103 protein-coding genes and 3 pseudogenes (1 of these 106 only partly in view) are annotated in these 113,337 nt (G+C 61.0%); 45 read left to right on the top strand and 61 right to left on the bottom strand.

From position 1 onward, the window contains the following. A protein-coding gene (locus ACTJKE_RS22705; protein WP_440692519.1) for a hypothetical protein crosses the window boundary here: on the top strand, positions 1–1,794 show its 3' portion. It extends 69 nt beyond the left edge of the window; the window shows 1,794 of its 1,863 coding nt (coding positions 70–1,863); its start codon lies beyond the left edge, outside the window; its stop codon occupies positions 1,792–1,794. Between the two features lie 91 nt (positions 1,795–1,885). On the opposite strand, the gene ACTJKE_RS22700 is transcribed toward ACTJKE_RS22705, so the two are convergent. Continuing rightward, complete coding sequence (locus tag ACTJKE_RS22700; protein WP_058327532.1) at positions 1,886–2,809, bottom strand: NAD-dependent epimerase/dehydratase family protein; 924 nt, start codon at positions 2,807–2,809, stop codon at positions 1,886–1,888. A gap of 627 nt (positions 2,810–3,436) precedes the next feature. On the opposite strand from ACTJKE_RS22700, the gene ACTJKE_RS22695 reads away from it, so the two are divergent. Continuing rightward, positions 3,437–4,429 carry a GNAT family N-acetyltransferase gene (locus ACTJKE_RS22695; RefSeq protein ID WP_058327533.1) on the top strand — a complete coding sequence of 331 codons (993 nt, stop codon included), beginning with the start codon at positions 3,437–3,439 and terminating at the stop codon, positions 4,427–4,429. Between the two features lie 412 nt (positions 4,430–4,841). Here the strand turns inward: ACTJKE_RS22695 and ACTJKE_RS22690 are convergent, their stop codons facing one another. From ACTJKE_RS22690 to ACTJKE_RS22660, 7 genes are all read right to left on the bottom strand, one after another. Then, positions 4,842–5,465 (bottom strand): dual specificity protein phosphatase family protein, encoded by a 624-nt coding sequence (locus ACTJKE_RS22690; protein ID WP_113399578.1) that lies wholly within the window; start codon positions 5,463–5,465, stop codon positions 4,842–4,844. Between the two features lie 17 nt (positions 5,466–5,482). After that, complete coding sequence (locus ACTJKE_RS22685; RefSeq protein WP_113399570.1) at positions 5,483–6,376, bottom strand: inositol monophosphatase family protein; 894 nt, start codon at positions 6,374–6,376, stop codon at positions 5,483–5,485. Between the two features lie 70 nt (positions 6,377–6,446). Beyond that, positions 6,447–7,544 (bottom strand): ABC transporter substrate-binding protein, encoded by a 1,098-nt coding sequence (locus tag ACTJKE_RS22680; RefSeq protein WP_440660993.1) that lies wholly within the window; start codon positions 7,542–7,544, stop codon positions 6,447–6,449. Between the two features lie 69 nt (positions 7,545–7,613). Then, positions 7,614–8,693 (bottom strand): ABC transporter substrate-binding protein, encoded by a 1,080-nt coding sequence (locus ACTJKE_RS22675; RefSeq protein WP_440692547.1) that lies wholly within the window; start codon positions 8,691–8,693, stop codon positions 7,614–7,616. An 85-nt stretch (positions 8,694–8,778) separates the two neighbouring features. After that, on the bottom strand, positions 8,779–9,915 hold the full coding sequence (locus ACTJKE_RS22670; RefSeq protein WP_058321403.1) for an ABC transporter substrate-binding protein: 1,137 nt from the start codon (positions 9,913–9,915) through the stop codon (positions 8,779–8,781). 47 nt (positions 9,916–9,962) lie between these two features. After that, the gene (locus tag ACTJKE_RS22665; RefSeq protein ID WP_113399569.1) at positions 9,963–11,093 is read right to left on the bottom strand and encodes an ABC transporter ATP-binding protein; all 1,131 of its coding nucleotides are present in this window, start codon (positions 11,091–11,093) and stop codon (positions 9,963–9,965) included. Next, a complete protein-coding gene (locus ACTJKE_RS22660) occupies positions 11,093–12,943 on the bottom strand; it encodes an ABC transporter permease (RefSeq protein ID WP_440692516.1) in 1,851 nt (616 codons plus the stop codon). Before ACTJKE_RS22660 ends, ACTJKE_RS22665 begins: the two co-directional genes overlap by 1 nt. A gap of 591 nt (positions 12,944–13,534) precedes the next feature. Between ACTJKE_RS22660 and ACTJKE_RS22655 the strand changes: the two genes are divergently transcribed. Beyond that, positions 13,535–14,524: a LacI family DNA-binding transcriptional regulator gene (locus ACTJKE_RS22655; protein WP_058327540.1), complete on the top strand. Its 990-nt coding sequence runs from the start codon at positions 13,535–13,537 to the stop codon at positions 14,522–14,524. Positions 14,525–14,533: 9 nt separating this feature from the next. Here the strand turns inward: ACTJKE_RS22655 and ACTJKE_RS22650 are convergent, their stop codons facing one another. The 6 genes from ACTJKE_RS22650 to ACTJKE_RS22625 form a co-directional block, all read right to left on the bottom strand. Beyond that, positions 14,534–16,180 carry a Na/Pi cotransporter family protein gene (locus ACTJKE_RS22650; protein WP_440692514.1) on the bottom strand — a complete coding sequence of 549 codons (1,647 nt, stop codon included), beginning with the start codon at positions 16,178–16,180 and terminating at the stop codon, positions 14,534–14,536. Positions 16,181–16,197: 17 nt separating this feature from the next. Further along, positions 16,198–16,491 (bottom strand): MurR/RpiR family transcriptional regulator, encoded by a 294-nt coding sequence (locus tag ACTJKE_RS22645; RefSeq protein WP_058321400.1) that lies wholly within the window; start codon positions 16,489–16,491, stop codon positions 16,198–16,200. 2 nt (positions 16,492–16,493) lie between these two features. Then, a complete protein-coding gene (locus ACTJKE_RS22640; RefSeq protein ID WP_440692512.1) occupies positions 16,494–18,194 on the bottom strand; it encodes a metallophosphoesterase family protein in 1,701 nt (566 codons plus the stop codon). Next, positions 18,187–18,807 carry a dual specificity protein phosphatase family protein gene (locus ACTJKE_RS22635; RefSeq protein ID WP_058321398.1) on the bottom strand — a complete coding sequence of 207 codons (621 nt, stop codon included), beginning with the start codon at positions 18,805–18,807 and terminating at the stop codon, positions 18,187–18,189. Before ACTJKE_RS22635 ends, ACTJKE_RS22640 begins: the two co-directional genes overlap by 8 nt. A gap of 61 nt (positions 18,808–18,868) precedes the next feature. After that, on the bottom strand, positions 18,869–19,708 hold the full coding sequence (locus ACTJKE_RS22630) for an inositol monophosphatase family protein (protein WP_058321397.1): 840 nt from the start codon (positions 19,706–19,708) through the stop codon (positions 18,869–18,871). Between the two features lie 85 nt (positions 19,709–19,793). Continuing rightward, positions 19,794–20,270, bottom strand: coding sequence for an Lrp/AsnC family transcriptional regulator (locus ACTJKE_RS22625; protein ID WP_113513946.1), 477 nt, complete (start codon positions 20,268–20,270; stop codon positions 19,794–19,796). A gap of 126 nt (positions 20,271–20,396) precedes the next feature. Here ACTJKE_RS22625 and alr point away from each other — a divergent pair, with 126 nt between their 5' ends. Genes alr through ACTJKE_RS22610 form a run of 3 tightly spaced genes read left to right on the top strand, consistent with a single transcriptional unit; the run spans position 20,397 to position 23,222 of the window. Next, the gene (gene alr / locus ACTJKE_RS22620) at positions 20,397–21,530 is read left to right on the top strand and encodes an alanine racemase (RefSeq protein ID WP_058327544.1); all 1,134 of its coding nucleotides are present in this window, start codon (positions 20,397–20,399) and stop codon (positions 21,528–21,530) included. Between the two features lie 27 nt (positions 21,531–21,557). Then, on the top strand, positions 21,558–22,808 hold the full coding sequence (locus ACTJKE_RS22615) for a D-amino acid dehydrogenase (protein ID WP_058327545.1): 1,251 nt from the start codon (positions 21,558–21,560) through the stop codon (positions 22,806–22,808). Positions 22,809–22,844: 36 nt separating this feature from the next. Further along, positions 22,845–23,222 carry a RidA family protein gene (locus ACTJKE_RS22610; protein WP_113476363.1) on the top strand — a complete coding sequence of 126 codons (378 nt, stop codon included), beginning with the start codon at positions 22,845–22,847 and terminating at the stop codon, positions 23,220–23,222. A 94-nt stretch (positions 23,223–23,316) separates the two neighbouring features. Here ACTJKE_RS22610 and ACTJKE_RS22605 read toward each other — a convergent pair whose 3' ends face one another. Beyond that, entirely contained in the window at positions 23,317–24,009 is a 693-nt protein-coding gene (locus tag ACTJKE_RS22605) for an alpha/beta fold hydrolase (protein WP_440692545.1), read from the bottom strand. A gap of 328 nt (positions 24,010–24,337) precedes the next feature. Next, the gene (locus ACTJKE_RS22600; RefSeq protein WP_440692510.1) at positions 24,338–25,939 is read right to left on the bottom strand and encodes a hypothetical protein; all 1,602 of its coding nucleotides are present in this window, start codon (positions 25,937–25,939) and stop codon (positions 24,338–24,340) included. A gap of 52 nt (positions 25,940–25,991) precedes the next feature. Between ACTJKE_RS22600 and ACTJKE_RS22595 the strand changes: the two genes are divergently transcribed. From ACTJKE_RS22595 to ACTJKE_RS22585, 3 genes and pseudogenes are all read left to right on the top strand, one after another. Further along, the gene (locus ACTJKE_RS22595; protein WP_440692508.1) at positions 25,992–26,216 is read left to right on the top strand and encodes a hypothetical protein; all 225 of its coding nucleotides are present in this window, start codon (positions 25,992–25,994) and stop codon (positions 26,214–26,216) included. Next, positions 26,213–27,595, top strand: a complete 1,383-nt coding sequence (locus ACTJKE_RS22590) for a class I SAM-dependent methyltransferase (protein ID WP_440692506.1) — start codon at positions 26,213–26,215, stop codon at positions 27,593–27,595. The genes ACTJKE_RS22595 and ACTJKE_RS22590 overlap by 4 nt, the downstream gene beginning before the upstream one ends. Positions 27,596–27,694: 99 nt before the next feature. Further along, a pseudogene (locus ACTJKE_RS22585) lies at positions 27,695–27,828 on the top strand (glycine betaine ABC transporter substrate-binding protein); the annotation flags it as partial. Here the strand turns inward: ACTJKE_RS22585 and ACTJKE_RS22580 are convergent. Next, on the bottom strand, positions 27,829–28,614 hold the full coding sequence (locus ACTJKE_RS22580) for a phosphatase PAP2 family protein (protein ID WP_440692543.1): 786 nt from the start codon (positions 28,612–28,614) through the stop codon (positions 27,829–27,831). Between the two features lie 456 nt (positions 28,615–29,070). On the opposite strand from ACTJKE_RS22580, the gene ACTJKE_RS22575 reads away from it, so the two are divergent. Further along, on the top strand, positions 29,071–29,325 hold the full coding sequence (locus tag ACTJKE_RS22575) for a hypothetical protein (protein ID WP_440692504.1): 255 nt from the start codon (positions 29,071–29,073) through the stop codon (positions 29,323–29,325). A 454-nt stretch (positions 29,326–29,779) separates the two neighbouring features. Here the strand turns inward: ACTJKE_RS22575 and ACTJKE_RS22570 are convergent, their stop codons facing one another. Further along, entirely contained in the window at positions 29,780–30,232 is a 453-nt protein-coding gene (locus ACTJKE_RS22570; RefSeq protein ID WP_110879535.1) for a DUF2721 domain-containing protein, read from the bottom strand. 239 nt (positions 30,233–30,471) lie between these two features. Next, a complete protein-coding gene (locus ACTJKE_RS22565) occupies positions 30,472–30,984 on the bottom strand; it encodes a hypothetical protein (RefSeq protein ID WP_440692502.1) in 513 nt (170 codons plus the stop codon). Between the two features lie 299 nt (positions 30,985–31,283). Between ACTJKE_RS22565 and ACTJKE_RS22560 the strand changes: the two genes are divergently transcribed. Beyond that, the gene (locus ACTJKE_RS22560) at positions 31,284–31,802 is read left to right on the top strand and encodes a tetratricopeptide repeat protein (RefSeq protein ID WP_440692500.1); all 519 of its coding nucleotides are present in this window, start codon (positions 31,284–31,286) and stop codon (positions 31,800–31,802) included. A 204-nt stretch (positions 31,803–32,006) separates the two neighbouring features. Here the strand turns inward: ACTJKE_RS22560 and ACTJKE_RS22555 are convergent, their stop codons facing one another. From ACTJKE_RS22555 to ACTJKE_RS22490, 14 genes are all read right to left on the bottom strand, one after another. Beyond that, a complete protein-coding gene (locus ACTJKE_RS22555; protein ID WP_440692498.1) occupies positions 32,007–32,489 on the bottom strand; it encodes a hypothetical protein in 483 nt (160 codons plus the stop codon). Between the two features lie 280 nt (positions 32,490–32,769). After that, positions 32,770–34,074, bottom strand: coding sequence for an AAA family ATPase (locus ACTJKE_RS22550; RefSeq protein ID WP_440692494.1), 1,305 nt, complete (start codon positions 34,072–34,074; stop codon positions 32,770–32,772). A 16-nt stretch (positions 34,075–34,090) separates the two neighbouring features. Further along, the gene (locus ACTJKE_RS22545) at positions 34,091–35,035 is read right to left on the bottom strand and encodes a type II secretion system F family protein (protein WP_440692493.1); all 945 of its coding nucleotides are present in this window, start codon (positions 35,033–35,035) and stop codon (positions 34,091–34,093) included. A gap of 7 nt (positions 35,036–35,042) precedes the next feature. Further along, a complete protein-coding gene (locus ACTJKE_RS22540; RefSeq protein WP_440692491.1) occupies positions 35,043–35,996 on the bottom strand; it encodes a type II secretion system F family protein in 954 nt (317 codons plus the stop codon). Next, positions 35,993–37,447 (bottom strand): CpaF family protein, encoded by a 1,455-nt coding sequence (locus ACTJKE_RS22535; RefSeq protein WP_440692490.1) that lies wholly within the window; start codon positions 37,445–37,447, stop codon positions 35,993–35,995. The genes ACTJKE_RS22540 and ACTJKE_RS22535 overlap by 4 nt, the downstream gene beginning before the upstream one ends. A 19-nt stretch (positions 37,448–37,466) precedes the next feature. Further along, the gene (locus ACTJKE_RS22530; RefSeq protein WP_440692489.1) at positions 37,467–38,000 is read right to left on the bottom strand and encodes a L,D-transpeptidase; all 534 of its coding nucleotides are present in this window, start codon (positions 37,998–38,000) and stop codon (positions 37,467–37,469) included. A gap of 65 nt (positions 38,001–38,065) precedes the next feature. Beyond that, positions 38,066–39,208: a pilus assembly protein gene (locus ACTJKE_RS22525; RefSeq protein WP_440692487.1), complete on the bottom strand. Its 1,143-nt coding sequence runs from the start codon at positions 39,206–39,208 to the stop codon at positions 38,066–38,068. Positions 39,209–39,236: 28 nt separating this feature from the next. Next, positions 39,237–39,824 carry a TadE/TadG family type IV pilus assembly protein gene (locus ACTJKE_RS22520; protein WP_440692485.1) on the bottom strand — a complete coding sequence of 196 codons (588 nt, stop codon included), beginning with the start codon at positions 39,822–39,824 and terminating at the stop codon, positions 39,237–39,239. Further along, positions 39,818–40,303: a TadE/TadG family type IV pilus assembly protein gene (locus tag ACTJKE_RS22515; protein ID WP_440692483.1), complete on the bottom strand. Its 486-nt coding sequence runs from the start codon at positions 40,301–40,303 to the stop codon at positions 39,818–39,820. The genes ACTJKE_RS22520 and ACTJKE_RS22515 overlap by 7 nt, the downstream gene beginning before the upstream one ends. Continuing rightward, the gene (locus ACTJKE_RS22510) at positions 40,303–41,802 is read right to left on the bottom strand and encodes a TadE/TadG family type IV pilus assembly protein (RefSeq protein WP_440692481.1); all 1,500 of its coding nucleotides are present in this window, start codon (positions 41,800–41,802) and stop codon (positions 40,303–40,305) included. Before ACTJKE_RS22510 ends, ACTJKE_RS22515 begins: the two co-directional genes overlap by 1 nt. Before the next feature lie 96 nt (positions 41,803–41,898). Next, positions 41,899–42,201, bottom strand: a complete 303-nt coding sequence (locus tag ACTJKE_RS22505; RefSeq protein ID WP_440692541.1) for a hypothetical protein — start codon at positions 42,199–42,201, stop codon at positions 41,899–41,901. Then, positions 42,185–43,672: a type II and III secretion system protein family protein gene (locus ACTJKE_RS22500; protein ID WP_440692479.1), complete on the bottom strand. Its 1,488-nt coding sequence runs from the start codon at positions 43,670–43,672 to the stop codon at positions 42,185–42,187. The genes ACTJKE_RS22505 and ACTJKE_RS22500 overlap by 17 nt, the downstream gene beginning before the upstream one ends. 63 nt (positions 43,673–43,735) lie before the next feature. Then, positions 43,736–44,737, bottom strand: a complete 1,002-nt coding sequence (gene cpaB, locus ACTJKE_RS22495) for a Flp pilus assembly protein CpaB (protein ID WP_440692477.1) — start codon at positions 44,735–44,737, stop codon at positions 43,736–43,738. 87 nt (positions 44,738–44,824) lie between these two features. Next, on the bottom strand, positions 44,825–45,043 hold the full coding sequence (locus tag ACTJKE_RS22490) for a hypothetical protein (protein ID WP_440692475.1): 219 nt from the start codon (positions 45,041–45,043) through the stop codon (positions 44,825–44,827). A gap of 330 nt (positions 45,044–45,373) precedes the next feature. Here ACTJKE_RS22490 and ACTJKE_RS22485 point away from each other — a divergent pair, with 330 nt between their 5' ends. Then, complete coding sequence (locus tag ACTJKE_RS22485) at positions 45,374–45,895, top strand: A24 family peptidase (RefSeq protein ID WP_440692473.1); 522 nt, start codon at positions 45,374–45,376, stop codon at positions 45,893–45,895. 125 nt (positions 45,896–46,020) lie between these two features. On the opposite strand, the gene ACTJKE_RS22480 is transcribed toward ACTJKE_RS22485, so the two are convergent. Further along, entirely contained in the window at positions 46,021–46,872 is an 852-nt protein-coding gene (locus ACTJKE_RS22480) for a ferritin-like domain-containing protein (RefSeq protein ID WP_440692471.1), read from the bottom strand. Between the two features lie 172 nt (positions 46,873–47,044). Here ACTJKE_RS22480 and ACTJKE_RS22475 point away from each other — a divergent pair, with 172 nt between their 5' ends. The 8 genes from ACTJKE_RS22475 to ACTJKE_RS22440 all read left to right on the top strand — a co-directional run bounded on the left by ACTJKE_RS22475 (position 47,045) and on the right by ACTJKE_RS22440 (position 56,499). After that, positions 47,045–49,318 (top strand): 4Fe-4S binding protein, encoded by a 2,274-nt coding sequence (locus ACTJKE_RS22475; RefSeq protein WP_440692469.1) that lies wholly within the window; start codon positions 47,045–47,047, stop codon positions 49,316–49,318. Positions 49,319–49,342: 24 nt separating this feature from the next. Beyond that, a complete protein-coding gene (nosZ, locus tag ACTJKE_RS22470) occupies positions 49,343–51,256 on the top strand; it encodes a TAT-dependent nitrous-oxide reductase (RefSeq protein ID WP_440692467.1) in 1,914 nt (637 codons plus the stop codon). Continuing rightward, entirely contained in the window at positions 51,253–52,623 is a 1,371-nt protein-coding gene (locus ACTJKE_RS22465; RefSeq protein WP_113513959.1) for a right-handed parallel beta-helix repeat-containing protein, read from the top strand. The genes nosZ and ACTJKE_RS22465 overlap by 4 nt, the downstream gene beginning before the upstream one ends. Before the next feature lie 2 nt (positions 52,624–52,625). Next, complete coding sequence (locus ACTJKE_RS22460) at positions 52,626–53,543, top strand: ABC transporter ATP-binding protein (protein WP_440692465.1); 918 nt, start codon at positions 52,626–52,628, stop codon at positions 53,541–53,543. Then, positions 53,543–54,370, top strand: a complete 828-nt coding sequence (locus ACTJKE_RS22455; RefSeq protein WP_440692463.1) for an ABC transporter permease — start codon at positions 53,543–53,545, stop codon at positions 54,368–54,370. The genes ACTJKE_RS22460 and ACTJKE_RS22455 overlap by 1 nt, the downstream gene beginning before the upstream one ends. Continuing rightward, on the top strand, positions 54,367–54,915 hold the full coding sequence (locus ACTJKE_RS22450; protein ID WP_113513963.1) for a nitrous oxide reductase accessory protein NosL: 549 nt from the start codon (positions 54,367–54,369) through the stop codon (positions 54,913–54,915). The genes ACTJKE_RS22455 and ACTJKE_RS22450 overlap by 4 nt, the downstream gene beginning before the upstream one ends. After that, positions 54,875–55,879, top strand: a complete 1,005-nt coding sequence (locus ACTJKE_RS22445) for an FAD:protein FMN transferase (protein ID WP_440692461.1) — start codon at positions 54,875–54,877, stop codon at positions 55,877–55,879. Before ACTJKE_RS22450 ends, ACTJKE_RS22445 begins: the two co-directional genes overlap by 41 nt. A gap of 245 nt (positions 55,880–56,124) precedes the next feature. Continuing rightward, entirely contained in the window at positions 56,125–56,499 is a 375-nt protein-coding gene (locus ACTJKE_RS22440; RefSeq protein WP_058327568.1) for a VOC family protein, read from the top strand. Positions 56,500–56,565: 66 nt separating this feature from the next. Here ACTJKE_RS22440 and ACTJKE_RS22435 read toward each other — a convergent pair whose 3' ends face one another. The 14 genes from ACTJKE_RS22435 to ACTJKE_RS22370 all read right to left on the bottom strand — a co-directional run bounded on the left by ACTJKE_RS22435 (position 56,566) and on the right by ACTJKE_RS22370 (position 69,863). Next, complete coding sequence (locus tag ACTJKE_RS22435; protein WP_440692459.1) at positions 56,566–57,879, bottom strand: TRAP transporter large permease; 1,314 nt, start codon at positions 57,877–57,879, stop codon at positions 56,566–56,568. After that, positions 57,876–58,388: a TRAP transporter small permease gene (locus ACTJKE_RS22430; RefSeq protein ID WP_058327570.1), complete on the bottom strand. Its 513-nt coding sequence runs from the start codon at positions 58,386–58,388 to the stop codon at positions 57,876–57,878. Before ACTJKE_RS22430 ends, ACTJKE_RS22435 begins: the two co-directional genes overlap by 4 nt. Before the next feature lie 124 nt (positions 58,389–58,512). Continuing rightward, positions 58,513–59,490 (bottom strand): C4-dicarboxylate TRAP transporter substrate-binding protein, encoded by a 978-nt coding sequence (locus tag ACTJKE_RS22425; RefSeq protein WP_440692457.1) that lies wholly within the window; start codon positions 59,488–59,490, stop codon positions 58,513–58,515. 196 nt (positions 59,491–59,686) lie between these two features. Next, the gene (locus ACTJKE_RS22420) at positions 59,687–60,964 is read right to left on the bottom strand and encodes an L-fuconate dehydratase (RefSeq protein ID WP_440692455.1); all 1,278 of its coding nucleotides are present in this window, start codon (positions 60,962–60,964) and stop codon (positions 59,687–59,689) included. Positions 60,965–60,985: 21 nt separating this feature from the next. Next, a complete protein-coding gene (locus tag ACTJKE_RS22415; RefSeq protein ID WP_440692453.1) occupies positions 60,986–61,831 on the bottom strand; it encodes a fumarylacetoacetate hydrolase family protein in 846 nt (281 codons plus the stop codon). Positions 61,832–61,855: 24 nt separating this feature from the next. Further along, complete coding sequence (locus tag ACTJKE_RS22410) at positions 61,856–62,590, bottom strand: SDR family oxidoreductase (protein ID WP_440692451.1); 735 nt, start codon at positions 62,588–62,590, stop codon at positions 61,856–61,858. 10 nt (positions 62,591–62,600) lie between these two features. After that, the gene (locus ACTJKE_RS22405) at positions 62,601–63,047 is read right to left on the bottom strand and encodes a MaoC/PaaZ C-terminal domain-containing protein (RefSeq protein WP_440692449.1); all 447 of its coding nucleotides are present in this window, start codon (positions 63,045–63,047) and stop codon (positions 62,601–62,603) included. A 1-nt stretch (position 63,048) separates the two neighbouring features. Next, complete coding sequence (locus ACTJKE_RS22400) at positions 63,049–64,128, bottom strand: Gfo/Idh/MocA family protein (protein WP_440692447.1); 1,080 nt, start codon at positions 64,126–64,128, stop codon at positions 63,049–63,051. Beyond that, the gene (locus ACTJKE_RS22395; RefSeq protein WP_113513974.1) at positions 64,121–64,471 is read right to left on the bottom strand and encodes an L-rhamnose mutarotase; all 351 of its coding nucleotides are present in this window, start codon (positions 64,469–64,471) and stop codon (positions 64,121–64,123) included. Before ACTJKE_RS22395 ends, ACTJKE_RS22400 begins: the two co-directional genes overlap by 8 nt. Positions 64,472–64,481: 10 nt before the next feature. Then, the gene (locus tag ACTJKE_RS22390) at positions 64,482–65,594 is read right to left on the bottom strand and encodes a mandelate racemase/muconate lactonizing enzyme family protein (protein WP_440692445.1); all 1,113 of its coding nucleotides are present in this window, start codon (positions 65,592–65,594) and stop codon (positions 64,482–64,484) included. 1 nt (position 65,595) lies between these two features. Then, entirely contained in the window at positions 65,596–66,693 is a 1,098-nt protein-coding gene (locus ACTJKE_RS22385; RefSeq protein ID WP_440660954.1) for an ABC transporter ATP-binding protein, read from the bottom strand. A 6-nt stretch (positions 66,694–66,699) separates the two neighbouring features. Then, entirely contained in the window at positions 66,700–67,566 is an 867-nt protein-coding gene (locus tag ACTJKE_RS22380; RefSeq protein WP_057249363.1) for a carbohydrate ABC transporter permease, read from the bottom strand. After that, the gene (locus tag ACTJKE_RS22375; protein ID WP_440692443.1) at positions 67,566–68,462 is read right to left on the bottom strand and encodes a carbohydrate ABC transporter permease; all 897 of its coding nucleotides are present in this window, start codon (positions 68,460–68,462) and stop codon (positions 67,566–67,568) included. Before ACTJKE_RS22375 ends, ACTJKE_RS22380 begins: the two co-directional genes overlap by 1 nt. 81 nt (positions 68,463–68,543) lie before the next feature. Then, positions 68,544–69,863, bottom strand: a complete 1,320-nt coding sequence (locus tag ACTJKE_RS22370) for an ABC transporter substrate-binding protein (RefSeq protein WP_440692441.1) — start codon at positions 69,861–69,863, stop codon at positions 68,544–68,546. A gap of 167 nt (positions 69,864–70,030) precedes the next feature. Here ACTJKE_RS22370 and ACTJKE_RS22365 point away from each other — a divergent pair, with 167 nt between their 5' ends. Both ACTJKE_RS22365 and ACTJKE_RS22360 read left to right on the top strand, forming a co-directional pair. Continuing rightward, entirely contained in the window at positions 70,031–70,819 is a 789-nt protein-coding gene (locus ACTJKE_RS22365) for an IclR family transcriptional regulator (RefSeq protein ID WP_057249366.1), read from the top strand. A gap of 76 nt (positions 70,820–70,895) precedes the next feature. Beyond that, complete coding sequence (locus ACTJKE_RS22360; RefSeq protein WP_113513980.1) at positions 70,896–71,732, top strand: amidohydrolase family protein; 837 nt, start codon at positions 70,896–70,898, stop codon at positions 71,730–71,732. A 587-nt stretch (positions 71,733–72,319) separates the two neighbouring features. Here ACTJKE_RS22360 and ACTJKE_RS22355 read toward each other — a convergent pair. From ACTJKE_RS22355 to ACTJKE_RS22330, 6 genes and pseudogenes are all read right to left on the bottom strand, one after another. Beyond that, a complete protein-coding gene (locus ACTJKE_RS22355; protein WP_113513982.1) occupies positions 72,320–72,817 on the bottom strand; it encodes a GNAT family N-acetyltransferase in 498 nt (165 codons plus the stop codon). Continuing rightward, the gene (locus tag ACTJKE_RS22350; protein ID WP_440692439.1) at positions 72,814–73,110 is read right to left on the bottom strand and encodes a DUF1778 domain-containing protein; all 297 of its coding nucleotides are present in this window, start codon (positions 73,108–73,110) and stop codon (positions 72,814–72,816) included. Before ACTJKE_RS22350 ends, ACTJKE_RS22355 begins: the two co-directional genes overlap by 4 nt. Before the next feature lie 632 nt (positions 73,111–73,742). Continuing rightward, positions 73,743–74,008 (bottom strand): annotated as a pseudogene (locus ACTJKE_RS22345) (nucleotidyltransferase); the annotation flags it as partial. Positions 74,009–74,135: 127 nt separating this feature from the next. Then, entirely contained in the window at positions 74,136–75,272 is a 1,137-nt protein-coding gene (locus ACTJKE_RS22340; RefSeq protein WP_440692437.1) for an extracellular solute-binding protein, read from the bottom strand. Beyond that, positions 75,269–76,429: a CaiB/BaiF CoA transferase family protein gene (locus tag ACTJKE_RS22335; protein WP_440692435.1), complete on the bottom strand. Its 1,161-nt coding sequence runs from the start codon at positions 76,427–76,429 to the stop codon at positions 75,269–75,271. The genes ACTJKE_RS22340 and ACTJKE_RS22335 overlap by 4 nt, the downstream gene beginning before the upstream one ends. 7 nt (positions 76,430–76,436) lie before the next feature. Then, entirely contained in the window at positions 76,437–76,988 is a 552-nt protein-coding gene (locus tag ACTJKE_RS22330; RefSeq protein WP_440692433.1) for a MaoC family dehydratase, read from the bottom strand. Between the two features lie 384 nt (positions 76,989–77,372). On the opposite strand from ACTJKE_RS22330, the gene ACTJKE_RS22325 reads away from it, so the two are divergent. The 3 genes from ACTJKE_RS22325 to ACTJKE_RS22315 all read left to right on the top strand — a co-directional run bounded on the left by ACTJKE_RS22325 (position 77,373) and on the right by ACTJKE_RS22315 (position 80,063). Then, positions 77,373–78,494 carry an NAD(P)-binding domain-containing protein gene (locus tag ACTJKE_RS22325; RefSeq protein ID WP_440692431.1) on the top strand — a complete coding sequence of 374 codons (1,122 nt, stop codon included), beginning with the start codon at positions 77,373–77,375 and terminating at the stop codon, positions 78,492–78,494. 156 nt (positions 78,495–78,650) lie between these two features. After that, entirely contained in the window at positions 78,651–79,520 is an 870-nt protein-coding gene (locus ACTJKE_RS22320) for a DMT family transporter (protein ID WP_113399518.1), read from the top strand. 168 nt (positions 79,521–79,688) lie between these two features. After that, the gene (locus ACTJKE_RS22315; RefSeq protein WP_440660948.1) at positions 79,689–80,063 is read left to right on the top strand and encodes a hypothetical protein; all 375 of its coding nucleotides are present in this window, start codon (positions 79,689–79,691) and stop codon (positions 80,061–80,063) included. 43 nt (positions 80,064–80,106) lie between these two features. Here ACTJKE_RS22315 and ACTJKE_RS22310 read toward each other — a convergent pair whose 3' ends face one another. Continuing rightward, complete coding sequence (locus ACTJKE_RS22310) at positions 80,107–80,601, bottom strand: NUDIX hydrolase (RefSeq protein ID WP_440660947.1); 495 nt, start codon at positions 80,599–80,601, stop codon at positions 80,107–80,109. A 116-nt stretch (positions 80,602–80,717) separates the two neighbouring features. Here ACTJKE_RS22310 and ACTJKE_RS22305 point away from each other — a divergent pair, with 116 nt between their 5' ends. The 12 genes and pseudogenes from ACTJKE_RS22305 to ACTJKE_RS22250 all read left to right on the top strand — a co-directional run bounded on the left by ACTJKE_RS22305 (position 80,718) and on the right by ACTJKE_RS22250 (position 93,039). Then, the gene (locus ACTJKE_RS22305) at positions 80,718–82,373 is read left to right on the top strand and encodes a SulP family inorganic anion transporter (RefSeq protein ID WP_440692429.1); all 1,656 of its coding nucleotides are present in this window, start codon (positions 80,718–80,720) and stop codon (positions 82,371–82,373) included. Then, positions 82,370–82,803 (top strand): annotated as a pseudogene (locus ACTJKE_RS22300) (ParB-like protein); the annotation flags it as partial. The gene ACTJKE_RS22305 and the pseudogene ACTJKE_RS22300, both read left to right, overlap by 4 nt. Positions 82,804–83,113: 310 nt before the next feature. After that, positions 83,114–83,710: a DJ-1/PfpI family protein gene (locus ACTJKE_RS22295; protein ID WP_065373034.1), complete on the top strand. Its 597-nt coding sequence runs from the start codon at positions 83,114–83,116 to the stop codon at positions 83,708–83,710. Positions 83,711–83,734: 24 nt separating this feature from the next. Further along, positions 83,735–84,085 (top strand): ribbon-helix-helix domain-containing protein, encoded by a 351-nt coding sequence (locus ACTJKE_RS22290; RefSeq protein WP_057249375.1) that lies wholly within the window; start codon positions 83,735–83,737, stop codon positions 84,083–84,085. Positions 84,086–84,649: 564 nt separating this feature from the next. Then, positions 84,650–85,153 carry an Lrp/AsnC family transcriptional regulator gene (locus ACTJKE_RS22285; protein WP_162764751.1) on the top strand — a complete coding sequence of 168 codons (504 nt, stop codon included), beginning with the start codon at positions 84,650–84,652 and terminating at the stop codon, positions 85,151–85,153. A 3-nt stretch (positions 85,154–85,156) separates the two neighbouring features. Beyond that, on the top strand, positions 85,157–86,701 hold the full coding sequence (locus ACTJKE_RS22280; protein ID WP_440692427.1) for a hydantoinase/oxoprolinase N-terminal domain-containing protein: 1,545 nt from the start codon (positions 85,157–85,159) through the stop codon (positions 86,699–86,701). Next, entirely contained in the window at positions 86,698–87,819 is a 1,122-nt protein-coding gene (locus ACTJKE_RS22275; RefSeq protein ID WP_440692425.1) for a DUF917 domain-containing protein, read from the top strand. The genes ACTJKE_RS22280 and ACTJKE_RS22275 overlap by 4 nt, the downstream gene beginning before the upstream one ends. Before the next feature lie 36 nt (positions 87,820–87,855). Further along, on the top strand, positions 87,856–89,421 hold the full coding sequence (locus ACTJKE_RS22270) for an ABC transporter substrate-binding protein (RefSeq protein ID WP_440692423.1): 1,566 nt from the start codon (positions 87,856–87,858) through the stop codon (positions 89,419–89,421). Positions 89,422–89,437: 16 nt separating this feature from the next. Further along, positions 89,438–90,460, top strand: coding sequence for an ABC transporter permease (locus tag ACTJKE_RS22265; RefSeq protein WP_440692421.1), 1,023 nt, complete (start codon positions 89,438–89,440; stop codon positions 90,458–90,460). Next, the gene (locus ACTJKE_RS22260) at positions 90,457–91,296 is read left to right on the top strand and encodes an ABC transporter permease (RefSeq protein ID WP_058328952.1); all 840 of its coding nucleotides are present in this window, start codon (positions 90,457–90,459) and stop codon (positions 91,294–91,296) included. The genes ACTJKE_RS22265 and ACTJKE_RS22260 overlap by 4 nt, the downstream gene beginning before the upstream one ends. Beyond that, on the top strand, positions 91,283–92,236 hold the full coding sequence (locus ACTJKE_RS22255; RefSeq protein ID WP_058328953.1) for an ABC transporter ATP-binding protein: 954 nt from the start codon (positions 91,283–91,285) through the stop codon (positions 92,234–92,236). The genes ACTJKE_RS22260 and ACTJKE_RS22255 overlap by 14 nt, the downstream gene beginning before the upstream one ends. Continuing rightward, positions 92,233–93,039, top strand: a complete 807-nt coding sequence (locus tag ACTJKE_RS22250) for an ABC transporter ATP-binding protein (RefSeq protein WP_058328954.1) — start codon at positions 92,233–92,235, stop codon at positions 93,037–93,039. The genes ACTJKE_RS22255 and ACTJKE_RS22250 overlap by 4 nt, the downstream gene beginning before the upstream one ends. Before the next feature lie 137 nt (positions 93,040–93,176). On the opposite strand, the gene ACTJKE_RS22245 is transcribed toward ACTJKE_RS22250, so the two are convergent. Both ACTJKE_RS22245 and ACTJKE_RS22240 read right to left on the bottom strand, forming a co-directional pair. After that, positions 93,177–93,602 carry a plastocyanin/azurin family copper-binding protein gene (locus ACTJKE_RS22245; RefSeq protein ID WP_058328955.1) on the bottom strand — a complete coding sequence of 142 codons (426 nt, stop codon included), beginning with the start codon at positions 93,600–93,602 and terminating at the stop codon, positions 93,177–93,179. A gap of 384 nt (positions 93,603–93,986) precedes the next feature. Beyond that, positions 93,987–96,554 carry an SH3 domain-containing protein gene (locus ACTJKE_RS22240; RefSeq protein ID WP_440692419.1) on the bottom strand — a complete coding sequence of 856 codons (2,568 nt, stop codon included), beginning with the start codon at positions 96,552–96,554 and terminating at the stop codon, positions 93,987–93,989. Positions 96,555–97,172: 618 nt separating this feature from the next. Between ACTJKE_RS22240 and ACTJKE_RS22235 the strand changes: the two genes are divergently transcribed. From ACTJKE_RS22235 to ACTJKE_RS22220, 4 genes are all read left to right on the top strand, one after another. Next, the gene (locus tag ACTJKE_RS22235; protein ID WP_440692417.1) at positions 97,173–97,757 is read left to right on the top strand and encodes a tyrosine phosphatase family protein; all 585 of its coding nucleotides are present in this window, start codon (positions 97,173–97,175) and stop codon (positions 97,755–97,757) included. Between the two features lie 202 nt (positions 97,758–97,959). Next, positions 97,960–98,406, top strand: coding sequence for an MEKHLA domain-containing protein (locus ACTJKE_RS22230; protein WP_440692415.1), 447 nt, complete (start codon positions 97,960–97,962; stop codon positions 98,404–98,406). A gap of 176 nt (positions 98,407–98,582) precedes the next feature. Beyond that, positions 98,583–100,079 carry an NAD-dependent succinate-semialdehyde dehydrogenase gene (locus tag ACTJKE_RS22225; protein ID WP_058328958.1) on the top strand — a complete coding sequence of 499 codons (1,497 nt, stop codon included), beginning with the start codon at positions 98,583–98,585 and terminating at the stop codon, positions 100,077–100,079. A gap of 37 nt (positions 100,080–100,116) precedes the next feature. Next, positions 100,117–101,496 (top strand): aspartate aminotransferase family protein, encoded by a 1,380-nt coding sequence (locus tag ACTJKE_RS22220; protein ID WP_058328959.1) that lies wholly within the window; start codon positions 100,117–100,119, stop codon positions 101,494–101,496. 219 nt (positions 101,497–101,715) lie between these two features. On the opposite strand, the gene ACTJKE_RS22215 is transcribed toward ACTJKE_RS22220, so the two are convergent. Beyond that, positions 101,716–103,029, bottom strand: a complete 1,314-nt coding sequence (locus ACTJKE_RS22215) for an alkyl/aryl-sulfatase (RefSeq protein ID WP_058328967.1) — start codon at positions 103,027–103,029, stop codon at positions 101,716–101,718. Between the two features lie 379 nt (positions 103,030–103,408). On the opposite strand from ACTJKE_RS22215, the gene ACTJKE_RS22210 reads away from it, so the two are divergent. Further along, entirely contained in the window at positions 103,409–103,834 is a 426-nt protein-coding gene (locus ACTJKE_RS22210) for a hypothetical protein (protein WP_057249391.1), read from the top strand. Between the two features lie 356 nt (positions 103,835–104,190). On the opposite strand, the gene ACTJKE_RS22205 is transcribed toward ACTJKE_RS22210, so the two are convergent. Then, the gene (locus ACTJKE_RS22205; RefSeq protein ID WP_058328960.1) at positions 104,191–105,588 is read right to left on the bottom strand and encodes a family 16 glycosylhydrolase; all 1,398 of its coding nucleotides are present in this window, start codon (positions 105,586–105,588) and stop codon (positions 104,191–104,193) included. Between the two features lie 363 nt (positions 105,589–105,951). Between ACTJKE_RS22205 and ACTJKE_RS22200 the strand changes: the two genes are divergently transcribed. The 3 genes from ACTJKE_RS22200 to ACTJKE_RS22190 all read left to right on the top strand — a co-directional run bounded on the left by ACTJKE_RS22200 (position 105,952) and on the right by ACTJKE_RS22190 (position 110,926). Further along, positions 105,952–107,823 carry a sigma-54-dependent Fis family transcriptional regulator gene (locus ACTJKE_RS22200; protein WP_440638253.1) on the top strand — a complete coding sequence of 624 codons (1,872 nt, stop codon included), beginning with the start codon at positions 105,952–105,954 and terminating at the stop codon, positions 107,821–107,823. 163 nt (positions 107,824–107,986) lie between these two features. After that, entirely contained in the window at positions 107,987–109,060 is a 1,074-nt protein-coding gene (locus ACTJKE_RS22195; RefSeq protein WP_058328961.1) for a 2,3-butanediol dehydrogenase, read from the top strand. A gap of 66 nt (positions 109,061–109,126) precedes the next feature. Next, positions 109,127–110,926, top strand: coding sequence for an NAD(P)/FAD-dependent oxidoreductase (locus ACTJKE_RS22190; protein ID WP_058328962.1), 1,800 nt, complete (start codon positions 109,127–109,129; stop codon positions 110,924–110,926). A 189-nt stretch (positions 110,927–111,115) separates the two neighbouring features. Here the strand turns inward: ACTJKE_RS22190 and tdh are convergent, their stop codons facing one another. Beyond that, entirely contained in the window at positions 111,116–112,150 is a 1,035-nt protein-coding gene (gene tdh / locus ACTJKE_RS22185; protein WP_113737775.1) for an L-threonine 3-dehydrogenase, read from the bottom strand. Between the two features lie 11 nt (positions 112,151–112,161). Next, on the bottom strand, positions 112,162–113,337 hold a 1,176-nt coding region (locus tag ACTJKE_RS22180; RefSeq protein WP_440692412.1), incomplete at its 5' end, for a glycine C-acetyltransferase.

Raw genomic sequence — 113,337 nt, 5'->3', positions numbered from 1 at the left:
GGCGTAGCCCTCGCCGCTATACTCTTTGCGACGCTCCTCCTTTGGGCGATATCGTTGCCTGCGATCGAGCCCGATCGGATGACCGACGTGGGCTTGGTTTCGGTTTTGCCCAGGAGCTTCTTTCTGTCACTGGCGTTGCTAGCAGCAGGTTTTGCCTGGCTGGTATGTGCTGGGCGTACCGCTGGCCCCTTACCCGTCTTCTATCTGATCGCGCTCGTCATCGTCCTTCACGCGACCCCGCCGATCGTTTACGGAACATTGCGCTATTCCTGGGCCTGGAAGCACCTCGGCGTCGTCGACTACATCCAACGTTATGGAGCCGTTGACCGAAATGCATCTTTCCTCGCGGCCTATCACAATTGGCCCGGGCTGTTCGCGGCGACGGCTTGGTTGGCCGACCGCTTCGGCTTGAGATCGGTCGATCTCGCACCAATCGTAAGCTTCACCCCGCCGGTCCTCACGCTCGGGCTTGTCGGGGCGTTTCTGGGAATTGCCAAACGCTTGTCCGCAGATCGCCGCCTACAACTGACGGCCTGTTGGCTATTCGTAGTCGCCAACTGGGTCGGCCAGGACTATTTTTCGCCGCAAGGCGTTACATTTCTTTGTTACCTCATTCTCATGGGCCTATTTCTTGGCCCCTTGCGCAAACGCGAAACGACATGGGCGGCGCGACGACCTGGTTTTCTGTATGTGCTCGGCCCTGTCTCACGCCCCATCGGGCTACCTTCCTGGACGGGCAGCCGCTTTGTGCGTACCTTCTCCGCGTTGCTGGCGATGGTGCTCATTTGCGTGGTCGTGGTCACGCATCAGCTGACGCCTCTCATGATCATCCTTGCGACGGTATCGCTGACTGTCCTCGGATGGCTTTCGCCCGCCTATCTGGTGTTTGCTATCGTCGCTGAAATTGGATGGCTTCTCTGGCCAGCGGCCCCCTTTGTCTACGAGCAAATTTTGAGCGAACTGGCCAGCATGGGTACGCTGTCAGAAGCCACCAGCAAGCTCGCGAATGTGGCCGACGTGAGTGCCGAACGTGCATGGGTGGTTTTGTTCGGGCGCGCGCTTTCGGCAGGCGTCATAGTCCTTGCGCTCCTCGGCGGTTTGCGTCGGCTCTTAAATGGCCACTGGGACCTCACCGCCGCCGCACTCTTGCTCTCACCAATGCCGCTGATAGCGGTTGCGTATGGCGGAGAGTCGATATTTCGCGTTTACCTCTTTGCGTCGCCCTTCCTTGCCTTCTTCGCTGCCGCCGCGTTCTTTCCATCGACGCGGGCGGGAAAGCCGGCCTATGTCTTCCTGCCGCTTGCTATCGTGCTTCTTTTTTCGACCATCGGTTTCCTATTCGCAAACAATGGCAAGGACCGCGAATACCGCTTTGCGCAAGATGAGGTCGCGGTGGCCGAATGGCTCTATCGCACAGCTCCTGAGGACACACTCCTCATCGAAGGTTCGCGTAGCTACCCGTCGCAGTTCATGAACTACGAGAATTTCTACTATTTGGCGATTTCGTTGGAAGCGAAGTCAACGCGAGAAGAAATTGCCGCCGACCCATCAGGTGTCTTTTTGCGGTGGATGGACAGTCCCCAATGGCGTGACGCCTACGTGATTCTCACACGCAGCCAGAAAGCTTCTCTTGAAGCCAACGGGCAGTTGCGGCCGGGCGACTTCGACCACATCGAACGGGACCTGCTGACCTCGCCTCGCTTTAAGCTGGTGCGGGCATCGACCAATGCGAAAGTATTTCGCTTACTGCCCGCGACTGCGGACGGCAGCGCCCGCGACAATCGGTACCATTGAGCGGAGCTCAACCAACATCAGATAGGTGTGTCGGATCGGAGCGCACATTATGGTGTAGTCATGCGTGGGGGCCGCAACAAGGCCTTTCAGGCTATTGCCGCCCTTGCGTAAGCAACTGTGCCAGTCCAGCGCGAAGATCCGTGCGGCATCGATGGTCGAGCTCTGCCTGGAGCGCTTGGGTGCACCCTTGAGAACGCCTGACTTCGCCGAGCAGTCCGTCCACGTAACTGATTGCGCATTGAGACCTGGTTTCTTCGATCATGATCCGCGCGAGCTCATTGATCGATGTCTCGACACCGCTGCAAACATTTAAGATCCGAGCACCGTCCGGAATCCGCTCCGCTGATCGGATAAGCGCCTCGACGACATCGGCGACGTAAACGAAATCACGGGTCTGCATGCCATCGCCGTAGATCACGATGTCCTCGTTGTTTCCCAGCCGCTGCGCAAATTTGGTGATCACGCCGGAATAGGGTGACTGCGGATCCTGGCCCGGTCCAAAGACGTTGAAGAAGCGAAGGCCCGTCGTCGAGAGACCATAGACTTCGTAGGCGGCTCGGGCGTGCAATTCGCACGAAAGCTTGTCGGCGCCGTAGGGCGAAAGCGGAACGCACTTGCCTTCCTCCGAGAGCGGCAGGTTCTGGCTCGCGCCGTAAACGGCGGCTGAGGAGGCGTAGACTACTGTTCGCTTGGTGCCAGACTTCGCAATTTCCTCAACCAGATTTAGGAACCCGGTAATGTTGATTGCGTGAGAATGCGTCAGCTCTCGATTGCATTTTTCGACGGAAGCGACGGCGGCCAGGTGAATGCAGGCATCGACACCGGAAAGCGCACCGCGAACGACCTCTTTATCCAGAATAGAACCGTTAATAAACGTGGCTGCCTTCGGCACATTGTCACGCTTTCCTGAACTGAGGTCATCCAGCACCACAACCTCGCGGCCAGTTTCCAGCAATCGCCGCGCCAGATGCGCACCGATGAACCCTGCCCCCCCGGTAACCAAGATCGTTTTCAACCCGTTTCCCCCATGACATTTGGTCTCGGCGAAAGTTGTCGCGGCAATTAGCCAACCAGAACGCGCAAATGAGTTGCGAACGAAACCAATATTTGGTGTCTCTGCGCCACCACCGACGCTCTCAACGTCTCTATTCAATCCTCCATTTTCGCTGCCCAGCAGTCAAGTCACCGATGCCCCCACATCCTTGCTACTCGCGTCCAGGTAGCGGGCGTCGAGAGCGGGTCCCCGTCTATATGTACTCGTCGCGACGCCATGCGAAGCGCTAATTCCTGGCTGCCGAAACTTGAGGGCCGTTCCTGGTCGCAAACTAGTTGTGGGTTTACTCCGTGCCGGGGGGCGCGCGAATGTAGTCTGCGCCCTCTTTCCTTAAATTAAAACATACGTAATATATATCACGCGGAAATTTGTACTGCCGAAGTGAATTATGGGTTTTAGCTTCTTCGCGGACCGACGCTTAAGTGTCGGATTCCACGCGATTTATTTGCATAAAATAATTTTCTTGTTCTTGCGTGTCCACTCTTCTTGCGTATTGGGCCAATGCAACACACTTACGACAACCGGATCGCACCCACGATTTGCTATCGCGTCACAAGCCCCGCCCCGCGTGACGCGTGGAGGCAATTGATGAACCATGATCCGGAGGCGATGCCTTATCAATCGCCAGAGTGGAACAATGCAATCTGCGCTGAGGGCAGGCTCAGGGACATCAGCCGCTACTACCAGTTCGAAGACGGGTGTCAGATCCTAGTTCCGCTCGTGACCGTGACGGCCATTGGTCCCGTGGACCTTGTTGCGGGATCGTATCCCGATGGTTGCGGTATGGGCGGGGCTGTATGCTGCGAGAACACGACCAGCCGCCACCTCAGGGAAGTCCTGAAGGATCTCATGGCTTTGCGTTTCCTCAGCATTCGGATCAGGCCCAACCCATTACAGGGAAAACGATGGTCCGAAGCGGCGGGCGGCCTGGGTCTGATGACGAAACCGCGACGCGCGCACGTTATCGATCTCAAGGATGGTTTCGATCACGTCTACAGCAAGCTCTTCACCAAGGCGACAAGGGTCAGTATTCGCAAGGCCGAGAGGGAGGCCGTTGTCGTTAAGAGCAGCAGCAGCGGCGAGTTGATCCCGTTGCTCCACAGCTTGCTTGAGACGTCCGTCAAGAGATGGGCCGAACAGCACAACGAACCGCACTGGCTGGCGAAGTTTCGCTTTGGGAGACGGGATCCCATCAAAAAGCTCTATCGGATTCAGGAGGCGCTCGGAGCATCCTGCAAGGTCTGGGCAGCATGGGTGAACGGACAACCCGTTGCAGCGTCCCTGGTCTTGATGGGGAAGAATGTGAACGACGCACGCGGCGCAATCGACCGGGTTGCATTGGGTACGTCGCGCGCCAACGATCTCCTTCAAAAGCTCTCCATCGAAGATGCGTGCCGGGCGGGCTGCCGTTTCTATCACCTTGGCGAGAGTGGCAATTCGGCCTCACTTTCACATTTCAAGGAGCGCTTTGGCGCGACACACTACGACTACTCCGAGATATTCATCGAGCGATTCCCGATTTCCCGAGCCGAATACCTGCTTAAATCAGGCGTCAAGCGAGCGATCGGCTTCAAGGACTGAATCCGCGTTTGTCCCGTTCACCGCGCCCCGCCCATTTAACGAGAATGTGCCGGGGGCCGTTAAATGGGGCACAGGTTTGCGTCACTTATACGCATTGAATCGCCGCGAGCGCACCAACAAATCGGCATTTGATCTCGGCAAGCCGGAAATGGATGCCAAATGGAAGGCCCGGATGGCTCCCGAGGAGCTGCCCACCGGCGCAACTGTCGGCGTTGCCGATCTTGGCGGCGACACGCTGATCGAAGTCGTCGGCGGCGTTCAAGTGACGCCTCGGTCGTAACGGCACTCTGCGGGGCCGCCGCGTCCCGCAGCGTGCTCCACCGTCATTCGCACACACGCCACTTCGCAGGCCCCGATTTGTCAGCTTTCTCCCGGGACTCGCGCGAGTGTCGAGGCCATCGTCCTTGGTGTATCAGCAACCAATTGCGCGTGCCCATTCGGCCGCGCGCCGCGCCGCTTCCGTCAACACGGGCTTTGGTGCCCTGTACCATTCCTCTTCAGGAAGGTTGCGCCTATCACGAACGAAGTCGATCGCGGCATCCAGGGTTGGGAACTGCTCGGGTAGTGTAAGATGCAGAAACAGCGACACGACGGCTACGGACCGCGAACGCCCGCCGCGGCAATTGACGAGAACCCCACCGCGCTCGCGCCTTGGGTAGGACGGCTTTTCCGGCAGGATCTGCTCCAGCGCAGCGCGTAGGATATAGTACGCTGCCAACATCTGGGTATCCGGATTCCCGTCCCCGTCAATCAGCCCGACCTTGTAGTAACGGATCTCACCCGGACCATGGACACTGTTGCGATGATCCGAGACGAGTTGCGGTTGGCGGACGAAATTGAAATCCAGGTTGACCGCGCAGTTGACGACGGCGGTAATGCCATTGCTGCGCAGGAGATCGAGATCGCTCGCCCCCTCCTTGCCCGCGATGAAGATGTCGACACCATAGGCCGGATGCTTGGCGTATATGAGGCTGAGCTTTGGCAACACGCTGCTGGTCTTTTCGGTTGTTGGGGTGTCGGTCGCGCTAATTTGCATGATTTCCTCATAGGCAGTCATGGTGCGAGGACTTTAGCAACACGGCCATCCGAAATGGCCATGGCGACACGGTTCAAGGTCGGATAATCCGCGCCGGCGCCGTATGCGACGTAACCGGGGCACAGATAATCGGGGGAACCGGCCGGCACCTTGCCTAGGGTCAGAGGCACATAGCGGCCGCCGGCGTTCTTCAGGATCAGCGTGGCGGCCGCCACGTCCCATGCATTGACACCGAAGCCGGCGGCGGCATCGGCGAAGCCCGCGGCCACATGCGCGATGCTGAGCGCGGCGCTACCGGGCCTTCGCAACGTCGAGAAGGTCTCGACCAGATCGCCGAAGCGGCGAAGCGCGACATCCTGCCCATCGAGGCGAAAGTCCCTGGAAACGGGATATCCTGTGATCAAGGTCGCACGGTTTTCATCGCTGACCGACTTTGAGACGATGACGTGCCCATTCAAATAGGAGCGCTCGAGATCACTCGCGAAGAGCATGTCGGCGACCGGGTCGTAGACGACCCCTGCCACGACGGCCCCGGCTTCGACCGCGGCGATCGACACGCACCAGAAAGCAAGCCCTCTGGCGAAATTGGCCGTTCCGTCGATCGGGTCGACATACCACTGGATGTCACCCTTGCCGATCTGGCCTCCTTCCTCGCCAAGCATGGTGGAGTTCGGTTCGTTCGCGAAGATGACGTCGCGGATCAACGCCTCGGCATTCCTGTCATGTATCGTCACGATATCATGCAGGTCGCGCTTGTAATCGACCGCCATTTCGGCCCGAAAGGCGGCAATCAGCGACGGTCCGACGGCGCGGGCAGCGCCCTCGGCAATCTTCATCAGATGACGCGAGCGGCCAAGTCGGCCGGCATCGTCCGATCGGCTCTGGCTTGCCTGCGGATAGGCGTTATCCATGCTCTCTTTCCGTTCATTCAGAAACGGCCGGCGCGACCCGCATTCGTGAGGCAGCGCCGAGCCCAAGTTTCTATTTCCCGTAGTTCACTCGCCAGAAGTCCTGCCATTCCTCGCGCCGGTCAAAATCCTCAAGACCGGTTGCGGCATCGTAGGGGAACAGGCGGTCCGCCACTTCCATGATCCCCGACGGCTCGTCCGCCGGCATCTTGATATCGGAGTTGGTCGGCAGCTTGCCGTCCTTCATCTGCGGCGCAATCCCCTCTTCCGTCAGCACGTAATGGATGAAGAGCCTTGCGGCGTTCGGGCTTGCGGTCTTTGTCGCGACCAGGCCGAGCTTGGTGTAGGTCCAACCGACCCATGGCTGGAGTTCCGTACACAGCCCGAGCTTATAGCCCTTGCCTTCATTGTCGCGGAACTTGGCCGAACTCAGGAGCCCGAAGAAGGGCTCCTTCTGGCCGGCGGCGCCAACCGCTTCAGCCACCGGGTCGTCGCCATCCGTGACGAGCGGTCCGTTCTGGGCGAGCGCCTTGATCCATGCCGCCGCGGCGCTCTTTTCACTCGTCTCCAAGTCCCTTCCAAAGTGGACCTTGTAGGCCTCCGCGACCTTGGCGTCGGCGTGTCTCTCCAACTGGTTGAACCAGTCGGTATAGGTACTCTTGGTCAGGGGATCGACGAGCGCGATCTTGCCTTTCCATTTCGCCTCCGTCAGTTCCCAGATGTTGCTGATGGGGCATTTGTCATAGGCCTCGGTGTTATAGGCCCAGACATTGGCATTGGTCGAAATCGCCAGAGGGCTCTGGAAGGCCGCCGGTATTTTTTCCTTCATATCACCGGGCAGATAGCTTTCGACAAAGCCCTGCGGCAGAAGCTGCGCCAGCGCGGCGGGTGCATCGGTGATCAGCGCGACGTCGCCCTGGACATTGCCGGCCTGCGCCTCCCGGATGATCATCTCCAGCTGGCTGTTTGCCGACACTTTCACGCCCGTTGCCTTGACCCCGTATTTTGCGGTGAAGGCCTCGGCCATTTCGACGATCTTGCCTGTACTGTCATAGACGTTGATCGGTTTTTCCTTCTTCGCAGCCTCGACCAACGCTTCGAGATCGAAGGCTTCTTCGGCGCGCGCCTCAACTGCGACGGCAGTCGCAAGGGCGGCAAACGCCACCCCCATTGCAAGAAACTTGCTGTTGCCTTTTTTCATGGCTTCCCCTCCCAAGGAGACCGTTTCAAATTCACGAAGCTATTTCTGGTAGTTGATCCGCCAGAGGTCCTGCCAGGTTTCGCGCTTTTGGAGATCGTCATCGGCCGTCGCGGCATCAAAGACCATCAGTTCACCGAGGTGTTTGGAGACGCCGGAAGGCTCGTCCGCAGGCAGGGCAATCGTCCTGTTGCCGGAGACCTTTCCGTCAACGGTCTGCGGCGCGATCCCCTCGGCGGTCATGAGATACCGAACAAAAAGCTTCGCCGCGTTCGGGCTCTTCGTCTGGGCGGCGATCAAGCCAAAGCCGGGATAAAGGAAGCCCGTGAACGGCTCGACACCGGCACAAATACCGAGCTTCAGTCCCTTGGTGACATTCTCCCGGTACTTTGCAGTCGAGGTAATCGCAAAGAACGGCTCGGCCTGACCGGGCGCACCTGCGGCCTCGGCCACGGTTGATGAATCGGCGAGCAGCGGGCCATTTGAGGCAAATGCCTTGACCCAAGCGACCGTTGCGCTCTCGCCTTGCTTATCGAGCGTCTTGCCGTAGTGCGCCTCATAGGCGCGCGCGACGTCGTTGTCGCGATGAGCAGCGATCTGATTGAACCAATCCGCATAGAGCGGCTTGTCGAACAGATCGATCATCGCGACCTTCCCCTTCCATTCCGGCTCGGTCAGCTGCCAGATGTTGGTAATGGGGCATTTCTCGTACTTCTCCGTGTTGTAGGTCCACACGTGCGGATCGGAGACGACCACCAACGGGTTGCGCGACGTCTCGGCAATGTCACCCGCAAGATCGGGCGGCGTCCAGCTGGTGGCGATGCCCTCGGGAAGAATCTGCCCAACTGCGGAAGCAACATCCATGGCGAGGCTGACATCGCCGACGGCGTTGCCCGCCTGATGCTCGCGGATCATGAGTTCGACCTGCGTCGCCTCATTTACCTTCTTGCCATTTGCTTCAATTCCGTATTTTTCGGTGAAGTCTTTGACAGTATCGACGATTTTGCCGGTCACGGCATAGACCGTGATCGGCGGTTCTTTCTTTGCCGCCGCGATCGTCGCTTCAAGATCGAAGATTTCCTCGCCCTTGGCTGCGGAAGCGAAGGATATAACGGCCGCCATACCCAAGGCGGTGACGGACACAACCGCTCCGAGCCGACGGGACTCCATGATTTGAGTGCTCATAAAATTATCCTCGGATCTCGCTTCACTTCTGGTAGTTGATGCGCCAGAGGTCCTGCCAGGTTTCGCGCGCGTCCCAGTCGTCGAGGCTGGTCGACATCTCATAAGGCATGACCTGGTCGAGGACGGCGCCGATGCCGGACGGTTCGTCGGCAGGCAGCGAGACATCCTTGTTCGTCGACATCTTCCCGTCTTCGGCCTGCGGGGCGATGCCTTCGGCGGTCATCACATAGTGGATGAAGAGCTTCGAGGCGTTCGGGCTGTTGGTGCCCTTTGTGATCAGTCCGACACCCGGATACATCCAGCCGAGCCACGGCTTCAGGTCCTTGCAAAGCCCGAGCTTCATGCCCTTCTCGGCATTGTCACGGAACTTCGCGGAACTCATCAGTCCCATGAACGGCTGCGATTGACCGGGCGCCCCGACGGCATCGGCAGCCGCCGCATCGGCATCGGTCAGGAGCGGAGCATTGGCGGCAAGCGCCTTCACCCAGGCGGCGGTTGCACTGCCGTCGTCGGTTTGAAGGTCCTTGCCATGGAGTTCCTTATAGGCGGCGGCAACCTTGTCGTCGCCGTGCTTGGCCATCTGGTTGAACCAGTCGACATAGGACGCCTTGCCGAGCGGGTCCTGCATCGCGACCTTGCCCTTCCATTCCGGTCCGGTCAGCTGCCAGATGTTCGTGACCGGACACTTGTCGAAGAGTTCGGTGTTGTAGGCCCAGACATTGGCGCTGGTGACCACGGTGAGCGGGTCGTGGTATTGCGCGGAAATCTTCGATGCGAGGTCCGGCGGCAGCCAGCTCTCGGCAAAGCCCTGCGGAATGAGCTGCGCCATCGCGGCCGGCGCGTCGCTGATGATCGAGACATCGCCCTGGATATTGTTGGCCCGGGCTTCGCGAATGATCATCTCGAGCTGTGCTGTCGCCTTGACCTTGGAACCCTCGGCGCCCACACCGTATTTCTCGGCAAAGGCCTTGGCCATTTCGACGATTTTGCCGGTGCTGTCGTAGACCGTGATCGGCGGCTCCTTGCGCGCAGCCTCGATCAGCGCGTTGAGATCGAACGGCTCCTCCGCCAGCGCCGGGCCACCCAGTGTGGCGATGGCCGATGCCAGCAACGCGCGTCTGATTGCCCGTCTTGTCCTGTCAGTCTTCCGAAATTGCATCGTCTGTTCCTCCCTCAGAGCGTGTTTCGGTTTATCGCTGTGGCGCCTTAGTTCAGCGTGCTCGCGCGCAGAAGCGCGTCCGCTTCGGCGATGCGCTGGCCGTCTTTGTCAAAGAGGTGCAGCGCATCGGGTGGCGCAAAAAAATCGACCCTGGATCCGGTCTCGACGCGCGGGAGCGCATTGGTTGTCAGGAACAGCGTGTCGTTTTCGTTCCTGAGTTCAAGGATCCAGCTGCCGCCGGTCGGCAGGACGCCCGTCACCGTCATCTCACCTGTGAAGCTTCCGGCCGGAACATCCCCGCCCTTTGTCGCGTAGCCGATCGCTTCCGGCCGGATGCCGGCCGAACCGACGCCGCGCAACGACGGATAGCGCTCGCCGAGATAGGCTGCGGCGGCCCGCGACATCGCCGATGCGGACGATCCGAAGGTCAGGATATTGATCGGCGGGCTGCCGACGAATTCTGCAACGAAGCGATTGGCGGGGCGGTCGTAGATATCGTTCGGCGTGCCCATCTGCTGCAACGTGCCTTCGTTCATGACGGCAATCGTCGTCGCCAGCGTCATCGCTTCCCATTGGTCGTGGGTCACGAAGACGATCGTCGTCTTGAATTCCTTGTGGATGCGCTTGAGCTCCGCCCGCATTTCGAGACGCAGCCGCGCATCGAGGTTGGAGAGCGGCTCGTCGAGCAGAAGCACGCCCGGATTGACCGCGAGCATCCGGGCAAGCGCCACACGCTGCTGCTGGCCGCCGGAAAGCTGCGAGGGGTAGCGGTCGCGATATTTGGCGATGTCGAGCGCTTGCATGACCTTCTCTACCCGCTGCTCCCGCTCTTCCTTCGGCAGCTTGCGCAGGCGCAGACCGAAGTCGGTATTGCGTTCGATGGTTAGATGCGGCCACAGCGCGTAGCTCTGGAAAACAAGCCCCATCTCGCGCTTTTCCGGCGGTATGAACACGCCTGCCCTGACCGAGTCGACCACACGCTCGCCAATGCGGATTTCTCCATCGGAGAGGTTTTCGAGGCCGGCGATCATACGCAGCGTCGTGGTCTTGCCGCAGCCGGACGGCCCGAGCAGGCACATGAACTCACCGTCGCGGATTTCGAGGTCAAGGTTCGAAACGGCATTGGCGGAATTCACGCCATAGTTCTTCTGAGCACCGCTGAGATTGATGGTGGGCATCAGCTTCCGAGTCCTTCTGCGAGGTTGGTCTTGGTCAGCTTCTGGGCTGCCAGGGTTCCGAGATAGGCGATGGCGGCGATGATCAGCACGACCGCGTTTGCCGCCTGGGTGTAGTGGTAGTCGACGAGCCTGAGCGAGTAGGTCGTCAGCACATCAGTGCTCGGCACGGCGAGGATGACGAAGAGGCTCAGCCCCTTGATGCCGGAGATGAACGGCAGCAGCACGCCGGTGACGAGCGACCCCTTCTGGATCGGGATGACGATCGAGATCATCCGTCGGAACCAGCCGGCGCCGGCGATCTGGGCGGCCTCTTCGGGATCTTTGCCGAGTTGGGTCATGGCGGAAATACCGGCGCGCGAGGCATAGGGCATCTGGTCGGCAATCAGCGCCAGGATCAGGATCGTGACCGTGCCGTAGAGAGCGGGCATTGGCCCACGCGGCACGGCGAAGAGGGAGAGGTAGGCGGCGGCGAAGGCGATGCCGGGCACCAGATAGGGCAGGAAGGTCACCTGGCGCAGATAGACCGACAGCGCTTTGACCGGTGTGCGGATGACGACATAGCCGACGAGCAGGCCGAGGATGCCGGAGGTCAGCGAGGCAAGACCGACGATCATGAGCGTGTTCTTGGCGGCAGCCCAGAGGTCCGGGCTCAAGAGTATGCCTGTCTGCAGCGCCACGGTGTTGAGATCACGGCCGATCCAGTAGTCGAGCGTGAAGTTGTCGAGTGTAAACTGTGCCGGCAGCTTCATGATGGTGGACAGGAACAGGGTGAGCAGCGGCAACCCGACGCTCAGCAGGAAGATAAGCGCGGCGAAACCCGTCGCCGGCAGACGATACTTACCAAGCCGGCTCTGGCGGTTCATCGAGCCCTTCGAGCCGACGGTGACAAACCGTCTGGCTTCGCGGACAAGCCGGGCGTCGATCATCAGGGTAATGATGCCGATCAGCATGATCGAGGCCGCGACGACACCGGCAACGCCCGTCTGACGGGAGGCGATGCTGCGGAAGAGAGACGTCGAGAGCACTTCGAACTTGACCGGCAGGCCGAGGACATAGGGTACGCCGAACTCGCCGAGGCATTTGGCGAAGATCAGCACCATGGAGGACAGCAGCGCCGGGCGCATCAGCGGCAGGATGATCTGGATCGCCACCTGGTAACGCTTGGCTCCCAGGATGCGCGCGGAGTCTTCGAGCTGCGAGTCGAAACGGCGAAGAGCCGAACCAAACAGCAGGATGACGAACGGCGTATAGTGCAGCGCCAGGATAACGATGATCGGGAAGCGACCATAGGCGACCCAATCGGGCGGCGTCAGCCCCATCGCCTCGAACCACCCTGGTTGGCCGCCAACCGTCCTGTTCTTGAAGAGCGTCGTCCAGGCGAGCGCGAAGGTCCAGGCTGGCAGCATGTACGGCACTATGAGCGCGGTCGCGAACCAGCGGCGCCCAAACATATCTGTTCGGCTGATCAACCATGCGAGCACAGTCCCGATCAGTAGCGACAGGCTGATGGCCCCGAGGGCGACCGACAGGGTGTTCAGGAGGGGCCGCCAGAAGAGATCAACCGAAACAGGTGAAAGGAACGCACGATCAAGATAGTAGAGCGTCAGATTACCAAAATCCTTGCCGAGCCGCCGCTCGTGACCGAACTGAACCCGAACTGAATCCAAGACGATCGAAATGATCGGCACGACGATCAGATAGGTGAACAGAAGAGCCGTCAGGATTCCGATCAATGTGGTCGGCTCTCGGGAAGCGACCTTCGCGCGATAGCGCCAGCGCTGCCATGGCGTCGGCGCGATCGCGCAATCTGGCACTGTCGGCGCCTTGGCTGTTTCACTCAATAAGGCCATGCTCTTCCCCTCGGAACTCGACATGCGCAATCTGTCGCGGCGATCGACGCCGGGCAGCGCTCCAGTAATATTGATGGGGAAAGCAGAGTTCGCGCTTCGCTCTACGCAGCGCGCGCAGCGCCGCACACGGACACAAGATACCGCACCCGCCCGGCTCCAATCCTCCCCACTCGCGGACAGGTACGAACGCCCTGCCAAAACGACAGCTCCAACTCCTCAAAGGCGCCGCCATTGTCGCGACACAGACGGAACAAATATTCCAAAAACTCTCCGGCTGTGGAATGCATGATCCAACGGCGACTTAATCTTGTCAATAAAAAAAATGCACACGTGCGCAATGATTTATCCATCTGTTTTAATTGATATTTTTTTGATGATTGGCTATTCGTTTTAGAACACGTGATCAATCGCCTATCGAAGGGTCTTTCCGGGGCTACGATCAATGGCGAGCGCGGAGGTAAAAGTACCGTGGATAGGGGCTGTCGAGCGGGAACCGAGGACCGTCGGTCCTAAGCGATTGCTTGCACTTTTTCGTTGGAATGGGGCAGCTTTTATGGCCCTGATGGAAATGTCTGATTCAAGGGGGAAGGCATGGCAAGAGGGTTCGTGACGGCCGAGGAAGTCGCAAAGCGCGCGGGCGTCTCGCGCTCGGCGGTCTCTCGGACCTTTACACCCGGAGCCAGCGTTTCCCAGTCCGTGAGGCGCAAGGTTTTGAAGGCTGCCCGGGAGCTCGGCTACCGTGTCAACCGGCTGGCGCAAGGCTTGAACAACGACCGATCGAACCTGATCGGTGTCGTCGGCGCCAACCTCAGCTCACCCTTCATTTCGAAACAGCTCGATCTGCTGAGCATCGGCCTCTTGCGAAAGGGTTTGCAGTGCCTGCTACTCAATGCCGCGGATGCCCGCAAGGATATCGCGCCGCTGATCGAACTGCTCTTCGAGTTCCGCGCGCAGGCCATCGTGGTTCTTTCCGGAGAGCCGCCGGAATCGATCGTCGACCAGTGCATCGCGAACGGCGTTAGGTTGATCCTCATCAACCAGAAACTCGAACGCACCGATACGAGCATGGTCTTGAGCGACGATTCCCGTGGCGCCGATCTCGCGGCCGTTCGGTTGATTGAGGCGCAGTGCAAGAAGGTCGCGGTCATTTCAAGCGGCAGTCAGACACCGGCGCAGGTTCGTCGGGCAACGGCTTTCAAGCAGAAGATGGCTACGGCAGGCGTTGAAGTCGTTGCCTGGTCGGGTGGCCCGACAAGTTACGAGAGTGGCTATCAGGCCGGTTGTGAGGTGCTGAAAGATGAGGCCATTGACGGCGCATTCTGCGTCACCGATCTGCTCGCCCTCGGCTTTCTAGATGCGGCGCGTACCGAGATGCATCGCCGCATCCCTGCCGACCTTTCCGTCGTTGGCTTCGACGATATTCCGCAGGCGAGTTGGAAGAGCTACGAGCTCACCACCGTCGCGCAATCCTTTACCGCGCTGACCGATCACGTGCTGGCCGCGCTTGATTCCGACGATGCCGAAACCCGTCTCCAGGTCGTGCCCGTCGCGATGGTCGAGCGCAAGACGGCAAGACGCTAAGCCATTTCCTCAAGAAGCCGCCGGCCTGATGCGGCTGTCGATCAACAGTCCGCTTTGATCCAGGATCGGATGCGCAACCGACGCGATATGCGCATTGATGCGCTTCAAGTCGCGCAACATGTCGAGATGAAGCGAGCTGGTTTCGATGCTTTCGGCGCGTCCGTCGCGTAGCCGTTGGAGATGCCGTTCGGCCGATTGCCGCTCCAATCTGCGAACATCTTCTTTCGCTTCGACAAGGCGCCGCGCCATGGCGTTGTCGCGCGTGGCAAATACCGCCTGCGCCATGCGCAGGTTGTCGATCGTGACCGCGAATAGCCGCGATAGTTCTTCGTGGCCGTCGCGGGAAAAGGTCAGGCCTCGAGTGATCTTCTTCGCGAGTTCGGCCAACAAACCCTTTTCGATGATGTCGCCGATGTGCTCGAGGTTGATGGCATAGTCGACGATGTCCGTGGCCCGGCGTCGGTGCTGGTCGCCGATTTCGGTCTGGTCCACGCGGGAGACATACACCTTGATTTCGTGCTGAACGCGATCGACCCGCCCCTCGAGCGCACTGATCGTCGACAGCTTGGAAATGTCCGTCTGCTGTAGCGCGTCGTTTGCCTGCACGAGCATGCGCTCGATCATGTCACCGACGCCGAGGACCTCGCGGCTGGCGCCAGCGAGGGCTGCAACAGGTGTCTGTAGATCGCTGTGTTCCAGAAACGACCGGCCATTCTCGGCTTTAGCCGGCTCCGGCAAAAGCCGCGTGGTTAGGCGAGAAAGCAAGCCAGTAAAAGGAGCAGCCAGAACCGCCAGCGCAAGACTGAAGCCGAGATGCGCGTCGACCGGCAGCTTGTCGTGCGACAGGGGCAACAGTTCGAGCAATTGGGCGGAATAGCCAGCGAGCGGCAGCGCCAGAAAGCAACCGACCGCCCGCACGATCAGGTTACCAACCGCAACGCGCCTGGCGCTCGGCGCTGCATGCAGCGTGGCCAGCACCGGCGGCACGGCCCCGCCAAGATTTGCGCCGAGCACAAGGACGATGAGCAGGCCTGTCGAAAGGTGCCCGGACGCCGCAAGCGAGAGGATCAACACCACGATCGCCAGGCTGGACGAGGCAAGCACGGCGAGGACGGCGGAGATGATGAGGGCGACCGGCCAGGCGTTGTCGAGCAGCGCGAGGAAGGCCGAAAGCGCGGCTGATGTGCGAAGCGGCTCCGTCGCGGCGCCGATCAGATGCAGCGACAGCAACATCAGCCCGATCCCCACAAGGGCAGCACCTGCCCCCTTGCGTGCGTTCGAGCTTCCACGCCCCACGACAACGCCAGAAAGCAACAGAAGCGGCGAAAGCCAACCCACGCCCATTGCGACGATCCAGGCAGTCATTGCCGTTCCGACATTGGCGCCAAGCAACACCACTTGCGCCATGCGGGGCAGGATGAGGTCACGCTCGACGAAGGACGCGACCATGAGGGCGGTGGCGGTCGAACTCTGAAGCGCGACGGTCGCGACAAGGCCGGCAAAGAAGGCGCGCGGACCATCGCGCGTTCCGGTCGCCAGACCCGCCTTCAGGCGAGCACCGAAGGCGCGCTGCATGCCGTCACGCACCAGACCGAGACCGAACAGAAGCAGGGCCACGGCGCCGAAGAGATTGATGCTGACGATCGCCGAATCCATGGCCTCTCCCCTGAACGCTACTGTCTGCCGCGCATCAACTCGGCCCGGAAGAGCCGCTGAAAGGCCGCGTAGCTTTCGAAGCCAAGATCACTGACCAGGCGCATCACGGTCGTCGTCGAGACACCACTGCGTTCGGCCACTTCGCGCGCACTCGCAAAGGCGACATCATAGGGGTGAGCAAGCACGAACTTCGCCACCTCGAGGCGCCCGCCCTTCAATCGCCGAACGCCGAGGCGGCAGGACTCTCGCAGTTCGATGAAGGTCGCAGGCGGGGCGGTGGAGGTCGCGCAGAAGGACAACTGATGCGTCATGTTCAGGCCGCCTCCTCTTTCGCGGACGCGTTCTCAATGCGGATGCGAAGACCGCCAGCCTCGGCGCGATCGAGGAAGGCGTCAAACGCGCCGAAGAAGATCGAAAGGAACCCGTCCGTCGAGCCATCCCAGCCGCTTTCCGGAGGGCGCCCAAACCGTTCAGCGAGTGCGCGATAAAGCCAAAGGCGTGGCGCGGAAATTTTGTCGAGTGCAAGCACCGCGGCCTGCCGCAGGCAATACCAATCGGCGATCAGTTCGAGCATATCGAGGCGAGCCAACTGACCGGCATCTTCGAGCGCGCATGCCGCGACCACATCTGTTATCGTGCCGGGACCACCGAGGCGTTCGCAGACACCTTCGACAGTGAGCCCGGAAATTTCGTCGACGACTTCCTTCGGCCATTCCTTCGGGAAATAGCGGTGCTGGACCAGAGCACGCTTGTGCGCCTTCAGGAGCGCTCCGTAGTCAGACGGATCAAAGGCGGGATCAAGGTTTTCTTCCAGTTGCGCCATTTCGCGGCGATAGCCGTGCAGGATGCGCGGATCGACAGCAGTGGAATACAGTTCAATAGTTTCAACCAAGAAATCCGATGCGGATGACTCGACGACCTTGAAGGCTGGTGGAAAGGCCACCAGCGACGGCACGGCAATATTGGTGAGCTGCCGACCGCCCCGTTCTCGGCGTGTGACGCCCTCGACATGAAGATGTCCGCTGAAATGCACCGTCATCCCGCCGTCGATGAGCACTTCCGCGACGGCCTCGCGTGGCGTCCTGCGGGCAATGTTGGTCTCGCCGAAGAGCACGCCTTCGGCTCCCGTTGCGCCGTCGAAGGGGTCGAGCACCGGGTAATGCGAGAAGGCAAGAAGCGTTTTGCCGAGCCTCCTGGCCCGCGCCGATACCTCGGCGATCCACTCGATGATGAACGCCTTCAGCCTCAACAGTGCGTTCCAGCCGGCGCCGGTACTGTCGACGAAGGCGGCCTCGCCGCCCTCCTCGAACGTTCCGTCGCGCGGCTCGAACACGTTGGCATCGATCATCATCAGCCAGAGGCCGGGCGCCGGCTCGACCAGATAGGAAGCGTCCATCAGCGTGTAGCTGTTTCGGCCATCGGGGGATGAAACCTGATATAGCCGGTCCTCGGCCTTGTCCGATGTGCCGAACGGCGTCTCCCAATGGATGTCGCCGGGCCTCCGGAAGTATCCGAACGCGGCCATGGGGGCGAGACCCTTCGGATATCCCTCACAGTACATCAGCGGCGTTGCGTACGTGCCAGGGCCAGCCTTCTCGCCGTCGCTCGTGACAATGACCCTCGCGGCGTTCGCACCAAGGAACTGCTTCGTGTGATGGCGCCCCTTCGGGCCGAAGATGTCGTGGTTGCCGGGAAGCGCATAGAAGCGCGTATCGTGCTCGCGTTCGTGTCGCTCCAGGATGGCGCGCAGCCGTTCGGTGGTTTGCCTTTGGCCGTCATCCGTGTAGTCGCCGAGAAGGACGACATGCCGGATGTCGCGCCGAACCACCTCCGCAAGCGCCTCGTCCAATGCCTTCGCACTCTCGTTGAAAACGCGGGTGGATTCGCGGGTATCGGCCCAGCTTCTGATGGCAACCCTCTCGCCATCGACCTCGATGGCGGGAAATTCGAAGTTGCCCTCAAGATCATGAAAGTGAGCATCGGCAATGACGGCGATCCGCGGCAAATCAGCCATTGGAATTGACCTGCGCACGGGATGTTTCGACGAGATCGATCCAGGCGGAGGCACGCCTCGCCGCTTCGTACAGCATCGGCTTCGGCGTCTCGAACCATTCGTCCGGCCTCAGTTCGCGGTGCTCCCGGATGTGGGCGACTGCGGCGTCCAGCGTTGGAAACAGATGCGGCTGTTGCTTGTGCAGAAAAAGCGCCACCAACGATACGGAGCGACTTCGCCCGCCGCGGCAATTGACCAGAATGTTGCCGCCGTCGACGAAGGGGTAGGTTGAGCGTTTCGGCATCGTCTGGCGCAAAGCGCCATCGAGAATGTAGTAAGCGCCGAGCATCATCGTGTCCGGGCTGCCGTCGCCGTCAATCATGCCGAGCTTGTAGTAGCGTATGTCGGCGTAACCACTCGCACAGAGGTCATCGTTGACTGCAATTTCCTCTTCGCGCACCAGATTGATATCCAAGTTGACCGCGCAATTGACGACGATGGTGATCCCGTGGCGCTTGAGCAGATCCATGTCGCGCGCGCCGTCGCTACCGCCGATATAGAGATCGGCGCTGTGCGGTCCGAGCCCCTTTGCGATCAGACTGATTGCGGGGCGCGCGTATACCGGTGCATTCATTGGTGTTTCCTTCTAGGGCGGCGAACGCGTCGTTCGGCCGGTGATCCCGCCACTCGTTGTTTCAGGCCGATTGAAGCGCAGCCGTCATTTCGCGGGCGCTGACCGGAATGCCCGAAGCCTCGCTCACACCAGCGGCGATGGCCGGTGTCGACGCAAGCACCGGCCCTCCCTCCTGAAGGCTGCCGATCTCCATGAAGGGGCACACGACGCCGCCCGCTTCGGCCACGAGCAGGAGCCCGGCGAGACAATCCCATGAGTTCATATGCAATTCCACATAGGCGTCCGAGCGCCCGTCGGCAACATAGGCAAGCGCAAGTGCGCCCGACGCGCCGCGTCGGACATTGGCTCCTTTGGCGAGCATCCGCCGCATGGTTTCGAGGTAGGCCTCGTCCGGCACGCGGCGTGACCATCCCATTTCGATGGAGGCCGCATCGAATGCGACCGTCGACGAGATGCCGATGGGTTTTTCGTTCAATGTCGCTCCAGCCCCCCTTCGACAAAAATAGAGTTCGTCCTGAGCGGGATTATAGATGGCGCCGATTTCTGCCCTGCCCCGCTCCACATAGGTGATCGAGATGCAGAAATGCGGAATCCCGCGCGCAAAATTGGCAGTGCCATCCACCGGGTCGACGACCCACATGCGCTCGGCGATCAAGCCGCCGCCTTCCTCCCCCAGAAATGCATCGCCCGGGAAGTGTGTCGCAATCGCCTGACGGATGTGAGCCTCGGACGCAGCATCGGTCTCGGTCAGAAAGTCCTGAGGGCCCTTCAACGAGAAGCCGCGCCTGAAACTCTCCTTGAAACCGGCGAGCACCAGCTCGCCGGCGGAGCGAATGACGTCCCGACATAACGACGCTCGCCCTGCGAGATCATTCGAATAGCGCGGATTTTGAACGTTCATCAGTGGGACTCCATTGCACACGCGTGCACATTTGCACGCGTGTGCACGATGCGCAAGCAGAATCTGCGCCGCCGCCTCGTCGTCTCTACGGCCGCATGGGGCGCTTAGTACTGGTTCGCGTCGCGAGCACGTTACGGATCGCAAAACTCGAATGTATTCGCGAAACACCGGGAAGAGCCGAGAGGATTTCCTTGTGAATGCGCTCGAACTCACCGGCATTGGCGACTTCGACGCGCAACAGATAATCCGATCCGCCGGTCATCAGGAAACACTCCTTTATTTCGGGGTGCCTGCGTATCGCAGCCTCGAAGCGGTCGAGGTAATCCTCCGTCTGACGATCGAGCGTGATGTTGATGATCACGGCGATGGTGGCCTCGACGTTCGATGTGTCTACCAGCGCAGTATAGCCGCGGATAACTCCGGCCTGCTCCATCAGTTTTATGCGCCTGAGGCAGGCCGATGGCGAAAGGCCGACTTCGGCGGCAAGGCTCGCGTTGCTGCGCCGGGCATCGAGACGAAGCAGGCGAAGAATGTTGCGGTCTATCGCATCAAGTGCGGCCATTGCAGATTATTCCAATTTATCATCGTTTCTTTTAATGATCATGATTTTACGCAACGATCAATCATTCTTTCCTTGGCAATTTCACGATCGTTTCACTAATCTCCCGCCAACACGGGGGAGGCTGGAATGGACGGGGCAATACAGGCAAGAAGGCAAGGTACGGCGACCGCCACGGGCGGCGCATCGGGCTACCTGGCCATCGATCTAGGGGCCATTGCTCGCAACTATGAAAAGCTGGCGGCTGAGGTAGCGCCTGCGCGCGCAGCCGCAGTCGTCAAGGCGGATGCCTATGGGCTCGGCGCCAACCGGGTCGCCGCCAGGCTTTACGAACATGGTTGCCGTCACTTCTTCGTCGCCCAATTTGTTGAAGCCCTGCGCCTGCAGCCAAGTCTCGCAGCCGATGCCACCGTCTACGTGTTGAACGGTCTCCAGCCCGGCAATGAAACGGACTGCGCCGAGCATCGCATCGTGCCGGTCATCAATTCGCTGGAGCAGTTGCAGCGCTGGAACGAGACTGCGAAGACGCTCGGCCGCAAGCTGCCGGCGGCTCTGCAATTCGATACCGGCATGTCGCGCCTCGGCGTTCCACCGGCAGAACGCGCCGCCGTTGCCAGCCTGCTGACAGCAAGCGGTAGCATTGATGTCCAGTTCATCATGAGCCACCTCGCCTCGGCCGACGAAGCCGAGAGCGAGCAGAACGGAAGTCAGCTAGCCGAGATGAACCGCATCACGGCTGAATTCCCCGAGTTCGACCTGTGCTTCGCAAATTCGGGCGGCATCTTCCTCGGCAGACCCTATCATGGTGTACTTGCCCGCCCCGGCATCGCACTCTACGGCGGCGCGCCGACCGCCAACCAGCCCAATCCGATGGAACCCGTCCTGCGCCTCGATGTGGCTGTCGTGCAGACCCGCACCGTGCCTGCCGGCGCGCGCGTGGGCTACAGCGGCACCCATATTGCCACGGGAGAAACCCGCCTTGCCACCATTGCCGCCGGCTATGCCGATGGCCTGCCGCGCAGCCTGAGCGGCCGGGGCGCGGTCTATTGCGACGGCATTCGCCTGCCGATCGTCGGCCGCGTTTCGATGGACAGCATCACCATCGACATCTCCGCTTTGCCGGATGGTCGCCTGCATCTAGGCAGCCTTGTGGAAGTGCTCGGCTCCAATCAGGCGCTTGAAGACATTGCGCGCGACGCCGGTACCATATCCTACGAAATCCTGACCGGCCTCGGCCAGCGCTACGAGCGGCAATACCGCTGACCCCTTCTCTTCTCCCGTGAGGACATCATGAAAGTTATCGTTCTCGGCGCCGGCATCATCGGCGTGACCTCGGCCTACCAGCTTGCCAAGGCAGGACATGAGGTGACGGTCATCGACCGTCAGCCCGGCCCCGCCTTGGAGACGAGCTTTGCCAATGCCGGCGAAGTCTCTTTCGGCTACTGCTCACCCTGGGCCGCGCCCGGCATTCCGATGAAGGCGATGAAGTGGCTGTTCATGGAGCATGCACCTCTGATCCTGCGCCCGAAGGTCGACACCGCCATGCTGTCGTGGATGGTGAGGATGCTCTCCAACTGCACGTCCAAGCGCTACGCCATCAACAAGAGCCGCATGTTGCGCCTCGCCGACTACAGCCGCATCTCACTCGCCACACTGCGCACAGAGACCGGCATCGCCTATGACGAGCGGATGCAGGGCACGCTGCAATTGTTCCGCACACAGCAGCAGCTCGATGCGTCCGGAAAAGACGTCAAGGCGCTCGCCGCCGACGGCATTCCCTACGAGGTGCTGGACCGCGACGGCTGCATCCGGGTCGAGCCGGCGCTGAAGCACGTGCGCGAAAAGATCGTCGGCGGCCTGCTGACACCGAAGGACGAGACCGGCGACTGCTTCAAGTTCAGCAACGCACTTGCGAAAAAGGCCGAAGACCTCGGCGTGCGCTTCAACTACGGCAGTATCATCCGCGGCCTCGACGTCGAAGGCGGCCGTGTGCGCGGCGTCGTCACCGCGCACGGAACGCTGCAGGCCGACGCCGTGGTCGTGGCGCTCGGCAGCTTTTCGCCGCTGCTCGTCAGGCCACACGGCATCCGTCTGCCGGTCTATCCGGTCAAGGGCTATTCGCTGACGATCCCGATCACCGACGCGTCGCGCGCGCCGGAATCGACTGTGATGGACGAGACCTTCAAGATCGCCATCACAAGGCTCGGCGATCGCATCCGCGTCGGCGGCATGGCCGAAATCTCCGGCTATACCAACGATCTCGGCGAGCCCCGCCGCCTCACACTGCAGCATTCTGTCACCGACCTCTTCCCTGGCGGCGATGTATCGAGGGCCAGCTTCTGGTCGGGCCTTCGCCCGATGACGCCGGATGGCACGCCGGTCATCGGTGCGACGAGGGTCGTGGGCCTCTATCTCAACACCGGTCACGGTACGCTCGGCTGGACGATGAGCTCCGGTTCGGCCCGAGTGATCGCCGATCTCGTCAGCGGCCGCAAGCCTGAGATCGACGCAACCGATCTCGCAGTAGCTCGCTACGCTTAGGCCGGCTCCGTACAACCACTTTCAAGGAAACAGATCATGATCCAGGAAATCCACACGAATGACGCGCCAGGCGCCGTTGGTCCCTTCTCGCAGGCGATCAAGGTCGGCAATCTGCTGTTCGTCTCCGGCCAGCTGCCGATCGATCCAGCGACTGGGGAATTCAACTCGGATGACGCGATTGCACAGGCCGATCAGTGCCTCAAGAACCTTGCCGCCATTGCCGCCGCCGCCGGCACGAGCCTCGCTAACACGGTCAAGACGACGGTCCTTTTGACCGACCTCGGCAACTTCGCCGAAATCAACAAGGTCTATGCCGGCTTCTTCTCCAAGCCGTTCCCCGCACGCGCCTGCTACGAAGTCAGCGCGCTTCCAAAGGGTGCAAAGGTCGAGATCGAGGCGGTCATTGCGCTCTAAGCGCCTCGCGTAGGAGACGTCAATCAAATGGGCGGCCAACACCGCCCAACCTCTCCAGGCATGGCGTGCCTTGATACCACGCCAAAAGTGTTCGTCAGCTTCCGGCGCGTTGTCGTTCAAGCCATTCCGCGATGACCTTGGCGAGAGGCTGCGGCGCCTCCATGGGAACCATATGCCCGGTGTTTTCGATAATTTCGAAACCTGAGCCGGCGATGCCCTGGTGAAGCTCAAGCGCTTCGGCCCGAGACCTCAACCGGTCCTGCTCTCCCGCGATGACGAGGGTTGGACACCGGATCGTTTTCAGATCATCCCGTTCGTCCCGCCGGTCGATCAGCGACTGCCTGCGAAACACGTCGCCGCCCAATCGCTGCCCTGCCGCCTGGATGCGCGCAACGATATCTGCCCGCTCGGCATTGTCAGGGTGCAGCGACGAGACCACAGCCGTCCTGCTCAGCCCCTTGAAGACGGCACGGCCAGTCTGTCCAGCGATTGCTTTCTTCCGCTGAAGCTCGACATTGCTATCGCCGCGTGCGGATGTTGCGATGAGGATAAGGGCGGTTACCCGGTCGGCGGCTTGCCGGACGATTTCCCGAGCCACGTAGCCGCCCATGGAGAAGCCGACGAGCACGAATTTGGACGGCGCTTCCCCGAGGGCGCGGCGGGCCAGAGCCGGTATGGAACTGTCCTGCGAAAGATCAGCGTACGTGGCGGGGCAAAATTCGCCCAGCGCGGGAACCACGTCACGCCAAAGATCGGCGTCGAGCATGAAACCCGGAACCAGAAGCATCGCCATTTCTCACTACCTCGTCGCGCAAGTCGAGTGACGGTATCGAAGAAAGAAGACAAGTCGTCAAGGAAGGGCCTTCGCTTGCGGTCGGAAAGGTGTTCGTCGAGCGGCCTGAAGAAGCCCTTCGCCCTCTGAGCACCGGCAGGACCAAAGCTGAAGCCCCCGCGGCGACAGGCTGCACGATCGGTGTTCAACAACGCGAGTTTCGACATCCGCGCCGGCGAGATCTTTGTCATCGCTGGTGGCGAAAAATGGAAAGATCAGGAACTGAACAAATTCCGAGGGCACCCGACGCCAGCGCGTTCCGATCCCCGCAAACACGCCCTGATCAGTCCGCAGCCGGCCACCAAGCTGGCAGCGGATGCTTCTGCGCCGGCATCCAGCGGCGATCTTCAAGCATGACCTCCGGCACGTGAAGCGACGGCAGGCTAACGGACGAAAACGCCGACGCAGCAAGAGATTCGATCAACTGATATATCGGGGCGCTACGTGATTGATATCCTCCAGGGATATGCGCTGCGCGCACCGCAAAGAGGGTCGAATAGCCTGCTATAAGGTCCTTGTCAGTAAAAGCGCCGACCGCTTCGGACGTGGGGTCGACGTCAGTAATGCGGGAGCCGTGATCACCGTGGACGATCACGATCGCATCCTTGTCCGCCAAAGACTGAAGGACTGACCCGATCTGGGTCATGGCGCAGCGAACCTGCGCGAAATAGGCATGATAACGCTCTTCCTTCGAACTGTAGTCGAGCTGCCGGTTCCGCCAGTCAGTTAATCCCTTGGGGTGACATTGATCGTCCAGAAGGTATGGGTAGTGAGGAAGGAGTTCATGTACGAAGTAGGCTTCACCGGCGCTGGCTGTAGCCAGCTCATTCGAAATTCGGTCGAAAGTATCTATAGCGCCAAGCGCAACAGGCGCAAAACTGGTTTCCAGATTGATCAACGGCACTGGAACCCCGTATTTTCTGGCTCGGCGCGCTCCGAGATCGAAAACACGGGCGCCAACACGCGGGAAATGGGCGAGTTTTGCAAACTCCTTGGCCAAGAGGAGAGCTTTGTCCTCGAGCGGCAGCGCATCTGCGATGATACCCAGCTTCGTAGCAGGCCTAGTCCGACAGGAAGCCACAGTTTCACTCCCGCAGTAATCAAGGTAATCAGTCTGGAAAACGTGAATGCTGTAGCCCATCGCTCTGAGTCTCTCGAAGTAGGCATTCTTCTTCACCGAGGATCCCTTACGCTCATCCGCCTGTCGTACTTGCCTCTCCCCGAAATTCAGGACATGCGGGATAGCATTCACCGTGTGTAGATACTCACTATACGCGCCGCCGTACAGGCGGAAACCATTGTTAAGATAGAAGGTCTTTAGATCACTCCTCATCTTGGCGTCGTCAGCCGCGTTGCCCAGAATGCCCTCTATTCCTATATGCTCGTCCAAAATGATGTGGACGAGAATGGGTGGCGCTAGGCCTGTCCAAGCTGCCGGCTTGCTCTGCTCTTCTGCGTTTCTTTTGGCCGGAGCGGTAGCTCCCACAAGTCCGGTCAGTAGCGCTGCCACTGAAGCTATGCCGACGAACTGTGCCATCTTTCGATTAAAGACGATGGCGATCGCAGCCGTGGCAACCGGCACAACGAGACCGTCGAAATTAAGGTCCAGAGCGAGCCAAACCAGGAGAACCTGGAGTATGCCCCGAGAAACCTTCTCCGCACTGGCGTACACCAGCCACATCGCAGTCGCGACGCCAACTATCACGACAGTAATGAGGCCTGCTTCGCGCGTGAGAAGCGGATAGTGGTTGTGACTGAGAAAATTGCCGAATGAAGCGATCAGTACAGACAACCCCGCCAAGGCCGGAGTTGCGGCTTCCGCGAGTCTTTTCCGAACCATCATTAACCGTCCCTGAAGCTTCGTGAAATGCTTATTTTCAAACACGCTTAAACAACCTATAGTTCAGAAACTGCTTTTGTAAGGGGGAGACTTGCAGATGGCTAATATTGTGCACTTGGCGGTGCTAATTCCGCTAATGCTGATCACAACGATCGTACCCGCCCACGCTTATCTCGACCCAGGGACAGGAAGCATTATCCTACAGGCGATCGTCGGCGGCGCCGCAGCAGCGCTCTTCGTTGGCCGCAGCTATCTCCACCGCGTGAAGACTTGGTTCCGCTTGGGGCAGAGGTCGGAAAATAACGAGCCCCCTTCCAAATGACCATCGCCACTCCTGATCCTGGATCGTTCCGCGATCCCGGCGCCCGCGTGTATATGAGCGACGGGGCGATTTACCGGGCAATCATGAAACAAGGCGCGTCAGCCTATCTCGCCGCCAAGGACGCGGGACTATATGAAAGCCTGGCGGAGAAGGGCTTGCTGTTGCCCGCGCGCGAGGTCGCAGCTAATATCGATGGGGCGGCATTCACGCTCGAACACCCAGCTATCCCTTTCATCTCTTATCCATATGAGTGGAGTTTTGCGATGCACAGGGCTGCAGCGCTGCTTCATCTGGATCTGCACATTGAGGCTCTAAAGGAGGGATTTACCCTCAGCGACGCGACTGCCTATAACGTTCAGTTTCTTGGCACCCAACCCGTTTTCATTGATCACATGTCACTGCGGCAATACCGCGAGGGCGAGATTTGGGCAGGTCACCGGCAGTTCTGCTCGCAGTTTCTTAATCCGCTCCTCTTTTGGAGCCGCCTCCGGCTGACACCGAACCATTGGTTCAGGGGCAGCCTTGAAGGAATAGCGCCGGAGGAACTTGCTCCGCTGCTTTCGTTCCGCGATAAACTCTCGTGGACGGTCATGGCTCACGTAATCGCGCAGGCAAAATTGCAGCGGCGCCATGTCGGAAAGGACGGCGACGCGAGCGTTCGCCTGAAGACAGCCCGGCTTCCGAAACAGGCGCTTTTTGGCATGCTGTCGGGGTTACGTAGGTACATTGCGGCGATGCGGCCAGCTAGCCAAGAGACCGTATGGGCGGAGTATGCGGGGGCGACGAGTTACAGCGGGGCCGAGAAGCAGGCAAAACGCGCGTTCGTGGAAGACATGGTCCGATCGACGAAACCGAGCCTGCTGTTCGACCTTGGGTGCAACACGGGGGATTATTCCGAAGCTGCCCTCGATGCGGGCGCCGGGTATGTGGTTGGATTTGATTTCGATCACGCCACACTGGACCGTGCCTATGATCGCTTCAATCGTGGGCGTCGACCGTTTCTGCCGCTCTGGATGGACGCCGCCAACCCCAGCCCTTCGCAAGGATGGGCGCAAGCAGAACGAAAGGGGTTCGGCGATCGTGCTCGCGCCGATGCTTTGGTTGCTCTTGCCTTTGTCCACCACATCGCAGTCGGCCGCAATGTGCCGTTGGCACAGGTAGTTGACTGGTTGATCGGCTTGGCTCCGGCTGGCGTCATTGAATTTCCATCGAAGAGCGACGCGATGATCAAGCGGATGCTTGCGCTTCGCGAGGACATTTTTGTCGATTACACCGAGGCGGTGTTCCTTGCGACGGTGAAGTCTAGAGCGCGCGTTGTCAGGTCACAGCACTTGCCGGAGAACGGCCGTCTGCTTGTATGGTTTGACCGTAGGCCCTGATGGCCAAACTGTACAAACGCGCTGCCGGTACAGGTAACCTCGCCACTAGCGACATCACCCGACGGATAGTGTGGCGGCGCCGATGGCCGCCGCAAGTGGATGAATCCGCCGATCGGCGATCTCGAGGCGGCGATGTTTAATGCCCACGAGACCTCCTACGAGAAGGCCGTCGACAGTATATCGCCGACCATCCCGACCAGATCGGGGTCCGGCTCGCCAAGGACGCCGCCTGATCAATGAGGTGGTTCCGCAAGTCGGGTTAGCGGTTCGGGCGCACCTAAAGCGACGTGCGGCATTGGCGTTGGGGATCGGAACCGCGAAGCAATCCCAAACCAGATCATGAGTGTTGCCGCATAGGAGACGTAGGCATCAATGGCATAGTGCCACCCCAGGTGTATCGAACCCAAAAAAATCAGAACAAAATGGACCTTGAGCACCCCTCGTATGGCGGGGTGAAAGCTTCTTGAGGCCAGAACCATTAAGAGCGCCGTCGCGTTGTGAAGGCTAGGCATGGCAGAAATGCCGATCTCTGCGCCTGAACCTGCGTACCCCCGCCAGAGCAGGCTTTGAACGTTGAGAGCAAGGATCGGCGCGTTTTGGTGGGCAGCTTTGAGATAGGACATCAGATCGGCATACGGGTTGTTCCCAAGGCCGAGATTGCCGAAAAAACATGGACCGGCGGATGAGAACGCGGTTGCCAGGACGCTACCGAGAATGATCCATAGCAGCGAAAAAGTGACAAGGAACTGAATGCGTTGAGGCCGTTCGCTGAATGCAAAGGCCATCCAAAACGTCCACATCACCATGAACCAGATACTGTAGTTCAAGCTGAGTAGGAATGTTACCGGCCAATAGCCCAAGATTGGCTGAAGCCACTGCCATGGATGCCAGCCAAAGTGAAGTGTTCGATCAAGATCGCTCAACGTCTGGTCCCAGGAGAACGCAGGCAAACGAGTTTTCCACTGCCAAAATACGCTTGTAAGGATCACTTGTGCGACGGCAACGGGCAAGTAGGACATGGCGGTTGATAATGATACGCCGCGCATGTCGTGGATGATCGCGGTAATCGGCCGATCCACGCGGTTGACCAGAACATGGTAGGCGCCCCGCACGCCGGTCGCAAATAATGCCGTTATCGAGACTAGGCCCATCAGGGAAACAAAGAAGTACCAAATCCAGGTGCTGGGCGCCATGTCAAGGACGGGAAATGCGAGAAGTAAATAAGCAATCGGCAACAATACGACTGCAGCATCTCGGCGCGCACCGACAATCAACGCGCTCACTATCGCCTGAGAGTTAAACATAATCGCTCAAGAAATTCCTACGCCAGCCAATCCATCTCTCCTATTCGTATAAAGGAGTCGCATAACCAGTGCAACGTTTGCAATGTAATTCTAATGCGCAAAGCAGCCGTCAGCGGATCTGTGTGTTAGATGTAAACGGGCACACAGATCCACTGAGCTTGGGGAGCATCGATGCAATATAACCCTCGTGTCTACATCGAAATTATCTCTTACAGCATCTACCTGTGGCACTATCCGATGTCCCGCATCAGATACGACCTTCGCCCTCCCTCCTCGCTTCTCGCCGTCGCCATCCCGCCAATCGCCATGGCGGCACTTTCCTATGAGTTCGTCAAAAAGCCGCTGAGGGCCATGCAGTGCGCCTTCAGTGCCGCCGTCGGGTGCTCTTCCCTTCGTGCTAGCATCTTGAGCGTCCACAGCATGTAGAGCGACGCATGCTCGAAACTGCCGAAAACGACCAGTTCACATAGAGGGCTGCTGTTTGATAATGCGGATCGACATCAAGATACCAAATCAGGCTCGCCATAGCCGCGGCGTACGCCAAGAGGATCGTATTGCCTACCCGATAGTCAGCGACAGCCCTACCGAACGAGGAAAGAAGCATCGTCATCGAGCAAAACCGTCATGTCCCTTGCCGGCATTCAATCGCAGTTTCTAATATTTAGTCAACCGCCGATTGCCGGTCTCAAGACCCAGAACCTTCAAACTAACGGCCTAGCGCCTCTACCTCGCCCATACAGACTGGGTTGCCGAGCGTGTTTCCGGATGTTTGATGCGACCAGAGAATTTGCACCTTAAAACGGAGCCGCTTGAATGCGTCGCGAACCATCCTCAATTTGTCGTCGGTCTTGCCAGCTTTATCTCCGTCGTGTCGCGAAGTTCAATCGCGCCCGGCGGCCGACTGATCCATCCGCATCTGGCGCAGCATATTCCGACCCGCGATGAGCATCTCAAACAGGAACGCCACGAGCGAGACGATGAGCGAGACGATCGCACCGCCGAAGAACCAGAACAGGTTTTCCTCACGAAAGCCGAACGCGAGCGCGCCGGCAAGCAGGTTAAGGATCGCGCAGCCTGTACAGATCGCAGCCAAGGTTCCCAAGACAACCGCTATCTCCAGGGCAAACGTCCGCCGGCGCAGATAGTCCAGTTGCATGCGCCGCGCCTCATCGTCCCCGTCCTTTTCCCCCACCTCGTTAACCCGATCCGAGACCCTGCCGAGACGTGTCGCATAGACATTGACAAAACCGGCTGTACCGGCGAGCAGGAAGACAGGCGCCAGGGACGTCTGGATGATCGAGGCCAAGTCGTTGACGATTGCTGGTGGCTCCATGCGTGCTCTTAATAACTTCGGCGCGAGAGTATTCGCCTTGATGTGAGTAGCATCGATCAACCTACAGCCGCAAAAATAGACAATTTTCCGGCGGCAGCTCAGACGACTTTCCGCAACTTCTTCCCGAGAGTAGCCTGCTTGATTGCATAACATCGCGTCAATGCGTGAAGCGAGATCCTTAACCCCGGATAGGAAGTCCGTGACCTCTCGTTAGCAGACATCCTCGGCAGGCTCGTCATTCATTTGGTGCTATGACGAGCGAACCGGATGCTATTGATAAGAGCCGCATGAGCGCTAACGCAGGCCAAGAGTATCAGAACGAACAGGGCGAACGCCGCAGACGAGCCGTCGACGAGTGACCAGTCAACTGGCGGAAGTTGCGAAAACGAAATACTGGCGAGTCCAGCGCGGTTTTGCGATATCTGGAACACAGCGAGCCCAGTAGCGATGAGCGCGACGTGCGCATGAACGAAGCGCAGCCGCAAGTATCGCTCCGGTCTAACCGCCAGATAGCCGCCAGCCGCGGCGGCGACAAGGAGCGCCACGGTCGCGCCCCAGAAGATCATATCGGAAGCGGTTACCAGCGCGAGTATGAGCATGCGCGTCGTCGGCAGCATAGTTGTGTACACGGCCCACGCGAAAGGGCTGGACGGAGCGCTGCTAAGTAGAGCGACGCTGAGAAGGGAGATGGCCGCCGCAATGTAGGCTCCGCAAGGCCCAAGGCGAATGATGGTCAAAACTAAGGCGCGCATCGTCTATTCCTTCAGTCCCGGCCCCAATCTGGATCGCGTCAGACGACAATATAAGATGATGCTTAATCGAGGCTTACGCGATTTGCCTGACGGACCCCTTCCTCCTCGGCGCGTCTGCACGCTCCAGCGCGTGAAAATATCAGGTCTGCAAGGCGGAATTGCGGAGGCAAATACGGCCGGCATGTGTCTCATTATTGCGACTCCAGTTTCAATTCTATCTTTATTAGTTATTTTTCCGGAAGATTTCCGGTGAGCTCATTTCTAGGCGAGGCTAGGATGCCCGCAATTGGGGGAACGTAATGGAAATGTCTCGGACCAAAATAGGCGGTGTTGCGGTGCTCGCAGGGGTGCTGTTGCTGGCCGGGTGCCAATCGGATGCACTCGACGATGTCGCCGCCTTCGGCGACAGCGCGAAAACTCTCAACGATGATTCGTCAGTTGCCTTCTACAAAGACGATGAACTGGTGACTACGGGCAAGCTCCAGTTCCAGGAGAAGAACTACGGAAAGTCCTACGCGATCTACAAACGGGCGGTCGATGTCTTTCCACGAGATCCTGCGGCATGGCTGGGCTTTGCGGCTTCTTCTGACATGATCGGCCGGTTTGATACTTCCGATCGCGCCTATGCGCAGTTGTCCAAGATGATCGGCGGCACAGCCGTCTACTACAACAATATCGGCTATTCCCACCTGCTGCGCGGTGACCTGCCTGGGGCGCGAACCTACTTCCTGAAAGCATATGAGATCGACCCCTCTAACGAGACTACGGCGAGGAATCTCGAGTTGATGAAGAACAGCGTCAAATACGCGCAGCGGTAACTGGCTGTCGCCACTCGCTCAGATCCATCGGCGCCAGGCCAAGCCGCCAAGGCGTGAGCGCACTCACGTGAGTTTCTGCTGAGGACGAACGCACCGGCAAATACTTCTGCGAGTGAAGGATGCTGGGCTATTGAGATAAATATTGCTTCTTCGACGGCTCATCGAAGAAGTTACAGGCGAGAACCCGCGCCAAGGGGGCTCAATCTAGCGCACCTTTCTTAGAACGAGCTTGCCATCCGCCGAGACAGTTCGCTCGTAGCGCGGCAAGTTGGCGATGGAACCGCCTTGGGGATCGGCTGCGGCAAGGACATCATCAACAGCGGATTGCGGAGCGGAAACCGAGTAGGGTGATGGTGACAGGCGCTGGGTCACTTCTTTCCCGGGTGCGCTGATGATCATGCTGCCGCTGGATGCGAACATGCTTGGGGTCATGCGGTCATCGAGGTCGGCGACATCCTTCTGCAACTCCTCAACGGATTTGCGAACGGCCGCTATATCATCGGCCTTGGCCCCGCTGGCAATGTGCACGGCCTGCCTGCTGATCTGCTGCTTCAGGCCGTCGATCGAGCGTTTGAGGGCAGAAAGGGTTGCTCGGCTTTCGCGGACGTCCGCGGCATTCTTTGCGGTGTAAAGCAAAATTCCAGCGTTGAGCGGCAGCAGCATGAGTCCCAACGCGAGGATCGGCATGCTTCTCGAACGGCTTGGCGCCTTCGCACCGTGCTCTCTGCGCCGCAATTCGACGTCGGGCTCGATTTCGACATCGACATCCGAAATATGCGTCATCGATTTCCTCCGTCACCAAACCGGCCCGCGGCCCCGACTTTACCGATCCCCGAACCCCGCGTGATCCAAATGGACCGCACTCGCTTTAAATGTTCCGCACTTTGCGCCGGTAGCCAGCCTGCACCAGTATTTCAGATACTTCTTAACAAGACTGCCCTTGCCGGGAACGGCTCAGTCTCCCGCCTCAATCCAATGTAAACACCCCTCCCCAGGCCCGCTCAAGCATCTCCAGGGACGCGACCTTCGGCAGGTCGTTGAACTCGCAATAGGAGGAGATGAAATCCAGAAGGTATTTGGGATGGTAACAGGACGCCAGCGTATCCCCTCGGTACTTCCGTTCATAGAAAACGTGCAAATCATTGAGCGCCAAGTCTATCGCGACCGCGCGGGCATAGGACCCGAAGATTCGAACATATTCATCCCGTGATGGGTTATTCACATATATCTTATACTTGAGGCGGCGCAAGCCGGCTTCATCGGAAAGTTCCCGGGGTGGAATGTTGGTTGAAAAGACGACGAGCTCGTCGAAGGGCACCTTGAACTTCTTGCCGGTATGCAATGTTAGAAAGTCGTAGCCACGCTCGAGCGGCACGATCCAGCGATTGATGAGCGCTTGCGGCCGGTCCTGCTGGCGCCCGAAATCATCGATGATGAAGACCCCACCCGAGGCCTTCAGGTGCACCGGCGCTTCATAGACGTTGGATCCCGGGTTGTGGGTCAGGTCAAGCAACTCGAGGGTGAGTTCGCCACCGGTCTTGATGACCGGCCGCCGGCATTCCACCCACCGTTGATCGGCCTTCGGATGCGGTTTAGCTGTCGGCTCTCGCACGGCCTGATGCGCCGCCTCGTCATAGAAACTGATGACGAAGCCACCCACCTCGATGGCGTAGGGCACCCAGATCGTCTGGATGAAAAGCTCGGAGGTCCGCTCAGCAATGCTAGTCTTACCGTTGCCCGGCGGACCATAGAAAAGGATGGAACGGCCGGAATTGACTGCCGGTCCCAGTTTCTCGACCAATGCCGGCGACAATACCAGCCCGTCCAGGCTTCGGACAAGCCGCTCGGAAGTGACGCGTTCATGATGGATCGACTGCACGCCGATCTGGCGACAGAAGGCGTCGAGTGACACCGGAGCCGGACCGATATACTCCGACTGCCGCTGGGCCACCTGCGCATATTCCAGCCCCTTTGCCGAAAGGGCATAGCGGATGTCGGACTTGACGTCGTCCCCCGCCAATCCGCGGGCTTCGAGACAGGACAGCTTCACCAATTCCTTGATGAGTAGGTTCGTCAGCACCTTCGAAAGCTTCATCCGGTCGGAAAGATGCGAAGCTGTAACCGTGTCCTGCTCGGTTGCACATTTCGCGGCAAGCCGTAACAGGAAGGACAATTCCAGTCCGGTCTCTTCGATGCTCAACGGCACCACTGGCATTCGTGGGTCGAGCGCAGGTGCAAAGTCCTCTCGGTCCTGGCTGGGCGAATATTGCATGGGGCCTCACTCTTATCTAGCCACCGGGCTTCAAGCCGGCGAGGACGCTGAGAACGCGAAGGACGATGGGGACGAGCACGATGATGAGACTGACGGGAAACAGAAAGGCACCGAGCGGCAGCAGCATCTTGATCGGCAGGGCATTGGCCTTCTCCTCGGCCCGCACGATCCTGAGATCACGCATCTCCTTGCTGTAGACACGCAGCGTCAGGGTAACGCTCGTTCCAAGCTCCTCCGACTGACGGAAGAGCACGGCAAGCGCGCGCGCTTCATCGATCCGCAAGCGCGTCGCAAGATTGGTCAGGGCTTCGCGCAAACGGCGGCCGCCGCGCACTTCCAGCATCATGATCGACAAATGCAAACCAAAATCCTGACGTTTCTGGACGAACTCCCGCGCGACGCGGTTCGCTGCCGCCTCGATGCTCATGCCCGCGTCAAGGCACACGGTCAGCATGTCCATGAAGTCGGGGAACAGCCGCCGATACTCCCGCTCCTTGGCGTCACCGCGCCGGTCGATGTAGATGTTCACCAGCACGAAAGTGGCGCCCGTCGCCATCATCGCGACGAGCAGGATCGCAAGCCTGGACATCTGCGGAGCGAATCGATCCAAAGCCCAGGCCGCCGCAACCATGACCACGCCGCAAAGGAGCGCACGTACCACCTGAAAAACGGTAACCGCTCTGGCTCCGAAGTATCCCGCTCGGATCAGCCGGTTCTGTGTGGAGTTGGCATTTTGGTCGCGTCGGGTGATTTCGAAGTAGCGGCGGATCAGGCGGTTTTCCGCCTCGCCGAGGTCTGCGAGCGTGCTATCGCCGAGTTGAAGGTCATCGCCACCTGCCTTTGCGGTCGTCTCCGACAACCGGACGCCAACCGCGCGTCGACGTAACACCAGCTCCGAAATAACACCAGCGCATATCATAACCGCGAAGAAGACGACGATATAGATTCCGTACTCGCCCATAGCGGCCTCAGTATTCGAAGTTGACCATCTTGTAGAGAATGATGTTGCCGACCGTCATGACCGCAACGATCACAGCGACGATGGTCGTGCCGTGGCCACTTGCCCAGACGGGATCGAAGTAAGTCGGCGCAAGCGTCTTGATCATCGCGTATAGAAGGAACGGGTAGACCGACATGAAAATCGCGGTGATACGCCCTTCCGACGAAATCGATTTTACCTTGGCTTTCAGCATCGTGCGATCACGCAAGGTCTTCGAGAGATTTTGAAGAATTTCGACCAGATTACCGCCCGTACCCGCCTGGACGCTCAAGGCGATTGCCAGCAGGTTCAAGTCTTCCGCACCCACGCGGTGACTGAGATTGACCAGGGCGTCATCCAAGGTGGTGCCATAGGTCAACTCATCCGAGAGCAGACCAAATTCCGTTCCGACCGGATCGGGCATTTCGCGCGCGACAAGGGAAATGGCGGCCGGCAGCGGATGACCCGCAGATAGGCTGCGATTGGCAACGTCGAGTGCCTCCGGAAGCTTGAGGGTAAATTTGCGAATCCGATTGGCCCGAATGCACCACACGACGATGGCGGGGACGAGAAGGCAGAGTAGCAGGAAGACGGGGATCCGAACCAGAGTGCTCGGAACGAGGAATTGAACGACCAACCAGGCCAGCACCGCGCCGGCGATCCCGTAGAATGCAAAACGCTGCGCGTCGAACTTGACACCTGATTGAACATAGAATTGCCGGGCGCGCTGGGCCAGCGGCATGGATCGCCACGCGTCGTCGGCGCCGCGCTCCTTCAGCATCGTACGGTAAGTCTTGAGGTGGTCCTCGCTCGCATCGAGCAAGCTTAGCCGATGATTGACGGCGCGTTGCCGCTCGTATTTGCGGAAGTAGCTGCGCAACAGCGCCTCGACGGAAACCAGCGCAGCGACGAAAACCGCAGCGTAGAGGAGCAGCAAGGTCATGGTTCAATCACCCCCGTTTGCAATGGTTTTCCCGGATCGAAGATCGCCGCTGGAATCATGATCCCAAGCTCCGCGAACTCCTCGACGAAGCGTGGTCGAAGGCCGGTTGCCCGAAATTCGCCGTGGATGCGGCCGTTCTCGTCGGTAGCGGTTCGCCTGAACCGCATGATCTCCTGCATCTGCACGACCTCGCCCTCCATGCCAGTGATCTCGGAAATCGAAACAACTTTGCGGCTGCCGTCGCTCATGCGCTGGACCTGAACAATGATGGTGATTGCCGAGGCGATCTGCGAGCGGATGCTGAGCTGCGACATGGGCATGCCCGCCATGCCGACCATCTGCTCGAGCCGACCGACGGCATCGCGCGGTGTGTTGGCGTGAATGGTCGTCATCGAACCTTCGTGGCCGGTGTTCATCGCCTGCAACATGTCGAACGCCTCTTCGCCGCGCACTTCGCCGACGATGATGCGATCGGGTCGCATGCGCAGCGCATTCTTCAGGAGCTCGCGCTGGCGCACTTCGTTACGTCCATCGAGCGTCGGCGGCCTGGTTTCCAGCCGTCCGACATGCGGTTGCTGCAGCTGCAATTCGGCCGCGTCTTCGATGGTGATCAGGCGCTCCTTGGTCGAAATCTGCGACGACAGGGCGTTGAGCAGGGTCGTCTTGCCCGAGCCTGTGCCGCCTGAGACGACCATCGACACCCGGCCTTTGACCGCAGCGCTCAACAGAATTCGCATCGCGTTCGCCATGGCGCCATTCTCGACCAGGCGCTCCAGCGTCAACGGCTTGCGCGTGAACTTGCGGATCGAGACGAGCGGCCCGTCGACCGAGATCGGCCGGATGGCGACGTTCACGCGCGATCCATCCTTCAACCGAGCATCGACGAGCGGTGTCGACTCGTCCACACGTCGTCCGACGGCAGAGACGATCTTGTTGATCACGCGGAGCAGGTGATCTTCGTCCTTGAAGCGCACCGCCGTACTTTCAAGCTTGCCACGCCGTTCGACATAGACGCTGTTGTAACCGTTGATCAGGATATCGGCGATCGAGTCATCGGCAAGTAACGGCTCGATCGGCCCGAGTCCGAGCATCTCGTCGGTGATGTCGCGGATCAGGTCGCTGATTTCCTTGGCATTGAGCGGGAAATTGTTGCGCCGGATGTAATCCTTGACGAGCGGCCTGATCTCGGTGGCGATTTCCTCATCGTCCATGGTGTCGAGAATGCCGAGGTTGATGCGATCGAGCAGGTAGCGATGCAGATTGACCCGTTCGGCCACCATGTCGAGCCCGAGTGACTCTTCCGGCCTGGCACTTGCCGCAGCGCCGGCTGCCTCCGGACTGGGTATGGACGCGGCCTCGGCCACGGGCATCGAGCCAGGCTCAGGAGCCTCCCGAACGTTCTCCTCATCCGGCTGCTGCTTGTAGAAACGTCCAATGAACCCGGTTGCCATCGCTTCCCACCTTGTTCGACTATTCGACGATCACCGTTGCTCCGACCCTCACCCGCTCGTAGAGATCGATGATGTCGGCATTGCTCATGCGGAAACAGCCGGACGAGGCGAATTGCCCGACCGTCGACTGCTCATTTGTTCCGTGGATGCGGTAAAGTGTGTCGGCTTTCCCCCGGTAGAGATAGATGCCCCGTGCGCCGAGGGGATTGAATGGACCGGGAGGCACCAGCTCCGGCAGCTCTGGTGCGCGCGCCTTCATCTCGGCCGGCGGCCGCCAGTCGGGCCACTCGGCCTTCCGCCCAACCTCCACCACGCCGCTCCAACGGAAGCCGTCGCGGCCGACGCCGATCCGATAGCGGATCGCACGATTGCGTGAGATCACGAGATCAAGCGTCCTTGCCTGGCTGGCGACGACGATCGTACCGGCCGGGTGGGCCTTCCCGATCGATACGACCGTGCTCGTTTTTGGCCCGAGACTCCGCGGCACCGTCCCGCCGGCCATCGCAGCCGGCGGCGCAATCACCAACGCCCCTAGAAATAATGCAACCGGCATCCATCGGCAGCCATTGGCCCCGCCGCCTCGCTTCAGTGCCCCAAAGCTGCCGCGCGGAATTGCACTCATCTGACGAGCGACCCGAGCTTGCCGACGGCGCCACAGAATGGAGAGCGAGAATTGACCTCGTTGGGCAGGACACCGCGGTTCACCGCCTCGCTCAGCGTGTCCCAGTCATAGGGGATGATGTGCGCATGCGTATCCTTGAACACTTTGTCCACCTGCTCGCGACGCACCCCAAGGCTGAAGAGCTTGGTATGATACTTGTTGATGACCACCTGGATAGAGTCGGCACTGCCGCGCTGCCGCACCAAGTCGGCGAACAGATCCTTGGCCTGATGGAGCGCCGGGATGGTCATCTCGGTGACGATTGAGACGCTGTTGACCGACCTCAATACGTCGCTCTTCCAGGGCGTTTCGTAATAGGGAACGTCGATCACCATGTGGTCACTTTCAAAGGATGCGACATCAAGCATGCGCAGTACCAGCTCGGCCCCTTTTGCCTCGAGCAGCAGGGACGGCTGTTTGAACGACAGCAGCGTGAACCCGCCGGAATGACGCTTACGTACGAGATCGATGAACTCGAGATCGACACGCGCCGGATTGGCGATGACGGTCTTTAGATCGTAGTCGTTGAGAAGGTTGAGGTAGTAGCCGAGCGATCCGGACGAGAAATCCAGATCAAACAGACCAACACGCGGCGCGACGCCCTTCGTCGGCTGCGCCAATAGATGGGCAAGCGACGAGGAAATGACGCTCGCCCCGGCCCCGCCTACGGCAGCAACGATTGCATGAACCCGGCTCTCGTTACCGTCGACGCCTGGCGCATGGGTCGAGATCATCTCGATCAGTGCACGGCGCTCGAGCGGCTTTTTCAGCCAGTCGTCACCGTTGAGCCGAAAGAGTGGCCGCATCAGTTCATCGGACAGTACCTCGGAAACGATCACCATCGGAATATTGCGATGGCTGGCACGAAACGCGAAAATCTCCGGGCGGCAGAGCATGTCGCCGCAATCGACGTCGAGCACTATCAGGTTGAACTGTGTCGGATCGACCCGTCCCGCCTCGCCAAGCGCGCTCAGCGCCATATGGCGCGCTTCGTAACGCGACAGCGACCCGAACGTGTCGAGCATGAGGCTCGCCGCCGCCGCATCGTCGGAAAGAATGAGGATCTTGGTGGTCGTTGCAAAGTTCATGTGTGCGGTCATCTCGCTCCCCCACGCAATATTGAAGGGCTCAGCAACTGGAACATGTCCGGAGGTCTTCTGTCGTAATTGTCACCGGATGGGCGGGTACTTCGATCTGATCCAGTCCTAACAAAGAGCCGACGAACGGCAGGTCGAAGGTGACGCCGCGGACTTCCAGTCGGATCGTTGCGACCGCACCTCTAGGGCGGCCGTAATAACCGAGGCCGGAAAGCTCGTAGACGACGACCACTTTCTCGGGTGCGATGCGCCAATTCAGATCGCGCATCCCCGGACGACCGCCGGCGCCCTCCACAATACGGTTGAGGGCCGCCACATCGCAGCCGGCAAGCCCCGGACCGCAGGTGAAGCTCGCCCCCGCGGGGATCGCGGTCCCGCCGGGGCCGCTTTCCGCGATTGCTGTCGGATTGAAGCCGGTCGCCACCGGGTCGGAGACGGCCGCCAAGCGGGCTCCGTATTGCAACGCTTTCACCGTCTGGTTCCACTGAAACATGAGAAAGCCGAATTCCACGAAGACGGCGAAGATTAAGACGACGATCGGAAACGAAATTAGGGCTTCCGTCAGGCTGATCCCTACTTCATCGTCGAGGAACCGTCGAAGCGAGCGATCCCTTACCATCCGATATACCTCTGTTCGTGATAGGCCTGGATGGTCACGGCATCCAAGCCGAGCAAGCCGAACAGCGGCGAGCCGCTGTAGGTGTGGTTCGTCCGAGCCACCACGACCTTCTGGCCGTTACGCAACACATACTGGAAGTCGATCGGGCTACTCGCTGGTGTCCAACCAGGCACACGCGGGAACGTGGTTGCCACCGATGCCGAACCGTAATAGGCGATCAGCCGCGCAGTGGTCTCGCTGCATTGTGAAACAAAACCAGAGAGCGGGCTGCTCGGCGGGCAGCGCGAAAGATAGCGCGCGGCGTCGCGCAGGCCCGTCTCGATCTGCTCCTTCTCCCAGAACATGTTTCCGAACTCTAGGATGCCGGCGCTGAACAACGTGACGAACGGAACGACGACGATTGTTTCCGCAAGAACTGCGCCTCGCGTGTCGCGAAGCAGGGGTCCAACGATCGAGCGGATTCGGCGGATCATGGTCATCACCTCACCAGATAGGCCTCTTCGCGAATGAAATTGTCCAGCGTGCCGCGCCCCTTGTTGCCGGTGATGTCGATGATCTCTAGTGATAGCTGCGCACCACTGTCGACCGGCTTGGTGACGAACATGCTGGTAAAACCCTCAATGTCGCCGGCGGCGACGTCAGTGCGTCCTTTAATCTTGGCCGCATTGCAGTTGACGACCGCGGCAAAGATAATGCGCCGGTCAGCGGATCCCACAGGCGCAGCGGAACCCGTATAGCATTGCGGCAAACCGAGGTTGCCGTTGGGAGAGGTATGACCGGCACCGCTAAGGAGATTCTGGTTTATCTCATAGTTGTATATATCGTATCTTGACGCGATCGTTGGTGTGCCTTGGCCGGGGTAACTGGTCTTGGGAAAGTTGGGTAGTTGGACCACCCCATTGACCACGTTAGCCGGATGGTTAACTGTCCAATACCTTTGGAGATCACTCTGCCAATTCGGGGTATGCAGCGTACCGCCAGCCAGGATTTGATTTACGGCACCGGATGGCAGCTCGAGCGCCTTGGCCTGATCGTTTTCGAGCTTGTATTGACTGCACTGGTCCGGGTTCTGGGCGGCCTTGCGCACATTCCGCGCCGGTCGATAGGCCGGTTTATCACGGTATGAATTCATCGTGCCGGCATAGACATCAAAGCGGACATTAATACCCTGCTCGACCGGACCAGTCTGCTGTCCGGGCTCGGTCGTCAAATCGTGCCTAGAATAGCAGGCACCGGGACTGTTGGTGGCGAGCGCATCACGTAGCACATTGGCGCCCGAACCGCTTACGGCGAGGAAGCCGAAATTGCCCGGTCCGGCCGCCGTATTGCTCCCATTGAGCATGTTCATCGTGATGGCACGGGCATACAGGTCGCCGTTCGCGAAGTGCTGCTGGAAGGCGCCTTCTCCCTCAGCCTCGTACGGATTACAGATGAAGATCGGCGTCACATCACAGGCCGCCACATCATAGGTCGCCACCGCCGACGCCGAGAAATCGACCGTGTCCTTCGTCATCGTAAGCCCGACCGGCAGAGGAAAGAGCGTCGTCATCGGCCGCTTGTGCGAGACGACCATGACATAGACGGCCTCGGCGCCAACGTTCGTCTCATGGCTCTCGATCCAAGCCGCGTCGATGGCGGTGTCGTCGCTCGCAGGAATCTCGGTCAGAAAATACCAATCCACCCCGTCGGCTTGGATGATAACCGGCCCGCCGTTGGAGAACCGCGCTTGGTTCTTCACCAGATTGCTCATCGCGCCTTCGGCGCGGGTGATGCTATCGCTGCTCCCGTCCAGTTCCCTCGCACCTGCCAGGGCCAACGCATCGACGGCATTCTGCAGGTCGGTGTGCAGATTGTTGCCGCGGCCGACATCGATAATGAGCAGGGACAGGCCGAGCAGTAGCGGCATGGAGACCAGCGTCAAAGCGATGACGTAGCCACGTTTGTCATTCCAGAACCTTTTCAATGCTCTGTTCAACATTGGCATGCCTCTCCGATCGCGGCGGCTCACCGTCGTGACACGTTGCTTCTATCGCCTTCCCTTTCGGCGCCGCCGCCTCAAATCCCGCCTGGCCCGTCAGTTGCCGGAGGCAGCTCCGTTGCCGTTCTCCTGGGCGGGCGCCGGTATGATCAGTGCTGGCCCGCCGCCCCCGCTCTGATAGCTGCGGATTGCCCTATGGACCACCTTACCGTCAGTCGCGATGTGTGTGTTTTGCGCAACACGTGGGAATGGATCCTGGGTGTGGATCCCCTTGTTGGCCTCCGCCGCGTTTCCAAGCCCAAAGGTGATCGAGTCCCGGTGGTTTAAATAGTCGGCGCAGCCGGAGACCAGGCTCGTCATCGCCAGAACCAAGATTGCACGCTTACTTCTTCGCAACAGCAACGACGCCTCCCGTATCAAGATCAAGCCTGTGACCGTAAGGCCCGGTCACACCTTCGCCATTGCGGAAGCGGCGCAGCATATCCTTGTCCACCTCCAGAACCCCAAGCGCAAAAAGCTCAACGTCATTGGAAGAACGCGTCTGCTCAAGCGGACTATAGAGCGCCTCGCCCGGTGCCGCCGGCCGCACAATATGCGGGGTTACGACGATCACGAGGTCGGACTCCCGCTTCAGAAAGCTCGTTGAGCGGAATAGCGCGCCGATCACCGGCAGCTGACCCAAGCCCGGGAGCTGCTGAATATCTTTGGAGTTGATCGATTGCAGAAGGCCAGCCATGGCAAAACTCTGCCCGTCGCGCAACGCCACGGTGGTTTTCGCCGCGCGCGAAATAAAACCCGGATTACCATTAACGTTGATCGAGGTGTCGAGTTCGGAAACTTCCGGTTCAACCCTCAAGCTAATGAGTCCGCCATCGAGAACTACTGGTGTAAATGTCAATCTCACACCGAAAGGACGATAATCGGTCTGCGTCGCTACCGTTGCGCCGTTAGCGACAGTCGTTTGGATCGGCACTTCACCGCCAGCATGGAAGCTGGCGGTTTCGCCGCTCATGGCGATCAGGTTCGGTTGCGCGAGACGGCGCACGAGCCCCTTCTGCTCCAATGCATTGATGACGACATCGATGCGGCCGCCGGAGATTTCCAGCACCTTGGCAATCAATTGACCGAAGGGCTGCATGCCGGTTGCCGCACCCGCCGCATCTTCGAGGGTTCGAACCAGCGCGCCGTCCTTCACCCCGATGCCCTGGCTGGCCGTCGCCTTGCCGATACCGTTGTTGCCGTGCCCTGCCCAACCGATGCCGAGGTCGCGACCGGTTTGACGCGACGCCTCGATCACGCGAACTTCCAGCATAACCTGCTGGGAATCGTTGACGCGCAACTGGTTGAGAACCGGCTGGTCCGAATAGGACTGAGCGATTTCGAGCACCCGCTGCAACTCGGTGGCGTCGCGCACAATGCCCGTCAGGCGGATGCGGTCGTTCGAGTTGATCACCCGAACCCGGGCCCCAGGCGATGCTGCGCGTATGGCGGACGCCACTTCGCTGAAATCGCTGGCGACGCGAATGTCGATGACACCAAGAAGCTTCTTGTCGTCGCCATAAACCGAGATGTTCGTCGCCCCGTTCTTCTTGGCGCGGATGAAAAGTGACTTGTCGGAAAGCGGCACGACGTCGATCAACTCAGCGCTACCAATGACGAGATCTCCGAAAGGCTTGCCCGTCGCGATCGTCACCGTATCGTTTGGTGGCAGCACCACCTGCTGAACCGAGCCGCCGAGATTGACGAATTTTTCCTGCGCATCTGCCGGCCCAATGAGGCTGGGTCCCCAAAGACCATAGGCCGACACAATCGCGACAGCCGCCGCGAAGGACTTGCCTCTTGTTGAACGCCTTACGCTTCCCCTCAACATCCCTGCCTTAGCTCCCTCTCCTCGAAGCCGGGCCTGCCCCCTCAGGGCAGGTTACATCTCACATCACTGGATCAATCCCACTCTGTGTTCTTCCCGCTTCGTCGTATTCCAGACGCCGACCGTCGCCCACTTCGGCTCTGCCGGCAAGACCGGCTCAACATTTCGCTCGACGATTTGCACCTGTTTTTCACCCGCAGGCGTATTCATCTTGCTTTCGACCGAGTTCAGCCGGCCACCGAGATCCTCGCCGACCTTGCGAACCATGCGCTCGATTGACTCGAATCGCCCGTCGTCAGAACCTTGTAGGAGTTCGGCGGCAACGGGGCCACCCCCCAGATCTGCGACGGTCACCGGTCGCGTCTGCTCGACAGAGGCCGAAGCGATATTGCGAAGCGCGAGCGAGAGCGTGCCGATATTAGCGCCGAGCGTCAGACGCTGCGCCTCGTCGGTCGTCACCTCGAAGGTGACAGTTTTCACGACTGAGGGTTCGTCCTTGCGTTCGTCGGCCGTCTGGTCAACGGCGAGCACCTTAACACCCTGCAAGAGCACGTCCACTGACGTCTGCTCATTGCCGCTCTTGGTGTTACGGATCACACGTGTTAGAAGCACATCGACCCGGTCCGAGGGGCGCACAAAGCCCGCAACGCCAAGCACGTCGTTGACGCGAATGGAAACGGCCTTCATCCCTTGATCGAGGGCCGCCGACAGGGTGGCCCGTTCGCCGGCACCGGTAATCTTCGAGGACAGCACTGGCTCCCCGGGATCGATCGCTTCCATGGCATAGCGCGGCTCATCTTTGACCCCGACGACGGCCTCGACCGTCTCGAACGAACCTTCCGGCCGTTCCTCGGAAGGCCAAGGAATGGACTTTAGATTTTCTGGACGTATACGGTCGCCGAAGCGCATGGCCTTTGCGGCGACAACTAGCACCTTTTCCGATTGTTTAGGGCCGCTGTTTGCCGCGAGGCGCGCTCGCTGGTCGGCGAGATAGGTACGCGTGGCAAACACGGCAGCAATGGCAAGGACGAAGGCGACAGCAAGGCTAGTTACGGCTGAGAAACGCATTGCCGATCCTCACATTGATCGGAATAAAAATATCAGTATCACCTAAAGTAGAGGAGAGGGGTTAACAAACCCCTCTCCTACGCCATTTTACGGCGTGCCTGGTGCCGGGGCCACCACGGCCGCATCATCCAACCTCAGGAAAAATCCGCCCCAACCATTCCAGGCCGTAGCCAGGTTGCTGCCGGCAGTCGTTACTGCAGCGATCACCCCGCCCACCAGAAGTCCGAGAAGAACCAGGTATTCCGACAGCGCTACGCCGTCTTCTTCCCGCGAGAAAGCGCGGACTTTTGTCAAAAATGCTTTCATCGAGAATTACCTCCAACACAATATACTTTTCGCGTGACCGTTTACTTCCCCGGCCCTCGCATGTCATCGAGACCGCCTCTCCGACTGACATTATTAATAATCCCTTAATTATTATATCGTCAACTTCTAATACGAAGTGGTATGAGCCAACTTTGGGTTATGGTTAAAATCACAACCCCTACTTTTTAAGGGTTAATAGAGAAACCACCTGCGGAAACATGACATCCGGTAATATTTCTTGAGCTTTTCTGAACCGCGGTTTCTTGCGAAGCCTTTAGAAGAACGACACAATTGCATCTGAGATCACCTATCGCGCAGAACTGGTGAAACATGACCGAACTTATCAACATAATCCCTTTGGTAGCGGCTGCGCTCTTTCTCTACTCCGCCTGGAGCGACTTCCAGAGCTGGCGCATTCCGAATGGCGTCGTGCTCGCGCTCACCTCCATCTATGCGCTGGGCGCCATGATCCGACTCACGACAACACAGGACATCGGCGCCGCGCTCTTCTCACTCGACGGCGTCGGCGGCGATATCGGGGCTGGCTTACTGCTCTTCACGCTCGGGGTGGCGCTCTGGGCCTTTCGGCTGTTCGGCGCCGGTGACGCCAAGCTATTCCTGCCGATCGGCCTCTTCGTCGGCTGGCACGGCATGCTCCCCTTCGCCGTCTTCCTGCTGATCGGCGGAATCTTGACCATGCTGGCCTTGAGGTTGCCGATGCCCTTGGCGTTCGCCCACTACGCTGTGATCATGCGGATCGAAGAGATCCGCATCAGCCGCAAGATCCCCTACGGCGTCATCATGGTCTTCGCCACGCTTGTCACGATGGCCCTCGGTCACCACAAAGCTTAAACAAGCGTGCCAATCCGCGCGCCTTGAACAACGCCATGGACGTTTGCGGCGACGGCACCCGGCGAGGGACCCGCTCCGTCATCACCTTTCGAGATGATCCGATCCAGTATCGTCGCAACGCAAGCTCACGCCCGCGGCGGGAACTCGCGCAAGAACAGAAGGCACTGCACCAGTTGAGAGGCGGCCTCCTGAGCGAAGACAAGCACATCTTCGTTCTTCTCGCGCGCCATGAGATCGAGGTAACAGTCAAGGACGATGCCGCAAAGCACGGCCGGACGGTCGAACGCAGCCGGAGAAAACCCGTCGATATTGGGCTTGCAGGCCACGCGAAGGTCGCGGCATCTCGCGAGACGTTCCTTCGCTTCCCGCGCAAGGCGGGTTAGTTCCCGCAAATCTGCAAGATCTCCAAGGCCTAGTAACTGCTGGTGGAGCCGCCGCTCGAGACCTTCAAGCGTGGGGTCGGCGCCGGACGAGGCATCCTGGCGTGCGCGATGAAAGGCCAGCCGCCGCTCGCGACGCAACGTCGCGACGTGCCCCAATTCCTCGCCTGCCATCCTTTCGGCTGCCTGCCGGATCTCTTGCGAAGGAGCTCGCCCGGCAACGTAGCTCCAGAATTCGAAGGCTCGCTCTTCGTTTCTGACCGCGATGGAGAATGCCCGGTAGGCGCTTAGAGCTTCGGCGGGGATCAAATCGGCGCCTTCCGGGTCGAAGAGATCAGGCGGCGACGAAAGCCCGGCCGCGTTCCCTGTGACTTCAACGCCGCTTGCTTTCGACCAGCCCGTGACCTCAGACAAGTGCGATCGTTCCTCAGCGATCAGGCGCTCGAAGACTGCGACCAGCTCGGGTCGCCCCTCGGCGCACATCCTGTCCCTGAGCGTTTCATATCCTTCAATTGCCTCCTGCTCCATACGCGCGGCCCTTTGCATCAGGCCCTCCATGGTATCCAGCACGGGCGGTTCTTCGGTCAGTTTTGGCATGAAGTCCTCCGAAAGTGGTGGCCCATCCTACGGAAACAAAAAAACCGTTGGTTGATCTGGCGCAACGATTACGCCGTCTGTGCCGCTAACTTCCGCCCGAATTCCGGTGCCGAAGATCGCGGCGCGGCACAGGATCGATGTGAGAACAGCCGCTGCGCCAGATGGAATGCGAATGCCGAAGAACGTCCCCATCCGAAAACACGGTCTGGCCGTTTTTCTTGCGTTTTTCATCGCGGCCCTTACCGCTGCGAGCCAAGCGTTCGCCGCCGACGGCCTCTCCGCCTACCTCGCCAAGGTACAGCCGACGGAGCTTTTCGCCGGCGCCGATCGCTTCGGTGACCCCGTAGGCGAACCGGCAATCGTGCCCGTCTACAAGGGTGCCGACATCGCCGGCTACGCCTATCTCAACTCTGATTTCACCAACTCGACCGGCTATTCCGGCAAGCCGATCCATATCGTCGTCGGGATCGACAAGACCGGCGTTGTGCGTGGGCTGAAGCTTGTGGATCACAAGGAGCCGATCGTGCTGATCGGCATACCGGAAGCCCGCGTCGTCGAAGCGCTGAACTCGGTCATTGGCCGAGATCTATCTCGCGTTGCCTCGGGCGCCGAGCGCCCGCCTCAGGTCGACATCGTCAGCGGCGCGACCGTTACCGTCCTGGTAATGGGCGACAGCGTGGTGCGCTCGGCCGTCAAGCTGGTGCGGAGCGGCAGGCTCGGCGACAAGGCCGCAAGGGCGGTTGCCAGCACTGCACCGGTCCGAACGCTCGATGCTGCGCAGCAGGATATCCGCGACTGGCAAACTCTTCTCGGAGACGGTTCGATCCGCAGCCTTCGACTCGACGTTGGTAAGGTGTCGGAGGCTTTCCTTAGGGCCGGTCACAAGGACGCGGCCGACAAGCCCGAAACGACCGAACCCAAGGACCGCTTCATCGATCTCTATCTCGCACCCGTCAGCGTGCCTTCCATCGGCAAGAGCTTGCTTGGCGAAGAGGGCTATGCGCGCCTTGCCAAGCGGCTGAATCCGGGACAGTCGGCCATTCTGGTCGCGGGTGACGGTACCTATTCGTTCAAGGGGTCAGGCTATGTGCGCGGCGGCATCTTCGATCGCATCGAACTGCTGCAGGACGGGCAAGGCTTGCGCTTCCGCGACCGCGACCACACGCGGCTGACACAGATCGCCGCCGAAGGCGCCCCTCGCTTGCGCGAAATCGCCCTCTACATCATTCCCGACAGCTTCACCTTCGACGTCACCGAGCCATGGGAACTGCAGCTCCTGGTCCAGCGCAGCACCGGCGTGCGCGACAAGGCCACCCTGCCCTACGACCTCGGATACACGCTGCCCGAGCATTACATGATCGTCGAAGCAGCTCCTGCTTCGGCGGCAGCCCAGCCTGCCACAGCCCCCGCGCAAACCGCTGCGGAGCCAGGTCCGCTGGATGACGAACAGGCGCCGCTCTGGGTCGGCATCTGGGAAATGAGCCGCATCTCCATCGTCATCACCTTTGCCGGACTGCTGGTTCTGACCGCGATCTTCTTCTTTCAGAACTGGCTCGTCAGCAGGCCGAAACTGTTCGGCTGGGTACGGCGCGGCTACCTGCTTTTCGCCCTGGTCTGGCTTGGCTGGTTTGCCAATGCGCAGCTTTCCGTCGTCAATGTCCTCACGTTCGTGAATTCGCTGATCACCGGTTTTCACTGGGAGTTTTTCCTCTCGGCGCCGTTGACCTTCATTCTCTGGGCGGCAGTGGCGGCGGCTCTGCTGTTTTGGGGGCGCGGTCCGTTCTGCGGCTGGCTCTGCCCGTTTGGCGCATTGCAGGAACTTACGAACGGCATCGCCAGATGGCTGAAGGTGCCCCAGATCAAACTGCCCTGGGGTCTGCATGAGCGCCTCTGGCCGGTGAAATACATCATCTTCCTCGGACTGTTCGGCCTGTCGCTCTATTCGGTGGCACTGGCTGAGACATTTGCCGAGATCGAACCCTTCAAGACGGCGATCATTCTGAAGTTCGCGCGCGAGTGGCCCTTCGTCCTCTTCGCTTTGACGCTGCTGGCCGCGGGGCTCTTCATCGAGCGTTTCTACTGCCGCTATCTCTGCCCGCTCGGTGCAGCGCTCGCCATTCCCGGACGCATCCGCATGTTCGAATGGCTGAAACGCTGGCCCGAATGCGGCTCGCCATGCCAGCGCTGCGCCAAGGAATGTCCGGTGCAGTCGATCCACCCTGAAGGGCAGATCAACGTCAACGAGTGCATCTACTGCATGCACTGCCAGGAACTCTACCAGGACGACCAACGCTGCCCGCACATGATCCAGGTGCGGTTGAAGCGAGAGAAATTCATGGCGCTTTCCACCCCCGCATCGAGGGGACAGGCGCCGGCAAAAACCGTGGTTACCCACAAGGGCAAGCCGATCGGCGGCAAGGAAGAGGCCACAGGCGAGCCCGCCTGACGCCATCATAAAAGGAGCAAAGACATGTCAGATCCCAATATCCCAACTGCGCTGAGCAGGCGCCAGCTGCTCGGCTCGACCGCCGCGGCGGCTGTCGCGGGTGCTGCGGCCGTCGGCGGCGCGGTTACCATTTCCACCGTCACTGCGGCGCCGGCACTTGCTGCCGGTGGCCAGTCCATTGAAGTGAAGCCCGGCGAACTCGACGAATATTATGTCTTTTTCTCCGGCGGCCACAGCGGTGAAGTCCGCATCCTCGGCCTGCCGTCGATGCGCGAATTGATGCGAATTCCCGTCTTTAACCGCGACAGCGCAACCGGCTGGGGCCAGACGAACGAAAGCCGCAAGATCCTGACCGAAGGTCTGCTGCCGGAGACCAAGGAATATCTGAAGGACAAGGGCGGCATCTATCTCAACGGCGACCTGCACCACCCGCACCCGTCTTTCACGGAAGGCACCTATGACGGGCGCTACCTCTTCGCAAACGACAAGGCCAACACGCGTGTCTGCCGCATCCGCCTCGATGTGATGAAGTGCGACAAGATCATCCAGTTGCCGAACCAGCACACCGTTCACGGCCTACGCGTGCAGAAATATCCGCGCACCGGCTACGTCTTCGCCAATGGCGAAGATCGTGTGCCGATCCCGAACGACGGCTCGGTTCTCGACGACCACAAGCAGTATCACGCGATCTTCTCGGCGATCGACGGCGACACGATGAAGGTCGCTTGGCAGGTCATGATCGACGGCAATCTCGACAACGTCGACGCCGACTACCAGGGCAAATATGCCTTTGCCACCTGCTACAACTCCGAAGAGGGCGTGAACCTCGCCGAGATGATGGCAAAGGACCAGGACTGGATCGTCGTCTTCAACCTCAAGCGCATCGAGGAAGCTGTCGCGAAAGGCGACTTCAAGGAAATGGGAGGCGTTCCGGTGGTGGATGGCCGCAAGGGCTCGCCCTACACCCGCTACATTCCGGTTTCCAACGGCCCGCACGGCATGAACACGGCACCGGACGGCATTCATATCGTCGCCAACGGCAAGCTGTCGCCAACGGTCACCGTCATGGACGTGCGCCTGTTCGACGACCTGTTCGACGACGAGATCAAGCCGCGCGACACGGTCGTTGCCGAACCGGAGCTCGGGCTTGGACCGCTCCACACTGCCTATGACGGCCGGGGCAACTGCTACACGACGCTCTTCATCGACAGCCAGATCTGCAAATGGAACCTTGAGGATGCAAGGCGCGCCTACAAGGGCGAAAAGGTCAATCCGATCCGCCAGAAGCTCGATGTGCAGTATCAGCCCGGCCACAACCACACATCGATGGGGCAGACGAAGGATGCCGACGGCAAGTGGCTGATTTCTCTGAACAAGTTCTCGAAGGATCGCTACCTGAATGTCGGCCCGCTGAAGCCGGAAAACGATCAGCTCATCGATATCTCGGGCGACGAGATGGTGCTGGTTCACGACAACCCGACCTTCGCCGAGCCGCATGATGCGACGATCGTTCACAACTCCAAGATCAACCCGGTCAACGTCTGGAGCCGCGACGACAGCTTCTTTGCCGACGCGGTCGCCCAGGCAAAGGCCGACAACATCGACCTGCTGATCGATTCCGAAGTGATCCGCGACGGCAACAAGGTCCGCGTCTACATGACGTCGGCCGCACCTGCCTTCGGGCTCGAGAGCTTCACGGTGAAGCAGGGCGATGAGGTGACCGTCTACGTCACCAATATCGACGAGGTGGAAGACCTCACGCACGGCTTCTCGATCATCAACTACGGCATCAACATGGAGGTCGCGCCGCAAGCGACGGCCTCGGTGACCTTCACTGCCGATAAGCCGGGTGTGTGGTGGTACTATTGCTCCTGGTTCTGCCATGCCATGCACATGGAGATGAAGGGCCGGATGTTCGTGGAGCCGAAGAAGGCATGATGCGTCTTCACGAGGCAGCAATGCTCGGGATGGTGGCGGTAGTCGCCGCCATTCCGGCGACGGCCGGGGCGGAAACGATCCGTCTCTCGCCTGCTGCCGTACCGTCCCTGCAGCAAGCTGTCGATGCTGCCAAACCGGGCGATGAGCTGGTGCTGGAGAACGCAGAGTTCTCCGGCCCCATCACGATTGGCAAGGCGGTGACGTTGCGCGGTGAACCCGGCGCTTCGATCAAGGGCAACGGCAACGGCAGCGTCGTCACCATCAGCGCTGAAGACGTGGTCTTCAGCGGCATTGCCGTCTCGGGCTCGGGCAGTTCTCTCGAAGAGATGAATTCGGGCGTCTTCGTTGCGCAAACCGCGAAACGGGCCGTCGTCGAGAAGAGCCGGATCGAGGGCAATCTCTACGGCATCTATCTGCACGGTGCAGAAGGCTCTATTGCCCGAGACAACGTCATCATCGGTACGGGGGAAGGCCGGTTGAGCGAAACCGGCAATGGCGTGACGCTGTGGAATGCGCCGGGTGCAAGAGTGACCGGAAACGATATCAGCTTCGGGCGCGACGGCATCGCCACCAACGCCAGCAAGCGCAACGTCTTTAGTGGAAACCGCTTCAGCAACCTGCGCTTCGCCATCCATTACATGTATACCAATGACAGTGAGATCAGCGACAACATCTCCACCGGCAACTCGGTCGGTTATGCCATCATGTTCTCCAGCCGACTGAAAATTACCGGCAACGTCTCCGATGGCGACCGCGACCACGGCCTGCTTCTGAACTACGCCAACGGTTCGACCATTACGGGCAACATCGTCAAAGGACGCCTGCAGCCCATCTCGCGCTGGGACGAGCGCGGCGTCCGCTCACAGGAGCACGGGATCCCGGCGGGAGACGGCGGAGCCGTCGAAGACAAGACGGGGATGCGCCCCGGTCCGGACAAGTGTGTCTTCATCTACAACGCCAACAAGAACCGCTTGCGTGACAACTTGTTCGAGGGTTGCGCGATCGGCATCCATTTCACCGCCGGTTCTGAGAGCAACAAACTGAGCGGTAACGCCTTCGTCGGCAACCGCAACCAGGTGAAATATGTCGGCGCCCGCTATCTCGACTGGTCCGAGGATGGACGTGGCAACTATTGGAGCGACAACCCGGCCTTCGATCTCGATGGCGACGGCATCTCTGACAATGCCTACCGGCCCAATGACCTGATCGATCGGGTGCTCTGGACGGCGCCGCAGGCACGCGTGCTGACGAGCAGCCCTGCCGTTCAGGTGGTGCGCTGGGCCCAGGCGCGGTTTCCAGCACTTCTGCCCGGCGGTGTTACCGACAGCCATCCGCTGATGGCGATGCCGGTACGAAAGGAACAATGACCATGACCTCGACCGTTAGCGTCAAAGGGGTTTCGAAAAGATATGGCGGCAAGGTTGATGCGCTGCGGGAATTCTCTTTCACCCTCGACGAAGGCGAGACCGTCGCGCTCGTCGGCCACAATGGCGCCGGCAAGACGACGCTGATCAAGCTGCTGCTCGGGCTTATCCGCCCAACCTCCGGTGAGGTACGCGTCCTCGGCGAAGATCCGGCAAAGGGCGATTTCGGCGTTCGCCGGGCGCTTGGCTATCTGCCCGAGAGCGTATCGTTTCACATGGCGCTAACGGGACGCGAAACCCTGTCCTTCTACGCGCGTCTGAAGCGGGTGGATGTCAAATGTGCCGACGAGCTCTTCGAGCGTGTCGGGCTCGCTATCAGCGCTGCCGATCGCCCCATCCGCACCTATTCCAAAGGCATGCGGCAAAGACTTGGTCTGGCGCAGGCGCTGTTGGGCGCACCAAGGGTGCTGTTTCTGGATGAGCCGACGAGTGGTCTCGATCCGGCGCTGCGGCGCAATTTCTACACCCTCATCGATGAACTGCGTGCCGGCGGAACAACGATCCTCCTGTCCTCACATGCGCTTGGGGAACTCGAGGATCGGGCCGGACGCGTGATCATCGTCAACCGCGGTTCGCAGATCGCAGACGGAACCATCGACGACCTCAGGCGGATCGCCAGCCTGCCGTCCCGCATCCGGGTGCGACCGGTCTCCGGCGGAAGGCCCGGTCCGCTCAAAGATACCGGCGTCCGGTGGACGGAAGCTGGCGACGGCAGCCTGGAGACCGAAGTGGCACACGCCGAGAGACTTCCATTGATACACCGCCTCAGCGATGCCGCCTCCGGGATCGATACCCTGACGATGATAGAGCCGACACTCGACGACCTCTACGCTCATTTCCTGAACAGCCAGGAGGCGGCGTAATGCGCAACATTCTGATTATAGCGGCCAAGGAAGTTCGCGAGGGCATGCGCAACCGCTGGGTCCTTGCGACGACATTGGTCCTCGCCGCACTCGCGCTGACGTTGACCTTTCTTGGAAGCGCACCCACCGGCAATGTCGGGGCGAACCGCCTCGACGTGGTGATCGTCAGCCTGTCGAGCCTGACGATCTTTCTGGTGCCGCTGATTGCGCTTCTGATCTCTCACGATGCCATCGTTGGCGAGGTCGAACGCGGCACCATGCTGCTGCTGCTTGGCTATCCCATCGGGCGCGGCCAGATCGTACTCGGCAAGTTCCTCGGCCATATCGCCATACTGTGCTTCGCAACCATTTGCGGCTATGGCGCAGCCGCCATCGCGCTCGCGTTGATGGGAGGCGCAACCGACGCGCAAAGCTGGCTGGCTTTCGTTTCCATGACGGGATCCTCCGTCTTGCTCGGCGCGGTCTTCGTCGCGATCGGATACTTCGTCAGTGCCAGTGCGGGCGAGCGCAGCACCGCGGGCGGCATTGCTATCGGGCTCTGGCTGTTCTTCGTGCTGATCTACGACATGGCCCTGCTCGGCGGGCTTGTGGCAGCGCAGGGGCGTTCGCTGCCGGACGGTCTGCTCGATCTCTTGCTGCTCGCCAATCCCACGGATGCCTATCGACTTCTCAATCTCGGTAGCGGCGGCGCGGCCGCGCTCTCCGGCATGGGCGGTGTCGCCAAGAACTCAATCCTCACAGGCGAGGTCCTGCTCGCCGCACTTTGCGTCTGGACAGCCGCACCGCTCGCTCTGGCCACGCTGCTTTTCTCCAGGAGGGATATTTGAAACCCGTCCGCTTTGCCCTCATCGTCGCAGCATCGCTGGCGCTTGCTGGTTGCGAAAACAAAGAGCCGGCCGAGATGCCAGCGCCCTATGTCCTTAACCAGGACGCCATGGGCCGCTATTGCGGCATGAACGTCTTGGAACACGCCGGCCCCAAGGGCCAGATCATCCTTGAGAAGATACCGGAGGCCATTTGGTTTTCGTCGGCCCGCGACACCGTTGCCTTCACGATGCTGCCGGACGAACCGAAAGAAATCGCCGCGATCTACGTATCCGACATGGGCAAGGCGCCGAGCTGGGAAAAGCCTGGCGCCGATAACTGGATCGACGCACGCAAGGCCGTTTTCGTCATCGACAGCCGGGTTAGAGGCGGCATGGGCGCGGAAGAAGCGGTTCCCTTCTCTTCGGAGGAAGCCGCTCAGGCCTTCATTGCCAAGAATGGCGGCCGCATCGTGAGTTTCGCCGCTCTTCCCGAGAGCTACATCCTGGGCGCAGGTGACGAGAGCGATGACGGCGCGGAAGCACCTGGAGGACACGACCATGGATAAGCCCGTCGGCCGCCGGCGTTTCATCACGATCATGGCTGCTTTCGGCGGCTTGCCGCTTTCGCGCGGAATAGGCTGGGCGGCGCTGCCGGCGGGGCCTGTCGTATGGCACGGGCAGGCTCTGGGCGCACCGGCCACGCTGGTCCTCAACCATGAAGACCCAGCACAGGCGCAGGCGCTGATTGCCCGAGTGGTGGCAGAGGTTCGACGCCTGGAGGATATCTTCAGCCTCTACCGCGAGGACTCGGCCCTTCGCCAACTAAATCGCCTTGGTGCCCTTGCAGCCCCGCCGACGGAGCTTGTGGAGCTCCTTGAGATCTCCCGGCGTTTTCACGCTCTCACCGACGGGCGGTTCGAGCCCGCGATACAGCCCCTCTGGGCGCTTTACGCCCGGCACTTCGCCAGGCCGGATGCCGACCCTGCCGGGCCATCGCATGGCGAGGTGCGCGAGGCGCTGGCGTTGACCGATTTCGCGCAGGTACACATCGACCGCAATCGCATCGCTTTCTCCCGCCGAGGCATGGCGCTGACACTCAATGGTATCGCCCAAGGCTACGTCACCGATCGCGTCGTCCAGCTCTTGCGTGAGGCCGGTGTTACCAGCAGCCTCGTCGACATGGGTGAAAACCGCGCGATCGGTGCAAGGGCGGACGGGCAACCTTGGCGCATCGGCCTGGCCGACTTCGAGGATGCGAATGACGTCGACGAAACCCTGAATATCATCGATCGCGCGGTCGCGACGTCCTCTGCAAAAGGGTTCCAATTCGACGCTAAAGGCCGCTTCAGCCACATCCTGGACCCACGGAGCGGCGCAACGGCACAGCAATATGTCCGGGTTTCGGTCGTTGCGCCGGAGGCTTCGACGGCTGATGCCCTTTCGACAGCGTTTTCGCTGATGGCGCCTGATGAGATCGATGCACTGGTAAAGCGACAGACCTTGGTTGATGTACATCTCAAAAGCCGATGATGCGGTTTGTTGGCTGACGGGAACCGACTGAGCAAACGTCTGGCACAAGAGCCTGCCTGATACAGCGCGTGTCTGGCGTTCAACTGAAACGACCGCCCCTCGTCACTCGCCTCCGTTCCTTGCCATTGATCGCTCAGACATGCCATTTAGGCTTGATGCAAATCTGCCGGGAACGACCGATCTGCAGCACAAGCAGCACTGAGGGCCCCACCGCCAGGCAGGGCTCGCGCACGTCAGGAGAACTCATGTTTGACCACGTCAAATTCGGCGTCAGGGACTTTGCTGCGAGCAAAGCCTTCTACCTTAGGGCACTCGAACCGCTCGGTGTAGCTATCATAGCCGAGGGCGAACCTTCCTACGGTGTCGAACTTAGTTCGAAGGGCAAGGCTTCGTTGTGCCTGCACCAGACCGACGAGAAGCCGGCGCATCTTCATCTGGCCTTCGCGGCCGAAAGCCGCGAGCAAGTCGATGCTTTCTACCGCGCGGCTCTGGAAGCGGGTGGTAAAGACAATGGTGCGCCGGGTCTGCGCCCACGCTACCACGCGAACTACTATGCAGCGTTCGTGCTTTGCCCGGATGGACACAACATCGAAGCGGTTTGCCACGAAGCTGAGGCCTGACCGAGCGGGTAGAACGTCTCTGCAGGCGCCAGGCCCTCCGCCAAAGCGGAGGGCCGTCTCATTGCGCTATTGAACTGCGGCGGTTCCATAGACGAGGTTGGGAAGCCACAGCGAGAGCTGCGGAAACATGCTGAGCATCACCAGAAGGACCATCATCATCGCGAGATAGGGCAGCACCTCGCGCGCATAGGCCATCATCGGTACCTTCAGCACCATGGACGAGATGTACATCAGGCCACCGACCGGGGGCGTGATGCCGGCGATCGTCAGGTTGGTAATGAAGACGACGCCGAAATGCACGCGGTCGATGCCGACGCCGTCGATGATCGGGATCAGCATCGGGGTCAGGATGATGAGCGCCGCCGACCCCTCGATCGCCGTGCCGATGACGATGAGGAGAACGTTGATGAGGAGCAGCATGAGCAGCGGATTGTCGGTTGCACCGCCCAACCAGCCGGACATCGCTTGCGGCACCTGTTCCCAGGCGAGATAGAAGCCGAAGGCGGCCGCCGCGCAGATCATGATCATCACGACCGCAGAATCGCGCACCGACTCCGCAAGCACTTCCGGGATCTGGCGGAGCGTGAATTCGCGGTAGCCGAAGACGGCGACGAACAGCACATAGACGACGACAACCGCGCCGGCCTCGGTGGTGGTGAATATGCCGTAGCGCGTGCCAGCGAAAATCACGACCGGGATCGACAGCGCCCAAAGCCCGTCGATCAGTGCCCGGCTTGCCTCTGCGCGGCTGGCGCGCTCCTTGCGCAGCGGCTTGTAGCCGCGCTTGCGCGCGATGAAGTAGGTGGTGACCATAAGCCCGGCCGCAAGCACGAGACCGGGAACGACGCCGGCGGCAAACAGCCGGCCGATCGAGGTCTCCGCCAGGAAGCCGTAGACGATAAGACCGATCGAGGGTGGGATGAGGCTGGTGATGATGGAGGCCGACGAGGTGATGACTGCTGCAAAGGCGCGGCTGTAGCCTCTCTCGGCCATTTCGACGCCAAGGGTCTTGGCGAGCATCGCGGCATCGGCATTGGCCGATGCGGTAAGGCCGCCGAGCAAGGTGCCGAGCACGGTGCACATCTGCGCCAGCGCGCCGGTCATATGGCCGACCATCACGTCGGCGAGTGCCAACAGGCGCCGGGTGATGCCCGACGCATTCATGATGCAGCCGGCTAGCACGAAGAGCGGCAACGCCAGCAAAGACACGGACTGGCTGCCCTCCGCCATTTCCTGGGCGAAATTGGCAAGCGGGATCATGTCCATGTTGATGACGAAGAAGGCGAGTGCGCCGATCGCCATCGCCCAGGTGATGGGCGTCGACAACAGGAAGAGGATGACGACCAGCAGCGAAGGGCCAGCCAGATGGAAGAAGGTCATATCAGCGATTCCACATTGCGATGCAGACGGACAGTCCACGGCCTTTCGACGATGAGGTGCTGGAACAACATGCCGGCCGAAGCGAGCGCGAGCGGTCCGTACGAAAGACCCCGCGACAGATCGAGAGCGATCGTGTGCACATGCCGCGACGTCCAGGCCTGCCAGCCGAAGAGAACCGTCATGGCGATGAAGAACAGGGCCAGCAGAACGTAATTGAACCAGGCGACCGCCTTCTGCCAACCCTCTGGGAACGCTGCAACGAGAACGTCGATCGCCGCATGGGTGCCGAGACGGACACCGGCAACTGCGCCGAAGAAGACGAGATAGGCAAAGGCCATGATCGCCAGTTCGTAGGTCCAGGCCGCCGGTTGCGGGAAGACGTAGCGGCTGATCACTCCCCAAAGGATCGAAATGACGATGACGAGCAACGCCGCAACACCAATCGCCTCATCGGCGCGGCGCAGGCTGAGCAGAGGAATTGCTTCCTCGGGTGGTCGTGAGGTTTCCATGGTTGTCTCGATATCCTAAAGGGCGGAATGGGGACGGCGGAATGGCCACGCGGCCCCAGGTCATCGCACCGATGCGCGACAGCATGAATGGGCGCGGCCGCGCGAGCCACGCCCATTCGAGCGCTTACTCGGCCATTGCCTTCTGCACCTGATCGTACATCCCGGGCGTGATGTTCGGCACCTTCTCGTAGGCCGCGCGTGACGCGTCGATGAAGGCGGGGATATCGATGTCGGCGACGATCTCGACACCGGAGGCGGCGAGCTGCTTGGCATAGGCGTCGTCCGTTTCGAGCGTCATCTCCGTCAGTTCCTTGGCGATCGTCTGGCCTTCGTCGAGAAGGATCTTCTGCAGGTCTTCCGGCAGGCCGTTAAAGAACTGGCTCGATGCCACCCAAGCGGTGAACATGATCTGGTGGCCGGTCTTCGAAATTACCTTGCGGGTCTCGTTCAGCTTCGCGCCGGCGATCGAGCCGAATGGGCCTTCGGCGGCATCGACGACGCCGGTCTGAAGTGCGTTATAGACATCGCCCCAGGGCAGTTCCGTCGGCCGTGCGCCGTAATTGCCGAAGGTCGCCATCATGATCGGTGACGAGGGGACGCGAATGGTGACGCCGGCGAGATCGGCCGGCGAACGGACCGGCTTGTTGGCGATGATGTGGCGGTAGCCGAAAAGGCCGTTGGGCATGATGATCCTAATGCCCTGCGCCTCGAGCTTGCCGGACAACTCCTTGTAGAGATCCGATGCGAACAGACGGTCGGTCGCTGCCAGATCCGGATAGACATAGGGACCTGCAAGAATGGACAGATCCGGCACGAACTGGCCGAGCTGGCCATAGTCCGTTGCGCTAAGCAGGCTTGCGCCGCTCATGACCATCTCGTTGACCTTCTTCTGCGCGCCGAGCTGGTCACCGGTCATGACGGTGATCGCGATGCGGCCGCCCGAACGTTCGCCGACACGCTCGGCATAGGTCTTCATGGCTTTGACGATCGGCTCGTTGGGATTCACCTGGGAGGTCGAGAACCGCAAGCTGTATTCCTGCGCATGAGCGACGCCGCAAAAGGACAGGGCAGCCATGGCTGCGGCCAGAACAAAGGTCTTCATCAGTTCCTCCTCTTTCCGGACTCCCCTCCGGAATTCACAATGAATGAATAGATCATTCATAAATGAACGCGTGCCGTCAAGTGGCAGGATGCCCTTTGACGCCAGTGAACAGCGGAAAACAACGAAGCCGGAGCGATTTATCGCCGCTCCGGCTTCAATTCTTGAAGAACATATTCTTATATGAAAATTTCTTGCGCTATACGCCGAACGTGTAATCGGCGATCGACTGCGGCTTCATCTCGATCGAGAATCCGGGTCGCTGCGGCGGCATGTAAGCCGCGTTCTCAATCACGCAAGGGTCGAGGAAGTGCTCATGCAGATGGTCGACATATTCGATCACGCGCCCATCCTTGGTACCGGAAACGGCGACATAGTCGATCATCGACAGGTGCTGCACATATTCGCAAAGGCCGACACCACCGGCATGCGGCCAGACCGGCAGCCCGTATTTGGCTGCGACCAGTAGCACCGCCAGCACCTCGTTCAGCCCGCCCATGCGGCAGGAATCGATCTGGACGATGTCGATCGCGCCCTCGGCAATGAATTGCTTGAACATGATGCGGTTCTGGCACATCTCGCCGGTCGCGACCTTCACCGGCCCGATCGCCTCGCGGATCTTGCGGTGACCGGCGACGTCGTCGGGGCTCGTCGGCTCCTCGATGAAGAAGGGCTTGGCGAAGGCAAGCTGCTTCACCCAATCGATCGCCTCGCCGACCTCCCAGACCTGGTTGGCGTCAATCATCAGATAGCGGTCCGGCCCGATTACCTCGCGTGCGATCGTCAGCCGCCGGATGTCGTCGGCAAGATCACGGCCGACCTTCATCTTGATGTGATTGAAGCCTTCGCCGATCGCCTCCTGGGCGAGCCGCCTGAGCTTGTCATCGTCATAGCCGAGCCAGCCGGCCGACGTCGTGTAGCAAGCGTAGCCTTCCCTCTCGAGCGTCGCGATGCGCTCGGCCTTTCCGGGCTCGGCCTTGCGGAGAATTCCGATCGCTTCTTCGCGGGTGAGCACATCCGTCATGTAGCGATAGTCGACGATGTCGGCGATCTCTTCCGGCGACATGTCGGAAACGAGGCGCCAGACGGGTTTGCCCGCTTCCTTGGCAAGCAGGTCCCAGACGGCGTTGACCACGGCGCCGGTGGCGAGATGGATCGCCCCCTTTTCGGGGCCGATCCAGCGCAATTGGCTGTCGCTCGTCAGGTGCCGCCAGAAGCGGCCGGGATTGGCGAGGATGTCCGCCGTATCCTGACCGACGATCAGGTGCTGCATAGCCTTGATCGCCATGCAGCAGATATCGTTTCCCCGGCCGATGGTGAAGGTGAGACCATGGCCCGCAACACCCTCCTTGTCCGTGTCGAGGATGACATAGGCCGCGGAATAATCCGGGTCCGGATTCATCGCATCGGAGCCGTCAAGGCTCTGTGAGGTCGGAAAGCGCAAATCGAAGACGCGCAGATTGGTGATGCGGGTCATGGTCACTCCAGTCGATAGAACTTAATCGTCCGCGCGTACGGACTGCTTCTGGCTGCCGAGGCCCTCGATGCCGAGTTCGACGACATCGCCCGCCTTGAGATAGCGCGGCGGCTTCATGCCCATGCCGACGCCGGGCGGCGTGCCGGTCGAGATGATGTCGCCCGGTTGCAGCGACATGAACTGCGAGAGGTAGGAGACGAGATGGGCGACGCCATAGACCATGGTCTTCGAGGAGCCGTTCTGCATGATCTCGCCATTGACCTTCAGCCACATCGGCAGGTTCTGCGGATCCGGCACTTCGTCCTTGGTTACGAGCCAGGGGCCCGTCGGACCAAAGGTGTCGCAGGACTTGCCCTTGGTCCACTGGCCCTGCCGCTCGATCTGGAAAGCGCGCTCGGAGACATCGTGCACGACGCAGTAGCCGGCGACATAGTCGAGGGCTTCCGCTTCGGTCACGTATTTCGCCTTGCGGCCGATGACGACGCCGAGTTCCACTTCCCAGTCGGTCTTTTCCGAGCCGCGCGGAATGATCAGGTCGTCGTTCGGGCCGACGATCGCCGACGTCGCCTTCATGAAGATGATCGGTTCGGAGGGAACCTTGGCGCCGGTCTCGGCGGCATGGTCGGAATAGTTGAGGCCGATGCAGATGAACTTGCCGGTACCGGCGATACAGGGACCGAGCCGCTGGTTGCCGGCAACAGCAGGCAGACCGGCAAGATCGAGCGACTCCAGTTCCGCCAGCTTGTCGGGATCGAGAGCCGCACCAGAGAGGTCGGCCACATGACCGGAAAGGTCGCGCAGCGTGCCGTTGGCATCGAGAATACCCGGTTTTTCGTGACCCGGAACGCCGTAACGCAGAAGCTTCATATCTTAAATCCTTGAACTCGGTGGTCAGATGGTCCAGCCGCCATCGATGGCATAGGCTTGGCCGGTCGTATAGGTAGCGCTCGCGAGATGAACGGCGAGCGCGGCGATCTCCTCCGGCGTGCCGAGGCGGCCCATCGGCTGGCGGGCGATAAAGGCGGCTCGTGCCGTCTCATAATCGCCCTGCGCCCGCATGCGGTCCTGCAGCGACGGGCTCTCAACGGTACCGGGGCAAATGGCGTTGCAGCGAATTCCCTGGGAGACGTAGTCGGCGGCAACGGCCTTGGTGAGACCAATGACGGCCGCCTTGGTAACGCCGTAGGCGAAGCGGTTGGGCACGCCCTTGATGCTGGAGGCGACCGAGGCCATGTTGATGATCGCGCCATCCTTGCGCGCAAGCATGCCCGGAAGGACCGCACGGATGGTGCGGATCATCGCCTTGACGTTGAGGTCGAGGGCGAATTCGAGATCGGAATCCTTCATCTCCAGGATCGACCCGGCATGGACGAAGCCGGCGCAATTGAAGAGGACGTCGACGGGCCCGATCTTCGAGACGAGCGCTTCGACGGCTTGCGTATCAAGGACGTCCAGCCCGTGTGTCTCGACATCCGCCTCCTTGGCAAGCGCCGCAAGCGCATCCGTATTGATGTCCGTCGCATGCACTTTCGCGCCGGCCTTTGCGAAGGCCAAAGCCGAAGCGCGGCCGATTCCTTGAGCGGCGGCCGTAATCAGGACGACCTTGCCTTTAAGATCCGCTGTCATTCTCGATCCCTCATGCTTTGCGTTCGACGACCAGGATATGGTCGGCAGCGAGAACGACCTCGCCACGCTGGTTGATGACTTCTAACCGCTCCACGACGCGCCCCGCCTTCGGCCGCTTCGGATCATCCTCTTTGGCCGAGATGATCACGCGGGTGCGGATCGTATCGCCGATATGGACCGGGCGCACGAAGCGCAGACGATCATAACCGTAGGAAAAGGCAACCGGGTTGATCAGCCAGGCTGTCAGACCCACGCCGATCGAAAAGATCATGGTGCCATGGGCGATACGCTGACCACCCGGCAAGGTCTTGGCGAATTCCGCATCCATGTGGTGCGGAAAGAAATCGCCGGTGTGGCCGGCATGAACGACGAAGTCGGTCTCGGTGATCGTTCGGCCCGTCGTCAGGCGTTCGTGTCCGAGCTCGTAGTCTTCAAAATGGATGATTTGTTCAGACATGTCATTGTCCTGGAAGCGGCGCGATCGCCGTTGCCGGCGCGGCACTCGATTGATAGGCGGCCTCGACGAGCGCCATCGTCTGCCACGCGTCTTCCACCGAGCCGATCAGTTCATTGTCCTCTCCCGCCGCGAAGCGCTGCAGGTTCGCCATGCGGTTGACGAAGGCGTCGGGGAACCAGGCACCCGCAAGCGGCACGGCAACCCAGTCGCTGCCACCAGCCGGCTTGATCCAGAGTTCGTCCGGTTCGCCCTTGGGGTAGTCGAGATTGACGCCGAGCTTGACATAGGCAGCGCCGGAGGTGCCGGAGATGCGGAATTCGCAGGCTTGGAACTTGCGGCCGAAATCATGATCGTGATTGACCGAGAGTACGCAGCGTACGCGATCGCCGTAGTCGAGGATCGCCGCTGTGCGCGTCTGGGCGACATCATGGTTCGGATGACCGATGGTCTTGGCGTGTACGCCCTGGGGATTGCCGAGCAGGCCGCGGACGAGATCCAGATAGTGGATCGAGTGCATGGCAATCTCGATGCGCGGCAGACCTTTGAGGAACGGCCAAAGGCCCCAGGGGGTGGCGAGCGCCAGCCAGGCATCGAAATCCACGATCTCGCCGAGATGCCCTTTGGCGATGGCATCCTTGAGCGCCAGCATCATCGGCGCGAAGCGAAGCTGGAAGTTGACGGCAGCCTTCAGCTTGCGCGTCCGGCAGATCTCGAGAATGGCGGTTGCGGCTGCGAGATCCGAGCCCATCGGCTTCTGGATCAGCGCTGCCGCGCCGATCGGCAATCGGCCAAGGATGGCGGCATGGGCTGCCGGGGGCGTCGCGAGGTCAAAGATGGCACCGGGCACCAAGAACGCGGCAGCTTCGTCTTCGAAGGCGCGGATATCCCACTCCTTCGCCAGAGCGGCCGCCTTGGCGTGATCCGGATCGTAAATCCCGGCAACGGGGAAGCCGGCTTTGCGGTAGGCCGGCAGATGCGCGTCGCCGACGATGCTGCCGGCGCCGAAGATCACAATCGGTCGCGGCTTGCTCGGCTTCGGCCACCATTGACTGAGCGCGCCGGGATCGAAGCTTTCAGTCATGACGGGATGCCTTCCCGTCGTGATGAAACACCTCTTCCATCATCGCCCACCACTCGCCTTGCTGTCTCGTCTCAAGCGGTTTCTGGCACGGCATGCAGACGGACCACCATTCCTGGTTCTTCGGATGCGCGGCCATCTTGGCCATATCTGCCTCAAAGTCCGAGCCGACATATTCCCAATAGCCGAACAGCAGGTTTTCCGGCTCCTTGAGGAAGATCGAGTAGTTGGTGACGTTGCATTCGGAGATCAGTTCGAGGACCTCCGGCCAGACGGCGGCATGTAGAGCCTTGTATTCGGCGATCTTCGACGCTTCGAGGCCGATCACCATTCCCATTCGCTGCATGATGACCTCCCTACCCGCGGAACTCGCGGGTGAATTCACTGATCGAGCGGGCGCGCACGGCGTCCCAATCCCAGGCGATGCCGATGCCCGGCTCTGAAGGCGCGATGGCGCGGCCGTTGCGGATCTCCATGCCCTTGGTGGTCAGGTCATCGAGCTGAGGAATATATTCGACGTATTTACCGTTCGGTATGGCGCAGACGAGGCTCACATGCAGTTCCATCAGGAAATGCGGGCAGACCGGAATGTCGAAGGCTTCCGCCGCATGCGCGACCTTCAGCCAGGGCGTGATGCCGCCGATGCGGGCGACGTCGACCTGCACGATCGAACAGGCGCCCTTCTGCATATATTCGCGGAAATGGCGGATCGAATACATGGATTCGCCGACGGCGATCGGGGTCGGCGTCGATCGCGTCAGCCGGATATGGCCGTCGAGATCGTCGGCCGGCAACGGCTCCTCGATCCAGGCAAGGTCAAGCTCATTCAGCCGCGACGCGCGGCGGATCGCCTCGTCGACGGTGAAGCCCTGATTGCAGTCGGTCATGATCTCGAAGCCGTCGCCGAGCGCCTTGCGCATGGCGGCGAGCCGGTCGTAGTCCTCCGAGCCGTGCGGCTTGCCGATCTTCACCTTCGAGCCGGAAAAGCCCTTGGCCTTGGCAGCGAGCGCATCCTCGACCAGCGCCTCCTTCTCGATATGCAGCCAGCCGCCCTCGGTGGTGTAGAGCGGGCAATTGTCCTTGGCGCCGCCGGCGAGCTTCCAGAGCGGCAGCTTCTGCTTTTTTGCGCGCAAGTCCCAAAGTGCTGTGTCGACGGCAGCAAGCGCGAGCGCTGTGATGACACCGATGCTCGTCGCATGGGTCGCAAATTCCATCTTGTGCCAGATTGCCTCGATGCAATCGGCGTCCTCGCCAATCAGGATCGGCACGAGGTGATCGGAAAGAAGCCGCATCACCGACGATCCGCCGGTGCCGATCGTGTAACTGTAGCCCGTGCCCGTCGCTCCGTCGGAATCGGTGATGGTGACGATCGGCGTTTCCTGGCTGACAAAGCTCTGGATCGCATCGGTCCGCTTCACCTTCGGCGGCAGGTCGACCATGCGCAGGTCTATTTTCTCGATTCTTGCCATGTCAGCCTTCCAGAGCCTTGCCGGTATCGATGTCGAAGAGGTGGGCGCGCGACAGGTCGAAGCTCATGCGCACCTTTTCGCCCGAGGCGAGCGGGCGCGGATTGAGCATGCGCGAAACCCAGTCGCGGCCGTTGAATTGGATGAAGACGAGCGTCTCGTTGCCGAGCGGTTCGGTGATCGATACTGGCAGGTCGACCTCGTGCACGGCCGCCGGATCGCCGGCATGAAGACCGTGACCGCTCGGATAGATGTCGTCGGGCCTTAAGCCAAACGTCACCTTCTGGCCGGACCGCAGTGATTTTGCGAAGCGCGGGGGGATCGGCAGGCGCGCGCCGCTGACAAAGACCAGTGCGCCGTTGTCGACGATCGCCTCGTCCATGTTCATCGGTGGCGAGCCGATGAAACCGGCGACGAACTTGGTGGCCGGGCGCTGAAACACCTCTTCCGGAGTCCCCACCTGCTCGATGTAACCGTCGCGCATGATGACGATGCGATCGGACAGCGTCATCGCCTCGACCTGGTCGTGGGTGACGTAGATCATCGTCGCCTGCATGCGCGCGTGGAGCTTCTTGATCTCGGTGCGCACCTGCGTGCGCAGCTTCGCATCGAGGTTGGACAGTGGCTCGTCGAACAGGAAGACATCCGGCTGGCGCACGATGGCGCGGCCCATGGCGACGCGCTGGCGCTGGCCGCCGGAAAGCTGCGAGGGACGACGTTCCAGGAGATGGCCAAGATCGAGGATGGCGGCCGCCTCGTCGACACGCGCCTTGATCTCATCCGGCCTGCGCCCGGCGATCTTCAGCGAAAAGCCCATGTTCTCGGCAACGGTCATGTGCGGATAGAGCGCATAGGATTGGAACACCATGGAGATGTTGCGCGCCCGCGGCGGCATATCATTGACCTTGCGGCCGCCGATCTCGATCGCGCCGTCGCTGACGTCCTCGAGGCCGGCGATCATGCGCAGCGTCGTTGACTTGCCGCAGCCGGAGGGGCCGACAAGCGCGATGAACTCGCGATCCTTCACTTCGAGATCGATGCCGTGGACGACCTCAAGCGCGCCGTAGCGTTTGACCAATTTCCTGAGGGTGACAGGAGCCATGAACGATTATCCTTTCACCGCGCCGAAGGTGAGGCCTGAGACGAGGTGCTTCTGAATGATGAAGGTGAGGGTCAGCGCCGGGATGATCATCACGACGGCGAGCGCGCACATGCCGCGCCAGTCGATGGTGAATTCAGCGGTGTAGTCGAGAAGTCCAACCGGCAGCGTCTTGGAATTGACCGAGCGGGTGATCTGCGAGGCAAGCGCATATTCGTTCCAGGAGGTGAGAAACGCGAAGATGCCGGCGGACGCAATGCCGGGACCGGCGAGCGGAAACTCCACCTGCCAGAAGGCCTGCCAAGGAGTGCAGCCGTCGATCTGGGCGGCTTCCGCGAGATCCTTCGGCACCTGGCGAAAGAAGCCGTCAATCAACCAGATGGTGAAGGGCACGTTGAGCGCGACATAGGTGAGGATCAGCGAGAAATGCGTGTCGATGATGCCGGTGCGGGCGTAGAGCATGAAGAGCGGCAGCGACAGGGCGATCCCGGGCACGGCCCGCGTCAGCATGAAGCCGAGAAAGATCGCCGACTTCGCCTTGAAGCGATAGCGGGCAAAGGCGTAGCCACCGGCCATGCCGATCGCGAGCGCGATCACCGTCGATGTCACGGAGATGATCAGCGAGTTGCGGAAATAGTCCCAGACGGGAACGCCGCCCTGCCCCGCGCCCGAGAACATGGCGCGATAGGCATCGAGAGAAACGCTTTCCGGAATCCAGACCGGCGGTTTGGCCATGATCTCGACCGTCGGGCGCAGCGACGACAGCACGATCCAGAGGCCCGGCAGGCAGATGACGAGCATCGCCAGGAACAAGCCGATCAGATGCGCGACCTTCAAAAGGCGGCGGCGCAGTCGGTGCGAAGCGTTGATATCCATTACCACTCGGCTCCGATCTGCTGGCGCGCTGCGGCAAGCTTGCGGAAGAAATAGACGGTGAAGACGATCGACAAGAGGATGGCAACATAGGCCATGGCGTTGGCGAGCCCCATGCGGGCATCGGCATAGGCGGTGCGGCCGACGAGCGTCCAAAGTAGTTCGGTCCGCTTGGCAGGGCCGCCGTCCGTCATGATCTTGACGATGTCATAGGCCCGGGCGACGTCCAGCGAGCGGATGGTCATGGCGATGAAGGCGAACGGCATGAGATAGGGCCAGGTGACATAACGGAAGGTCTGCCACGGCGTGCAGCCGTCGACATGGGCGGCCTCGAGCGGATCCTTCGGCATGGCGAGCAGACCGGCGAGGATCAGGATGGCGAACACGGCGGTCGAGGACCAGACTTCGGCTATGATGATCGAAAGGAGCGCCAGATTACCGTCGATCAGCCACGGGATCGCCTGGTCGGTCAGCCCCAGCGACTGCAGCGCATTGTTGACGAAACCGATGTTGTCGTTGAACAGGAACTTGAACTGGAAGCCAACCAGCACCGGCGAGAACATCATCGGAAACATCATCGCGGTTCGCAGCAGTCGCTGGCCATGGGTCGCCTTGTTGACGAGCAGCGCCAGGCCGAGACCGAGCAGCATCTCCGCGTTCAGGGCCACCGTCAGCAACAGCACGGTGCGGCCGAAGGCGACCCAGAACTCGGCGTTGCCGAGAACGGTCGCGTAGTTGCGCAAACCGACGAAGATCCACAGCGTCTCCGGCTTGGTCAGGCGAAAGGGTGTGAAGCTCGAATAGAAGGAAAAGAGCAGCGGCAAAACGATCACTGCCGCGAGCACAACAAAAGCCGGAAGCAGAAGCAGGGCCGGTGCTGACAATTTCTTGAGCTTCATCGGGCAGTCCTGAGGATGGCATGAAATGGCTGAGGCGGCGCCGGCGCCGTTAAGGCATCGGCGCCGCCTCGTTGGTCAGGTTCAGAGCTTGCCCGCGTCTTCCAGAATGCCGGTCGCCTTCTCAGTGGCGGCATCGAGCGCTTCCTTCGACGTCTTGTCGCCGAGGATGGCGGCCTGCAGTTCCGGATAGACTGCGTTGGAGATTTCGATCCATTCAGCCGTCTTCGGCACCGGGAAGGCATGCTTGGCAGCTTCCTGGAAAGCCTGCAGCACTTCGGTCTTGTAGGCGTCGCCTGCGGCTGCCTTGATGTTGTATTCCCAGACGGCCGTGCGGGTCGGCAGCGGACCGGCAGCCGATTCCAGCTTTTGACTGTCCTCGTTGGTCAGCCACCAGACGAGCGAGGCGGCGGCCTCCTTGTTGGCGCAATCCTCGGTGACCGAGAAGCCGTGATGGCCCGACCAGCCGGTGCGCTTGCCGGAAGAACCGGCCGGCTGCACCTTCACGCCGACATTGCCGGCGACCTTGGACGACTTCGGATCGTTGAAGAAGCTCGCCCAACCAGGCCAGTCGAGGTTGAGAGCGATCGAGCCCGAGGCAAAACCCTGACCAAGGTCGTCCCAGAGATAGTTGGTCGTGCCAGGCGGTACCGCCTTGTCCTTGTAGAGCTTGACGAACCAGTCGAGCGCGCGCACGCCGGCTTCGGAATTGAAGGCCGGGTGACCATCCTTGTCGAGATATTCCCCACCTTCGGCGACCAGCATTTCATAGAAGCGACCGTTGATGGCCTCTTCCTTGCCGGCGAACTGCGTGCCGTAGAAATTCGGTGGCGCTGCGAAAAACTCGGCCTGGTCGCTAACCTGGGCCCAGGTGTCCGGCGGCGCGAGGTCGTAGCCATACTTTGCCTTGAAGGCGGTCTTCTTCGCTTCGTCCTGATAGAGGCTCTTCTGGTAGTAGAGTGCCGATACGTCGAACTGAGCGCGCGGCAGCATCACCAGCTTGCCGTCGAGTGTCGAGGCATCGATCAGTGCCGGCACGAACTTGGCGATCTCGTCCGGTGGCAAAAGCGCTAGCAGGTCGGTGTAGATGTCAGGATATTGCGGAGCGAAAGACGAATGGTTGGAACCGACGCACCAGCTGACGCCTCCGGTCGCGATATCCGACTTGATCTCCTTGTCGAGCTCGAAGTGGTTCTTCTTCGACAGGATGTTGACCTTGGCGCCGGTCGCCTTCTCCCACTCACCGATACGCTCGTAGAGCTTTTCGTATTGCTGTCCGCCGATCAGCTTGGCGTCGATTGTGACGCCTTCAAACTTGCCGGGCAGGTCAGCGGCCATAGCCGTCCCCAGTCCCGCGGCAAGCATGATCGCTCCGGCGGACACGCCGGATAGCAGCCTTCTCATCTCCACTCCTCCCTGGTTCACGCCCCTCATCTTGGCGCGATGTTCTCATTTGTGAGAAACTAATTCATATACAAACAACAAATTTATCCAGCGTCAAGGGCGAACTTTCCTTTGTCGGCGCCTTTCTCTGCGTATATGGATATGAATATTCACCAAGGAGGGATCTCATGGACACCGAAGAGTCTGACCGCTATCGCGCGCCCGCCCTCGACAAGGGGCTCGACATTCTCGAGCTGCTCGCCAGCGTCGACGGCGGCCTGACGCAGGCGGAGATTTCCAAGCGCCTGAACCGCAGCCCCAACGAGTTCTACCGGATGCTCGACCGGCTCGTGCGGCGCGGCTACGTCACCCGCATCGACGGCGATCGCTATTCCCTGACACTAAAGCTGTTCGGTCTTTCGCAACTGCATGCGCCGGTTCGCAGGCTCGCTTCCTACGCAACACCGTTGATGCGCGACCTGGCGCAGCGCTCCAAGCAGGCCAACCACCTCGCCGTCTTCGATCGCGGCTCGGCCGTGGTCATTGCCCAGCAGGAAGCGCCTGATTATTGGGGCATCTCGATCCGGGTCGGATCGCACATCAGCCTGTTCGACACCGGCTCCGGCCACATCCTTCTCGCCTTCCGCTCAGCCGAAGAGCGCGAAATGATGATCGCAGAACACGCCAAGAGCAAAGACGAAGTCCCGCGCGGACCGGAGTTCTACGCGCGGCTCGACCAGATCCGCGAACGCGGCTACGAGATGATGGCGAGCGCGCAGACCGCCGGCGTCTACAACCTTTCGGCACCGATCCTAGGCCCCGATGGCCGCGGCATCGCGGCACTCACCGTGCCCTATATCGCGCTGGTCAACGCGCCCTCGGCGCCGGATATTACCGAAACGATTGCCCTTTTGCTGAAGACCGCGGAGCAACTGTCGACGCTTGCTGGCTCGGACGTGGCGCCGGTAGCCGATTGACGGCAGCCGGCGACGGCCTTACTTCTTATTTGAACAGTCCATTCTTATGTGAGATGACGTTCGGAGGAGAAGCGCCTTGATCATCGACACCCATCTTCACCTCATCGACAGGTCGAAGCTCACCTATCCCTGGCTCTCGGGCGTGCCGGCGCTCGACCACGACTTTCTCTACGCGACCTACGCGCGCGAGGCCCGTCGGCTCGGCATCGAGGCCTGCCTGCACATGGAGGTCGATGTCGAGCCTTCGGAGATCGAGAAGGAAACGGCGGAGATCGAACGGCTGGCGCGCCAGCCGGAAAACCTGCTCAAGGGTGCCATCGCCGCCTGCCGACCCGAAGACGATGGCTTTGCCGCCTATCTCGAACGCCAGGAGGCAAACGATTTCGTCAGAGGTTTCCGCCGGGTGCTGCACGTCATGCCGGACGAGCTGTCCGAGGGGCCGACGTTCCGCGACAACATCCGCAGGCTCGACGGCCGCCGCTTCACCTTCGATCTCTGCGTCCTGCCGCACCAGATCCCGAGGGCCATCGCCCTTGCCGATCTTGCGCCCGATGTTCAGTTCATCCTCGACCATTGCGGCGTTCCCGATATTCGCGGCGGCGCCGAGCATCCCTGGCGCGAGCACATGAGCGAGATCGCGCGACGGCCGAACATCACGGCGAAGATCTCCGGCGTCGTCGCCTATGCCGACGAGGCCTGGCAGATGGAGACATTGCGCCCCTATGTCGAGCACACGATCGGTGTCTTCGGCTGGGACCGGGTGGTCTGGGGGAGCGACTGGCCGGTCTGCACCCTCGGCGGAAATCTGTCGACCTGGGTCGGCGCCACCCACGCTCTACTTGAGGGCTGCAGCGCGGACGAAAAGCGCAAGTTGCTCTCCGGCAATGCGCGGCGGATCTGGAAGCTCGCCTAGCGCATAGTTCACATGGATAGTATCCGGCCCGAGACGATCGCCGTCCAGTTCGAACGCGCGTTCGTTGGGTTTTCCTAGGCCGTCGACTGTATGCGCGCCGGCGGAGATCCGGATTTCATCGCGCTCGTCGTGTGCTCGGACGTGCAGGAAGTCGACCCCTGATCAACGATATGGTGGTCGCCGACAATGGCATCCGCAACATGCGGATGCACGTCATTCTAAGCCGACCCAAATGAGCTGCCGCCTAACCGCTCGAGGCGATGAAATGGAAATCCACGTCTTGCAGCGGGAAGCGAGAGCCTTCTGGACCTAAGCAAGCCAACCTTGCTGCAAAGTTGGGAAATATCAGCCGTTCGGCCCGTCTTTAAAGCGGACAGCGCGGAGTGGACGCGGTGGGGTTTCGAAAGCTCGCATTTGAGGTTTACTCGGCCCGGAATGGATCAGCTATCTCAAGCCCAAGAATAATAATGCTTCGACGATCGGAAGAGTAGACCGACTAAGCACGTTCCCGACGATACATTGTGCGATGCATGGAGCAGGACGCGAACATGCCTGGCCAATGGGTGCTGATAGTTCACAAGTTGCGGTTAGAAGTTGAGCGCGCTTTTGAGATCATGTAACCCGACCATAAGCATCATTGGGTCCGATGGCGAGGGCAGGAAGCCGACCGCCTCATAGAAGGCCCTCGCGTCCTCGGAAATTGCATGCACCAGCACGCCGCGGATACCCAGGATTTCTGCGGCATTGAGCAGGCGCAAACCTGCGTCGCGCACTAACGCTCTGCCGATACCGCGTCCCTGATAAGCCCCATCGATGGCGAGGCGGCCAAGCACGGCAACCGGAATTGGATCAGGCATGTTGCGCCGAAACCGACCAGGTGCTTCCGGCTGCTTCACTGCGCCGGAAGCGAGTGCATAATAGGCGATGACGCGATTTCCTTCGCACACGACGAATGTTCGCGATGCGCCGCCAATCTGATTGGTACGGGCGCGGCGACGCAGCCAGTCGTCTAGTTCAGGCACACCGGAATTAAAGTCTGCCAGTTCGTGCTGATCGGCCAGTGGTGTCGGTGCGTTAAGACTCACGCCTCATCCCACGGCGCTTTGGTCGACATGGTGCGTTTCAGACGCTCATTTGTTTGCGCGGGCGCATCGAGCCGGGCAAGGTACTCGGCATAGATTTCGGGGCTGACCGTGAATACGGAACGGTCTAGCAGCACTTCCTCGGCGCGGCGCTCGGAAGCCTCAAGCATGAAATCCGTGCGCGTCTTACCGAGCAGCTCGGCGGCGCGGTCGATCAAGTTGCGTGTCGCAGGCTTGATACGCATATTTAGCGGCACGCTTGCGTCCGGACTTTTACTCGTGTGCGAGGTGGCCATGGAAAACTCCTGTCTGCACTCATAAGATAGCGTAACGACATCATCTTTACAAGGCCCGTAAAGATGATGTCGTTACATATAGGCCGTGGGCTTCAGCAGCAATGAGGTTCATTGCACGCCTTGATGGGAGTAGAACCGTAGCTTCGCGATTTGCGGCAGCCAACTACGGATCCCTGCCATGGGCCGTGATAGCTGTCGGCGCCGTCGATGCGGTCGAAGCCGCGGGCGCCGAAGCAAGTGCCAAGGGCGAAAGCTTCGGCCTTGTCGGCGAAAGCGGCTCGGGAAATGCGCCGCTCACCCGCTCGATCCTGCATCTGGAAACCCGACCTCCGGCAGCATCGGCGTTCAGGGCTAGGTTCTCGGAAAACTGTCCGACGCCGAGCTGCCGCGCCAGTATCGATAGTGACGGTTTTCGCCCCCAAATCACCTCGTTTGGTGCCAACCACACAACCGACAGACGCCAAACGCTGCGAAGACGGGACGGTTTGCGACCCTGCCGTCTGAGAACGTTTCTCAGTCATACGCAAGTCCAGGCCCCGACCAAGGTTGGCTGGCTTACGACTTCGTCGCGTGATTGCGTAAACGTGGTCGAAACACCGACCCGTCCATCGATCCGCGACCGAGACAAGGTCTCAGGTCGCGCCCAATACCCGAGCCAGCTCAGTGAGCCGTTCCTTGCAGATTATCTCGACGAGGCGGTGGAGATGTTCCGTCCGGCCGAAGAGCCAGGCGAGTGCTTCTTCGGTGACCTCGAAGTGCTTGGGGTAGCGTGCACATAGGCTTCGTTGAGAATGTTGTACCAGGCGACTTAGCGATGTTGGTCACGCGGCCAGGCCTCGACAAGCCGCTGATCACGATCTTCGGCTAAGCCAAGCAGGAATTTGAGATTGTTCGAAGGTTTATGAGTAGGTCGCGCCCACAAGCGGCGCCGCAGATCTCGATATGAATTCCAGCCGCTATGCGCTGCCCTCCATTTCCCCGGATCGAAGACCCTGCCGCTAAGCTGCGCAGCAGTCGCCGGCTGCTCACGTGGGAGCAAAGCTCGCACCAAATAGGCGATTGAGATCGTCGACGACCTTTCGCGCCGCGTCCTTGCGCAGGAGCCCGTCATTGATCCGATCCGAAGCTGCCTGCTGGAAGGCCATGTAGCCATCGTGCCTTGGGCGAACCCAGGCGGTTTCCAGCGTCTTGCGCGTGGCGCGGTAGAAGTCCGACGTCGCGGCGTTGACGGCATCATCATCCCAGGCGGCCGCGTGGCCGGGCTGCCCGCCGCCGGCGGCATAGGGGCCGCGATGGACCTCGCCGCTCGCGATGAAATAGGCAAAATCCCTCGCGGCATCGATCGAGTGGGAGAAGGCCGAGACCGCGATCCCGGTTCCGCCGAGGGCGGAGCCGGCGGGGCCAGTATTTCCGGCCACCGGTATGTCGCCGAACTTCACAAGCGACGGCCGAAAACCCGGCATCGAATAGCTGACATAGCCGTAGATTAACGGCGCGCAGACAAACCCGGAGCCCGGATGGCTCATAGCCTCCAGCACGGCGATCGGATCCATCGAGAAACAGGCGGGATCGATCAGATCCGTCAATTCACGCAGGCGCTCGAAGGCGTCGGTGCCCGCATCAGGAGCGATGAGCTGCCCGATACCGTCGCTGCGGCACGGGTTCCCGAGATTGGCCGAGAGCGTATAGAAGCTCATCAGGGAATGCGGCGGGCGCATCGGCAACGCAACCTTTCCCTGACTCGCCAGAACCAGCATCTCAGACCAGGTCTCAACACGCTCCGCCCGATCTGGCCGCCAGGCCTGCACCTGCGTCGCCGCGTCGATCGGGAAGGCCCATTGCCGGCCCTGCCAGGTGTAACTCGGATAGGAGCGACCGACGCTAGCATCGGCCAGTGCCTTCCGTTCGGCCTCTCGTCCTTCGACATCGAGCGGCGCCAGACACTTCTCCTTGGTGATCTGGCCGACATGCGGATGGTCGATGACGATGAGGTCATAAGCTCGCGCCAGTTCCTCGACCGGATAGGTCTCGAAATCCTGCAGCGATCGCTTGTCCCATTCGACCGTGACGCCGGTGCGTTCCCGCCACAGCCGCGAACACGCGATCATCGGATCGTAGCCGCGCGGGTGGCTCCAGGTCATGCCCTTCAACGTGATGCTCACAGGCCGAACTCCTCTCGGATCGCGATGCTGTGTTCGCCGATGCGCGGAGCGGCGCGGTCAACCTGGGCGCGCTTGCCGTTGACGCGTAGCGGCGATCGCGTGGTCAGGATCGAGACATCGTCCTCGCGCACGACCGTCTGCAGCATGTCGAGCACCCGGAAACCTTCGCATTCGAGCAGTTCGTTCCAGTTGAGGACCCGCGCGCACCAGATGTCTGCGGGTTCAAGCAAGCCAAGCCAATGGTCGATGGTGTTTTCGGCTATCCGCCTGGCGATCAGCGCCTTGATCCTGTCGCGCTCGGAGAACCAGGAGGCCGGATCGTCGCGATAGAGGTCGAGTTCGGGCATTTCCAGGAGATCGGCGAGCTTCGGGATCGGCGTCATGGCGATGGCGAGATAGCCGTCTTTGGCCGGATAGACACCGTAAGGCGCCGACAGATAGGCATGGGCGCTGCGAAAGCCGGAGCGCGTTGGCAGCCGGCGGCCGTCATTCAAGTGCGTCGTCAGCACTTCGAACTGGAAGTCGACGAGTGCCTCGAGCAGGCTGGTTTCGATCAGGCTGCCCTTGCCGCTGATGCCGCGACGGACGAGCGCTGCAAGAATGCCTTGCGCTGCCGCGGCGCCGGCGAGCATGTCGCCGATCGCCAGGCCGAATGGAACCGGCCCTTGGCCCTCGTCACCGTTCAACCACATGACGCCCGAGCGCGATTGCGCGAGCAGATCCTGCCCCGGGCGCTTCACCCAGGGACCATCCTCGCCGTAGCCGCTGATCGAGGCATAGACGATCTTAGGGTTGATCGCCTTGACCGCCTCATAATCCAACCCGAGGCGCTGGATGACGCCGGGGCGGAAGTTCTGGATCAGCACATCGGCCTTGGTAAGCAGCGTCTTCAAGGCTGCAACGTCAGCCTCGTTCTTGAGGTCGATCGCAAGACTCTCCTTGGCGCGGTTGATGGCATGGAAGATCGTCGAGTCGCCGCCGATCTCTGTGTCGCTCAGATAGAGCCGGCGCGACAGGTCGCCGCCGTCGGGGCGCTCGATCTTGATCACGCGCGCGCCGAGATCCATGAGGCGCAGCGAACAATAGGGACCTGAGAGAAACTGGCTCATGTCGACGACGACAAGGCCTGAGAGCGGCAGTTCGTTTGTTTCGGTCATCGGTATCTTATTTCTCGGTCTTGCCGACGAAATCGGCGGGGTTCTTGTACTTCACCGTCTGCAAGTGCTCGCAATAGAGCACCAGTTCCCCTTCGCCCTTGAAGACCTGGTAGCTGGCTCGGATGAGCCCGAGCTCCTTGTAGCGGGGGGTTTTGTCCATGTTGGTCCGGATCGTGTAGATCGTGTCGCCGATGAAGACCGGCTTGATGAAGCGCAGCTTGTCGTAGCCGTAGGAAAAGGCGTTGACGCAATTGGTGGCGACGAGCCCGAGGCCCGCCGAAAAGACGAAGGCGCCAGCGACGAGGCGCTTGCCGAACATGCCGTCGCGCTCGGCAAACATCTGATCCTGCACATAGGGGTGGATGTCGACAACCAGCGTGTTGAACAGATGGCTGTCCCCCTCAGCGATCGTCCGGCGCAAAGATCGAATGCGCTGGCCGACGGGCCAATCTTCATAGAACCAGTTTTCCGCATTCCACACCGGCAGGGCGGCATGGTCTTGCGGCATGTCCGTGGGATGCGTCGAGGAAACACCGACGGGGGGCGTGAATTCATGCATGAGCAGACCCTTGCGTAGCGAAAGCGAAGTCCGACCTTGATTTTCGCCATCGAACGCCAGTGGTGCTCAGCGGCAGCGATCAACTTCTTCTTATATGAATAGCTTACTCACATATGGATTAACATTGCAAGGGGCTCAAGTCGTCGACGGGGACTGCACGATCCCGAGTGCAGTGGAGATGATTGCGCCCCACGAGCCGAATCTTCCGGGCCCAATTTCCGACCGCCGCGGGCGCAATTCTCCAATGGACTTGCCGAGCGGGGGATTTCTCCAAACGATGCCGCGAGCGCATTGCGTGTCCGGCTTCTTACGGTCACAAGGATGCGTAGAAGAGCTGGGTTTCGCTTTGCTCGGCGGCCGAGCTACGCGTTTCGAGGTCCCAGAGTGACTGACACCATGCCATCCACAGCCTCAACGAATGCGGCGCTTCACGCCGCCATCAAGGTCAACATTGTTGTGATCGGCGCTGGGCAGGCCGGACTGTCATCGGCCTATCACCTGATGAAGCTTGGCCTTCAGCCGGGCCGGAATTTCATCGTCCTCGACAAGAACGACAAACCGGGCGGCGCCTGGCAGCATCGCTGGCCGTCATTGACGCTGAGCACCGTCAACCGTCTCCACGACTTGCCGGGCATGGAGTTTGCGGAAGTTGTTCCCGTTGGAGAAACTGAGGCTCGGGCGTCGACCGCGGTTCCCAACTACTACGCGGCCTATGAAGAGAAATTCCAGCTGCCGATCTATCGGCCGGTCGCGGTCAAGGTGGTCTGCGAACGTTTCGGGCGGCTTCGGGTGGAGACCGACCGCGAAACTTTTTCGACCGAGGGGCTCATCAACGCCACGGGAACATGGGAGACTCCTTCCATCCCCGCCTATCCCGGTGCCGATCGGTTCGAAGGTCAGCAGCTTCACTCCCGCGACTATCAAACGGCGGACGCCTTTGCGGGCAAACATGTGATTGTCGTCGGCGGCGGTATTTCTGCGCTGCAGCACCTCGACGAAATCTCGCAAGTAACGACGACGACGTGGGTCACGCGTAGCGAGCCACAGTTTCGTGAGCGGCCATTCACGCCGGAAGACGGCCGCGCCGCGGTCGCCGCCGTAGAAGAAAGGGTACGCAATGGGCTGGTGCCGGGCTCGGTGGTGTCGGTCACGGGCATTCCCTGGACCCCGGCCCTGCGGGCCGCCGCAAAACGCGGGGCACTGAAACGGCTGCCGGTCTTCAGCGAAATCCTTCCTCATGGCGTGCGCTGGCCGGATGGAACGGAACAGACGGCTGACGTCATTCTCTGGGCGACGGGCTTTCGCAGCTCACTCGACCATCTCGCTCCGCTGCAGCTGCGCGAGGACGATGGCGGCATCGTCATGGGCGGACGCCTGGCGACGCGGGTCGAAAAGGACCCACGCATCCATCTGGTTGGCTACGGCCCCTCGGCCTCCACGATTGGAGCGAACAGGGCGGGCGGCGCAGCAGCACGGGAACTGGCCACCCATCTCGGTCTGATCTGATCCGGCCGGACTGCTCCGACCGCCCTACTTGCTTGAAGCGATGGGTCAGGCAATCCGACTTCGCGCGCCAATGCACCCGTATCGTGAGCTTTGGTTCGAGCGCTCCCGAAAAGTCTATGCTAATCAAATGGTCAACGATTCTGAGTTTTTAGTGTGATGAGCCCCAAGACCCGCGGCTATTTGTTTGCGTTCCTCGCCATCTGCATCTTCGCTGGCCAGGATGCGATAACCAAGTATCTGGGTGATCGCTATCCGGCGCTCTTCATAACGATGATCCGTTTCTGGGCATTCGCCCTCTTCGTGTTTGCTTTTGCCGCGTCGTCTCCCGGGGGCATTCGCCGGTCCGTTCAAACAAGACATCCCTGGCTGCAGGTTGTTCGCGGCCTTCTGCTGGTCGCAGAGATCGTCGTCATCGTCTTTTCCTATGTCCACGCCGGGCTCGCCATGAGCCAGTCGATCTTCCAGGCAACGCCACTGATCATCACCATTCTGTCGATACCTCTTCTCGGAGAGGTGGTCGGATGGCGGCGCGGGGCCGCGGTGGTGGTTGGTCTTGTCGGCGTGCTGGTGATCATCAACCCAGTGGACGTTCATTTCGACATGTCGCTGCTTCTGCCGCTTGTCGCCTCCGTACTGTTCGCGCTCTACAGCATCGCCACGCGCGCAGTAAGTCGCGAGGATTCAGCGGTAACGAGCCTCTTTTATGCGGGTGTGGTCGGGGCACTGGCGATTTCGCTGATCGGCCCGTTCTACTGGACCGAAGTCGTCCCCACCGATTGGTTCGCATTGGCAGCCCTTTGCGTCTGCGGCACGCTCAGCCACTACTTCCTTATCCGGGCCTACGGGCTGCTACCTGCCGCGGAAGTTCAGCCCGTCACCTATTTTCAGCTGGTTCTTAACGTGATGTTTGCCGTCCTGTTGTTTGGCGAAACGATCACCCACAACATGATCATCGGCGCCCTGATCGTGGTCGGCGCGGGCCTTTTCACGATCTGGCGCGAACACCAGTTGGCCAAGCGCTCATAGCCGATACGGTATCTGAAACTGCGCGCTTTGCGATCAATTGAGCCAGCAGGATCTCGCTTCACGACCGCACCAACATCCTGATCGCCACGCGACGGAACAATTTCCACCTTCGCGTGTTGTCGGAGCAGCCGATCGGATCGCAAGGTTTTTCCGCGGATGGAGTATGCGATGAAATGGCTTCTCCCAGTTCTGTGTATCGCGGCGGGCCCCGCATATGCGCAAAGCCCCGGCCTGGAGACGACCTGCATGGCGGTCGCCAAGAATTTCTTCCTGGTCGACACGCTCAACGTCGGGGTGGTCCAGTCCTTTCCCGAGATTGCACCGCCCGGAGCACGCTTTAAATATTCCGAAAGAGCCGACACAAAGAAGTCAGATATGACGGACACCTTCGACTGCGAGTTCGACAATGCGAAGGCGCCGACAAAAATCCTGCGCTTCTGCGTTTCACGCATCTGTTACGCCGCCGATGAGGACGATCCCGAGCGCAAGAGACGATTTCAGGAGATGCAGGTTCTGCTGCAAAGAGGGAAAACTGCAAACTGAGTTCGCTTGACGGCCGGCCAAGGCTCGGCCGACGCTGACAGAACTACTGCGTCTCGAGCTCAACCCCGACACGCAGCCCATTTTCCGCAAACAGGAGCAGCAGCTCACGAAGCTTTGGCTGCGAGACTTCCTCGATCGCGGCTTCGAGCGCAGTCCATTGCAGTCTCCTGCTCTGCCTCTCGGGGAAATCCCCTAAAACTTCCTGGACTTCGAGCAAATGCACGTTGAGGTGATAGCTGAGGTCGCTGCTATCCTTGGTGTAGACGAACGAGCCGATGGCATCGCTCGATACCCGGCCCCTGACGCCAGCCTCTTCCATCGCTTCGCGCGCGGCGGCGGCGCACGCCGTCTCCCCTGTCTCTATGCGACCCTTTGGTATTCCCCAGCGGCCGTTGCGGCGGCTGGTGACGAGCAGCACTTCAGGGGGGCCGTCTGCGGACACCCGAAAACAGATCGCTCCAGCCTGCTGGACACATGTCATTGAACGAGCAGAGTTTTGTGGCAACGTTGCGCATGCCAGCGACAATTGCTCGGACATTTCTCTCTCGGTTTCGATGGATTGCAGCGAGAATCTTGTTTGCATTTATGACAGATATGTGACGCCCCGTCTTGCAATGAGCGATTGCAAAATGAAACGGCGGAGACAGTGTAGGCATGGCCACGAGGAGAAAGGTCGGAACAAGGGTGGGCAACAGGAACTGGATTGCTGGCCTCTCCGTCGCCGGACTGATGCTGCCCGAAGCTGTCGCCTATGCGGGCATTGCCGGCATCGCGCCACAACACGCGGTGGTCGCTGCCATTGTCGGCTGCCTGACCTATTCCATCTTCGGCAGAAGCCGTTTCGCCATCGTGTCTCCGACGTCATCTTCCGCTGCCATTCTTGCGGCCACGATGGCGACACTGCCCGGCTCGATGACCGACAAGATGGCGCTCGCGACCGTGATCGTGGCACTGACGGGCGTTCTGTTTGTCACGGCGTCGCTGCTGCGGCTTGGGAACCTCGCCGGCTTCATCTCCCGCCCTGTGCTCCGCGGCTTCGCTTTGGGTTTGGCGATCGCCATCATCATAAGACAATTGCCCGCCGTCACCGGTGTTGACGTACCGGCCACGGACATCATCCATCAGGTCGCCGCGCTTCTCGCGGCATTCCCACAGTGGAATGCCGCGAGCATCACGGTCGGTCTTGTGGCCCTGGCCGCCCTCCTGCTCTTGCGCCGCGTGCCGTTTCTGCCCGGCGCCTTCCTGGTGCTCTGTGCCGGTATATCGGCTTCGAGACTGCTGGACCTGCCAAGCCATGGCGTGGGGGTCGTCGGCCCGCTGTCCGTAGCGTTGACCTGGCCGTCGTGGTCGCTCGTTCAATGGAGCCAGCTCAGGCAACTGGTGCCATACACGCTTCCGCTCGTCCTCATTCTCTTTGCCGAGTCCTGGGGCACCATCCGTTCGCTATCGCTGCGCCATGGGGAAACTGTGACGGCCAATCGCGAACTGCTGGCGCTCGGCGCCGCGAATGTGGCCAGCGCCGTCGCGCAAGGCATGCCCGTCGGCGCTGGCTTTTCGGCCGGGTCCGCCGCCGAGGCGGCCGGTGCTGAAAGTCGAATGACGGCGTTCATCGCCGCGATCGGTCTTGCCGTCCTGGTCATCGTCGGCGCTGGCCTGGTGGAGAGCCTGCCCGAACCGGCTTTGGCGGCGGTCGTCATCGTCGCGCTGGCGCACGCCCTCGATCCGCGCCCGCTTTTGCGATTGTGGAAGCTGAAGCATGACGTCGTCATTGCGCTCGCTGCGGCAGTGGGGGTTATCGCCTTCGGCGTCGTAAACGGCATCACGATTGCGGTCGCGCTCTCCCTGGCCGTTCTGCTGCACAGGCTTGCCACTCCCTACGTTGCCACCCTTGGCCGCCTCGGTCAGGGGCACGACTTCGTCGACATCGCCCGCCACTCCGATGCTGAGACAATTCCGGGGATCTCGATATGGCGACCCGCCCAGCCACTTTTCTTTGCCAATGCGGATGCCATCCTCACCGAAACGGCAGCGAGGATCGGCCGGGACCAGACGGCGCGCGCCATCATCGTCAGCCTCGAGGAAAGCTTCGATCTCGACAGCACCGCCCTCGACGCGCTGCTCGAATTCGACACGCTCGTCCGGGCGCAGAACAAGCGCGTGCAATACGCACGTGTCCATGACCGTGTACGCGACCTGATCGCGCTGGCAGCTCCCGCGCTTCTTTCCTATCTCAGCTACAGTGTCGATGATGCCGTCGCCGCCGTGTCTCAACCAGGGTCCACCACCCCCTTGCCCGGAGCCGTTCAATGACGACCGTCTATGAGCCGCAATTGCAACCGGTCGAGATTGCCGACCTTCGTCCGACCCAGATCACCGTTGGCCTCCTCGAAGTCGCCGACAAACGCCAGGAATGGCGAAGGAATGCAAAGAAACACGGCCCGGAATATCTCGGCCGTCATATGGTGCCGTTCTGGGCCCGAAGGAGCGGGCCTATCTGGTCGACCACCATCACCTCGTGCGCGCCCTTTACGAGGAGGGCGTCGCACATGTGCCGACCAGCATCGTGTTTGACCTCAGCCATCTCGGCAAGGATGAAGGGTCGGTCATGGACCATCGCCACTGGATGTATCCCTTCGATGCCGAAGGTCTGCGCCGACCCCATCGGGACCTTCCAAAGACCATAGCCGGCCTCGTCGACGACCCCTACCGGTCACTGGCGGGTGCGCTTCGCCGAGCGGGCGGCTACGCCAAGGATATCACCCCCTACAGCGAGTTCATGTGGGCGAACCTCCTCCGATCGCGCGTCGACGCGAAGCTGATCGCCAGCGACATAGACAAGGCTTTGCGTGACGCGCTCAGCCTTGCGCATGACAGGTCCGCCAGTTTTCTGCCGGGCTGGTGCGGTGTCTCGGACTGACGGGATTTTTGGGGCGGAAGCTCCACTATCCGGCGTCAGCCGAGCCGACCGGAATTTTCGTTGTAGTATTCCGTTAGTACCTGCGGGCGTACCTGCACTGCTAAGCTCCTCCCATTGGTTTTGGGAGGAACAGATGACAGCTTCGAAAATTCTGATGATCACCGGTGACTTCACCGAAGACTATGAAACGATGGTCCCGTTTCAGACGCTGCTTGCCTGCGGCTATACCGTCCATGCCGCCTGCCCCGGCAAGAAGGCCGGAGAGACGGTCGCGACCGCCATCCATGACTTCGAAGGCGACCAGACCTATTCCGAAAAACGCGGCCACAACTTCGCCCTCAACGCTACCTTCTCCAGTATTCGCGCCGAGGACTACGACGCGCTCGTCATACCCGGCGGCCGCGCGCCCGAGTATCTGCGCCTCAACCCCGACGTCATCAAGGCCGTGCAGCATTTCTTCGAGGCCGGGAAACCGGTGGCGGCCATCTGCCACGGTGCCCAACTTCTTGCAGCGGCCGGCGTGCTGAAGGGGCGCACATGCTCTGCCTATCCCGCCTGCCGCCCGGAAGTCGAACTCGCCGGCGGCATTTATGCCGATATCGCGATCGATGACGCGGTCTCGGACGGCAATCTCGTCACCGCCCCCGCATGGCCGGCGCATCCTTCGTGGCTGCGGCAGTTCATGGCTGTGCTCGACGCCTCCGCCCTGCTACAAACGGACGCCGCCTGAGGAAGCGGAAAAGGGAGGGTCGTGATGTGCGAGTTGTTCATTAAGGCGGACGCAAGGCTCTGGGAAAGCACAACGCGTTCGCTACGCATCGATGGCATGGTGACAAGCGTTCGGCTGGAGAACTTCTTCTGGTCGAAGCTCGAGGAGATCGCCCATCGCGATCGCATGAACGTCACGCAGTTGATAACCAAGCTGCATCATGAGTCCATCGATGCCGGCCACGATCTTGGGAACTTCACTTCGTTTCTGAGGGTCTGTTGCGCGCGCTATCTCGACCTTCAACTGACCGGGGACATTCCGACGGATGTCAAACAACCGATCGCCGGGCTGAACGCTCCGGCGATCCTCGTTCGCGAGCAGGAAAAATACCACTAAGGCAGCGGCCCTCGACGGTTGAGGGCCGCCAAGAACCACCGCACCCTCGGCCGGCTCGCCTGAAGCGGCTGAGGGTATTGCGGTTCGGAAGCGTTCCCGTTGCGAATGTCAGGATGGCTGCGGCGCTGCAGGCGGTCGTCATTTAGACCTTCGCTTGCAGCCGCTCGGCCTGGGCAATGGTGACGCCGCCGATAGTGCCGGGTCCCCGCGTGCAGCGACCGGCAGAGCCATCTGTCGGCCGAGCGCCCGCAGAAGGGAACAGCCTCCACGGCCACACTCGGTTCCCGTCATATCGATACGGAAGCATTCCGCCCGAACTTCCGCACGTTTTCGCTACAGACCCCGAGCACAGCCCACGCCAAGCGGAATTCAGCCATGCTGCCCCGATCAGCCGTATCGACTGCTCGCCATCCCGGCGCCGTTTCCGATTCGGCAACTTCCGGAAGAATCATTGCCTGAAACAGGAAATTTTCGACAAGAATTACCTTTGCCGACTGAAATACTCTTGACGCAGTTCCGTTTCGGAAATTTACTCCGGTCATCAAGGCCGAAATGGAAACGGTGATGACCCAACGCTACCTCGTCGATGATCTGGACCGCGAGATTATCCGTTATCTCTCCGAAGACGGACGCCTTTCGGCGGCCGAGATCGCCGGCCGGATCGGCAGCGTCTCGGAACGCACGATCCGCAACCGCATTGCCGGATTGCTCCAGGCCAAAATGATCGTCATCGGCGCCATTCCAGATCCCGTGGCGCTCGGACGCGATGTCCAGGTCGAGCTTTTGATCGAAGTCGAGCCCGGCAAACAGGAAGACGTCGCCATCCTGCTCGCCGAGTATGACGAGATCGGCTACCTCGCCGCCACGAGCGGTACGGCGAACCTCAGCGCTTCGCTCTTCGTCTCCGACCATGCGGCTTTGCTCGAATTCATCGATCAGGAACTGGGCAAACTGCCCGGCGTCAAGCGCGTCACGAGCTCGGTCGTGCTGCGCCTCTACAAGGTATTTGGCACGAGGACGACCGCAATTAGCCGCGGTACGGATCTCGGCGGCAAGAAAAAGGGATAGACCATGCTTCGTATCGGAGTGGATGTCGGCGGAACCAATACGGATGCGGCGCTGCTGCGCGGCGCCGAGGTCCTGGCCACGGTAAAATCCTCGACCACCGCGGACGTGACATCGGGCGTCAGCGCAGCAATCCGCACGGTCCTGGCCGAAGCAGGCGTTTCTGCCGGCGCGGTCAATGCGGTGATGATCGGCACCACGCACTTCCTCAACGCCATCGTCGAGGGCCGGCACCTTGAAAAGGTTGGCGTTCTCCGACTTTGCGGCGCGGCGACGCGCTCGCTGCCGCCAATGATCGATTGGCCGGACACGCTTCGCCCCGTCGTCGACGGTGGTGCCGCCCTGGTTGGCGGTGGCGTCAATTACGATGGCTCGGAGATTGCGCCGCTCGACGATGTGGCGATCCGCGCGGCGTGCCGCGATTGGCGGGCGCGTGGCATCTCCGCCGTCGCGATCTGCTCGGTCTTCGCCCTGGTCGACCCGAAAATGGAAAACGACGCGGCGGAAATCGTCGCAGAAGAAATGCCTGGCGCGGCAATCAGCCTGTCGCACCGCGTCGGCCGCACCGGCCTCCTGCCCCGCGAAAACGCCACGATCCTCAATGCGAGCCTCCACACGCTCGGACGCGAGACGGTCGGCGCCTTCCGCTCGGCTTTTGCCGCCCTCGGCCTCACCTGCCCGCTTTTCCTCACGCAGAACGACGGCACGCTGATGGCAGCCGAGTTCGCCGAACGTTATCCCGTCTTCACGATCGCGTCGGGACCGACCAACTCCATGCGCGGCGCGGCCTTCCTCACCGGGCTCTCCGACGCGGCCGTGATCGATATCGGCGGCACCACCACGGATATCGGCATGCTGGTCGCCGGCTTTCCGCGCACCCGCAGCGAAGGCGCGATGATCGGCGGCGTGCCGACCAATTTCCGCGTGCCGGATGTCTACTCCTTCGGCCTTGGCGGCGGCAGCATCGTACGCCCCGGTCCGGCTTCGACGATCGGTCCGGATTCGGTCGGTTTTCGGCTGCCGGAAAAGGCTCTCTGCTTCGGCGGCGACACGCTGACGGCAACCGATATCGCCGTCGCTGCCGGCCTCGTCGAGCTCGGAGACCGCAGCCGCCTCAGCCACATCACGCCGGAATTTGCGGAGCAGCTGCTGGCGCAGATGAAGGCCAGCATCGAAACGGTGCTGGATCGCATGAAGCCAAGCGCCGACCCGATCCCCGCCATTCTCGTCGGCGGCGGTTCGGTGCTGGTCGAGGGGCTGCTGGAGGGAACCTCGGTTTCGCTGAAACCTGATCATTTCGGTTCGGCCAACGCAATCGGTGCGGCAATCGCGCAGGTCTCCGGCGAGGTGGACAGCGTGGTTTCGCTCGAAGGCACCACGCGGGAAATCGCACTGGAATCCATTGTCGCGGAGGCTCGGGCGCGCGCCGTCGAGGCCGGCGCAGATGCCGATACGACCACCCTTGCCGAAATCGAAGAAACGCCGCTGGCTTACCTGCCCGGCAATGCCGTTCGCGTCGCCGCGAAAGTGATTGGGGAGTTGCGGGCATGAAGTACTGGACGCTCAGCGAAGCGGATATCGATCGCATCGCCATCGGCTGCGGCATTCTGGGAACCGGCGGCGGCGGTAGCACCTATCATGGCCTGCTGCGTGCCAAGGCGCTTTTGCGCGAAGGCAAGCGCATTCGCATGGTGCGGCCGGCCGACATGGCACCGGATGCCCAGATTCTCGGTATCGGCGGCATCGGTGCCCCGACCGTGGGTATCGAGAAGATCCCGGAAGGCAGTGAGGGCGTCCGGCTATTGAACGCGCTCGAACGACATCTGGGCCGCAAGGTCGATGCACTGCTCGGTGACGAAGTCGGTGGTGGTAACGGCATCGCGCCGATGCTGACGGCGGCGATGGTCGATCTGCCTGTCGTCGATGCGGACGGCATGGGTCGCGCTTTCCCGGAAGTGCAGATGACGACTTTCTTCATCCACGGCCAGGCGGTGCAGCCCGCGGCCCTTGCCGATGCGGACGGCAATGTGCTCGTCGTCACCGACGCGACGACGCCGAAGATGCTGGAGAAGCTGCTGCGCGCCAGCACCATTGCCATGGGATGCACGGCACTGATGACGACGGCGCCGATGTCCGGTGAATTCGTCCGCCGTTTCGGCGTGCCCCACACCACCAGCCAGGCCTGGAGCCTCGGGGATGCTGTCATGAACGCGCGCGCGGCCAAGGAGGATCCGGTCGAGGCCATCTTGAAGCAATCCGGTGGTGTGCGGTTGATGCGTGGCAAGGTGACCGATATCAGCCGCCGCGTTATGGCGGGCTTCACCCGCGGCAAGCTCACCGTTGCGGGCCTGGATGCGGACGCGGGGCGCGCACTGACGGTCGACATCCAGAACGAATATCTGATCGCGCGTGAAGGCGAAGAGATCATCACCATGGTGCCGGACCTGATCTGCATCGTGGATTCAGAGACCGGTCGGGCGATCGGCACGGAAGAGCTGCGCTACGGCCTGCGCATCGACGTGTTGTCCATGCCTGCCCCGGTTCTGCTGCGCAGCGAAATCGCGCTCGCCTCCGTCGGCCCGCGTGCCTTTGGTTACGATTTCGACTTCGTGCCGATGGGCGTGTCTGCGGATGCGCCTGCCGTACCCCACTACAAAGAAGACGCCTAAGCGTCCGCACCTCCAGAACTCGATTGGGAGCCTGACATGAACCGCCGCAATTTCTTGAAAACCGCCGCCCTCACTGCCATCGCCACAGCCGCCGCGTCGCATTGGAATTTTGCCATGGCTGAGGGCACGAGCAGCATCTTCACGCTCGCCTATCCGACGAGCTTTCCGGATCTCGACCCCGCCACCTCCTTTTCCAACGACGGCGCGGTGCTTGCCAATGTCTACGAAGGGCTGACGCGCTACATTCCCGCGACCGACAAGGCCGAAGCCAAAATCGAGCCTCTGCTTGCCACCTCCTGGGACGTGAGCGCAGACGGCAAGACCTGGACCTTCACCCTGCGTGATGGCGTGAAGTTCCATGACGGCAGCCCGCTGACCTCACAGGCGGTCAAGGGCTCGATCGAGCGGACCAAGAAAATCGGCGGCGGTGCGTCCTTCATCTGGGGCCCGGTTTCGTCCATCGAAACGCCGGAACCGCTGAAGGTAGTCTTCGTGCTTTCCGAACCGCAGCCATTGGACCTCATCGCATCAGCCGGCTTTGCCGCCTGGATCTACGCGCCTTCTGCGCATGACAAGGAAGCGTCCTGGTTTAACGCCGGCAACGATGCAGGGACCGGGGCGTTCAAGATTTCGCGTTACGAGCCCGGTCAGCGCGCCGTTCTCGACCGGGTCGAAGGCTATTGGGGCAAGGTGCCGGATGGCGCCTTCCAGACGATCTCGTTCGAGATCGTCGAGGATGCGACGCTCGCTCAGAACATGATCGAGAGCGGCCAGGCCGACTGGACCTACAGTCTTCCCTACGAAAACCTCGAGGCGTTGAAGTCCAATCCCGATCTGAACGTGGTCGTCAATCCTTCCTTCGAAACGCTGTTCGGCCTCTACAATGTCAAGCGTGCGCCGCTCGACAAGGTCAAGGTGCGTCAGGCTCTGTCACTCGCCTTTCCCTATGACGACGTGATCGCCGCGGGAACGAGCGGCTTCGGCACACGCGCCAAGGGCGTCGTCCCGGCCGGCATCTGGGGCCACGATGCCAATGCGCCGATCCCGAAGACCGATCTGGAAGCCGCAAAGGCACTTCTTGCCGAAGAAGGCGTAGAGCCAGGCCTGGAACTGGTCATGACCTACTCCACATCCCAGGCGATCGAGGCGGTCGCAGGCGAACTCTGGAAGGCCAATCTCGAGACGCTCGGCATCACGCTGAAGCTCCAGCCGATGGCATGGGAAGCGCAGTGGCAGCTCGGCAAATCGAACCCCGAAGCGGCGCAGGACATTTTCGTTATGTTCTGGTGGCCGACCTTCGTCACCCCCTATGACTACCTCTTCAACCTGTTCCACAGTGAAGAGAAGCCGAATTTCAATCTCGGCTACTATTCCAACCCCGAGGTGGACGCCAAGATCGATGAAGCGGCCAAGCTCTCGGGCACGGACCGCCCGCGCGCCGAGGCGCTGTTCGTCGAGGCGCAGTGCAAGATCATCGAGGACGCGGCAGCCATCTTCATGCTTGACCAGCCGAACGTCCACATCATCCGTGCGGACATCAAGGGCTATGCCGACAATCCGGCCTACGGGCACATCGCCTTTGTCAACGATCTGAGCCGGTAGGCACGCGGGGGGTCTGATGGAACTTCTACGCTACATCCTGCGCCGCACGTTTCTCTCCGCCTTCGTTTTGGTGGGCGTGACCTTCCTGGTCTTCGTGGTGGCACAGGTCGTACCGTCGGACCCCGCAGCGCTCTATGCGGGCCCGCGTCCCACGGCCGAGCAAATCGAGAAGGCGCGCCAGGAGCTTAATCTCGACGCGCCTCTTCCGGCCCGTTTCGCGACTTTCACCGGCGCCATGGCGTCCGCCGATTTCGGCATCTCCTACAAGTCCAGACGCCTCATCGCGGAGGATCTCAGGGCCTATCTTCCGGCCACCCTGGAGCTTGCCATATTTTCGACCGGCCTTGCGCTCCTGATCGGTATCCCGCTCGGCGTCATCGCCGCGGCGCGGCAAGACGGTTGGGCGGACCGGTTCTGCAGTTTCGGTTCTATCGCGGCCGTCGCGATGCCGACCTTTTTCCTGGCCATGATCCTGCAGCTCATCTTTGCGCAATGGCTTGGTATCCTCCCGCTCTCCGGCCGACTTTCCAGAGAGATCGCGATCTCCGCGCCGCTGCCGATGGTGACCGGTTTCAACTTGATCGACGCGCTCATCGCCGGCCGCCTCGACGCATTCGGCGATGCCCTGACGCATCTGATCCTGCCGGCGTTGACGCTCGCCTCCTATCCTGCAGGCGTCGCCATGCGGCTGACACGCTCGGCCATGATCGAAATCCTTGAGCGCCGCCATATCGTTGCGGCCCGCGCGCTCGGCCTTTCCGAACCGCGCATCCTATTTGGTCACGCGCTGCCGAACGCCATGGGGCCGGCGCTGACAGTGATCGGTCTCTCCTTTGCCTATGCCCTGACCGGCGCGGTGCTCGTCGAGATCATTTTCGCCTGGCCGGGTCTCGGCCGTTACGTCTCCGAAGCGATCCTCGCCAAGGACTTTCCGGTCATCGCCGCCGTCACCATGGTTGTCACCATCTGCTACGTCGTGATGAACCTGCTGATCGATATCACCCAGGCCCTTGTCGACCCGCGGGTGGCGCTGTCATGAAAAAGCTCCTCCAACGCCTCGGCTGGCCTGGCACCCTCGCCCTTGCCATCGTCCTTCTCTTCGTGCTCGTCGCGCTCTTCGCGCCGTGGATCGCGCCTTATCCCGTGCAGGGGGCCGGCGGACCGAATGTTGTCGCCAAGCTCTCGCCGCCCTCCGCAGACTACTGGCTGGGTACAGACCATCTTGGCCGGGATATTCTGAGCCGCATTGCTTACGGCACCCGGGTGTCGCTGACGAATGGTATGCTAATCGTCGCCTTCTCGCTGCTCATCGGCCTGCCGATCGGTCTTGCCGCCGGCTACTTCGGCGGTTGGGTCGACGAGGCGCTGATGCGCGGCACCGACGTCTTCCTTGCCTTCCCTGCACTATTGCTAGCGGTGCTGATGGCCGCCGCCCTCGGACCGGGCTTTCTGAACAGCGTCATCGCCGTCGCTGTCACCTGGTGGCCCTGGTATGCGCGACTGGCCCGCGCGGAGGTGCTGGTGCTGCGTGGTCAGCCCTATGTGGAGGCGGCGCAACTCTCCGGCGTCTCGCATTGGCGCATCATCCTCCGCCACATCCTGCCGGCGACAGGCAGGCCGCTGACCGTGCAGGCTGCTCTCGATGTCGGGCCGGCACTTCTTACCGCGGCTGCCCTCTCCTTCCTTGGCCTGGGCGTGTTGCCGCCGACCGCCGACTGGGGCCAGATGGTCGATGCCGGTCGAAAGTTCTTCCCCGCGCGCTGGTGGTATTCGGCGATGCCGGGCCTCACCATCTTCGTCATCGCGCTCGCCTTCAGCGTGCTCGGCGATGCGCTGCGAGAGCGCAAGGGAGGGACTGCTCGTGCCTCTGCTTGATATCCGCAACCTGTCGGTCAGCATCCCGACATCAGAAGGCGACGTTCACGCGGTGCGTGCGGTCAGCCTCGAGATCGAGCGCGGCGAGATCCACGGCGTCATCGGCGAATCCGGCTGCGGCAAGACCATGACCGGGATGGCGGCACTTGGCCTGGCTCCGAAGGGTGCCCGCATCGTTGCCGACCGGTTCCATTTTGACGGCGAGGATCTTCGCGAGCATGCGGCGCGCCTGCGTGGCCGGCGCATCGGCATGATCGCCCAGGATCCTGCCGCCGCCCTCAATCCGGTTCTCAGCATCGCCACGCAGATGGACGATGTGATCCGCGCCCATCGCGACCTGCCGCATCGGGCGAGGCGCGCGGAGGCGATCGATCTGCTGGCCTCAACGGGACTGTCTGATCCTGAAAGAGTGCTCCGCAGCTATCCGCACCAGCTTTCCGGCGGCATGCAGCAGCGCGTGGTCATCGCCCAGGCGCTGGCGACCGGCGCGGACTTCCTGATCGCCGACGAGCCGACCACAGCGCTCGACGTCTCGGTCGGCGCCCAAGTTCTGGCGCTTCTGCGCAAGCTGGTGACCGAGCGCGGCCTCACCGTTTTGATGATCACCCACGACATGGACGTCATCGCCGAGGCCTGCGATCGTGCAACCGTGCTCTACGCAGGCCGCTCCGTCGAGAACGGCCCGGTCGATGCCGTGTTGCAAAATCCCGGGCACCCCTACACCCGTGCCCTGCTCGCCGCACTCCCCGACGCTGCACCGCTCGGAGCACGGCTTGCGGCCATCGAGGGCTCCATCCCGCCGCCGCGCTCGGCAATTGCCGGCTGTGCCTTTGCCACGCGCTGTCCCCAGGCGCTCCATGAGTGCGCAGTCACGCCACCGCCGGAGCGCAGCCGTGCTGCGCATCGCTGGCTATGCCACCTGCCGGAGGATGCTGCATGACCACGCCGATACTGGACATCGACAATCTCGTGATCCGCTACCGCGCCGGTCTCTTCGCGGCGCGCCCAAAACCCGCAGTCAACGGCGCAAGCTTCCGCCTTGCCAAGGGCGAGACCCTCGGCATCGTCGGCGAAAGCGGCTCTGGCAAGACAAGTCTCCTGCGCGCCATCCTTCGGCTCCTTCCGGTGGAAAGCGGGCAGATCCGGCTCGACGGCCAGGACTGGCTTGCGCTGCGGGGCAGCGCGTTGCGCCGGGAACGCCAGAAGATCGGCGTCGTGCTGCAAAACCCCTTCCTCTCGTTGAGCCCGAGATTGACGATCGCCGATATCCTTGCCGAGCCGATCCTGGCGCAAGGCGGCCGACACGACGCGGCCATGCGGAAGAAGATCGCGGGCCTGCTCTGCGACTGCGGGCTGCCGGCCGATTTTCTCGACCGACGCGCAAGCGAACTCTCCGGTGGTCAGGCCCAGCGCGTGGCGATCGCCCGCGCACTGGCGCTGGAGCCGAGCCTCCTCATTCTCGACGAGCCGACATCGGCGCTCGACGTCTCGGTGCAGGCACAGATCCTCAATCTCCTTTCGGATCTGAAGGAAAGCCGCGGGCTGTCGATGCTCTTCGTAACCCATAATCTGAAGGTCGTCGCACATGTCTCCGACGCGCTTCTGGTCATGCGGCACGGCGACGTCATCGAATTCGGCAGAACGAAAGAGGTGATCGGCGCTCCAGCCGATCCCTATACGCGCGAACTGCTTTCCTACGGGCGCCGCGAAAAGCTTGTCGAGCACGAACTGGCTCCCGGCTGACGCCAAGCGCCTCCTCGCTTTCGTTTTCAGTGGTCTGCATAGGCAACGACTGAACTGCCACTGCCCAATCTCACTGCGCAACCGGCGGCCATGCGATGACCGCCGGTGCAATTGGTCGTCTCGGCGTCAGAGGCGGGCTACTTCGTGACCGTCAGCATCGCATGCATGCCGGCTTCGAAGTGTCCCTTGATATTGCAGAGCAGTACATAGGACCCTGGCGTGAGCTTGGCCTTCATCTGGCCAACGGCACCCGGTTTCAGGTCGGACACCTCGCCAAGGCTTTTCAGCTGCTTTTCGTTGACGCGGTGCTTGGCCGCGACGACATCGATCTTCTGGTCGGCCGATTTCAGCTTGATCAACACCATCTCGTGCTCTTCTGTCATTGCGTCGTTGTGGACCATAAACGTCGTCTCGCCGGCCTTGATGGTCGATTGATCCAGTGTGAGGGTCATCGAACCGCCAGCCTCGCCGCTCTCGACAACTTTGACGGTTGTGCCGGCAAATGCAGGCGACGTCAGACAGATGAAAGTAAGCACTGCTAGCTTGTTTCGGGTGAACCGCATTTTAAGTTTCCCTTTTTTTGCTGCCGTTTATCGGCGATTTGCGCCATGACGCGAGACCTTGCTGACCGGTGGGCTCTTCCTTGGTCAGGACGCGATCGTGCGTTCAGCCTCGGCGCAATGAGCGGAACCGATCGGCAATGCCGTGCGGCCCCGACGCCGTTCTAGGCGACACACCCTGTCCATCGGCTGTCCTGCAGCTGCATTGTGACGGCGCCAGGGTTTTGCGGACGGAACCGGCTCGACACGCCATCGCTTGGTTGGAGGCCGCCATCAGCAGCCTCCTCCAGTACAGTCGGACGAGCCGATGGACAGGGTGTGGCCTCCGCCGGCCGTGCTTTGGCGAAAAGTCTCCCGATGCGGCTTTCGCCAGATCAATCCGCGCGTTCAGCGGCCCCGGCCGCCGCCGCCACGTCCTCCACCGCCGCCACCACCACGGAAGGCCGCCCCACCGCCCCGACCGCCACCACCGTGGAACCCGCCGCGGCTGCCGCCCTGAAAACCGCCGCCGCGATAGCCGCCGCCACGGTCAAAGCTTTGGAAGTTGCGGCCGGACTCCTGATAGAGCCGGCCATAGTTGCGGCTCAGTTCATTCTGGTTGCCGAACTGTCGTCCGGCGCGATCCAAGGAAAGATGGTCCGGCGCCCGCTGACGAGCCTGCTGGTTGCGGCGTGGTGCGGGCCTTGTCTCGACCCGGTTCTGAATACGTTGGGCGGCTTGAGGTCGATTGGATGCTGCACGCTGACCGGCATCTCGCAGGTTCTCTCCGTCCGGCCGCTGAACCGGTTGCCAGCCATCCGGCGTGTGCTTCTGCCACTGCCCGTCCTGGCGACGATAGACGCTGCCGTCGCGACCGGCATAGACGTCACCACCCTTGCTGCCGACGATGAAGCCTTTGTTGCCTTCCGTGTTGCGCCAGCGCAGACCGCCGGCACTGCCTGTTGTTCCGCCGCTGATACGCGCGAATTCTCCGCCGTGCTTGACGGCAACGCTGCCCCAGGAACCGTAGACATTCTGCCCGCCGCGCGCGACCATGGCGTTGCCGGTCCTTGGATTGTAGGCGGAGATGAAGCCCCGTTCGCCGCCAGGTCCTGCCGCAGCACCAGCGCGGAACCGGGTCCCGGTGACGGGATTATAAGCCGCGCCAAATGCCAAACCCCTCTCGGGACCGTAGGCATAGCCATAGCGGCCGAAGGTTCCGTAGGCCGGGTTGTATGAGGCGCCAAACCCATAGCTGATCGGAGGCGGATAATAGGGCCAATCGTCATCGTAATAGTCCCAATAGGGTGGATAGTACCAACCTGAGCCCCAGACGACCGTGTCCCAGGCGAGATAGGTATAGAGATAGCCGAGGGTGTAGCCGTACCAGACGGCGTCCGGTTCCGTGTCGTAAACGCGGACATAGGTGGCGTTATAGACCGGAGACGACGATGGAATGCCGTAGATCTCATCGGCAACCGCGCGCGCAACGGCAAAGGGCCCGGTCGGCGTATCGCCGACGAACCAGATGCCATCCTTGAGGACGAAATACTTGTCCGCGACCTTGATGACCTGCTCGTTTGCGTTGACGGCATAAAACAGGGACGTGCCTTCGATCGGCTCGAACTTCGGCTCTCCATTGTAGCGTACGTCCACCTTCAATGAACCATCGGTCGAAACCCGCGCAAGCTTCGGAATGCTCGCCCTCAGACGCGCCATTGCGCTTTCGGAGGTGCCGGGGATCGAAGCACGCACGGCTGAGTAGGGCGCGTCGTCGGGTAGATTCACGAAATCTTCCGGCAGATCGGGAGTGGCAAAACTCCAGGGTCCTTCGAGCGAGGCTGATGAGAACCACCTGCCGGAGAGAAGGGTGTACCAGTTCTTGCTAGCCCTATGGAAAAAGACCGAGCTGGTCGTATTGGAAACCCAATCTAGCCCTGTGCCCGTCACCGGTTCCAGGACCGGCTTTCCGTCAAAGATCAAGAGCTCCGCTGGCTTCTCCGAATAGTAAACCTTCGGGATCTCGTTCTCGTTGAAGCGCGTTGGCGGAAGGGAGGCCTTTACCCCTTTCCAGTTCTCGATGTCCGGCAGTTTGGAAAACAGATCCGGAACCGTTTCTGCCTCAACCCAGCTGGTCTCCAATGTCTTCGAGGTGAGCCAGTTCTTGTCGCTTCGCAGATAGTAATCGCCTGATTGTTCGACTTTAAACAGGTCCCAATTCGTGTTGACCACGAACGATAGGCCCTCAACGCCCTTGACCGGGGCCGTAACCGCCTTGCCATCCGTCTGCAACAGGATCGCTGGCGCCTCGCTCTCAAAGATCGGCGGCGGGTCGGCCTTGATATCCGGAACGTCTGCGAGACGCTCAAAATCCGCAAGGCTCGCGGCCAGTCGCTGCTGTGACACGACGATCGGATCGGTAGGAACAAGCTTGCCGATATCGAGCGCGAGATCGGCAAGTTGCTGGCGGTCGAGCGCAGAGAACTCGAGCCGCGTGGTGCGAACATCCGTCAGAGTGACGTTTTCAGATGCATCGTCAGCGACGGTCTTGGCCGAAAGCCCGATGATCCCGTAGACCGGCTTCGCGTCTGCCGCCGATTTGAGTTCGGTGGCGACAAGAGCCTCGAGCACCTTGAAATCCTTCCAGGATGTTATCTGCGGCTGAAAGAGCGTGATCGTCGCGCCCTTGTCGGTGTTGAACACCCTTGGCCAGGCAGGCGCGGTGGCGTCTGACTGGTTGAGATATTTGCCCGCAACGAACCCATTTGCGCCGGAATAACTCACGGCACACCAGCTGGCTTCCGAATCACACTCCTTGATATCGACTTCCTCTCCCTGGGGGATGACGCGTATCGCGTCAAATCCAGTGCCCGGGCCTACCCTGAAATTCACATTTGCCGTCAGGACGGCGGGGTCCGCAAATGCAGAGGTCGAGAAGAACGAAGCGACCGTGAGGTAGGCAAGAATTCTACGCATGATCACATTCCTTCATTGGTGTGTACGGTGTGTTCAAGTCCTGTTGGCTGAAAGTTGCACTAGGCACGGATCGTCGCGCAAAGGCGTCTCGAGATCGCAGCTATTCGGCGTCGTTTAATTCGGAAATCATTGCACATTCGATGACGAGTGCAACTGGCAATGCGGCCAACTTCTAATTAAACCGGGCGTTGAACGATGCCTTCTCTGTTGCCCGTAGAGCAGACCCCATCGCGGCGCCCCCCGGTTGGTGGAGCGGCTGGAGAACGGCATCTTCCGATATCGTGAATGTCCAACCTTGCAGATGGTTTCGGTACCCCCGCCTGACGGGAAAGGGCGTGCTTTTCGTGCTCTCCTTTTCGGGCCGCAAGAGTTATCCTGTGTTCGAATATCGAGATTGCCAAGAAGGCCGGCGCACGTATAGTTTCCATCTCTCCCGGCGGCTTCGTCGTCGCCTCCCACCGATGAAAACGTCATTCTCAACGCCTGCCGCTTGTCGATCCACTCCTCATCGTACCGATCTGCGGCACCCAGATGTATGATGCTCGACGTGCTTTTTTACCCTGCTCGCGCGCAAATGCGAGGCAGATGCTTCATGAAACTGATGCAAGGATAGTGAACATGGAAACGACCTTTTCTCCGGTGCTGACCGTTTGCGGCATCGAGGAGCTTCCGGGGCAGAGCAGCCGAAACGTGACCCACGTTCTGTCGATCGTCGATCCGGAACTCCCGGAACTGGAAGCTTTCGGCGCCTATGGCGAACACCACCGCACGACGCTGCGTTTCCACGATATCATTGCGGCGGCACCGAACCGGGTGATGCCCCGCCCGGACCACGTGGAGGCCATTCTTCGCTTCGGTACAGATTTCCTGATACGGCAGGATCGGGAAGCCGCGAGCCATGTACTGGTTCATTGCCATATGGGCGTATCGCGCTCGACGGCAGCCATGCTGACCCTCATGGCGCAGGCAAACCCGGATGAGCCCGGCGAAAGCCTCTTTGCCCGCCTTGCCGCCATACGCCCGCAAGCGTGGCCGAATTCCCAGATGATTGGCTTTGCCGACGAGCAGCTCGGTCGCCGGGGTGACCTCACTGCGGCGCTTGCCCGCCACTATGGTCGGCAGATCAAGAGCCGCCCCGAGTTCACCGAATGGATGACGACACTCGGCCGCGATGCCGAATTGCAGATGGCCATCCACGACTGACCGCCTAAGGCGCACCCGGTCTCGAGGCATCATCGGCAGAGGCGCTCAGCGTGGATATTGTAGAATTCTTCGCAGAGCGCCCACCTTCAGGAACACCGCGCGATCCAAGTGGCTGGCAGCAGCGACAGCAGACTCTCGCCTCCACGATGGCCGATGTCTGCAAGATGCGGCCAATGGCGACGCACGGCAAAAAGGGAACGGCATGATGAGCGAGCGTGACGTCGAAGAGATTTCCGCACTGATGATTGCAAGCTTCCGCCAGCTGACAGGCAGAAGCTTAGGTGATCCTTCCGCGGATGGCAGGTGGCTTTATGCATCCGCGCCGTTCGCCTTGCTCGCACATGACCGGTCCGAGGATCCCCGTTTCATATACGCGAACAAGACGGCCCAGGCCTGTTTCGGATACTCTTGGGAGGAATTCATCGGTATGCCGTCGCGCCTTTCTGCCGAGGCGCCAGACCGCGAAGAAAGGCAGCGTCTTCTAGACGGCGTCTCCGCCAAAGGTTTCATCGACAACTATCGCGGCGTTCGGATCGCGAAATCCGGACGCCGGTTCTGGATCGAAAACGCGACCGTCTGGCAGCTTGTGCGCACCGACGGCGCCTGTGTCGGCCAGGCCGCCGTCTTTCACACCTGGAAGCACCGGTAAGAGCGCTTTGCGCCTTATCTTGTGACCGCTCGAGACGCTGCTTCCCGCCTCCTAATAGAGAGATTGTCTACGGTTGCCCCTACCTTTGGCCAAAGTCTCTGCCGCCCACCCCGGCAATAGACAATCTGTCGCCTTCCCTCTGGCAGACTTCTTCCAGACAACCAGAGGAGGCCGCCATGACCGCCGTATTTGCCCGCACGACCTTTCACGACGCCCTCGCCCGCCTTGCCGATCCGCACCTGCTCAGGGAGCTCGCCTATGTCGGCGGTCGCTGGATCGCCGGCCATGACGGTGCCGGCTTCAAGGTGACGGATCCCGCCTCGTCGGCGACCATCGCCTGGGTCACAGCCCTTGATGCCGAGCAGGCCGGGGAGGCGATCTCGGCCGCGAGCGACGCGCTGCCCGCCTGGCGCAGCATGCTGCCGCAACAGCGCTCCGCGATCCTGCGCAAGTGGCATGACCTGATCCTGGAGGCCCGCGAGGATCTTGCGCTGCTGATGACGCTGGAACAGGGCAAGCCGCTTGCCGAGTCCAGTGCCGAGATCGACTATGCGGCCTCTTTCATCGAGTGGTATGCCGAGGAAGGAAAGCGCCTCAACGCCGAAAGCGTCACCAGCCATCTTCCCGGAGCCGAGATGATTGTCCGCCGCGAGGCTCTCGGCGTCGTCGGCATCGTGACGCCGTGGAATTTCCCCTCCGCCATGATCACCCGCAAGGCCGCAGCGGCCCTTGCCGCCGGCTGCACCGTCGTTGCGCATCCCTCCAGCGAAACACCGCTTTCAGCACTTGCCCTTGCCGAACTCGGCGAGCGGGCCGGCCTGCCCTCAGGTGTCTTCAACGTGGTGACAGGGGATGCCGCCACCATCGTTGGCCGCATGAATGCCGATGCGCGCATCCGCGCCATGAGCTTCACCGGGTCGACGGAGATCGGCAAGCTGATTGCCGGCCAGTGCGCACGGACGATGAAGCGGCTGGTCATGGAACTCGGCGGTCACGCGCCGCTGATCGTCTTCGCCGATGCCGACGTGGAGAAGGCAGCCGATATCGCGATCGCCGCAAAGTTCGCGACGTCTGGCCAGGATTGCCTCGCTGCCAATCGCATCTATGTCGAGCGGCCGATCCTCAGGGCTTTTGAGGAGGCCTTTGCTGCGCGGATTGCGCGCTTGAAGGTCGGCACCGGGCTCGACCGCGACAGCGAAATCGGCCCGCTGATGCACGAACGAGCGATCGCCAAGGTTGAGGAGCAGGTGGCCGACGCGCTGCGGCTTGGCGCCAAGCTTGCAGTCGGCGGACGGCGCCACCCGGCCGGGCCGCTTTTCTTTGAACCCACACTCCTGACCGACGCGCCCGACGAGGCACTGATCATGCGCGAAGAGACATTCGGTCCGGTCGCAGCCGTGACGGCCTTCGACGACGAGGACGAAGTGATCGCCCGCGCCAACGACACTGAGTATGGCCTCGTCGCCTATGTCGTCACAGAGAGCGGCGCGCGCCAGATGCGTCTCGGACGGGCGCTTGAGTACGGCATGGTCGCCATCAATCGGGTGAAGATCACCGGCGGACCGATCCCCTTCGGAGGCTGGAAGCAGTCGGGCCTCGGCCGCGAAGGCTCCCGCCACGGCATCGAAGCCTTCACGGAACTCAAATACCTCTGCATCGACACGGCCGCCTGAGCGCGCGCGCCACATTTCATACGCGAAAGGAAAGACCATGCTCGACAGAAGCAACGAACTTACCGCCTGGGACCGTGATCACTTCTTCCACCCGTCCACGCATATGGGCATGCATGCGCGCGGCGAGACGCCGACCCGAGTCATCGGCCGCGGCGAAGGCGTCTACATTACCGACACCAGCGGCAAGACGAGCCTTGACGCATTTGCCGGCCTCTACTGCGTCAATGTCGGCTACGGCCGGCAGAAGATCGCCGACGCGATCGCCGAGCAGGCCAAGAACCTCGCTTACTACCACGCCTATGTCGGTCACGGCACAGAAGCCTCGATCAGGCTGTCCAAGTTGATCATCGATCGCGCGCCTCAGGGCATGAGCCGTGTCTACTTCGGTCTTTCAGGTTCGGATGCCAACGAGACCAACATCAAGCTGATCTGGTACTACAACAACATCCTCGGCCGGCCGGAAAAGAAGAAGATCATCTCACGCTGGCGCGGCTATCATGGGTCCGGCGTCATGACGGGCTCGCTGACCGGCTTGCATCTCTTCCACAACGCTTTCGACCTGCCGCGCGCGCCGATCCTGCACACGGAAGCGCCCTACTTCTTCCGCCGCCCGGACCGGTCGATGGATGAAGAGCAGTTCTCGCAAGATTGCGCCGACAAGCTCGAAGAGATGATCCTGGCCGAAGGACCGGAGACGATCGCCGCCTTCATCGGCGAGCCGATCCTCGGTACGGGCGGCATCGTACCACCGCCGAAGGGCTACTGGCAGAAGATCCAGGCGGTGCTCGAAAAATACGAGATCCTGCTCGTCGCCGACGAGGTGGTCACCGGCTTTGGCCGTCTCGGGACGATGTTCGGCTCCGACCATTACGGCATGAAGCCCGACCTCATCACCATTGCCAAGGGCCTGACCTCTGCCTATGCGCCCCTTTCCGGCACGATCGTCTCCGACAAGATGTGGCAGGTGCTGGTGCAGGGCTCTGACGAGCTGGGCGCGATCGGCCATGGCTGGACCTATTCCGCCCATCCGATCTGCGCGGCCGCGGGCGTTGCCAATCTCGAACTGATCGACGAATTGCGCCTTGTCGAGAACGCCGGCAAAACCGGCGCCTATTTCCGCTCGGAACTGGCGAAAGCGCTTGCCGACCACAAGCATGTCGGCGAGGTGCGTGGCGACGGATTGATGGCGGCGGTCGAGTTCGTCGAGGACAAGGACGACCGGGCCTTCTTCGACCCGGCAAAAAAGGTCGGCCCGCAGATCGCCGCCGCCCTCCTGGAACGCGGCGTCATCGGCCGCGCCATGCCCCAAGGCGACATCCTCGGCTTCGCACCACCACTCTGCCTGACGAAGAAAGAGGCTGACATCGTCGTGAAAGCGGCCGCAGACGCGATCACATCCGTGCTCGGCTCAAAGTAAGGCCCGGCGAGCAGGAAACGATGAAAGAGGCCCAATGGCGCAATCATGCGTTTCCATTCCCTGCATGCCCGGCCGCGCAAGCGACCGGGCATAAGCTCGAAGTTCAGAAGGGCCCGCGGCCACGCGCTCAATGAAGCCTCTGGTGTCTCGGACCGAAGAAACCTCCGGTCCTCACCTTGAAGCGAATTCAAGAACGATGGCGTGCCCGCGCGGACACAGCTACGCCTGCCTCTCTCGCTTCAGCAGGTATTGAGCTGTGGTGAGGTAATAGTTCCGGGCGTTAGCATTGATCTGGCGTTCGCCCAACTCGATCAGCGCCTGGGCCTTGATCTCCTTGGCTGCCATATTCGCAGGGTCAAGGGCCAACACATGATCGATCATTTCTGCCGCCCATTGAAACTCCTTGGCCTCAATGGCTTCCCGGGCGCGGGCGATGACCTTATCTAGGCCTCCTGCCATTTCGAGCATCTTTCGGGCGCGCTCCCCGGGCGGCAGAGGATTCAAATTCGTGGCATTTCCATCGAACCAGCCGACGTAATCGGCGTAAATACCACGCACAGCCCACGCGACAGTGCCATAGTATTCTTGCAGGTAGGGGCTCTTTGAGAGCTCAGGAGAGAGTTTCACCTCCTGAACAAGCTCGTCGGGTGTCTTTCCTTGTTTGATCCCGGCCAGGGTCTGGTCGAGGACGGTCTTGATGCCGTCGCGGTAATCGGTGAGAGCCTTGCGGACCTCGTCCTTCCCGAGGATCGGGCGCATGTGGCCCTGGACCATGTAGGTGGCGTCCAAGGCGAGCATTTTGTCGAGGCTTGCGATCCACTTCTCCGGCGGCCTCAGCTTCAGGCCGCGGATCGGCGAGAGGTTCGGGTATGATTTCAGGAAATCATCGCCGGGGACCAGCACTCCCTTCCCGGCGATCCAGATCGCCGTGTTCTCAGGAGACTCCCCTGGCGTATGGATGAGCTGCATCTGCACCCCCGCCAGCTCTATGGTCTCGCTCTCCCCTCTGAACGTGCGGGTCGGCGGCAGGAATCCCTCCCGCGTATGCGGGGTCACACGGCCATATTCGAGCTGCGTACCCGCGTTGATGAACAGATGGTCAGCGAGCTTGGTGCCGAAGGCATCACCGCCGTCGCGCGGTCCTCTTCCGAACTCAGGACCAGATTCCAACAGCGTCTGATGGCTGTAGATTTCGGGGTTGTCAGATCCGGCAAACACGCTCGCGCCGCCGGAATGGTCCGGGTGATTGTGCGTGTAGATGATTGCCAGGACGGGACGTACGAAGCGATTCCCGAAGGCGTCCACGATCGCCTTTGCGTCGACAGGGTTTGCAGACGTGTCGACGATAATGGAGCCTTTCTCCCCCTGGATCAGCGTGACATTGCTCGCCGAATACCCCACGGCAGCAAAGACACCGTCCGTTATTTCGATGACTTCCTTCCGGAATTCTGCGGAACTCGCACGCAGTTGCTCGCGCCCGGCGAATTCATCTGGAGACGCGGGCGACGTCTGCCCGAGTGTTGATGCGACCATCAAGGTTAGTCCTACTTCACGGCTCCACGAGCCTTGCATGGTACGTTCAGAAATGACGGCGACCGGCCGTCTGTCGTTACGGTTGCGACTGCAACGCATCCCGTGGACTTGATATGGGAATAACTGACGGAAGTCCCGTCCTTCCTTGCGGCCAGGGTCTGCGTGGTGATCGTCGGAGACCTCAAGTCTCTTCGGCCGTGGGGCTAAAACGCGGCCGGCTGTCCTGGCCAAGCGGCGTGCCAGTGGAAAGCTACCTTTCTTTGCGCTGGTTCAAACAGCCCGGTTCCTCTTGCCTTTAGGCTGGACGTCGAAATACCGGATCGTGATTGCGCAGCGCCGAAAGATGCCGCTACGCAACTCTGGACGTGGAACAAACGTAATGCGAGCAGCCGAACCCGCGATGACATCGACATTGGCCCAGACAAAAGAGGACATCAGCCGTGCGATCGCACGGATGCACGGCGCGATCTTGAGCAGCGCCATCGACTGCGAATGCCGTGACCGCGTGGGCGAGGCACTGCGCGACCTTGAGAGGCTGGAGCGCGAGCGGATCGAGCGGAGCCTGTTGACCGCGGCCGGCGAGCAACGGCGTAGGATCGCGGCACTTCTCGAACTGCTGGATGATTTCGACCCGAAGGAGACAGATACGCTCGACGACGGCACCATGGCTGAGGCGGGCCTGCTCTTCGCCGATATCGCCGCCGCCGCAGAGTTGGGTTCCTATCTGCTACGACAAGCGCGCCAGGTTCACCATTCGTCCGACGTGGTGCAGGAGGTGAGCAATCGTGCCGCACCCAGCGAGTGACCTTTGCCCAGCGCGTTTCGAAGGCTTGCAGCGCCGCGACGCCTCGCAGCGCAGCCGGTTCAGAGACGCGCTTCTGGACATTGCCATGTCCCAAACCGTTGCGCTCGGGGAAATGAGCTTGCTTCTCGAAACCCTGCAAGACGATAGAGGAACCGGAAGCACAGACTGGCGCTGATGTGGCCGTCTCTCGCGTCCTGGCCGTTGCGGCGAGTAGTGACATCCGGTTCGCCACGGAACCCGACGAAGGCTGCTCACATTGATCCTGGAGCCCATCCGTACAGACGCTGCGCATGGTCATGACAGGGCCGTTTGGCAGGGTGGGCCGCTCCGGAAGCGGCCCACCCTTCGTCGTCCGCTTAGATATCCCAGTCGGAGTCCAGCGAGTACGCCTCGATGGTGTCGATCTTCATCTCCGCGCCGTCGGCAAAGTCGTCATTAGGCGTGTCGGCCATCCCTCCAACCGCGAGATTGACGAGCATATACATCGGCTCGTGCATATCCGCGGGCGTGTCCGTGCGGGCGATCTCCGTGTCGTCGAAGTACCAGACGATCTCATCTTCCGTCCAAAGCACGCCATAGTCGTGAAACCCATCGGTATCGGCGACCTGCACTCCGTCTCGGCTCACGGTGTGCTCGCCACTTTCGTTGGAATGGGCGGTGGTGATCACGGTATTGGTGTCCTGCCCGCGCATTTCGACGACGTCGAGTTCCGGCGGCCAGGAGCCGTCGGCGGGTAGCAGCCAGAAAGCGGGCCAGGCGCCTTGATCGTCCGGCATGTCGGCTCGCATCTCGAAGTAGCCGTAGGTCTGGGCGAAGGACGAATAGGTCGTCAGCATCCCGGACGTGTAATCATAGCCACTGATCTCGGACTGGATTTCTTCCGAGGCGCGCTCGGCGGTGATCGTCAGCACGCCGTCCTCGACCGAAAACGGGTTGATGGAAGCGGTCGGCTCATAACTCGGATTGACGTACCATTGCAGCTCGCCGTTTTCGGTTAGCGTTGCCCCCTCTTCCGGCGCCCACCAGTATTTCGCATCCCAGACACCGCCTGTGTCGCTGCGGAGTTGAAGCGTGTCGAAATCATCGGAGAAAGTCTGCGTGAAGGCGGACCGGTCCAGGCTCAGCTTGAACTGGTTCTCCTGCAATTGGTCGGTTGTCGTATCGGCGAACACCACACTTTCGCCGTCGGCGAGATGAAGGCGGAGATCGTCCCCCTCCTGGGCAGAATTGGCCAGGACCTGGTCGAACGAGGTGAACCCATAGCCGTCAAGGCGGACAGTGTCGTTGGAGCTGAAATCGGCGATGAGATCGCTGCCGTTGCCATGTTCGAACACGAAGGTATCGGCTCCACCGGCGCCGATGAGCACGTCGTTACCTGCGCGTCCGTCGATGGTCTGGCTGCCCGAACCACCGGTGATGATATTGTCGGCACTGTTGCCGAACGCATATCGGTCGTTGCCGGTGACGGTCAGGTTCTCGAAATTCTCCGGCAAGGTGTAGCTCATCCACGTATCGATCGTGTCTACGCCTTCGCCGGGGGCCTCTTCGGCCCGGTTCGTCGATGAATAAAGGTAGTAGATGTCGTCGCCCGTGCCGCCGACCATCGTTACGTCGACGGAACTGTCGCCCCAGATGGAATCGTTGGCGGGCGTGCCGAAAAGGCTCGGTCCGGATCCGCTTGCGGAATACCATGCCGTCGAACTTCCGCTGTAATAGACCGGCTGTCCTAGGGCGTTCATGGCAGTTCTGCTCATCGAGAAGTCTCCTGCTTGATAGAGTGCCCCTTCCCGGTGAGCACCCCTAGCATCTCTGACTGTGGCCTGTCGCCCACACCTCCAACTCTTTTGCCCCTGCGCATTCTTCAACTGTGATGCAGCAGCTGGCCGCCGACAGGCTCCCGTGGGGATCGAGGCGCCCACCGGAAAGCAGCCTATGCGCCGGCGACGCGATTCTTAGAATGGAGAAACGAAAACGCACTCAGGCCGCAGCATCACGATGGCGCGGATTCCGATCGATACCGCATGGGAAGTCCCCACCGGTCGCTGCCTTGCCTATTGATAGATATGGATTGTCGACACGCCGAGAGTGTGTCAGCTTCCCGCCTGGGAGGCCGATCGATGACAACACCGCTATCGCATATACGTGAGATAGAGCGTGTTGGCTTGGGCGCTGCGAGCCCGCGCGATGCACCCGTGGTCCAATCCTGGCTTCGCTGCCTCAATGATTACAAGCTGGATCCGACGATCGCGCAGGAAGCCTATATCGTTCCGGGATCGAAGCTGCGCGAGCATCGCGAACAGGCTGAAGAACTGATCCGCATCGGCCGCTCCGGCCTTGAAGGGCTGTTCAACCAGGTCGCCGAACAGAACTATGTTTTGTTGCTGTCCGATGCGCGTGGCGTCACCGTCGATTTCATGGGCGACCCGACTTTCGACAACCAGCTGCGCAAGGCGGGGCTCTATCTCGGCTCGGAATGGTCGGAGAGCCGAGCAGGAACCTGTGCCGTCGGGGCCTGCATTGTCTCCGGCGAACCGGTCATCATTCATCAGGACGATCATTTCGACGCCAGCCATATCGGACTGACCTGTACGGCGGCGCCCGTCTTCGACACGCTTGGCGACCTTACCGCCGTGCTCGACATCTCCCAGCTCCGGTCACCCACCGCCAAGGCGAGCCAGCAGCTGGCGCTGCATCTGGTGTCCGCGACTGCACGCCGGATCGAGCTCGCCAATCTCATGACCCGTACCCGCAATGACTGGGTCCTGCGGCTCGCGCGGTCGCCGGAATTCCTTGATGTCGACCCGGACGCCGCCATCGCCCTGGATGGCAGCGGGCGTATCACTGGCATGACCCATGGTGGTTTCGGCGCACTCGCCCGCTCGATGAACATCCGCGGCCTCAGAACGCGTGATTTCCTTGGCCTTCCGGTTTCGGAGATCTTCGATATCGACGTAGACGACCTGCCGAATTTCATGCGCGGCCGGCCGAACGGCGAACGCCTGCTTCGAGCCAAGAGTGGTCTTGTCCTTTTCGCTAGCGCCATCGCGCCCGTCGTCAGCCTTCGCACGCCTGCCGGCGCGGAACCGCGCCTCCCACGGGCTTTGCGCGATCTCAGTCGCGGCGACGCCGCAATGGAACGGGTGCAGACCCGCGCGGCGAAACTTGCGACCCGCAACATCTCTATTCTCATTCAAGGGGAAACAGGCAGCGGCAAGGAATATCTTGCGCGCGCGATCCATGACAGTTGCGGCGGCAATGGCAACTTCGTCGCGGTCAATTGCGCGGCAATCCCGGAGCATCTCATCGAGTCCGAACTCTTCGGCTACGCTCCCGGCGCGTTCACTGGCGCCAGCCAGAAGGGCAAGCGCGGCCTGATCGAGGATGCCGACGGCGGCACCCTGTTCCTCGACGAGATCGGCGACATGCCGCTTTCGCTGCAAAGCCGGCTGTTGCGCGTGCTCTCGGAAAATGAGGTCCAGCCGGTCGGCGCGCTGAAGGCGCGCCCGATCCGCCTGCGCGTGGTTTCCGCCTCCCACCGCGATCTCGCGGAACTGGTGAAGGAAGGCCGTTTCCGAGAAGACCTTTATTACCGCCTGAACGCCGCAACGCTCTGCCTGCCAGCCTTGCGAGAGCGCCAGGATCTCGGCTGGCTGATCGACCAATTGCTCGCTCGCATCGAGAAGGAGAACAACGAGCCCTACCGCATCGACAAGGCCGCCCGGGCGGCCTTGCTGGCGCATGAATGGCCGGGAAATCTGCGTGAGCTTTCCAACGTCCTGCGGGTCGCCGCCGCACTTTCCGAAGGTGGCCTCATCGATACCGAGTGCCTGCCGGAACATCTCTTCGCCACCCAGGTCCATTCGCTGCCAGGCGAGGACGATGCATTGAGACAGGCGCTGCGAGACTGCGGCGACAACATCTCGGCACTTGCAAGGAAGCTCGGCGTCAACCGCTCGACCATCCACCGTCGCCTGAAGCGTCTCAACTGACGCAACGCCTGCAACACCTGTTGCGCAGCAACTGTTGCATTCCCCGAGATTTTCGGCTGCGACGATTTTTAAACCATTGATATTACCCAGAAAATAGGCAGCATCGCGATCTGGCATGCCACTTGCTGCCCCTCCTGTGCAAGAACAACAGGAGGAAACACAAATGAAAGCTCTGCGCTTTCACGCCGCCAGGGATCTACGCATTGACGATGTCGAGGCCCCGCCTCAGCCCGGGCCGGGCGAGGTGCTGGTGGAGAACCGTTTCTGCGGTATCTGCGGGACCGATCTGCATGAATACGCCTATGGGCCGATCTTCATCCCGAAAGAGCCGCATCCCTTCACCGGCGCCCATGGACCACAGATCCTTGGTCATGAATTCGGCGGCATCGTGAAGGCAGTCGGCGAAGGGGTCAGCCATGTGAGGCCTGGCGACCGGGTCTCGGTCCAACCGCTGATCATGCCCCGCCGTGGCGACTATTACGCCGATCGCGGTCTGTTTCACCTGAGCGCCAACCTCGCACTTGCGGGCCTCTCCTGGCATTCCGGGGGAATGGCGGAAGCAGCCCTTCTCAACGACTACAATGTCCAGCCCATTCCCGATGCACTGTCCGACGAGGAGGCCGCGCTGATCGAGCCCACCGCAGTCGCTGTTTACGCCTGCGACCGCGGCGGCGTCACCGCCGGCAGCAGCGTGCTGGTCACCGGCGCAGGGCCGATCGGCATTCTCGTGGCCATGGCTGCGCGGGCCGCCGGCGCTTCGAAGATCTTCCTCTCCGACCCCAACGAGACGCGACTGTCGCTGGCCAAGGAAGCGCTGGGCGACGTCCGCACGATCAATCCGAAGATGGAAAAGGTCAGCGACGTCGTCCAGGCCGAGACCGAGGGCGGTGTCGGCTGCGACGTCGCCATCGAATGCGTCGGCAACGAACATGCGCTCAAGGCCTGCGCAAGCGCCGTGCGCAAGCAGGGTGTTGTCGTACAGACCGGTCTTCACCCCGGAGAAAACCCGTTGAACTGGTTCGACGTAACCTTCAAGGACATCGATATCCGCGGTTCCTGGGCCTACCCGACCCACTACTGGCCGCGTGTCGCGCGCCTGATCGCGAGCGGCCAGATTCCGGCGCGGCGGATCGTCACCAAATATGTCTCGCTCGGCGAGGCCGTTTCGGCAGGGTTCGACAAGCTACTCGATCCCGCCGGCACCCATTTGAAAATTCTGATCGACCTCAAGCGTTAGGCCGGTCCGCGTTGCGGGGCGGTTGAGGAGCCGTCCCATCTTCATCATAGAGCAGGAGGAGAAACGATGCTCGAGAAGACCCCCACCACCCGCGTCCAGGCGCTGCTTGATGCCTTCGGTGCCGCGCTCGAAACCGGCCGCATAGACGATGCGGTCAACCTCTTCGCCGAGGAATGCTACTGGCGCGACCTCGTCGCCTTCACCTGGAATATCAAGACGGTCGAGGGCCGGGACCAGGTGCGCGACATGCTTGATGCACAGCTCGCCTTTGCAAAGCCCTGCAATTGGCGCGTCGCCGCCGGCGAGGAAGCGACCGAGGCCGATGGCGTGCTCGAAAGCTGGATCTCGTTCGAGACGGCGACCGGGCGCGGCTATGGCCTCGTGCGCATCAAGAACGGCCTTATCTGGACATTGCTAACGGCACTGGCCGAACTCAAGGGCCACGAGGAGAAATCCGGCTTTACCCGCCCGCTCGGCGCCAAGCACGGCCAGAATGTCGGCGCGAAGACCTGGAAGGAGGAGCGCGAGCATGAGGAGCGCACGCTCGGTTATGAAACGCAGCCTTATGTCGTGATCATCGGCGGCGGACAGGGCGGCATTGCGCTCGGCGCTCGGCTTCGCCAGCTGGGCGTGCCCACCATCATCCTCGAAAAGAACGACCGGCCAGGCGACAGCTGGCGCAAGCGCTACAAGTCGCTCTGCCTGCATGACCCCGTCTGGTATGATCACCTGCCCTATATCGATTTCCCGAAGAACTGGCCGGTCTTCGCGCCGAAGGACAAGATCGGCGATTGGCTGGAGTTCTATACGAAGGTGATGGAGCTGAACTACTGGACACGCTCCACCGCCAAATCGGCCAAATGGGACGAAGCCACGAAGCAATGGACGATCGTGGTCGACCGCGACGGCGAGGAAGTGGTGCTGCGGCCGAAACAGCTCGTCTTTGCAACCGGCATGTCCGGCAAGGCGAACATCCCGGATTTCAAGGGCCGCGAGCGCTTTAGGGGTGAGCAGCATCATTCCTCGCAGCACCCGGGGCCGGATGGTTACAGGGGCAAGAAGGTCGTCGTGATCGGCTCGAACAATTCGGCCCATGACATCTGCGCCGCACTTTACGAAGCGGGCGTCGACGTCACGATGATCCAGCGTTCGACGACCCATATCGTGAAGTCCGACACGCTAATGGATATTGGCCTCGGCGGGCTCTATTCCGAACAGGCGCTGGCGAATGGCGTGACGACGGGCAAGGCGGACCTCATCTTCGCCTCGCTGCCCTATCGGATCATGCACGAGTTCCAGATCCCGCTTTACGACAAGATGCGCGAACGCGACGCCGATTTCTACGCGGCGCTGGAGAAAGCCGGCTTCCAGCTGGATTGGGGGGCGGATGGCTCGGGTCTTTTCATGAAGTACCTGCGCCGCGGATCTGGCTACTACATCGATATCGGCGCTTCACAGCTGATCATCGATGGCAAGGTGAAGCTTGCCGCGGGACAGGTGGAAGAGATCACCGAGACCTCCGTAAAACTGTCTGACGGCAAGGAAATCCCGGCCGACGTCATCGTCTATGCGACGGGCTACGGCTCGATGAACGGCTGGGTCGCAGACCTCATCGATCAGGAGACCGCCGACAGGGTCGGCAAGGTCTGGGGGCTCGGCTCCGATACGCCAAAGGACCCCGGCCCCTGGGAGGGCGAGCAGCGCAACATGTGGAAGCCGACGCAACAGGAGGCGCTGTGGTTCCACGGCGGCAACCTGCATCAGTCGCGCCATTACTCGCAGTATCTCTCGCTGCAACTGAAGGCACGATTGGAGGGCATCCAGACACCGGTCTATGGCCTGCAGAGCGTTCATCACAAACGCTGACGGAAGTGAACGACGAGAGGGCGGACTGCTCGCCCTCTCCCGCCTTCGCGAGAAGATCAGGCTAGCTTTGGGAGATCTCGAGCGCCCTCCGAAGCGCGGATGATACCCGCCGCGAGCGAAGACTCTGGCAAACGCTTATCTATGATCGCTCCAGAGACCACGCAAATCGCGCGGAGCTCTCCCGTCGCCTTACCAGTCCATCACCACCTTGCCGGAATTGCCGGAGCGCATGGCCTCGAAGCCGTCGCGGAATTCGTCGATCCTGATGCGGTGGGTGATGACGGGAGAAAGATCGAGGCCGCCTTGCACGAAGGCGATCATCTTGTACCAGGTCTCGAACATCTCGCGGCCGTAGATGCCCTTGAGGTTGAGCATCTTGAAGATCACCTTGTTCCAGTCGATCTCGAAGCCGGCCGGCGCAATGCCGAGGATGGCGATCTTGCCGCCATTGTTCATCTTGTCGATCATGTCGCGGAAGGCCGGTGCCGCCCCCGACATCTCCAGCCCGACATCAAAGCCCTCGGTCATGCCGATCGCCTTCATCACGTCGGCGAGGTTTTGCTTCGAGGCGTCGACGACGTAGTCGATGCCGACGCTCTTGGCGAGCGCCAGCCGCGTCGGGTTGATGTCGGTGATCACCACCTTGCGCGCGCCCGAGCGCTTGGCAACCAGCGCGCCCATGATACCGATCGGCCCGGCGCCGGTGACGAGCACGTCCTCGCCGACGAGATCGAAGGAAAGGGCGGTGTGCACGGCATTGCCGAACGGATCGAAGATCGCCGCGATCTCGTCGGGCACGTCCTCAGGGATCGGCACGACGTTGTATTCCGGCAGGCAGACGAACTCGCCGAAGGAGCCCGGGCGGTTGACGCCGACGCCGAGCGTGTTGCGGCACAGATGCCCACGGCCGGCGCGGCAGTTGCGGCATTTGCCGCAGACGATATGGCCCTCGCCCGACACCCGCTCGCCGACATGATACTTGGTGACGGCCGAGCCGACCTCGGCGATCTCGCCCATGAACTCGTGGCCGACGACCATCGGCACCGGAATGGTCTTCTGCGCCCACTGGTCCCAGTTCCAGATATGCACGTCGGTGCCGCAGATCGCCGATTTCTTCACCTTGATCAGCACGTCGTTCGGGCCGATCTCCGGCACCGGCACCCGCTCCATCCAGAGGCCTTCTTCCGGCTTCGATTTCACCAGCGCCTTCATCATGTTCGTCATCAGTCTCTCCCTCAGATCACGCCAAGCTCGCGGCCGACCGCTTCGAAGGCGGCGATCGCCCGGCGTACGTCGTTCTCGCTGTGGGCCGCCGACATCTGCGTGCGGATGCGCGCCTGGCCCTTCGGCACCACCGGGAACGAAAAGCCGATGACATAGACGCCCTTCTGCAGCATGCGCGCCGCCATCTCCTGGGCGAGCGCCGCATCGCCGAGCATGACCGGGATGATCGGGTGCCCTTCGCCGGCGAGCGTGAAGCCGAGTTTCGACATCTCGGTGCGGAACAGGGTGGCATTGGCATAGAGCCGCTGCCGCAGTGCATCGCCGTTCTCGATCAGGTCGAAGACCGTGAGCGAGGCGGCGGCAATGACCGGCGCCAGCGTGTTGGAAAACAGATAGGGCCGCGAGCGCTGCCGCAGCCACTCGACGACCTCGGCCCTGGCCGAGGTATAACCGCCCGAGGCACCACCGAGCGCCTTGCCGAGCGTGCCGGTGATGATGTCGATGCGGCCCTCGACGCCGCAATGTTCGGCCGAGCCGCGGCCATTTTTGCCGACGAAGCCGACCGCATGGCTGTCGTCGACCATGACCATGGCGCCGTATTTGTCGGCGAGGTCGCAGACGCCTTGCAGGTTGGCGATGATGCCGTCCATCGAGAACACGCCGTCGGTGGCGATCAGCTTGAAGCGACTGCCCTCCGCCTTCTTCAGCTCCTCCTCCAGCGCCGCCATGTCGTTGTTGGCGTAGCGGAAGCGTTTGGCCTTGGAGAGGCGCACGCCGTCGATGATCGAGGCGTGGTTGAGCGCGTCGGAGATGATCGCGTCCTCCTCGCCAAGCAGCGTTTCGAACAGGCCGCCATTGGCGTCGAAACAGGAGGAATAGAGGATGGTGTCTTCCAGGCCGAGAAACGACGAGATGCGCGCCTCGAGTTGCTTATGCTCCTCCTGCGTGCCGCAGATGAAGCGCACCGAGGCCATGCCGTAGCCGTAACGGTCGAGCGCCTTCTTGCCGGCTTCAGTCAGTTCCGCGTTGTCGGCAAGGCCGAGATAGTTGTTGGCGCAGAAGTTGAGCACGCGGTCGCCCGAGGCGACCTCGATCGCGCCCGCCTGCTTCGAGGTGATGACACGCTCCGACTTGTAAAGCCCGGCCGTCTTCAGGCCCTCGAGTTCAGAACGAAGATGGGACAGAAA

The sequence above is a fragment of the Ensifer sp. 22521 genome (assembly GCF_052044795.1).
GTDB lineage: Bacteria > Pseudomonadota > Alphaproteobacteria > Rhizobiales > Rhizobiaceae > Ensifer.
This window is presented reverse-complemented; position numbering and strand designations above follow the sequence as displayed.

Excerpts from the sequence above, each read along its gene's own strand:
- ACTJKE_RS22520 (WP_440692485.1), bottom strand. The coding sequence starts at position 39,824 with ATGGTAAGGGATCGCTCGCTTCGACGGTTCCTCGACGATGAAGTAGGG.
- ACTJKE_RS22580 (WP_440692543.1), bottom strand. The coding sequence starts at position 28,614 with ATGTCCTACTTGCCCGTTGCCGTCGCACAAGTGATCCTTACAAGCGTA.
- ACTJKE_RS22335 (WP_440692435.1), bottom strand. The coding sequence starts at position 76,429 with ATGACCGAAACAAACGAACTGCCGCTCTCAGGCCTTGTCGTCGTCGAC.
- ACTJKE_RS22570 (WP_110879535.1), bottom strand. The coding sequence starts at position 30,232 with ATGGAGCCACCAGCAATCGTCAACGACTTGGCCTCGATCATCCAGACG.
- ACTJKE_RS22490 (WP_440692475.1), bottom strand. The coding sequence starts at position 45,043 with ATGAAAGCATTTTTGACAAAAGTCCGCGCTTTCTCGCGGGAAGAAGAC.
- ACTJKE_RS22295 (WP_065373034.1), top strand. The coding sequence starts at position 83,114 with ATGACAGCTTCGAAAATTCTGATGATCACCGGTGACTTCACCGAAGAC.
- ACTJKE_RS22425 (WP_440692457.1), bottom strand. The coding sequence starts at position 59,490 with ATGAAGACCTTTGTTCTGGCCGCAGCCATGGCTGCCCTGTCCTTTTGC.
- ACTJKE_RS22440 (WP_058327568.1), top strand. The coding sequence starts at position 56,125 with ATGTTTGACCACGTCAAATTCGGCGTCAGGGACTTTGCTGCGAGCAAA.
- ACTJKE_RS22485 (WP_440692473.1), top strand. The coding sequence starts at position 45,374 with ATGACCGAACTTATCAACATAATCCCTTTGGTAGCGGCTGCGCTCTTT.
- ACTJKE_RS22525 (WP_440692487.1), bottom strand. The coding sequence starts at position 39,208 with ATGACCGCACACATGAACTTTGCAACGACCACCAAGATCCTCATTCTT.
- ACTJKE_RS22430 (WP_058327570.1), bottom strand. The coding sequence starts at position 58,388 with ATGGAAACCTCACGACCACCCGAGGAAGCAATTCCTCTGCTCAGCCTG.
- ACTJKE_RS22230 (WP_440692415.1), top strand. The coding sequence starts at position 97,960 with ATGATGAGCGAGCGTGACGTCGAAGAGATTTCCGCACTGATGATTGCA.
- ACTJKE_RS22375 (WP_440692443.1), bottom strand. The coding sequence starts at position 68,462 with ATGAAGCTCAAGAAATTGTCAGCACCGGCCCTGCTTCTGCTTCCGGCT.
- ACTJKE_RS22605 (WP_440692545.1), bottom strand. The coding sequence starts at position 24,009 with ATGCTTCTGGTTCCGGGTTTCATGCTCGACGCCGATCTTTGGCGTGAC.
- ACTJKE_RS22195 (WP_058328961.1), top strand. The coding sequence starts at position 107,987 with ATGAAAGCTCTGCGCTTTCACGCCGCCAGGGATCTACGCATTGACGAT.
- ACTJKE_RS22675 (WP_440692547.1), bottom strand. The coding sequence starts at position 8,693 with ATGGCGGCCGTTATATCCTTCGCTTCCGCAGCCAAGGGCGAGGAAATC.
- ACTJKE_RS22645 (WP_058321400.1), bottom strand. The coding sequence starts at position 16,491 with ATGACGCATCAGTTGTCCTTCTGCGCGACCTCCACCGCCCCGCCTGCG.
- ACTJKE_RS22510 (WP_440692481.1), bottom strand. The coding sequence starts at position 41,802 with ATGTTGAACAGAGCATTGAAAAGGTTCTGGAATGACAAACGTGGCTAC.
- ACTJKE_RS22690 (WP_113399578.1), bottom strand. The coding sequence starts at position 5,465 with ATGCAAATTAGCGCGACCGACACCCCAACAACCGAAAAGACCAGCAGC.
- ACTJKE_RS22415 (WP_440692453.1), bottom strand. The coding sequence starts at position 61,831 with ATGAAGCTTCTGCGTTACGGCGTTCCGGGTCACGAAAAACCGGGTATT.
- ACTJKE_RS22225 (WP_058328958.1), top strand. The coding sequence starts at position 98,583 with ATGACCGCCGTATTTGCCCGCACGACCTTTCACGACGCCCTCGCCCGC.
- ACTJKE_RS22390 (WP_440692445.1), bottom strand. The coding sequence starts at position 65,594 with ATGGCAAGAATCGAGAAAATAGACCTGCGCATGGTCGACCTGCCGCCG.
- ACTJKE_RS22590 (WP_440692506.1), top strand. The coding sequence starts at position 26,213 with ATGACCATCGCCACTCCTGATCCTGGATCGTTCCGCGATCCCGGCGCC.
- ACTJKE_RS22555 (WP_440692498.1), bottom strand. The coding sequence starts at position 32,489 with ATGCCGATCCTCGCGTTGGGACTCATGCTGCTGCCGCTCAACGCTGGA.
- ACTJKE_RS22250 (WP_058328954.1), top strand. The coding sequence starts at position 92,233 with ATGACCACGCCGATACTGGACATCGACAATCTCGTGATCCGCTACCGC.
- ACTJKE_RS22365 (WP_057249366.1), top strand. The coding sequence starts at position 70,031 with ATGGACACCGAAGAGTCTGACCGCTATCGCGCGCCCGCCCTCGACAAG.
- ACTJKE_RS22465 (WP_113513959.1), top strand. The coding sequence starts at position 51,253 with ATGATGCGTCTTCACGAGGCAGCAATGCTCGGGATGGTGGCGGTAGTC.
- ACTJKE_RS22625 (WP_113513946.1), bottom strand. The coding sequence starts at position 20,270 with ATGGCCGCACTTGATGCGATAGACCGCAACATTCTTCGCCTGCTTCGT.
- ACTJKE_RS22685 (WP_113399570.1), bottom strand. The coding sequence starts at position 6,376 with ATGGATAACGCCTATCCGCAGGCAAGCCAGAGCCGATCGGACGATGCC.
- ACTJKE_RS22200 (WP_440638253.1), top strand. The coding sequence starts at position 105,952 with ATGACAACACCGCTATCGCATATACGTGAGATAGAGCGTGTTGGCTTG.
- ACTJKE_RS22285 (WP_162764751.1), top strand. The coding sequence starts at position 84,650 with ATGACCCAACGCTACCTCGTCGATGATCTGGACCGCGAGATTATCCGT.
- ACTJKE_RS22545 (WP_440692493.1), bottom strand. The coding sequence starts at position 35,035 with ATGGGCGAGTACGGAATCTATATCGTCGTCTTCTTCGCGGTTATGATA.
- ACTJKE_RS22475 (WP_440692469.1), top strand. The coding sequence starts at position 47,045 with ATGCCGAAGAACGTCCCCATCCGAAAACACGGTCTGGCCGTTTTTCTT.
- ACTJKE_RS22460 (WP_440692465.1), top strand. The coding sequence starts at position 52,626 with ATGACCTCGACCGTTAGCGTCAAAGGGGTTTCGAAAAGATATGGCGGC.
- ACTJKE_RS22535 (WP_440692490.1), bottom strand. The coding sequence starts at position 37,447 with ATGGCAACCGGGTTCATTGGACGTTTCTACAAGCAGCAGCCGGATGAG.
- ACTJKE_RS22220 (WP_058328959.1), top strand. The coding sequence starts at position 100,117 with ATGCTCGACAGAAGCAACGAACTTACCGCCTGGGACCGTGATCACTTC.
- ACTJKE_RS22190 (WP_058328962.1), top strand. The coding sequence starts at position 109,127 with ATGCTCGAGAAGACCCCCACCACCCGCGTCCAGGCGCTGCTTGATGCC.
- ACTJKE_RS22270 (WP_440692423.1), top strand. The coding sequence starts at position 87,856 with ATGAACCGCCGCAATTTCTTGAAAACCGCCGCCCTCACTGCCATCGCC.
- ACTJKE_RS22635 (WP_058321398.1), bottom strand. The coding sequence starts at position 18,807 with ATGAATGCACCGGTATACGCGCGCCCCGCAATCAGTCTGATCGCAAAG.
- ACTJKE_RS22680 (WP_440660993.1), bottom strand. The coding sequence starts at position 7,544 with ATGGGGGTGGCGTTTGCCGCCCTTGCGACTGCCGTCGCAGTTGAGGCG.
- ACTJKE_RS22670 (WP_058321403.1), bottom strand. The coding sequence starts at position 9,915 with ATGCAATTTCGGAAGACTGACAGGACAAGACGGGCAATCAGACGCGCG.
- ACTJKE_RS22575 (WP_440692504.1), top strand. The coding sequence starts at position 29,071 with ATGCAATATAACCCTCGTGTCTACATCGAAATTATCTCTTACAGCATC.
- ACTJKE_RS22330 (WP_440692433.1), bottom strand. The coding sequence starts at position 76,988 with ATGCATGAATTCACGCCCCCCGTCGGTGTTTCCTCGACGCATCCCACG.
- ACTJKE_RS22515 (WP_440692483.1), bottom strand. The coding sequence starts at position 40,303 with ATGACCATGATCCGCCGAATCCGCTCGATCGTTGGACCCCTGCTTCGC.
- ACTJKE_RS22550 (WP_440692494.1), bottom strand. The coding sequence starts at position 34,074 with ATGCAATATTCGCCCAGCCAGGACCGAGAGGACTTTGCACCTGCGCTC.
- ACTJKE_RS22655 (WP_058327540.1), top strand. The coding sequence starts at position 13,535 with ATGGCAAGAGGGTTCGTGACGGCCGAGGAAGTCGCAAAGCGCGCGGGC.
- ACTJKE_RS22530 (WP_440692489.1), bottom strand. The coding sequence starts at position 38,000 with ATGCCGGTTGCATTATTTCTAGGGGCGTTGGTGATTGCGCCGCCGGCT.
- ACTJKE_RS22310 (WP_440660947.1), bottom strand. The coding sequence starts at position 80,601 with ATGTCCGAGCAATTGTCGCTGGCATGCGCAACGTTGCCACAAAACTCT.
- ACTJKE_RS22280 (WP_440692427.1), top strand. The coding sequence starts at position 85,157 with ATGCTTCGTATCGGAGTGGATGTCGGCGGAACCAATACGGATGCGGCG.
- ACTJKE_RS22205 (WP_058328960.1), bottom strand. The coding sequence starts at position 105,588 with ATGAGCAGAACTGCCATGAACGCCCTAGGACAGCCGGTCTATTACAGC.
- ACTJKE_RS22405 (WP_440692449.1), bottom strand. The coding sequence starts at position 63,047 with ATGTCTGAACAAATCATCCATTTTGAAGACTACGAGCTCGGACACGAA.
- ACTJKE_RS22455 (WP_440692463.1), top strand. The coding sequence starts at position 53,543 with ATGCGCAACATTCTGATTATAGCGGCCAAGGAAGTTCGCGAGGGCATG.
- ACTJKE_RS22435 (WP_440692459.1), bottom strand. The coding sequence starts at position 57,879 with ATGACCTTCTTCCATCTGGCTGGCCCTTCGCTGCTGGTCGTCATCCTC.
- ACTJKE_RS22240 (WP_440692419.1), bottom strand. The coding sequence starts at position 96,554 with ATGCGTAGAATTCTTGCCTACCTCACGGTCGCTTCGTTCTTCTCGACC.
- ACTJKE_RS22265 (WP_440692421.1), top strand. The coding sequence starts at position 89,438 with ATGGAACTTCTACGCTACATCCTGCGCCGCACGTTTCTCTCCGCCTTC.
- ACTJKE_RS22275 (WP_440692425.1), top strand. The coding sequence starts at position 86,698 with ATGAAGTACTGGACGCTCAGCGAAGCGGATATCGATCGCATCGCCATC.
- ACTJKE_RS22215 (WP_058328967.1), bottom strand. The coding sequence starts at position 103,029 with ATGGTCGCATCAACACTCGGGCAGACGTCGCCCGCGTCTCCAGATGAA.
- ACTJKE_RS22445 (WP_440692461.1), top strand. The coding sequence starts at position 54,875 with ATGACGGCGCGGAAGCACCTGGAGGACACGACCATGGATAAGCCCGTC.
- ACTJKE_RS22260 (WP_058328952.1), top strand. The coding sequence starts at position 90,457 with ATGAAAAAGCTCCTCCAACGCCTCGGCTGGCCTGGCACCCTCGCCCTT.
- ACTJKE_RS22480 (WP_440692471.1), bottom strand. The coding sequence starts at position 46,872 with ATGCCAAAACTGACCGAAGAACCGCCCGTGCTGGATACCATGGAGGGC.
- ACTJKE_RS22210 (WP_057249391.1), top strand. The coding sequence starts at position 103,409 with ATGCGAGCAGCCGAACCCGCGATGACATCGACATTGGCCCAGACAAAA.
- ACTJKE_RS22660 (WP_440692516.1), bottom strand. The coding sequence starts at position 12,943 with ATGGCCTTATTGAGTGAAACAGCCAAGGCGCCGACAGTGCCAGATTGC.
- ACTJKE_RS22565 (WP_440692502.1), bottom strand. The coding sequence starts at position 30,984 with ATGCGCGCCTTAGTTTTGACCATCATTCGCCTTGGGCCTTGCGGAGCC.
- ACTJKE_RS22410 (WP_440692451.1), bottom strand. The coding sequence starts at position 62,590 with ATGACAGCGGATCTTAAAGGCAAGGTCGTCCTGATTACGGCCGCCGCT.
- ACTJKE_RS22595 (WP_440692508.1), top strand. The coding sequence starts at position 25,992 with ATGGCTAATATTGTGCACTTGGCGGTGCTAATTCCGCTAATGCTGATC.
- ACTJKE_RS22370 (WP_440692441.1), bottom strand. The coding sequence starts at position 69,863 with ATGAGAAGGCTGCTATCCGGCGTGTCCGCCGGAGCGATCATGCTTGCC.
- ACTJKE_RS22610 (WP_113476363.1), top strand. The coding sequence starts at position 22,845 with ATGATCCAGGAAATCCACACGAATGACGCGCCAGGCGCCGTTGGTCCC.
- ACTJKE_RS22540 (WP_440692491.1), bottom strand. The coding sequence starts at position 35,996 with ATGACCTTGCTGCTCCTCTACGCTGCGGTTTTCGTCGCTGCGCTGGTT.
- ACTJKE_RS22420 (WP_440692455.1), bottom strand. The coding sequence starts at position 60,964 with ATGACCCGCATCACCAATCTGCGCGTCTTCGATTTGCGCTTTCCGACC.
- ACTJKE_RS22695 (WP_058327533.1), top strand. The coding sequence starts at position 3,437 with ATGAACCATGATCCGGAGGCGATGCCTTATCAATCGCCAGAGTGGAAC.
- nosZ (WP_440692467.1), top strand. The coding sequence starts at position 49,343 with ATGTCAGATCCCAATATCCCAACTGCGCTGAGCAGGCGCCAGCTGCTC.
- cpaB (WP_440692477.1), bottom strand. The coding sequence starts at position 44,737 with ATGCGTTTCTCAGCCGTAACTAGCCTTGCTGTCGCCTTCGTCCTTGCC.
- ACTJKE_RS22630 (WP_058321397.1), bottom strand. The coding sequence starts at position 19,708 with ATGAACGTTCAAAATCCGCGCTATTCGAATGATCTCGCAGGGCGAGCG.
- ACTJKE_RS22650 (WP_440692514.1), bottom strand. The coding sequence starts at position 16,180 with ATGGATTCGGCGATCGTCAGCATCAATCTCTTCGGCGCCGTGGCCCTG.
- ACTJKE_RS22320 (WP_113399518.1), top strand. The coding sequence starts at position 78,651 with ATGAGCCCCAAGACCCGCGGCTATTTGTTTGCGTTCCTCGCCATCTGC.
- ACTJKE_RS22665 (WP_113399569.1), bottom strand. The coding sequence starts at position 11,093 with ATGCCCACCATCAATCTCAGCGGTGCTCAGAAGAACTATGGCGTGAAT.
- ACTJKE_RS22500 (WP_440692479.1), bottom strand. The coding sequence starts at position 43,672 with ATGTTGAGGGGAAGCGTAAGGCGTTCAACAAGAGGCAAGTCCTTCGCG.
- tdh (WP_113737775.1), bottom strand. The coding sequence starts at position 112,150 with ATGACGAACATGATGAAGGCGCTGGTGAAATCGAAGCCGGAAGAAGGC.
- ACTJKE_RS22235 (WP_440692417.1), top strand. The coding sequence starts at position 97,173 with ATGGAAACGACCTTTTCTCCGGTGCTGACCGTTTGCGGCATCGAGGAG.
- ACTJKE_RS22400 (WP_440692447.1), bottom strand. The coding sequence starts at position 64,128 with ATGACTGAAAGCTTCGATCCCGGCGCGCTCAGTCAATGGTGGCCGAAG.
- ACTJKE_RS22385 (WP_440660954.1), bottom strand. The coding sequence starts at position 66,693 with ATGGCTCCTGTCACCCTCAGGAAATTGGTCAAACGCTACGGCGCGCTT.
- ACTJKE_RS22350 (WP_440692439.1), bottom strand. The coding sequence starts at position 73,110 with ATGGCCACCTCGCACACGAGTAAAAGTCCGGACGCAAGCGTGCCGCTA.
- ACTJKE_RS22560 (WP_440692500.1), top strand. The coding sequence starts at position 31,284 with ATGGAAATGTCTCGGACCAAAATAGGCGGTGTTGCGGTGCTCGCAGGG.
- ACTJKE_RS22315 (WP_440660948.1), top strand. The coding sequence starts at position 79,689 with ATGAAATGGCTTCTCCCAGTTCTGTGTATCGCGGCGGGCCCCGCATAT.
- ACTJKE_RS22640 (WP_440692512.1), bottom strand. The coding sequence starts at position 18,194 with ATGGCTGATTTGCCGCGGATCGCCGTCATTGCCGATGCTCACTTTCAT.
- ACTJKE_RS22290 (WP_057249375.1), top strand. The coding sequence starts at position 83,735 with ATGTGCGAGTTGTTCATTAAGGCGGACGCAAGGCTCTGGGAAAGCACA.
- ACTJKE_RS22395 (WP_113513974.1), bottom strand. The coding sequence starts at position 64,471 with ATGCAGCGAATGGGAATGGTGATCGGCCTCGAAGCGTCGAAGATCGCC.
- ACTJKE_RS22245 (WP_058328955.1), bottom strand. The coding sequence starts at position 93,602 with ATGCGGTTCACCCGAAACAAGCTAGCAGTGCTTACTTTCATCTGTCTG.
- ACTJKE_RS22615 (WP_058327545.1), top strand. The coding sequence starts at position 21,558 with ATGAAAGTTATCGTTCTCGGCGCCGGCATCATCGGCGTGACCTCGGCC.
- alr (WP_058327544.1), top strand. The coding sequence starts at position 20,397 with ATGGACGGGGCAATACAGGCAAGAAGGCAAGGTACGGCGACCGCCACG.
- ACTJKE_RS22380 (WP_057249363.1), bottom strand. The coding sequence starts at position 67,566 with ATGGATATCAACGCTTCGCACCGACTGCGCCGCCGCCTTTTGAAGGTC.
- ACTJKE_RS22305 (WP_440692429.1), top strand. The coding sequence starts at position 80,718 with ATGGCCACGAGGAGAAAGGTCGGAACAAGGGTGGGCAACAGGAACTGG.